Source organism: Streptomyces sp. JK94, assembly GCF_053613315.1.
On record NZ_JBSICH010000039.1, the window covers coordinates 1 to 102,047 of the forward strand.

Genomic DNA, 102,047 nt, shown 5'->3' on the forward strand with positions numbered 1-102,047 from the left:
GGAACGACGTAGGCGACGAGGGTTTTGTCGCCGGGGTGGTCTTCGCGGACGATGACGGTGTTGTGGCGGATGTGGGGGTGTTGTTGGAGGGTGGCGCGGGTTTCGGCGGGTTCGATGCGGAAGCCGCGGATTTTGGTTTGTTCGTCGGTGCGGCCGAGGTATTCGATGGTGCCGTCGGGGTTCCAGCGGCCGAGGTCGCCGGTGCGGTACATGCGGGTGCCGGGTCGGTGGGGGTTGGCGATGAAGCGTTCGGCGGTGAGGGCGGGTCGGTGGAGGTAGCCGTGGGCGAGGCCGGGTCCTGCCATGTGGATGTCGCCGGGGACGCCGATGGGGACGGGGTTGAGGTGGGGGTCGAGGATGTAGACGGTTTTGTTGTGGAGGGGGCGTCCGACGGGGATGGTGGGGCGGTGGGTGTCGGTGGGGGTGATGGGGTGGGTGAGGGTGAAGATGGTGTTCTCGACGGGGGAGTAGCCGTTGAGGAGGTGGAGGTGGGGTTGGTGGGTGAGGAGTTGGCGGGTGTGGGTGGGGGAGGCGGGTTCGCCGCCGGTGAGGATGTGGGTGAGGGAGGTGAGGGAGGTGAGGGCTTGGGGGTGTTCGTCGATGAGGTGGTTGAGGAGGCTGGCGGAGAAGTGTGCGGTGGTGACGGGGTGTTCGGTGAGCAGTTGGGCGATGACGGTGGGATCGGTGGTGTGACCGGGGTGCAGGACGCACGTCGCCCCGTGCAGCAACGGACCGAAGAGTTCCAGGGCGAAGGCGTCCCAGGCGACCGGTGAGCACTGGAGCCAGACCTGTCCGGGGCCGAAGTCGGTGAAGGTCTGTCCCATCAGGGTCGTGGTCAGGGCCTTGTGAGGGGTGACGACGCCCTTGGGCTCGCCCGTCGAACCCGACGTGAACATCACGCAGGCGACGTCTTCGGGGAAGACGGACACCGGGGGCGCGGTGTCGGGGCGGTGCGACACGGCTGGGTCGTCCACGCGCACGCTGTCGGGGAAGAGCTCGCTCCCGGCGGAGACGACATGCTGGACGCGCCCGCCGGCGCACAGACCGGTCAGTCGCGCCCGTGGCAGGCGGGGGTCCAGCATGGTGTACGCGGCACCCGTCCTGAGCACGGCCAGGACCGCGACCACCAGGGAGAGATCCCGTTCGAGCAGCACGCCGACGACCTGACCCGGTCGTACACCTCGGGCGATGAGGTGATGGGCCAGACGGTTGGCCTGCGCGTCCAGCGCGGCGTAGGTCATGTCCGCGTCCGGCGTGAGCAGCGCGGTCGCGTGCGGAGTGCGACGGGCCTGCGTCGCGACGACCTCGTGCAGGCAGGAACCCGCCCCGTCGTCGTCGCCGCCGTTCCAGGCGCCCAGGATCGCCGTCCGCTGCTCGGGGGCGATCAGGTCGGCCCGGGAGAGGCTGACGTCCGGGCGGGCGGCGAACGCGGACAAGGCTCGTGCCAGCAGTGCCGCGACCCGTTCGGCGGTGGTGCGGTCGAACAGGTCGGCCGCGTACGTGACGGTGCCCGCGATCCCTTCGGCGGCGGTCTCGGTCAGGTCGAAGGTGAGATCGAACTTCGCCGCGTCGAGGGGGACCACGCGGTGCTCGGCGCGCAGCCCGCCGAACTCCGCGGTGACCGACGGGGTGTTCTGCAGCACGAGCATGATCTGGAACAGCGGGTGGCGGGAGAGCGACCTCGGCGGGTCGACCTCCTGGACGAGCCGTTCGAAGGGGAGGTCCTGGTGGTCGTAGGCGACGAGGTCGGCGTCGCGCACCCGGGCCAGCAGTTCGCGGAAGGTGGGGTCGCCGCTGGTGTCCGTGCGCAGGACGAGGGTGTTGACGAAGAAGCCGACCAGGTCGTCGAGGGCTTCGTCGGTGCGCCCTGCGACCGGGGTGCCGAGGGCGATGTCGGTGCCCCCGCCGAGCCGGGTCAGCAGCGCCGCGAGCGCCGCGTGCAGCACCATGAACACGGTGCTGCCGGTGTCCCGGGCCAGGGACCGCAGCCGGTCGTGGGTCTCGCCGTCCACCGCGAACGGCACGGTGCCGCCGCGCGTGTCGCGCACCGCGGGCCGCGGGCGGTCGGCCGGCACGGTCGACTCCGCGGGCAGCCCCCGCAGAGCGGACCGCCAGTGCGCGGCCTGGGCGGCCAGCGCACTCCCCGGATCGTCCGGTGATCCCAGCGCCCGGTGGGACCAGAGCGCGTAGTCCGCGTACTGGACCGCCAGGTCCGGCAGGCCGGGGGCGCGACCCTCGGCCCGCACGTGGTAGGCGGTCGCCAGGTCGCGCAGCAGCGGCGCCGTGGACCAGCCGTCGGCGGCGATGTGGTGGAGCGTGATCAGCAAGGCGTGGTCCTCGGCCCCGACGCGCAGCAGATGCGCCCGCAGCGGGATCTCCTCCGTCAACCGGATCGGCGCCGACGCCAGCTCGCGCACCATCGCGTCGAGGCCCGCCGCCGCCACGTCGGCGACCGTCCACGGCACGTCGGCACCGTCGAGGACCCGCTGTACGGCGACGTCGCCAACGACCGGGAACACGGTGCGCAACACCTCGTGGCGCGCCACCACGTCGTTCATCGCGGCCCGCAGGGCCTCCTGGTCGAGCCGACCGCGAAGGCGTACCACCAGCGGGATGGTGTAGGCGGTTCCGCCCTCCACCTGGTCGAGGAACCACAGCCGCGCCTGCGCGAAGGACATCGGCGCCGGGTTCGGACGGTCACCCGCCACCAGAGCGGGGCCGGCCGCAGCGGCGCCTTCGACGTGGCGGGCCAGGGCGCGCGGGGTCCGGGCGGCGAAGACGTCGGCGATCCGCAGGTCCACCCCGAGGGCTCCGCGCACCTTGCTCATCAAGGTCGCCACGTGCAGCGAATGGCCGCCCAGGGCCAGGAAGTCGTCCTCTACGCCGACGGACGCGACGCCGAGGACCCGGGCGAACAGCGCGCACAGGGTCTCCTCGGCCTCGGTCTCCGCCAGGCCGCCCGCGCCCGTCGCCACCACCGGATCGGGCAGCGCGGCGCGGTCGAGCTTCCCGTTGGCCGTCAGCGGAAGGGCGTCCAGCCTCAACACCACGGACGGCACCAGGTGTTCGGGCAGCACCCCGGCCGCGTACGAGCGGACCTCGGCCGGCTCCAGGCGCCCCTCGGCCACGACGTAGGCCACCAGCCGCCGGTCGCCCGGCGCGGCCTCCCAAGCCTTGACCGCCGCTTGGCGCACGAGCGGGTGCGTCGTCAAGGCCGTCTGGACCTCGGCCGGCTCCACGCGGAAGCCCCGGATCTTGACCTGGTCGTCCGCCCGGCCGAGGAACTCCAGCACTCCGTCGCGCGCCCGGCCCAGGTCTCCGGTGCGGTACATCCGGCTGCCGTCGTGTGCCGCCACGAACCGCTCGGCGGTCAGACCCGTCTGTCCGACGTAGCCGTGCGCCAGCCCCTGGCCGGACATGTAGATCTCGCCCGCCTCGCCGTCCGGGACGGGGCGGAGGTCGGGATCGAGCAGATGGACGAACTTGGCGCTGACCGCACGGCCGACCGGAATCGTGGCGTCGGTGGGGCGGATCCGGTGGGTGAGGGTGAAGATCGTGCTCTCGACGGGGGAGTACCCGTTGGTCAGCCGGATGCCGGGGCGGCGCTCCAGCAGCGCCCTGACATGGCGGGGCGATGCCGCCTCCCCGCCGGTCAGCACGTGGGTGACGCGGTCGAAGGTCTCCGGGCGCTCGTCCACGAGATGGTTGAGCAGGCTCGCCGACACGTGCACGGTGGTTACGTCGTGGCGCAGGACCAGCCGCGTGATCTCCGCGGGGTCGGTGGTGTCCCCGGACTGCAGGACACAGCGGGCTCCGTGCAGGAGCGGCGCGAAGAGTTCCAGGGCGAACGCGTCCCAGGAGACGGGGGAGCACTGCAACCACACCTCGTCGGCGCCGAAGTCGGCGTACGTCTGGCCGGTCAGCGTCACCGTCAGCGCCCGGTGCGGTGTGACGACGCCCTTGGGCCGGCCGGTGGAGCCGGAGGTGAACATCACGCACGCGCTGTCCTCCCCCGACACGCCGACGCGCGGTGGCGTCGACGGGCAGGAGGCGGCCGGTGCTCCGGCGCAATCGACCGTCGTCCACGGTCCGTCGTCGAACGGCCCGCCGGGGGCGGTGAGGACGACCTCCACCCCGGCGTCCTCGCACACCGACGCCAGCCGGTGGGACGGGAACCGCGGGTCGAGCATGGTGTAGGCGGCGCCGGTCTTCAGCACGGCGAGGACGCCGACGACGAGATCGATACCGCGGGGCAGGTGGACGCCGACCACGTCGCCGGGGCGTGCGCCCTCGGCGATGAGACGGTGGGCGAGCCGGTTGGCGCGCCGGTCCAGGTCCCCGTAGGCGATCCGGTCGGCGCCGGAGACCAGCGCCGTCCGATCGGGGGTTCGTCCGGCCTGGCACGCGAACAGTTCGTGCACGGTCCCCATGACGGGATCGACGTCACGCGGGATGTCCGTCCTCACGGCCTCCTGAGACCTGGTCACCGCACCTCACTCCTTGCCGTCTCGGTCGTCGGTCGTCTTCTGTGAGCGGTCAGTCGCGCAGCGCGGCGAGGCTCGCGGGCCTCAGGTCCGTCCAGTGGGTCTCGACGTACTCCAGGCACGCCGCCCGGTCGGTCGGTCCGTGCGCGACGGTCCAGCCGGAGGGCACGTCGATCGCGACGGGCCACAGAGAGTGCTGGCGCTCGTCGTTGACCAGGACGAGGAACTCCGTGTCGGTGGCGTCGAAGGGGTTGGTCATCGTGGGGCTCCTCAAGAGGCGGCGGGCAGGTGGGTGGAAGGGGCGGCCGGTGTGCGGGAGGCGGGGCCGTCGAGGAGGCGGGGGAGCGGCCGCGGCCCGCAGACCGCCTCGATGGCGGTGGCCACCGCCATCGCGTCGAACGTGCTGTCCGGCCCGAACACGGAGAGGCCGACGGGCAGCCCGCCGTACAGCCCGGTCGGGACGGTGACGTTCGGCAGGCCCGCCAGCGCGGGCAGGGTGGACGTGTTGCGGGCGCCCCGGTCCCCGGCGGCGTCGTCCAGTGGCCACGCCGGGTCGCTGGTCGGAGCGATGACGGCGGACGCCGAGGTCCGGGTCAGGGCGTCCCGGAGTACTCCCCGGGCCCACCGCCGGGTCCGGGCGCGCTGTCCGCGCGCCTCGCCCCGCCGGCTGTCACCGACCTCCAGGGCGCGGACGAACAGGTCCTGGCCGAACGGTGCGGGCCACGCCTCGTTGGCCTCGATCAGCTCGGCCAGGGTGGCGGGCGCCCCCCGCCGCCCGGCGAGGTACGTCTCCAGGCCCGGCCGGAACTCGGCGATGAGGGCGTCCAGGGCCGCGTTCAACATCTCGTCGTCCAGCGGCAGTTCGACGGGGATCACGATGGCCCCCGCGGCCGTGAGCGCGGTGGCGGCCCGGTCCAGGGCGTCGAGCGCGGCCGGGGCCATCCGCCGTCCCGGCCAGGCCGCCAGCCGAAGCCCGCCGAGGGGCGGGACGGCGGTGCCGCGCCCGCTGGTCAGCGCGGTGAGCACCGCCGCGGCGTCGGCGGTGGTCCCCGCGAGGACGCCCGGCGTGTCCAGAGCCGGCGAGACGGGGACGATCCCGCTCGACGGGAGGACGCCGAGGGCCGGTTTGACGCCGACGACCCCCGTGACCGAGGCGGGGCAGACGACGGAGCCGTCGGTTTCCGTCCCGATCGCGACGGGCGTCATCGAGGCGGCCACCGCGGCGGCCGACCCCGACGACGAGCCGGCCGGGCTGTGGTCGAGCGCGTGCGGGTTCCGCGTCTGCCCTCCGGCACCCGACCAGCCCTCGATGCCGCGGGTGCTCCGGAAGTCGCCCCACTCCGACAGGTTGCTCTTGCCCACCACCACCGCGCCGGCTGCCCGCAGCAGCGCGACCACGGTGGCGTCCGCCCGGGGCGGGGCTCCGGCGAGGAGCGGTGAGCCGGCCGCGGTCGCGAGCCCGGCCGTGTCGATGTTGTCCTTGATCAGGACGGGTACGCCTTCGAGCGGGCGCTCGGTACCCGCCGCGTACCGCCGGTCGCTGTCCTCGGCACCGGCCCGGGCCGTGGGATCGGCCGCGAACACCGCGTTGACCGACGGGTCGACCGAGGCGATCCTGGCGAGGCTCCGGTCCAGCAGATCGACCGCTCCCCCGCGGCGCCGGCGCAACTGCCCACGCAGCCGGTCGATCGAGGGCCAGGGGGTGGTGTGGTCAGTCAAGGCGGCTCTCCCGCAGAGTGTGCGACGACAGGAACACCGCGATGGACGTGGCGGCGACGGCGCCGTGCAGGGCCAGCGTCACCGCGAAACCGAGCGCGTCGACGGCTACCCCCATCGCCACGTTCCCGAGCGGTGGAGCGCTGAAGGACAGGAGCGACATGATCGCCATGACCCGGCCCCGCATCTCCGTGGCCGCACGGCGCTGGATCAACGACGTCAGCACCAGGCTCGCCAGCGCGGTGATCATTCCCATCAGCCCGTAGCAGGCGGCCGCCGGGACCACGGAGGAGACCTGGCCCAGCAGGGACAGGGTCAGGGCCTGGCCGGCCAGGCAGCCCACCAGGACCGCCGAGGCGCGGCGGCGCACCGGCAGGACGAGGCTGGTGAGGAAGGTGGCGGCGGCGCCGACGGTGAAGGCGGACAGGAGGACGCCCGCCCCGGTGGCGCCGCCCCCGATGTGCTCGGAGAGCAGGACGAGCCCGACGTTGACCGGTCCGGCCCCCGCCAGCTCCACCAGCCCCACCACGACCAGCAGCAGCCGCAGGTCCCGGTGCCGGACCGCGTACCGCCAGCCCTCGGTGACCCGGGTGACCAGCCGCGAGGAGTTCTGCGGAGCGGGTTCCACCGACTTCTTCGGGCGGCACACCGCCACGCCGACCGCCGACACCAGAAAACTCGCCGCGTTGACCGCGGCCACGGCCACCATCCCGCCGAGGCCGAGCAGCCACGCGCCGACGGGACCACCGGCCGCCTGGCCCGTGCGCAGCCCGATCAGGTACAGGGCGTTACCCCGCACGAGGTCGTCCGCAGGCAGCAGCAGGGGCCGCAGAGCGCCGCTCGCGGGCAGGAAGAACGCGCCCAGCAGCCCCAGCACCGCGGCGGTGACGGCCAGGACCGGCACCGACGCGCCGGTGACCGCCACGGTGACCGCCGCGACGGCCATCAACACCGCGCGGGCCAGGTCCGATGACACCATCACCCGGGCCGGGCCGTGCCGGTCGGCGACCGCGCCCGCACCGAGGAGCGCCATGACCCGGGGGACGCCGGCCAGGGCGAGCACCGCACCGGCGGTGGCGGGCCCGGCCGTGCCGACGACCGTCGACGCCAGCGCGATGGTCCAGGCCGCGTCTCCGATGCTGGAGAGGCCGGTGGCGCCGACGAACGACAGATAGCGGGGCGACAGCGGGCCCGGCCGTTCCGTGCTCGCCACCTCGGCGGACGTGTTCATCAATGAACTCCCAAGGGCTCCGCGGCCGGCTGCGGCAGCCCAGAGGGCGCCCACAGGTCCTCGGCGGACAGGGCCTGCGCGCGGTACTTGCCCAGTGCGCTGACGAGCAGCCTCATCTCCAGCGCCATGCACGTGACCAGGCGCCGCAGGCCGGCCCGCGGGTCCTCGTCCACGGCGAGCAGGGCCGCTCGGCCCAGACCCACCGCGTGCGCGCCCAGCGCGAGGCACTTCACCGCGCGGGTCCCCTCCCACATCCTGCCGGACACCAGCAGGCAGCCCGGCGGAGGTCCGACGCGGCGCAGGCACTCGGCGAGCGGGAGCCCGACGTGGTCGAGGAAGGCCCCGGGGGCCCAACCGGTCCCGGCCTCGGCGCCGTCCACGGTGACCGCGTCGGCGCCCGCCGCCCACGCCACCCGGGCGGCGTCGCCCACATCGCGGCCGGGCGGAAGCTTCACCCACACCCGCGCCCGGGGATAGTTGTTGCGCATCAGCCGGATCTGCTGGCGCAGCACTTCCTCGGTGAACGTGCCCGGACTGGCGCAGCGCAGCTGCCGACCGGTCGTCCCGTCGAAGATCCGCTCCAGTGTGAACTGCTCGGCGAGACTGGCCGCGGCCGCGTCGTCGACGACCGTCAGCCCGCCCAGGCCGGGCTTGGCGCCCTGGCCCACCTTGAGTTCCAGAGCGAGTCGGCCGCTGTCGAGGAGGGGGCCGGCCGAGGGGTCGCTGTAGACGAGGTTCCAGACCTCGGCGTCGGCGTCCTCCGTGCTCTGCTGCACCACGACACCGCCGACGCCGTCGGGCACCGCGTCCGCGTAGGCCCGCATCCGGCCGAGCAGGCTGGTCTCCGCACGACCGGTGAGCCGTCCGGAGCCGTTCACGGGGGTGACGTTCTCGCCGATCACCATGGGGATGCCCAGTTCCCCCGCCTGTCCGCCGGCCGCCTGGCCCATTCCGCTCCCGGCGACCTGGGTCGACCCGAACGCCGACAGGTACAGCGGCAGCGGGGACGCGAACCCGCCGACCGTCGTGCCCAGGTCCACGTCGTGGTGGAGTGGTTCGCGGGCCAGCTCGATCAGTTCCTCCAGCCGCTGGGGCATGAAGACCGGGGGCACCAGCCGGATGCCGTCCAACTCGTCGCCACCGGCAGCCTGCCCGCCGCCGAACACGGCCCGGCCGTAGTCGTCCAGCGCGGGGAAGGCGGACGCCGCACCCGCACGGGCGCGTTCGCGCACCGCCTTCTCCGGGAAGCCGTCGGCGCGCAGGGCGGTCACGGGGTCACCGTCCCGGGGACCTTCGGGAAGGCGCTCGCCTGCCACACCGAGTGGGTGCCGGACACGTAGCGGGTCAACCGTTCGACGCCGATGCCGAAACCGGCGCTCGCGGGGATGCCCTCGCGCACCATCTTGAGGTACCAGGCGTACTTGGCGGGATTCTCGCCCGTCTCGCGCATCCTGGCGATGATCGTGCCGTAGTCGTGCTCGCGCTCACCGCCGCTGCACAGCTCGCCGTACCCCTCGGCGGCCAGCAAGTCGAAGTTGCGCAGGCGACCGGGGTGGTCGGGGTCCTCCTTGTCGTAGAAGCCGCGGGAGCCCTTGGGGTAGTCCGTGAGGAAGAACGGCAGGTCGGCCTTGGCGGACAGCAGCGCCTCACCGGCCCAGTCGATCTCCGCGTCCGCGTTCTGCGGATGTCCCATGGCGTGCAGGTCCCGCACGGCTGAGGCATGCGTCCGGCGCTCGAAGCCGGTGCCGGACAGCAGGGCGGCGAAGGCGTCGGGGTTGCGACCGAGCGCGTCGAGCTCGTGCGGAGCGCGCTCGACCACCCGGCGCACGGCGTGCTCGACGACTCCTTCGGCCACCGCCATCGCGTCCTCCCGGGACGCCCCGGCGATCTCCACGTCGATCTGGTGGAACTCGGCGAGGTGCCGACTGGTCGAGCTGGTCTCCAGGGGCTCAAGGCGCACGTTGGGGGCCACGCAGAAGATCTTGTCGAAGGCCGTCAGCGACGCCTGCTTGTACAGGATCGCGCTGGTCATCAGCTTGTACCGGTGGCCGTAGTAGTCGACGTCGACCTGCTTGGCGCCGCGGGCGCCGGGATCGGTCACCGGTCCGATCACCGGTGGCAGCAACTCGGTGAAGCCCTGCTCGGACAGCCGCTGCCGAACCCCGTCGAGCATCACGTGCTGGATGCGCAGTGCGGCTCGGGTGACCGGCGACGCCAGGTGGGCGCGTGGGTCGGTGGGCGGCGTGGGGGCTTCGAATGCGGTCTCCATGCTGGTTGTCTCCTCGGGGTCGATGCACGTCAGCCGAGCGTCGGGTCATCGGCGCGAACGGCTCGTTCCAGGGCGGCGTCGTCGAAGGTCCGCTCCACGTAGGACAGCGAGCGCAGCAGCTGACGGGGGTCGGTCTCGTCCTGGCCGTCGGCGTCCACCAGGCCGCCCAGGGGCAGCCTTCCGGTCCGGGACCAGCGCAGCCTGCCGCCGGCGTCGACGCGGGCACGGGTTCGCCCGGCGTTGTTGGGGTGCAAGCAGTAGGGGACGTCGAGGCAGCCGCGTTCCACGGCGCGGACCAGGGCGACGTCCAGGTCGTCGTGCAGGTTCAGGACACCGTCGATCAGGGCCCTGGCCTCGTCCAGCACGCCGCTGTCCGGTGGTGCGGGCCTGGCCGCGGGCCGTTCGTCGGCCGCCGCCGCGCTCGCGACGCGCAGGGCGGTCACGTTCTCCTCGACGGTGGGGATCCGGTGGGCCTCGGCGACGGTCTTCACGATCAGCCGCTCGGCTCCGGAGCGTACGGCCAGGCGGGCGGCCTCCGCGAGAAGCTCGGTCGCCCCGCCGGGCGTGCGGGGAAAGACGCCCATGTACGTGTAGAGGACGACGTGCCATTCGATGTCCGGCAGGAATGAGGCCGCCAGCAGCCGCAGCGCGCCCATGGCCTCGGCGTCCTGCTCCGGGTGCGTCTGCTGCGCGTAGCTCAGCGACACGCTCTCCAGGCCGTGCCGCCGGAAGAACATGCCTTCCAGCACGCTGATGGCCACCAGCAGGCTCGGGGGGCAGAGTTGGCCCATCATGCAGCCACCGAAGGACTCCAGGTGCGGGCGCGGGCCGGACTCCTGGAGCGCGGAGAGCATCCGGCAGGACTCGCGCCACGAACGGACCGCCTCCGCGACCGGCACGCGGCTGTACGGCAGGCAGTAGGAGAGCGGGCCGCCCTCGGTGGCGTGCAGCCCGCACGCGCCGATCGCGGCGATGATGTCCTGGGGCTGTGCGGAACCGTGCCGCACCTGCACCGGAAAGGACTCGTCGTGCAGCCCCGTCAGGATGTTCCGGGTCACCTCGGGCGGGTGGGCCACGATCGGGTAGCCGTTCAGATCGTCCCCCGCCGCCATGGCGGCGCGTACGGAGGCGTGGTCCCCGACCCGCGTGAAGCTGTCCAGGGTGATGGTCCCGGCCGCGCACACGCCGGCTTGCCGCACCGCGCGCAAGCCGGCCCGCATGTCCGCGGGATCGCCGAAGCCCATGCGCGGCTGCACGACGAGTCGGCCCGCGGTCGCGGAACGGGCCACGAACTCCCCGAACGACTCGGCTACATCGTGCGCCGCTACCGTCATGACGGCACGCCCGCGCCCAGCCGGGCCAGGAAGGACCGGAACGACGCCATTCCGACGCCGTCCTCGAAGACACCGTCGAAGCCCGCCTCGGCCAGCGCCTCGGCGCGGCCGTGCTCGTCCGGACCGTGGACGCCCAGCTTGCCGCCGATGACCACCGGCAGTTGCGACAAGACGTCATGGGCGCGCAGCGCGCCAATGACCCGTGCGCCCTCGTGGAAGCCGTGTCCGTTGACACTGCTGATCACGACGAGGTCGGGGGCGAGCCGCAGGCACTCCTCGACCATCAACTCGTCGGGCACGCAGGCGCCCAGGTTCACCACCTCGTGTCCCCATTCCTCCAGCTGGACTTGCAGGTAGACGAGGTTCCAGGTGTGCGCGTCCGAGGCGAGGCCGGAGACCAGGACACGAAGTCCTCGTGAACCGTTCGGCTGTCGTGGAGTCAAGGCAGTGCTCATCTCTGTCGCAAGATCGGTGGGGGTTCGGCCCGCGGCCCGCCGGGCGTCCGACGGGGCGGAGTCGCGCGAGGGCGGGGCGACTGCCGCGCTGCCGGCGGCGATTCGCACGTGCGCGGGGCTTCCTCAGTCCCAGGCCGTCGTGTCCCGCCCCTCGACCGGGGCCGGTGCCTCCGCCGCGACGCGCCGGGCCCCGCCGTCGTCGCGGCCGACGGCGGCCGACGCCGTGGCGAACGCGGGAACGACGGCGAGGAACAGGGCCGCGGCGAGCGTGGCGACGTGCGCGCGGACGGGCATGGCGAACTCTCCCTTGGTCGAGGTCGTACCAGGTGTTTCGCTGACCGGAGCCGGAGCCGCCGTGCGTCGTCCGGTGCGGACGCGGCCTCCCTGCCGGTGCCATCAGCCTCGCGGGGCCCGCTGCTCGCCGCTAGGGGGGACCGGTGTCCGGATCCGGTCCTCGCATAGACCGTCCAGCGTCGTCGCGGTCCGCGCGCAACACGTCGCGCGGGTCGGGGAGCGGCGCCACGGAACAGCCGGTCACCTCCGCGAACCGGAATCCGTCCTCGGCGGCTATGGCACGCGTCACGACGGCGAGCGCGACGGCCTCCGCCTCGGCCGGTGTGGCGGCGCTGACGAAGAAGCCCACGGTCAGACGCCGGTCGGAGCCGGGATGGACGCTGATGTGCTCGACGCGCTTGTGGCGGATCGCGTGGGGCAGGAGCATCCGGCTGATCCGCTCGGACGCGGGGAGGTCGACCATTAACCGGAACTGCACATGGACAAGCCGCATCTTCCGAGCTTGCGGAACGCGCCGGTGAGCCGACAAGGCGTGTCGGCGGACGGTCCCTGTCAGAGCCCAAACCGGCCATCATCGTCGCCGCCGGTTTCTGCCCGTGCCCCGGGGTTAACCGCTGTCGTGTGCCACGGGTGACGAACGCGGACCGACAGCCGACTCTGCGGGGGGCGACGTGCTGGACGTACTGGGGTTGGACGAGACGTGCGCCGCTGTCTACAAGGCGCTGTTGGAGCAACCGCAGGCGGGAATAGAGGAGTTACGGCAGTCTCTGCGGCTCGATGAGGACGGGCTCCGAACGAGCCTCGACAGGTTGAGCGAGCTGGCGCTGGTCCGTCCACGCCTGGGGGAGCCCGACGTCTACCGCGCCGTCGACCCCCAGTTGGGCGTCCAGGCCGTGATCGCGCACCAGCAGGAGCAACTGGCCGCGGAGCAGCAGAGGGTCGAACAACTCCGGCTCGCCGCGGTCCACCTCGCCGCGGACTTCGCCGCGATCCGTCCCCGGCAGGGACTGCCGGACGTGGAGCAACTGGACGACATCGATGAAATCCGCGACCGCATCCACATCCTCGTCCGGGAGGTGCGGGACGAGGTCATGACGCTCGTCTCCGGTGGGGCGCAGAGCGCGGCCAGCATGGAGGCGGCCAGGTCTCAGGACGAGGAGCTGCTGCGTCGCGGCGTCCGCATGAGGACGGTGTACCTGGACAGTGTGCGCAACAGCCCGGAGACCGTCGAGTACGCCACGTGGCTGGGTGAGCTCGGGGGAGAGATCAGGACCGTGCCCGCGCTCCCGCTCCGCCTCATGATCATGGACCGCGACGTGGCCATCGTTCCCGTGGACGGTGCGGACAGCAAGGCCGGCGCCCTGCTGCTGGCGGCCCGCGGACCTGTCACCGCCATGTGCGCCCTGTTCGACTGCTTCTGGGAGGAGGCCACCCCTCTCGGACGCTCCCCGGACCGGGCCCGAGGCCGCGACGCCGGCGGACTGACCCGCCAGGAGGCCGAGGTGCTGCGCATGCTGAGCCAGGGACTCACCGACGAGACGGTCGCCAAGCACCTCGGTGTCTCCGCCCGCACCGCCCGCCGTATCGCGGCCGAACTGATGGACGAGTTGGGCGCCCGCAGCCGCTTCCAGGCCGGTGCCCGCGCTGTCGCGAAGGGCTGGCTCAGCGGCGAGGAGTAGCGGAGCCGGGGACGGACGGCTCGACCGATCGGCTGCGGGCCGACGTCCCGCCCCGGCGCGACCGGCCGCCGAACGGATCACCGTGCACACGCGGCCGTGGCCGGGCGGTCGGCCGCGACGCCGCCACGTTCGGCCCGCCCCCAGAGGTACGCAGGCGCCACGCCTGGTAACAGCAACGCACGATTTTCCCCGCCGCCGAACACGAAATGTGCCCATCATGGGGCGCGGGAGCGTCCCAGCTTGCTGACCTGGTGACCGCCTGACGGGGACCCGGACACAGGTGCCTGGCTCCCGCTCGGGAGGTTCGCTGCTTGACTCGACAGCTCGTCCGCGGCATGCGTCCTGAGCGAGTGGACTGCGTTCCGGGCCCAAGCAGCGTGTCTTGCGGATGCCGCCTGCGGCCGCTGTCGGGACTTCGCCCGCCCCTGGGTCATTCGTCCACCGCGCCAGCGCCATGGGCCTCCGCTTCGGCGCCGTCGTCATCACCGACGCCGCAACCGACCCCACCGCGGCGACCGTCTGCACTCCGCACCTGCTACGTCATGGTCACCCGCGCCCGAGAGCGGGTGGTCCTGGGCGGCAGGACATTCGGCTGCTCTGCCACCTGGAGGAGCTGCACGGGTGGGCCATGATGCGCTGAGGCCTGCCGAGTGAGACGCCCGAGGGAGGCGCGGGCAGCGTCCGACCCGGACATACGACAGGTGGGGCCCATATCCGCCATGCCGCCGCCTCCCAACAGCGATACTGGATGTATGGACACGACGACCACCGCTTCCCGCGCCGAGGTGCTGCGGGACCGCTACCGCAGCCGACTGCCCGAGCGCTTGCAGGAGCTGGCCGGCCCCGTCGAGGGCAACGTGGACCTGCCGCTCCACATCGTCTGGTCCGGGCGGACGAGCTACAGCCTGGACCGTCCGAAGTCCCGCATGACGCTGTACCGGACCGTCCTCGCCGAAGGACTGCGCGAAGACCTGGTGGCACTCCTGCACCACCGGCTGATCACCGAGCAGTGGCCCGTGCTGGCGCGCTTGATCAGTCCCTACATCCGCGAGGTCTGGGAGTACGCCTTCCCCGAGCTGCTCCGCACCGCTCCGGCCGACACGACCGCCGCGTGAAGCTCACTCCGCTGCACGAGCGTCTCCTCGCCGACATCCTCGATCTCGGCTCCCCCTACCCTCTGGTCCTCACCGGCGGATACGCCGTGCAGGCCCACGGCCTGGTCGAACGATTCAGCCGCGACCTCTGTCGGCGGTCACAATCGGAGTATCGACACCCTCTTCCAGCTCGCTGCGAGCTTGCTTCGCCATGGGAGTGGCGCTGATACCTATGCCCGGCATGCACCTGATGCAACGTCAGGCAAGTCGGCATCTAGTCAGCATCAGTTCCCGGACATTCTGAAACGGCTGTCCGAACAGGCACCTGGTCGGTGGTGTCACAACAGCCTGGTAGACGCGGAAGCCCAGGCAGGGAGCCCTATCCCCAATGGCAGGAGATGTTCCTCGCAATCATCGACTCCGACGCCTGCCGGTGTACAGTGAATGCCGCCCTTGACCTGCAGAAAGCAGGCAGGGAGCCGATTTTCAGGAGTCCAGAGTGCTGCGTACCATGTTCAAGTCCAAGATCCACCGCGCCACCGTCACCCAGGCCGACCTGCACTACGTCGGCTCCGTGACCATCGACGCCGACCTGCTGGACGCCGCCGACCTGCTGCCCGGTGAGCTCGTGCACATCGTGGACGTCACCAACGGTGCCCGGCTGGAGACGTACGTCATCGAGGGCGAGCGGGGTTCCGGCGTGATCGGGATCAACGGGGCCGCCGCGCACCTCGTCCATCCCGGCGACCTGGTGATCCTCATCAGCTACGCCCAGGTCACCGACGCCGAGGCGCGGTCGCTGCGTCCGCGGGTCGTGCACGTGGACGGAGACAACCGTATCGTCGCCCTGGGCGCCGACGCGTCCGAGCCGGTCCCCGGATCGGACCAGGAACGCAGCCCGCAGGCCGTGTCGGCCTGACGTACGCAAGCGCACGGACGAGGAGCGTGGCCATGAGCGACATCGAGATCCGGGACGACCGGGCGGCGGGCCGCCTGGAAGCGGTCGGTGCCGGTGAGGTGGTCGGCCGTATCGAGTACTTCGTGCTGGACGCCCCCGCGCGCGCCCTCGTCCCCGTGCACACCGTCGTCGAGCCCGCCCACGAGGGCCGGGGCGTCGCGGGTTCGCTGACACGTGAGGTGTACGCCCTCGCGCGACGCGAGGGGATCGTCGTGGCCCCGCTCTGCTCCTACGTCGTGAAGTGGGCCGAGCGCCATCCCGACGAGGCACCCGCGGCCGATCCCGAGCTGCTGCACGCGGCGAAGGAGTGGCTCGCGGCGCATCCCGAGCGGTTCTGACCCGGACCCTGAGGGGCACGGAGGGGCACGGAGGAGTAGGAAGGGCACGAGGGCCGTCCGTACGTGCGGGGCCGCCCGGGCGCGGGCACCGGCGAAGAGGATCATGATGATCAAGGGGACGTGGGTGCTGGCGCTGCTGCACACGTCGCCCGTTCACGTCCCGGTCTTCGACGCCCTGCGTGACGCGGCGCATCCGGGTCTGGAGCTGCGGCACCACGTCGACGCCGAGCTGCTGGACCGGGCACGGCGCGAAGGGCCGGAGGCGGTGACGGACGCCGTCCGGGCCGTGCTGCGGGAGGTCGTCGCCGAAGGAGCGCGAGCCGTTCTGTGCACCTGCTCGACCATCGGAGCCGTCGCCGAGGCCGCCGCGGACGGCGCCGGGGTGCCGGTGCTGCGGGTCGACCGGCCGATGGCCGCCGCGGCGGTGGCCGCCGGTCCGCGCGTCGTCGTCCTCGCCGCCCTGCGGAGCACGCTCGATCCGACAGCGGTGCTGGTCGAGGAGGAGGCCCGGCGCGCCGGGCGCCCCGTCGAGGTGCGGACCCTCCTGGTCCACGGTGCCTGGCCGCGGTTCGAGGCCGGCGACACCGAGGAGTACCTGCGGCTGGTGACCGAGGCCGCCGACGCCGTCACCGATGCCGACGTGATCGTTCTGGCTCAGGCCTCCATGGCGCCGGCCCGGGAGTCGGCCGGGACCGCCGTCCCGGTGCTGGCCAGCCCCGCTGCGGGACTGGCCGCGGGGGCGGTGGCCGCGGCGCTTCGCGGGTAGTGCCCCGCCCGTCCGGTGTTCCGGCGCCCGGACACGGCAACGGCCGCCGCGTGTCCGCCGGTTCCGCCGCCACCTGCCCCCGGCCCCGTGCGGGACCGCCTCGGCCACCCGGGCCCGGCCGTTCGTGCGGGGGAGTGAGTGGGGCGACTGCCGTCGGGTAGGCGGGGGACAAGTCCAGAGCCGACGTCGACCGACTGGCCGGAGGACAGCGCCATGACGAACCCGTATCCGGACCCCGTTCCCCCCGGGCCCACTCCAGGACCCACCCCCGGCCCGGACCCGGAACCCCAGCCGCACCCCGACCCGGTGCCGGCCCCGGACCCCGGCCCGGAACCCGCACCCCCGCCTCCGCCCCCGGGCCCCGGCCCGCAGCCGACGCCCCAGCCCCCGGGGCCGGGCCCGCAGCCGACCCCGCCGCCCCCGCACCCCGGTCCCCCCGAGCCCTCGCCGTCACCGATCCCGCCGGGGCCGGAGCCCGTACCCCACCCGGAGCCCGGACCGCCGCTCACCTGAGCCGCGCGGAACGGCCCTACACGCGCAGGGCGGCGGGCGACCGTACGGGGCCGCTCACCGCCCTCGCCGTCCACCCGCCGCCTACGCCGTCCACCCGCCGCCCGGGGCGTACCCGTCACCCGCCGCCTCCGACTACGCGGTGACCTCCGACCGGTCGCCGCCCCACAGCGTGTGGAACGCACCCTCCCGGTCGGTCCGCCGGTACGTGTGCGCTCCGAAGAAGTCCCGCTGCCCCTGCGTCAGTGCGGCCGGGAGCCGCTCGGCGCGCAGGGCGTCGTAGTAGGCGAGGGCCGCGGCGAAGCCCGGCGTCGGTACGCCCTGCCGGGTCGCGGCGATCAGGACCTCGCGCCAGTCGTCCTGCGCCTCCGCGATCTCCCGGGCGAACGTCTCGTCCGACAGCAGGCTCGGCAGGTCCGGCCGGGCGTCGTACGCGGCGCGGATGCGGTCCAGGAAGGCCGCACGGATGATGCAGCCGCCGCGCCAGATCGCGGAGACCGCTCCCGGATCGACGTTCCAGCCGTACTCCTCGCTGCCCGCCGCGACCTCGTGGAAGCCCTGGGTGTACGACACGATCTTCGACGCGTACAGCGCCTGCTCCACCCGGTCGGCGAAGGCAGCCGCCTCGGTCTCGCCGAGCGGTGACGCCTGCGGACCCGCCAGCGAGCGCGAGGCCTCCCGCAGCGCCGCGTGCCCGGACAGGGAACGGGCGAAGACGGCCTCCGCGATGCCGGACACCGGCACGCCCAGGTCCAGGGCGATCTGCACAGTCCAGCGGCCGGTTCCCTTCTGCTCCGCCCGGTCGGCCACCACGTCCACGAACGGCTTGCCCGTCTCCGCGTCCACGTGCGCCAGCACCTCGGCGGTGATCTCGATCAGGTACGAGTCCAGGCGGCCGGTGTTCCAGATGCGGAAGATGTCCGCGATCCGCGCGGGCGAGTACCCGGCGACGTCGCGCAACAGCTGGTACGCCTCGCCGATCAGCTGCATGTCGGCGTACTCGATGCCGTTGTGCACCATCTTCACGAAGTGTCCGGCGCCGTCCGGGCCCACGTGCGTCACGCAGGGCGCCCCGTCGGCCGCCTTCGCGGAGATCTTCTCCAGCATGGGGCCGAGCGAGTCGTACGACTCCTTCGAGCCGCCCGGCATGATGCTCGGGCCGTTGAGCGCGCCCTCCTCGCCGCCCGAGATGCCGGTGCCGACGAAGTGGATGCCCTGCTCGCGCAGTTCGCGTTCCCGGCGGCGGGTGTCCGCGAAGTGGGCGTTGCCACCGTCGATGATCATGTCGCCGGGCTCGAGCAGCGGGGCGAACTCCTGGATCACCGCGTCGGTCGGGTCACCGGCCTTCACCATGATCACCAGGCGGCGGGGCCGCTCCAGGGCCGCGACGAACTCCTTGGCGGTCTCGGCCGCGACGAAGTCTCCCTCGTCCCCGAACTCCTCCACCAGCGCCTGCGTGCGCGACGCGGTCCGGTTGTGCACGGCGACCGTGTAGCCGTTGCGGGCGAAGTTGCGAGCGAGGTTGCGGCCCATGACCGCGAGCCCCGTGACGCCGATCTGCGCTGTCGTGCTCATTGGGTTGGCTCCTAGTGACCCTGGTGATTCTGGTGATTCTGGTGATTCTGGTGATTCCTGATGACCCTGATGACCCTGATGACCCTGATGTCGGTGGTGTCGGTGGTGTTCGTGATGCCTTGCGTCTGTGCCGCCCCGGTGCGGGTGCTGTCCGGGGCGCCGTGGTGCCGCCAGTATTGCCGCTCGACCTGACGTGTGCCGGTACGTCGGTCGCACTTCCGACCCGGCGTCCTCCCATACGCGGGGAGGGGGCCGGGTGTCTCAGCGGACGGGACGGGGCGTCGCCCTGCTGTGGGCGGCATTGATCGCCTGCCCGTCAGATGCGGGTGGCGTGCAGTGGTTCCACATCGAACGGGCGGGGCCCGTAGATGTTGATGGAGAGCGCGCACCAGCGGTAGCGCCTTGTGGAGGTCTGCGCCGAGGTGATGCAGGGAGTCGAAACCCCCGGCTCCCAGATGGGAAACTCCCCGTCCGTGTCCCGATAGGAACAAGGAAATCCCTCACCATCGGCAAAGCGGTATCCATCGAGGGCTTCGAAGTCGATGTGCTCGATCGTCGGCACATCCCGAGGATGCGACTCGGCCACTGCATCGATGGTCATGTCGTGGATGTCAGTGCCGCGGCGGGCAACGTTCGCCCGTTGGCCTCGACGTTCGTGCCGGCCCACCGGCGGAGACGGTGGGCCGGCACGAACGTCGAGGCCAGGGTTCCGTCCTCCGCACCCGTGGAAATCCGGCACGCTTCAGCGTTCTTCTGCCCTTCATGTGCGATTCGACTGCTCTTCATGTGCCATTCGTCCGGCATGCATCATCGCGGGCCGTGCGGGACGGCCGGACATTCCCTTATCCGATTCTCATGCGGAAGCTGTCGACGTGCGCGCGAAGTGTGCGGCAGGGTCGAACTGTCCATGCCGACGGTAAAGGGAGTCCGGTTTCCGCATGTCCAAGGAACGTTTCACCGTCGCGCCCGGAACGCGGCTGCTGCACATCGGTCCGCACAAGACCGGGACGACCGCGCTGCAGGGGGCGTTCCACCAGGCGCGCGTAGAACTGGCCAGTCACGGGGTGGTGTACGCGGGCAAGGGACGCCAGGCAAAGGAGCCGGCCGCGGCGATCACCACCGCGGACCCGCTGACCGAGGCCGGAGCCGCCAAGAAGGCGGTCTGGGACGCGTTCTGCGCGGAAGTGGCCGAGGCCGGCGACCGGCGCGTGGCCATCAGCAGCGAATTCTTCTCGCAGGCGGACGCCGAGGCGGCGCGGAATGTGGTGAAGGGGCTCGGCGGCACGGACGTACACGTCGTCGTGACGCTGCGCCCACTGCACAGAATTCTCCCCTCGCACTGGCAGCAATACGTCAAGCACGGGCTGTGCGAATCCTACGAGGACTGGCTCGACGGCATGCTCCGCAGACCTCCGTACGAGAAGCCGACACCCGATTTCTGGCACCGGCAGCGGCACGACGCCCTCCTCGCGCGGTGGGCCGACGCCGCCGGCCTGGACAACGTCACCGTGGTCGTGGTGGACGACGCCGAACCGCTGCGGCTGTTCCGGGCCTTCGAGGGACTGCTCGACCTGCCGGAAGGGACACTCGTGCCGGAGGAGGACGACTGTGGCGCCAACCGCTCCCTGACCCAGAGCCAGACGGAACTCGTCGTACGGCTCAACCGCAGGCTCCGGGAGCTCGATCTGCCCCGCGGCAAGGTGGTGCGCGAGGGAGTGGTCCCGCAGATGCAGGCCTACAAGCCGTCCAGCGGCGAGCCGCGGATCACGACCCCGGCCTGGGCCGGGGAAGCGGCGGCCGAGGTCGCAGAGGAGATGGTCGCGAACATCTCCTCCCTCGGCGTCCGGGTCATCGGCGACCTGTCCACACTGACCCGGCGCCCCGGCGTCACCACCGCTTCCACGGCTCCGGCCGATGTGCCCACCGCCGCGGCCGTGGAAGCGGTGCTCGGCGGGATCCGCGCGGGCTCGGCCCTGGAGTTGTCCCGGCAGGCCGAGCGGTCGCGGTCCGACTCCGTCGAGGACCGCCCGGTCCGCCAGGTCACCGCCCAGGACCTCCTGCGGGTGGTCGCCCGCCGCGCCCGCCGTCGCCTGCGCCGCCGCACACACCCCTCCGGCTGAGCCACCCCGCGGCCCCCGGCCTCCGCTGCCCCGCCGGGATGAGCGACGGGGCGGCGGAGGCCGGTCGCCTCGGTGTCACCGGTTCGCGTCCTGGACCTCGTCGAGCTCGCAGAAGGTGCGGCCGGGCTCAGGAAGTCCTGCGTACGGCGGAACTCCTCGTCGGCCGGGTGCCATCGGAGCCATGAGGTGACGATGTGCCGGCCGTTGCGGGTGGCGAGGACGCGGTCGGTGCCTTCGAGGACGTTGAACCACACCGGCACGTCGGCTCCGGTGTAGTCGCGCGCTTCATGTTCTCGGTGGCGAAATCCTCGGCACCCCCGATGTGGAGGGCCGGGTTGCGGAGGCTGTCGGGTCTTCCTGGACACCTCTGAGTACCTCTGAAACCGGTGAGGCCGTCCGTTTTCGGCCCTCTCCCAAGGGCCGGGAGGCAAAAGACGGGCAGGGGGTAGGCGGATAGTCATGAATGGAACACGACCCCGACAGGGTGATCAGAGCTCACAGGAAACCCGTGCCCGAGGAACGATGCGGATCTGGCGGTGGGCCAGGTGGGCGGCACTTGTTCTCGCGGTCAGCTGGGCGGTCAGCTGGGTCGTCAATCTTGCCCAGGGTGAAGGAGGGAGGGAGCTGTGGTGGCCTCTGGTCAGTACCGTCATCTGGACAGGGGTCACCGTGAACGGCTTCGTGACCTACCGCCGGATCAAGACAACGACCCTGCCGGCCATCACCAGCCGCACGTCTGCCTGACCACCTCGGCCGGCCCGCTCCCTTGCGCTGCTTCCGCGTGGATGAGCACCGAACGGTGACGCGGTCGTGCGGATGACGAGGGGGATGACGGTGAAAGCGGCCAAGTGGTCGGTGGGCCGTGAACGTCCGGCCCGGCAGGTCGCTGACGGCGAACGGATGACGGCGGGTTGTGCGGTGACATGGGGACGCACGCTGTGGGCCTGTTTCCGCGACGTGGGACCCGCCGCCGCCTTTCGGAAGCGTCCGCTCATGACGAGGACCTGCGGACCATGGCCTACCTGCTGATCGACTCCGCGAGTCTGCAGCGTGGCCGGATCACGGACCTGGTCCTCAAGGGCGACGACCCCGTAGACGCCGACCAGGCAGCCCAGCAGATCAGCCTGGACCACACCCGGCACCCCTGGGTGGGGGAACCATACGAAGGGCTCAGTACCTCCCGCAGAACAACGTAGGGAAGCTTTCCCCTCGTCCTCTCCGAGCCGCGTTGGCAGCAGCGTCAGACGCCGCGTTGGCCATGATGGCGTTTCCCGCTCCGGCGCACGCCGAGGCGGCACGCGGTGCGCAAGCGCCTCAGGCAGGGATGCGCCCCCTCGCTCCGCCGCCGTGCGGCTTCTTCCGGTACAGCGTCCGATCGTCCCGGTTCGCCGCCTGCAACCACTGCGGTCCGACGACGGTTCGGGTACACGTCGACGTCCGAGGGGGAGGCAGCACGAACGACTACCACCTCTGCGTCAGCCCCGGCCGCACGCAGCTACCGGGTGCAGGTCCGAACTATCTCAACGCCTACCGCATCGGCGGCGCCGGCTACCCGAGTGGACAGCACACCGGGCACACGTCCCACTGAGCACTGGTCCCACTCCGGTGGCGAACGGGTCGGAGCCGTGCCACCGGTTCACCCTCGAAGACCGCGGGGACGCCTTCCTCGGGCAACGCCATCCGTTCTCCGCCACTTGGGGTGACCAACCGGCCGATTGCCGTCTTGTCATGGCCTGTTAGCAGCGCTTACTTTTGCCCCTCCTGACGCAATGTCGAGGGGGACCTCCATGGCCGTACGCGGCCGGCACCGCCGGTATCAGCCGAACAGGATCAACCGCGCCTCACTGACCGTCACCGCGGGCGGCGCGGGACTGGCACTCCCGCTCATGGGCACCGGCACGGCGGACGCGGCCGACGTGGGGACCTGGGACAAGGTCGCCGCGTGCGAGTCCACCAACGACTGGGACATCAACTCCGGCAACGGGTACTACGGCGGGTTGCAGTTCACCCAGTCCACCTGGGAGGCGTTCGGCGGCACCGCGTACGCCCCGCGTGCGGATCTGGCCACCAAGGACCAGCAGATCGCCATCGCGGAGAAGGTGCTGGACGGCCAGGGCCCCGGTGCCTGGCCCGTGTGCTCGCAGCGGGCCGGGCTGACCCGGGGCGGTGACACGCCCGACATCCGGCCGGCCGGGGACGCGAGGCCGGACAAGGGCACGGAGAGGACCGCCGAGAAGTCCACCGGGCAGTCCGCCGCGAAGCCGGATTCGGTCAGGGACGTCCAGCCCCAGACCACCCCGCAGTCCCGGGCCGGCAAGGGCCGCATGTACACGGTGGTCACCGGGGACACCCTGTCCGGCATCGCCGGCGACCAGCGGGTCCGCGGCGGCTGGCAGCGGCTCTACGAGGCCAACCGGGAGGCGATCGGAGGGGACCCCGACCTGATCCTGCCGGGCCAGCGCCTGGCGGTGCGCGGCGAGGGGGCCGCCACCGGGGCCCGCACCGAGCGGAAGGCTGCCGACAAGCCCCGGACGGCTGACAAGCCCAAGACGGCCGAGAAGCCCAAGGCGAAGACGGCCGAGCCGCAGCAGAAACAGCAGCAGCAGAAACAGCAGCAACAGAAACAGCAGCAGAAGAAGGCGTCACCCGCCACCGGCAAGGCCAGGACGGAGAAGGCGGCCAAGACCGACACGGCCACCACGCACCGCGCCGTCGTCGCCCCCGTCGACGCCCCCACCGGCACGCCGTACCACCAGGCGGGGTCCTCCTGGTCGAAGGGCTACCACACCGGCGTCGACTTCCCGGTCCCCACCGGCACCTCGGTCAAGTCGGTCGCGGCGGGGCGGGTCGTCAGCGCGGGCTGGGGCGGCTCCTACGGGTACCAGGTGGTCGTCAGGCACGGCGACGGCCGCTACTCGCAGTACGCGCACCTCTCGGCGATCTCCGTCAAGGACGGTCAGTCGGTGGGTGCCGGTCAGCGCCTCGGCCGTTCGGGCTCCACGGGCAACAGCTCGGGCCCGCATCTGCACTTCGAGGTGCGGACGGGGCCGGGCTTCGGTTCGGACGTCGACCCGGTGGCGTACCTGCGGGCCGGCGGGGTCAGGATCTGATCCGGTGCCGGTGCCGGTCCAGCACCGGCGGCGGGACGAACGGGCCGTCGTGGAACGGGCCGAAGTACAGCGGCGGACCGTTCCACTCCGCGGGTTCCCCGGCCTGGAACGCCTCCTCGGCGGGGACGGCGTCCGGGGCCGGCGACGGCTCCGCAGAGGGCGCGGGGACCTTGCCGGACAACGGGACGGCCCGCCGCTCGTGCACGGGCACGTCCTTGCCGAAGGCCTCCCCGGCCGGCGCGGCCCTCGGCCCGATCACCGCCGGCCCGATCACCGCCGGCCCGATCACCGCCGGCACGGCCGCCGTCGGAACGAGCACCGCCGGCACAGTCTCCGCCGGCACGGCCGCCGCCGGGACGACGACCGCCGCCGGAGGGCCCCCGGCCTCCCCGGCGGACTCCCGCGCGATCCGTTCCGTCGTCAGGAGGATCAGCCCGCCCGCGGCCACCACCCCACAGCCCAGCGCCAGCATGGTCCCGGCCGTGCCGTGGCGGAAGGTCTCGCCGAACATCGTGATGCCGACCACCGCGGCCACCACCGGGTTGACGACCGTCAGCGTGGCCAGCGGCGCCGCGAGGCCGGCACCCCGGTAGGAGGCCTGGGACAGCAGCATGCCGGCCGTGGCGAGTACGCCGATCACGGCCAGGGACGGCAGGTCGGCGCCCGAGACGCCACCGGTCCAGTCGACCGCGACCGTCTTGGTGAAGACGGACGACATGCCGAAGGCGATGCCGGACGCGGTCGCCAGCAGGATGCTGCGCACCGCCGGGTGCCGGTGCGCGGCCCGGCCGGCGATCATCAGGGCCACGACCACGCCACCGGTCACGACCGCCGCTCCCACCCGCTGCGCGGTGCCCAGGGACTGCGCGTCGGACGCGCCGACCAGGGACAGCAGACCCGCGAGACCGACCGTCGCCATGAGCGCGCCCCGCCAGGCCGTCGCGCCGGCCCTGCGGCCGACGAACAGCGCCGCCATGGGCAGGGCGAACACGATGGTGAGCGCTCCCAGCGGCTGCACCAGACTCAGCGGACCGAGCGCGAGGGCCACCACGTGCAGCAGGCCGCCGACGCCGTTCAGTGCGACCGCCGCCCACCAGGCGGGCCGGCGCAGCGGAGCGTACTGAACGCCGGGGGAGGACGCCGCGACCTGCTCCTGCACGATCGCCCCGCCCGCGTACGCCACGGCGGAGACGAGCGACAGCAGCACGGACAACGCGAGGGCGCTCATCGGCTGCTCCTCTGCGTGAGGCGGGGGGTCTCGGCCCGGCGCGGCGAACGGTCGTCATCCATGGACAACACGATGCCGTCCCAGGAGCTTCCCGTCGTCGTCCCTGAGCACTCATTGGGTCCTACTGCCGATGGAGTAGGACGACGGTCCCGTCCTCCCCAGGGTGGGCGACTTGCGGCCCGGACCCCCGACCAACGCCCCCCAGGGGCCTTGGTACAACTGCTCTCCGTGGACCTCGACCCCGGCCTCGCCGCCCTCCGCCCGCTCGGCGGCTTCTGCGTGCTGCACGCCTCGCAGCCGTCGCCGGCCGGGCCGTTCCCCACCCTCGCACACGCCTACGCGAAGGACCACGGAGAGCCGGGACGGGGCGGCCCCGTCCCCGGGGACCGCGAGGACCCGCTCGCCTCCCGCGTCCGCAAGGTCGCCGCCGCACTCCCCGCCCCCGAGACCCGTGTCGCCGCCTCGGTGGCCCAGCAGGGGCTCGCGGCCCGCCTGTGGTCGGTGGCGCTGGGCTGCGCCGTCCTCTACGACCGCGTCCCCGACCTGGCCCCGTCGCTGCTGCACTGGGACCCCGACGCCACCGCCCCCGACGACCTGTGGCTCGCCGAGGTGCGCTCGCGGCCGGGTGACGTCGCCACGATCGCGGAGACCGTACTCCACACCCACCTCACGCCGCTGACGACGGTCCTCCACGCCCGCTACGGTGTCGCCACCGGCCTGCTGTGGGGCAACGCGGCCTCCGCGCTGGCCGGGGCGGGCCGGGAACTGGGCCGCTGGGCCCGACGCCACGGCCGTAAGGACACCGCCGCCCGGGCCCGCTCCCTGACCGCCGGCCTGCTCGCCCACCCCCTGCTCACCGGGACCGGTTCGCTCACCGGCGACGCCTTCCGCCGCCGCAGCTGCTGCCTGTACTACCGGGTGCCCGGCGCAGGCGTGTGCGGCGACTGCTGCTTCTCCCGGCCGCCGGAGCCCGCCCGGTCTCCCCGGCCTTCCCGGTCTCCGCAGCTCCCGCGGTCTTCCCCGCGCGCCCCGTCTGAGTGACCATGAAGGGACCAGCCGCCGAGCAGGGGAGGTTCCGGGTGCGTGTGGGACTGCTGACCCGCGAGTACCCGCCGGACGTGTACGGCGGCGCGGGCGTCCACGTGGAGTTCCTCGCCCGGGAGCTCGCCCGCCTCGTCGACCTGGACGTGCACTGCTGGGGCGAGGGCCGCACCGACGGCGTGCTGCGGCACCGCTCCTGGTCCGCGCTCGACGGCGCCAACGACGCGCTGCGCACCTTCTCCGTCGACCTGGCGATGACGGCCGCCCTCGAAGGCCGCGAGCTGGTCCACAGCCACACCTGGTACGCGAACCTCGGCGGCCACCTCGCCAAGCTCCTGTACGGCGTCCCGCACGTGGTGACCGCCCACTCCCTGGAGCCCCTGCGCCCCTGGAAGGCGGAGCAGCTGGGCGGCGGCTACGCGCTGTCGAGCTGGGCCGAGCGCACCGCGTTCGAGAGCGCCGACGCGGTGATCGCCGTCTCCGGCGCCATGCGCGAGGACGTCCTTGCCTGCTACCCGGCCCTGGACGCCTCCCGGGTCCACATCGTGCACAACGGCATCGACACCGCCCTCTACCGGCCCGACCACGGCACCGACGCCCTGGACCGGATCGGTCTGGACCGCTCCCGCCCGTACGTCCTGTTCGTCGGCCGCATCACCCGCCAGAAGGGCGTCCCCCACCTGCTGCGCGCCGTGCGGGACATCGATCCGGCCGCACAGGTCGTGCTGTGCGCCGGCGCTCCGGACACCCCCGAGATCGACCGGGAGTTCCGCGACCTCTTCGCCGAGCTGAGCCGCGCCCGCGAGGGCGTGCACTGGATTCCGAGGATGCTGCCGCGCCCGGAGGTGATCCAGCTGCTGACCCACGCCGCGGTCTTCGTCTGCCCCTCGGTGTACGAGCCCCTCGGCATCGTCAACCTGGAGGCGATGGCGTGCGGCACCCCGGTCGTGGCCTCACGGGTCGGCGGCATCCCCGAGGTCGTGGCGGACGGGGAGACCGGGGTGCTCGTGGCCAGGGGCGGCGGCCCGGACGACGCCGGGGACGAGGTGTTCGAGGCGGGCCTCGCGCGGGCGCTGGACTCCGTGCTCGGCGACCCGGCGGCCGCCCGGCGGATGGGCGAGGCGGGCCGGGAGCGGGCGGTGGACGAGTTCGGCTGGGACGCGGTCGCCCGCCGGACCGTGCGGCTCTACGAGGAGCTCCTCAAACAGGCTTAGGGTGCCCCGCACCGGGGCAGCCGGGGGTGAACGAGGGTGAGGGGAGCGGCCATGCGTCGTGGAGGTCCTTCGGTGCTCGGCATCGTGCTGGCGGGCGGAGAGGGCAAACGTCTGATGCCCCTGACCGCGGACCGCGCCAAACCCGCGGTCACCTTCGGCGGCACGTACCGGCTGGTCGACTTCGTGCTGTCCAACCTGGTCAACGGCGACATCCTGAGGATCTGCGTCCTCACCCAGTACAAGTCGCACTCGCTGGACCGGCACATCACCACCACCTGGCGGATGTCCAGCCTGCTCGGCAACTACGTCACCCCCGTCCCGGCCCAGCAGCGCCTCGGCCCGCGCTGGTACCTCGGCAGCGCCGACGCCATCCTCCAGTCGCTGAACCTGGTCCACGACGAGCAGCCCGAGTACGTCGCGGTCTTCGGCGCCGACCACGTGTACCGCATGGACCCCCGCCAGATGCTCGCCCAGCACATCGAGTCCGGCGCAGGCGTGACCGTGGCCGGGATACGCGTCCCGCGGGGCGAGTCGTCGTCCTTCGGCGTGATCACCCCCGGTTCCGACGGCCGTACCGTCACCGGCTTCCTGGAGAAGCCCGCCGACCCGCCGGGGCTGCCCGGTGACCCCGAGTGCGTCTTCGCGTCGATGGGCAACTACGTCTTCACCACCAAGGCCCTCGTCGAGGCCCTGCAGCGGGACTCCGAGGACGAGGGCTCCGTCCACGACATGGGCGGCTCGATCCTGCCCCAGCTCACCGGCCGGGGCGACGCCGCGCTGTACGACTTCAGCGCCAACCACGTGCCGGGAGAGACCTCCCGGGACCAGGGTTACTGGCGGGACGTCGGCACCCTCGACGCCTACTACGACGCCCACATGGACCTGATCGCCGAGCGTCCCGCCTTCAACCTCTACAACCGCGACTGGCCCGTCTACACCCACTCCGCCCAGCTCTCCCCGGCCCGTTTCAACGCCGGGGGGATGGCCAGCGAGTCGATCATCAGCGCGGGGTGTCTGATCCGCGGGCAGGTCACCCGTTCCGTGCTCTCCCCGGGTGTGGTGGTCGACCCGGGAGCGGTCGTGCAGGGTTCGGTGCTGCACGACAACGTGCACGTCGGCCGCGGAGCGGTGGTGCGCGGGGCGGTGCTGGACAAGAACGTCGACGTGCCGCCGGGCGCGACGATCGGTGTCAATCCCGAGCGGGACACCGAGCTGTACACGGTCTCCAAGGGTGGCGTGATCGCGCTGGGCAAGGGGCAGAGGGTGTCGTGACGGACGGTGGCGGCCCCGGGCGCGTGAGGCGTCCGAGGTTATTGTCATGTCCCTGGACCCCAAGCGGAATCCGTGTTGTCATGCCTGTGCATCGCTGCTGTCGCATCGATGTATGACATCGATGTCCTGAGCCATCAGCCACCACCCGTTCTCGAGGAGAGGGTCAGTGCGCACCAAACGACTCAGAGACCGACTGGCGTTACTGCTCGCCGCCGCACTCGGCGTCGCGGGACTGGCCGCCGCACCGCACGCGAACGCGGAGGCCGGTGAGGCCGCGGAGATCCACGGACTGAAGGGCGAGTACTACACCCAGTCAGCCCCCGGCGCCTTCGACTTCCACGAACTCAAGGCCACCGGCTTCGACCCGCAGCTCGACTTCGACACCCTGGAGTCGCGCCTGAACTTCGCCACCGGGCAGTCCGACGACGTCAGCGTCCGCTGGACCGGCAAGCTGGTGCCGGAGACAACCGGCGCCCACACCTTCTCGGTCACCGGCGACAACGGCTTCCGTCTCTGGATCGGCGGACAGCTCGCCATCGACCACTGGGTCGACGACTGGGACCGTGAACAGACCGCGCAGCCGATCGAGCTGACGGCCGGCCGGCCGTACGACCTCAAGGTGGAGTACTTCGAGCACTTCGGAGGCTCGAATCTCCATCTGCGCTGGACCGAGCCCGGCGGCGGCAAGGAGCCCGTCCCGCAGTCGGCGTTCCGCCTCCCCGACGGCTTCGACTACGACGGGGCGACCGCGACCGCCGTCCTCGGCACCGGACGCACCCTCAGGCTCGACTTCCCGCGCCCGCTCGCCGCGGTCCCGGCCGGCCTCTCCGACCACCTCGAAGCGGTGATCGGCGGCGCCAGGTGGCCCCTGGGAGAGGCCAAGGCCGACCCCGCCGACCCCACCGTCCTGCTCGTCGCCCTCGACGAACCCGTCGTCGGTGACAAGGAGGGTGACGCACCCGGCACCGCCGACGTCCGCTACGACGGCGAAGGCGGCCTCACCGACGCCGAGGGCAACGTTGTCAAGGCCTTCTGGAGCAGCGGCGGCAACCGGTCCACGTACGAACTGCGCACCGCCTGGGCGGACGAGGTCGGACCGGACAACGCCCATCCGGAGTACCCGCGCCCGCAGTTGACGCGCGACGCCTGGCGCAACCTCAACGGCCGATGGCAGTTCGCCGCCGCCGAGGCCGGCGAGCAGCCGCCGGTCGGCAAGGACCTGAAGGAGCGCATCCTCGTCCCGTACCCGGTGGAGTCCCAGCTCTCCGGCGTCCAGCGGCACGAGGACCGCATGTGGTACCGCCGCACCTTCACCGTGCCCCGCGACTGGCGCATCGGCGACGAGCGGCGGCTGCAGCTCAACTTCGGAGCCGTGGACTGGCAGTCCGAGGTGTACGTCAACGGCACCAAGGTCGCCGCGCACAAGGGCGGCTACGACAAGTTCGGCGCCGACGTCACCGACGCGCTGGAGCCCGGCCGTACCCAGGAGCTGATCGTTGGCGTGTACGACCCGACGGACGCCGCCGGCGGGGAGAACCCGCCGGTCGGCAAGCAGCGCCTGGACCCGAGCGGCATCTGGTACACGCCCAGTTCCGGGATCTGGCAGACCGTCTGGATGGAGCCGGTCGCCCGGGACCACGTCGACTCGCTCAAGCTGACCCCCGACGCCGGGGCGGGCACGCTGACGGTCGAGCCCAGGGGCGTGCGCGACGGCGTACGGGTCAGTGCGACGGCGTACGCCGGGCACCGCAAGGTCGCCACGGCGAGCGGACGTACGGGTGAGCCGCTGACCCTCAGGATCCACGAACCGCGCCTGTGGTCGCCCGACGACCCGTTCCTGTACGACCTGAGGGTCACCGTCGGGCACGACCGCGTCGAGAGCTACTTCGGGATGCGCTCCATCGCCGTCGAGAAGGTGGACGGCGTGCCCCGCACGGTCCTCAACGGCGAACCGGTGTTCCTGATGGCCACCCTCGACCAGGGTTTCTGGCCGGACGGCCTGCACACCGCCCCCACCGACGAGGCGCTGGCGTACGACCTGCGGATGCACAAGGAGATGGGCTTCAACTCGGTCCGCAAGCACATCAAGGTGGAGCCCGACCGCTGGTTCTACTGGGCGGACCGGCTCGGCCTGCTGGTGTGGCAGGACATGCCCGCGATGACCGCCGGCGTGAACCCGGACACCGCCGCCCGCGCCGAGTACGAGCGCGAGATGAAGGAGATGATCGACGAACACGTCAGCAGCCCGTCGGTCGTCATGTGGGTCACCTTCAACGAGGGCTGGGGCCAGTACGACATCCAGCGCGTCGCCGAGCAGGCCAAGGCCTGGGACCCGACCCGCCTCGTCAACAACCAGTCGGGCCTGAACCTCGGGGCCGACGGGGGCGCCGGCGACATCATGGACGAGCACGGCTACCCGAGCCCCGCCCTGCCGCCCTCCCCGGACGGCGAACGCGCCCTGGTCACCGGGGAGTACGGCGGCCTCGGTCTCGCGGTGCCGGGACACGCCTGGTCCGTGCAGCAGTCGTACGTCGACGTCGACCCGGAGACGTACACCGACGACTACCTCACCAAGCTCGACGAGGTGCGCGCCCTGGCCTGCAGGGGCAGCAACGGTGCGGTCTACACCCAGATCTCGGACGTCGAGGGCGAGCTGAACGGCCTGCTGACGTACGACCGCGAAGTCGTCAAACCCGACGTGCCGCGGCTCAGGGCGGCACACGAACAGCTGATCGCGGACGTCTCGCGAGCCACACCCGCGAACTGCGTCTGAGCAGGGAAGCACCCGCCGGCCGGGGGAGGGGGCGCACGCAGGCCCGCCGGCCGGGGGAGCGACGCACCGCGCACCAGCGGTACGCCGTCCCCCCCCCCGGCCGGTCCCGGTCCCAGCTCCAGGTCCGGATCCAGGTCCAGTACCGGCCGGCCCCGGTCCCAGGCCCGTCCCGGTCCCCGTCGCGTCCCCCGTCGACGGAAGTCCGCCCGACGCTCCGCCGACGCCGCTTTCACCGAGGCGGCTCCTCGTCCCCGGCGCCCTCACCGGCCAGGGACGACGGCCCCCCCGGCGCCCGGACGCACGGTCGGCCCGCAGCCGTCCGGGTGGGGATTCGCGGCCCCGGCGGCGCCGCCGTCGGGGAGCTGGGCGTGACGAACCCATGGGGCACCCGCAGTCCCGGCCCTTTCGGGGGCTGGGACTTTAAGCTGATGTTAACTGTGCGTAGCTTGATCGTGCTTGACCGTAATCATCGCGGGGCGATTGACTGTTTGTTCCTACGTGTCCCCACGTCGTCCCTGCGAGGCGCGCCCTTGACATCCGACCCGCTCGCCCCCCTCGACCTGGCGTTCTGGAACCTCGAGTCCGCCGAGCACCCCATGCACCTCGCCGCGCTCGGCGTCTTCGCGGCCCGTTCGCCGACCGCGGGCGCCCACGCGGCGGATCTGCTCGCGGCCCGCGCCCCGGGCGTCTGTGGCCTTCGGATGCGCATCCGGGACACCTGGCAGCCGCCGATCGGCCTGCGGCAGCCGTTCTCGTTCGGCGGCGCGGTCCGGGAGCCCGACCCCGGTTTCGACCCGCTCGACCACGTGCGGCTGCACGCCCCGACGACGGACTTCCACGCCCGGGCGGGCCGTCTCATGGAGCGCCCGCTGGAGCGCGGCCGGCCGCCGTGGGAGGCGCACGTGCTGCCGGGCGCGGACGGCGACCGCTTCGCCGTGCTGTTCAAGTTCCATCACGCCCTGGCCGACGGCCTGCGGGCACTGACCCTCGCCGCGGGCATTCTCGACCCGATGGACCTGCCGGCGCCGCGACCGCGCCGTGCGGAGCCCGCCCGGCGGCTCCTGCCGGACGTGCGCGGACTGCCGGAGAGGGTGCGCGGGGCCCTGTCCGACGCGGGCCGCGCCCTCGACATCGGCGCCGCCGCGGCCCTGTCCACCCTCGACGTGCGTTCTTCGGCCGCGCTCACCGCCCGGCCCTCCGGCTCCCGCCGCACCGCGGGCGTCACCGTCGATCTGGACGACGTGCACCGGGTGCGCAAGACCGTCGGCGGCACCGTCAACGACGTCCTGATCGCGGTCGTCGCGGGGGCCCTGCGCACCTGGCTGGACGAACGCGGCGACGGCAGCGAGGGCGTCGCGCCCCGCGCGCTGATCCCCGTCTCCAAACGTCGGCCGCGCACCGCCCACCCGCAGGGCAACCGGCTCTCCGGTTACCTGACGAGGCTGCCGGTCGGTGACCCCGACCCGCTGTCCCGCCTCGCCGCGGTGCGCGCCGCCATGGACCGTAACAAGGACGCAGGGCCGGGCCGGGGCGCCGGTGCCGTCGCCCTGCTCGCCGACCACGTGCCCGCGCTCGGCCACCGCCTCGGCGGACCGCTGGTCGGCACGGCCGCCCGGCTCTGGTTCGACATCCTGGTCACCAGCGTGCCCCTGCCCAGCCCAGGCCTGCGGCTCGGCGGCCACCCGCTCACCGAGGTCTACCCGCTCGCGCCGCTGGCCCGGGGCCACTCCCTGGCGGTGGCCGTCTCGACGTACCGCGGACAGGTCCACTACGGCCTGGTCGCCGACGCGAAGGCCGTGCCGGACCTCGACCGGTTCGCCCTGGCCCTGTCCGGGGAGGTGGAGACCCTGCTCACGGCCTGCGGTGCCTGAGCGGGCGTGTTTGGCGCCCGGGCCCGCCGCTGAAGTAAAATCCGCCGTTCGAAAGCGGGCGCGAGTCGGAGCGCCGCGACGGTGATCAGGAACGGCAGCGGCGATGACGGTGACACAGGACGGTTCGGCGGCCACGGACGAGGTGGTGTACGGCCCGGGCATCGACCCGGAGCGGCTCGCCGTCTGCCTGAGCGTGCTGGAGGAACTCGACGGGCTCGACGTCGACCACCCGGACGCGGTCCGGGTCCGCCGGGCCACCTCGCACATCTACCGGATGGTCAAGCAGCGCCGCCGTCAGGAGCGCCGGGCCGCCAAGACCGCCCACGACAAGGCCGTCACCGAGGCCACCGCCACGGGGTCCGCCGAGCGCATCGACGACGAGACCGAAGGCATCCTGCCCTCCTCCCGTACCGAGGAGGGGAGCATCGCGGGCATACTCCAGCGCCCCCGTTCCTGCTACATCTGCAAGCAGCGCTACACCGAGGTCGACTACTTCTACCACCAGCTCTGCCAGAGCTGCGCCGCCGAGAACCGGGCCCGCCGCGACGCCCGCGCGGACCTCACCGGCAAGCGCGCGCTGCTCACCGGCGGCCGGGCCAAGATCGGCATGTACATCGCGCTGCGCCTGCTGCGCGACGGCGCGCACACCACGGTCACCACCCGCTTCCCCAAGGACGCCATCCGCCGCTTCAAGGCCATGGACGACTCCGCGGACTGGATCCACCGCCTGGAGGTCGTCGGCATCGACCTGCGCGACCCGGCCCAGGCCGTGGCCCTGGCCGACCAGGTCACCGAGCAGGGGCCGCTCGACATCCTGATCAACAACGCCACCCAGACCGTGCGCCGCCTGCCCTCCGCGTACGCCGCGCTGGTCGAGGGCGAGAGCGCCCCGCTGCCGGCGGGCGAGCTGCCCGCCCACCACGTCATCGGCGCCTTCAACTCCGGTGCGGTGGACGGACTGGCGGCGCTGCCCGTCGGCGCCTCGGGGCTCGACGCGCAGAAGGTGGCCGACCTCGCCCTGGTCGCGGGCAACGCCAGCGTGGTCCGCCACCGGGAGGGCACCGCGATCGACGCGGGCGGTCTGGTCCCCGACGTCGTCGACTCCAACACCTGGGTCCAGACCATCGAGCAGATTTCCCCGGTGGAACTGCTCGAAACCCAGCTGTGCAACTACACGTCGCCGTTCATCCTCATCAGCAAGCTGCGGCCGGCGATGGCCGAGGCCGCGCGGAGGGCCGCCGCGGGGCGCGCCTACGTCGTCAACGTTTCGGCGATGGAGGGCGTGTTCGCCCGCGGGTACAAGGGCGCCGGCCACCCGAACACCAACGCGGCCAAGGCAGCCATGAACATGGTCACGCGGACCAGTGCCCAGGAGATGTTCGACAGCGACGGCATCCTGATGACCTCGGTCGACACCGGCTGGATCACCGACGAGCGCCCCCACTTCGACAAGCTGCGTCTGGCCGATGCCGGTTTCCACGCCCCGCTCGACCTGGTGGACGGCGCCGCCCGCGTCTACGACCCGATCGTGCGCGGCGAGGCGGGTGAGGACCTGTACGGCGTCTTCCTCAAGGACTACGCGCCCGGCAAGTGGTGACGGGCCCGACGGGCGCCCCCGGTGCACCGCGTCCCGCGGGCGCACCGGACCAACGGCCCTGATCCGTCGGCCGGCCGGCAGGACGCCGTCCCGCTCGGGTGCGAGCACCGGTGCGCCGGGCGCTCCCGGTGTGCCCGATGTGACGGTGTGCCCGATGCGACGGTGCGGGGACCGCGCGACGCGATCCCCGCCGGGCCCGCTCCCGGCCCTGCGGCCCCGCCAGGGGCCGGGGCCGCAGGGCCTCCCCGCCCCGGCCGCACCTGGCGTGCCGTCACCCCGCCCGGCTCAGTCGACGGCTCCCAGCCGCGCGTGCCGCGCCGCCGTCAGCTCCAGGACCGTACGCCAGTCCTCCAGGACCCCGGCGTCGAACAGGCTGGTGCGCGCCTCCTCGGCCGCCTGGCGCAGGCTGACCAGGTCGTCGTCGTGGGCCCAGGCGTCCGGGTGGGCGTCGCGGCGCAGCAGGCGGGCGACGCGCGCGCCGAGCAGCGGCCGCACCGCCTCGGCGGTCCGGCCGACCGGGTTGCCGGGCCACAGCAGCCGGCCCACGGGCGCCACCAGGCCGGCCACCTGGAGTTCCTTGTCCGCGGGGCGGCGCCGGCGCAGGAGCGCGGCGGTGCGCAGCGCGTGCCCGTGCAGGTCCACCGCCCCGCTGCCGCGCTCCGCGACGGCCCCTTCGCCCCGGCAGGCGTACAGCAGGTCCATCAGCTCGTCGACGCTGCGCAGTTCCATGCCTCGGCCCTCCCACGAGACAGACGTTGCCGACCGGCATCGGACCATGGCGGGCTTGCGCCGCAGCCAACGGCAACTTAACGGTGCCACCCGCCGCCGATGACAATCGAAGGTGTGATCGGGAGCATCGGCCGAACGGGTGAGACGTGCGGGGTGCTGAAACCGTTCAATACCGGGAGAATCGGGCCAACTGGGCGGGATGTGAAGGGCAATGGTTCCCCCATGTTTTGAGCCCCATAGAGCGCACCCCCGCTCATTTGGTTAATCTGAAGCGGACGGACGGCAGTACAGGGCTCCACCCACACCCGAGGTCCGTCATGGGACAAGCCGGTTCACAGCGGCCTGCTCTCGCCCGAGTTGCCGGCGCCACCGCGTCCGAACTGCATGCGACTGAAACCCCAGCGGGCGTCCGGTGCCGAACGGCAGACTCGGCCGACAGGCCCCCAGGGTGACCCGACACATAAGGAGTGCGCGGTGACACCGGAGACGACGAATCCAGAGCAACGCCCCAAGGAACGCATGGATCGCGCGGGCCGCCGGCCCGGCGAGATCGGCAGCCTCGACGTGTGGGCCCGGTCCGCCCCCATCCGCCTCGCGGGCTACGAGGAGGACCTCGCCGAACCCCACATCCTGCCCAGCGTGGACTGACCCGCGGCGCCACCCGCAGGATCGCCGGACGCATGGGCGTGCGAGACTCACGCCCATGCTGATCAGGGAAGCGACGGCCGACGACTGGCCGCACATCTGGCCCTTCTGGCACCGCATCGTCGCGGCCGGCGAGACCTACGCCTGGGACCCGCGGACCTCCGAGGCGGACGCTCGGGCCCTGTGGATGAGCCCCGCCAAACGCGTCTACGTCGCCGAGGACGGGACCGGCGCCGTCGTCGCCTCCGCGTACCTCACCCCCAACTACGGCGGCCCCGCCGCCCGCATCGCCAACGCCGGCTTCATGGTCGACCCCGACCGCGGCGGACGCGGCACCGGACGGGCCCTCGCCGAACACGTGCTGGCCGCCGCCGCGGCCGACGGATACCGGGGCATGGTCTTCAACGCCGTCGTCGAGACCAACCCGGCCGTGCGGCTCTGGACCTCCCTGGGCTTCACCGTCCTGGGCACGGTGCCGGACGCCTTCGACCACCCGCGGCACGGGCGGGTCGGCCTGCACGTCATGTACCGCGCCCTTTAGGGCCGCTCAGTCCAGGGGCGCCGTCCGCCGCCAGGGGCGCAGCGCCTCGATCCGCTCCGCCAGCTCCAGCAGCGCCGCCTCCGAACCCGGCCGGCCCACCAGCTGTACGGCGCAGGGGGCGCCCGAGGGCAGGGTGCCGACCGGCACCGCCATCGCGGGCCAGCCGGTCAGGTTCCACGGCGGCGTGAAGGGCGAGTACGCCGTGTTGGCCACGATGTTGCGCAGCCAGCCCCGCTCGTGCCACGGCCCCGCCTTGGGGGAGCGGCGGGCCAGCGCCGGAGTCAGCAGGACGTCGTACTCGGCGAAGAACGGCTCCAGGCGCGCGCGCAGCGCCCCGCGGCCCTCGCCGGTGGCGGCCGTGCGCGCGAAGGGCCGTCCGACGGTCGCGTGCACCCGGGTCCGCCGGGCCAGCCGCCGCCGGTCCAGGCCCCGGGCCTCCACCGCCGTACCGGCCGTCCAGTGGGCCAGGGCGGTGAGCCCCAGCGAGGCGGGGTAGGACGGGTCGGCCCGCCGCACCTGATGGCCCGCCTTCATGAGCAGGCCGGCCGCCTCGCGGACGGCGTCCGTGTACGGACGGGAGACGGTGACGCCGGCCAGGGGGCTGCGCAGGGAGGCCGCGATCCGCAGCGTGCCGGAGTCCGCGCGGCGCGGCGGCCCGCCGTCCGCGAGGACCGCCAGCATCAGGCGGGCGTCCTCGACCGTCGTGGCCAGCGGCCCGTTCTCGGCCAGGCCGAACCAGTCGCCCTCGCCGATGCCGGCCGGGACCACGCCGTGGCCCGGCTTGATGGTGACGAGACCGCATTTGGCCGCCGGTATGCGCAGTGAGCCCATGCCGTCGTTGCCGAGCGCGAGCGGCACCAGCCCCGCGGCGACCGCGGCGGCGCTGCCGCCCGACGAACCGCCCGCGGAACGGGCCGGGTCCCAGGGGTTGCGGGCCGTGCCGTGCACGCCCTCGGTGGTGCCGAACACACACAGCTCGGGCACGTGGGTGACGCCCACCACCACCGCGCCGGCCGCCCGCAGCCGCGCCACGGTGAGGTGGTCCGCCCCGGCGGGCGTGTCCGGCGTCGCGGCGGAACCGACCAGCACCGACTCGCCGCGCACCGCGATATTGTCCTTGACCGCCACCGGAACGCCGGCCAGCGGAAGTTCGGCCAGATCGCCGCGGGCGCCCACCTCGTCGGCCTCGGCGAGGGCCGCTTCGGCCCGTACCGCGCGGAAGGCGCCGACGCGGCCGTCCAGCCGCTCGATCCGGGCGAGATGCTCCGCCACCACCTCGCGGGGCGTGGCGCGCTTCGCGCGCACGGCGGTGGCGATCTCGACGGCGGTCCGGCCGGCCCAGCTGGTCACGGAGGGCTCCTCGGGGTGCGGGAACGGGCTTACTGGCGAGTACGTGAGAACTCTGCCCGCCCGGACGCCGCCGCGTCGAGAGGGCCGACGGCGGCCCCACTCAGGAGGACCGGGCCGGCCCCCCTGCCGCTACGACCCGTCCGGCGCGCCGGTCAGCCGGGTCGGCGGCAGATACTCACGGACGTACGTCCGCTCCCAGCACGCGCCGGTCTCCCGCAGCTCGCGCCACGTCGTGTACCGGTACCGGAACAGCCGGGCGCGGACGAAGCGCGGCGGCGCGTCGGCCGGGAACGGGGAGCTGCGCAGCAGCTTCAGCGTGGCACGGTCGTTCTCCAGCAGCCGTTCCACGAGGACGCCGAACCATGCCCCGGCGTACGAGGGCGACAGCGCGGCGAACCACATCAGCCAGTCCAGCCGCAGGTGGTAGGGCGCGAACTGGCGTGGCCAGCGCCGGGGATCACCGGGCTTTCCCCGGAACTCGTACTCCCGCCAGTCCGCGTCCGGGCGGCCCGCCTCGTCGGCGGTGCCCTCGATCACCACCTCGTGGCGGACCTGGCCGACACTGCCGAAGGCGCCGTAGGTGTTGACCAGGTGCAGCGGGTCGAAGGAGCGGTTCATCACCTGGCGCCGGGAGATCATGTTGCGTACGGGCCGGTGGCTGAGGAAGAGCAGCAGCACCGACACCGCGAGGACCACGGCCTCGTACCAGAGGGGCGCGGCGGACACGGGCGGCGGATCGGCCGGGAACCGGACCGCCGACAGCGCCAGCACGATGGTGACCCAGTTCAGCCAGGAGAAGTTGCCCGACAGTACCAGCCAGAGCTGGGTGACGATCATCAGCACGGCGGCGGCCGTCGCGACGGGCTGCGGAGCGAACAGCAGGAAGGGCACCACGAGCTGCGTGACGTGGTTCGCGGCCACCTCCACGCGGTGCAGGGGCCGGGGGAGTCGGTGGAAGAACCAGCTCAGCGGGCCGGGCATCGGCTGGGTCTCGTGGTGGTGGTCCAGGCAGGTCAGCTTCCGCCAGCACTCGTCGCCGCGCAGCTTGATCAGCCCCGCACCGAACTCGACCCGGAACAGCAGCCAGCGCAGCAGGAAGAGCACGACGACCGGCGGCGCCACCTCGTCGTTGCCGAGGAAGACGGCGACGAAGCCGGTCTCCAGCAGCAGCGACTCCCAGCCGAAGGAGTACCAGGCCTGCCCGACGTTGACGACGGACAGGTACAGGACCCACGGCACCAGCCACAGCAGCATGGCGCCCCACAGCGGCAGCAGCGAGTCCAGCCCCGCCACCAGCGCCGCCGACACCGCGCAGCCCGCCCAGGCGCAGAGCGCGAAGAGGCGGTCCGAGTAGCGGAGCTGGAACAGGCTGGGCGCCCGCCGGAACGGCACCCGCGCGACGAAGCGGGGCACGGGCAGCATGCCGCGCTCGCCGATCAGCGGACGGAACTGCAGGGCGGCCGTCAGGAAGGCGACCAGGTACACGACGGCCAGCGCCCGCTGGAAGACCAGCCTGCTCAGCCAGTAGTCGGGTGCGGTGAACCACTCCACGGCCGCGCTCCTCTCGTACGATCACGCTCTGTGTACCCCGGTGGGCAGGCGGCTCCTCGCCCGACCCGGCCGGCGGACAGGAGTCGAAGAATCGGACGAATGCTGGCAAGGTGGGGCTCATGGTTGATCGGGGAGCGAGTGCCCCGTCACTCCCGGACGACTGGCCCGCCCACCCGGACCCGATTCTGGCGCTCAACCGCATGGGCAGCTTCGACTGGGACCTGGACGCCGGGCTGTTCCAGATGGACGCGCAGGCCCACGAGGTGTTCGACCTGCGTCCCGAGGAGTACGACGGACGGCCCGAGTCGTTGTCGGTGCGCGTCCCCACGGCCGAGGGCCGCCGCCTGGACGCCCTGGTCGCCCAGGCGATCAAGGACGGCAGTGAGAACTACGGCACCTACTTCCGTCTGCGCCGCCGCGACGGCACCCTGCGCTGGACCCGTACGCAGGGCTACATCCGCCGCGACGAGACCGGCCGCCCCCGCCGCATCATCGGCATCGTCCGCGACGCCACCCAGGAGATCGGCGACATCGAGGACCGCCGCGAGCAGGCCGCGCAGGACGAGGCCCGCCGCCGGCTCACCAACGTCGTCCAGCTCGCCACGGCCGCCCTCGCGCACGCCCGCACGGTGGACGAGGTCATCGAGGTCCTGCGCGACACCCACGGCCTCACCCGCCTGGGCGCCACCAGCCTCGTGATGGGCCTGGTCGAGGCCGGCCGCATCCGGCTGGTCGCCGACGGCCCCGACAACAGCTTCGTCCCCGGCACCCGCCTCACCCGGATCGACGAGCCCTACCCGATGAGCGAGGCCGTACGAACCCTCAGCCCCCGCTTCATCGAGTCGCCGGAGGAGTTCGCGGAGTGCTACCCCTTCCTGTGGCAGCACATCACCCACCTGAACATCACCGCGGCCGCCTACCTGCCGCTGATCGCCCAGGGCCGGCCGATCGGCGCCATCGGCCTGCTCTACAGCGACCGGCGCGGATTCTCCCCGGAGGACCGCAACGTGCTGGTCGCGCTCGGCAGCGGTATCGCGCAGAGTCTGCAGCGGGCCATGCTCTACGAGCAGGAGATGGACCTCGCCGAGGGCCTCCAGCAGGCCATGCTGCCGCGCACCATACCCAGCGTGCCCGGCTGCGACGTCGCCGTCCGCTACCGCGCCGCCACCCTCGGCGGAGCCTTCGGCCGTGACATCGGCGGCGACTGGTACGACCTGATCCCGCTGCCCGGCGGACGCGTCGGTGCCGTCATCGGCGACGTCCAGGGCCACGACACGCACGCCGCCGCCGTCATGGGCCAGCTGCGCATCGTGCTGCGCGCCTACGCCGCCGAGGGCCACCCGCCGGCCACCGTGATGGCGCGGGCCTCCGTCTTCCTCCACGAACTCGACACCGACCGCTTCGCGACCTGCCTGTACGCGGAGGCCGACCTGGCCACCGGGGTGGTCCAGGCGGTCCGCGCCGGGCACATCGATCCCCTGCTGCGGTACGGCGACGGCAGCTGCCGCCGCGTGTCCGTCGAGGGCGGGCTGCCGCTCGGCCTGTCCGCCGCGTTCGGGCGCCTCGCCTATCCGGTCTCCACCGTCGAGCTGGACCCCGGCCACACGCTGCTGCTGTGCACCGACGGGCTGGTCGAGCAGCCCGGCGCCGACCTCGACGAGGGGATGGACGTCCTCGCGGCCCTGGTCGCCTCCGGCCCGCAGGACGTGGCGGACCTGGCCGACCGGCTCATCGACGTGGCCGAGGAACGCCGCGGTGACGACGACGTGGCGCTGCTCCTGCTGCGCCGGCGCGGGCTGGGAGTGCCGCGGACCTTCGGCCGGCTCCAACAGCACGTGTCACCGGGCGACCCGGAGGCCCTCGCCGAGGCCCGGCACATGATCCGCGCCGCCGTCCGCACCTGGGGCGCCGAGAACCAGACCGACGAGATCGAGCTGGTCGCCGACGAACTGGTCACCAACGCCCTCATGCACACCGAGGGCTCCGCAATCGTCACCCTGCGGCTGCTCACCGGCACCGACCGGCGGCTGCGGGTCGAGGTCGAGGACTCCTCCAGCGCCCTGCCGCGCCGCCGGGAGGCAGGGGAGTGCGGGGTCTCCGGGCGGGGGCTGTTCCTGGTCGAGACGCTCGCCGACCTGTGGGGCGTGGAGGCGCGCGGGAGCGGCAAGTGCGTGTGGTCCGAGTTCGTGGTCTCCCACCGCCCGGGCTGACTCCCGCTGGCACTGTCGCTGCCCGGTGGCACTCTGGACGTATGCCCGAACTGCCCGAGGTCGAGGCGCTCAGGGACTTCCTGACCGAGCACCTCGTCGACCGCGAGATCGTCCGTGTGCTGCCCGTGGCGATCAGCGTCCTGAAGACGTACGCCCCCGCGCCCGCCGCCCTGGAGGGCCACCGGGTGGCCGCCGTGCACCGCTACGGCAAGTTCCTCGGCGTCGAGACCGCCGGCGGCCCGCACCTGGTCACCCATCTGGCCCGCGCGGGCTGGCTGCACTGGAAGGACAGTCTCCCCGACGGCCTTCCCCGGCCCGGCAAGGGCCCCCTGGCGCTGCGCGTCGCCCTGGACACCGGGGCCGGCTTCGACCTGACGGAGGCGGGCACCCAGAAGCGCCTCGCCGTGTACGTCGTGGCCGACCCGCGGGAGGTGCCGGGGGTGGCCCGGCTCGGCCCGGACCCCCTCGCCGAGGACTTCGACGAGGCCCGCTTCGCCGCCCTCCTGGCGGGCGAGCGGCGGCAGCTCAAGGGAGCCCTGCGCGACCAGAGCCTGCTCGCGGGCGTGGGGAACGCGTACAGCGACGAGATCCTGCACGCGGCCGGGATGTCCCCCTTCAAACTGGCCGCTTCCCTCACCGACGAGGAGATGGCACGGCTGTACGGGGCACTGCGCGCCACGCTCACCGAGGCGGTCGAGCGGTCCCGGGGCCTCGCGGCCGGCCGGCTGAAGGCCGAGAAGAAGAGCGGGCTACGGGTGCACGGCCGCACCGGTGAGCCGTGCCCGGTGTGCGGCGACACCGTCCGGGAGGTCTCCTTCAGCGACTCCTCGCTCCAGTACTGCCCGACCTGCCAGACCGGCGGCAAGCCGCTGGCGGACCGGAGGCTGTCCCGGCTGCTCAAGTAGCGCGGCCCGGCCCGCCCGGGGAGGACCGTGTGCGCGCCCCTCACCCGGCTCCCGTGCGGGTCCTCACCCTGTTCCCGTGCGGGTCCTCACCCTGTTCCCGTGCGGGCGCCCACTCGGCTCCCGCGCGGGGCGCCCGGCCCGGTGACCGCTCAGCCGGCGGGAAGCGTCACCAGGCGTTCCCCGTCCGCGGTCCGCACCTCGTAGCGGGCGATCCGGTCGGGAGGCAGGGCCGCTGCGCCGCGCATGGTGTTCGCCCCGGCGCCGTGCCCGGGGTCCTTCCAGCTGGTGACGGTCTGCTCGGTGCCGTCACGGCCGACGGCGATCAGCCGGCAGGTGTGCGGGCCCGACCCGTCCCTGACCTCCAGTTCCACCTCGGTGCCCCAGGACTCGTGCGCGGCCGTGACCCGCGCCCACACCCCGGACCGCTCGTCGGTCGCGGTCAGCCGCACCGCCGTGTCGGACCGGCTCGCGTAGAGGACGGCTCCGGGACCGGCCACGGCGCACACGACCGCGGCGGCCACGGCGAACAGCACCCGCCTGCGGACGACCCGGCGGCGCAGGGCCGCCTCGGACAGCAGGCGGTCCAGCAGCCGGGGTCCGGGCCGGGTCAGGGGAGGGACGAGCCGAGGTGTCGTCCGCCGGTACAGCATCAACTGCCGGGTGGCGGGGCCGAACGCGGTCACCTGCGCCGCGCACCGGGGGCACTCCATGAGGTGGTCCTCGAAGCGGAACGCCTCCGCCTCGTCCAGCACGCCGAGTGCGTAGGCGCCGACGTCGCGATGCCTCTCCAGGGACCTCATGCCGAATCCTCGTGCCGTTGGGTGCGGGTGGGGTTACTCCGTGCTCCCACCCGTACGCACCGCACAGCGGAATCACTCAAGTCGCGGACACAATCACGGCCAAGGGATTCGGAGCGGAACGGCCCGTGGATTGGTCCGGCCCCGGACGGAGTCGGTGAGCCGGCGGCGCCTAGAAGAGGTGGATGGCGAGGTGGCCGAGCGGCAGGCCCAGCTGCCAGGCCGGCGTCCACACCTTCGGTTCCTCCTCCTCCGCGGTCGCCGCCCCGCCCGGCACCGCGTTCAGGTCGGGGGCGAGCAGTTCGGTGTCCTCCAGCCAGCGCCACGCCGCCCGGGCCAGTTCCAGGTCCGGCGAGTGCCGGCCGGCGGCGGCCGTGTCGGCCGTGACCTCGGCCAGACGCTCCCGCACCCACGCGTGCCACGGCTGGTCGTAGGCGGTCAGCGACAGCCAGGTCTCCAACCGGGTGATCACGCGGATGCCGCTCAGCTCACCGTCGGTGTCGGACAGGAAGACGGTCAGCGCCAGGGCGTCGCGCCCGGCGCGGAACTCGAAGGACGTGGGTGGCATCAGGTCGCCGGTCCGCAGCAGCTCGTCGGCGATGTACTCGGCGTACAACCAGGCCATGGGGACGGTCACGCCGCCCCCGCCGGTGCCGTCCGTGCTCTCTTGGCCTCTGTGCGGCATCCCTTCCTGCCTTCCTCCGGTGCGTGCGCGTCGCCCGGCCCGCGGGTCATGGGCCCCCGTCCGGAACACGGATGAGGACAGCCGATTACTCAACCGGGGTCCAGGGCAAGGCGCTTTGCGGAGGCTTGACCATGGGGCCGGTTTCACCGCAGGTCGGCGGCGTAACCCGGCAGAACCCTGCGCAGGGCGCGCAGCGCGTAGTACGCGCGGGACTTCACGGTACCGGGCGGGATGCCGAGGGCCGCCGCGGCTTCCGCCACACTCGCCCCCTGGAAGTACACCAGCACCAGAACTTCACGGTGCTCCGGAGTGAGTGTCTTCACAGCCTCGCGCACGTCCAGGGCCGCGGCGGCCCGTTCGGCGTGATCGGCGCAGACCGGCGCGTTCTCCAGGACGGCGTCGCCGACCTCCGCGGGCCGTGCCTGCCGGGCCCGGCGTGCGTCGATGGCCAGACGCCGGGCCACGGTGAGCAGCCAGGGCCGTACGGAGTCGAAGTCGTCGGCGCGCAGGGCCTCGGGGTGCTGCCAGGCGCGGACCAGGGTCTCCTGCACCAGGTCCTCGGCGCGCTGCCGGTCGCCGTCGCTGAGCCGCAGCAGCAGCGCGAACAGCAGCCGGCCGTGCTCGCGCTGCAGTGCGGCGAGTTCGTGCTCGGCGGTCGTCGCGCTCGTCCTGTCCATCAGGGTGATTCCGGCCGTCATGGCCGTATGGCATCGCAGGCCGCCGTCCGGGGACAGGGCGCACGCACGGGTGTGCGACGGACGGTCGATCGCGTCGACGAACGGTTCGACGAACGGTCGGCGCTCCCCGTTCGGGTACGCCGGACGGGCCAATGGGCGTGTCGGAGCCGCCCGGGGCGACCTGAGCCTCATTTCCTGTTCGTAGGTAAATGTGACTTTCATCGGTGTGTGCGACCCCCGCGGAGTGAACGGATGATCACACGCAGTCGACAGGTGGCCCTGGCCCTGACCGCCCTTCTCGCCGTGGGCGCGGCCTGCCAGGCCCGCGACCACGAACCCCCGGGGCGACCGGCCCCGGCCCCCTCCGCCCCGGACACCGGCGTCTTCACCCTGGTCGCCTCCGGCGACGTACTGCCGCACGACTCGATCATCGAACGGGCCCGCTTCGACGCGGGCGGCATCGGCTACGACTTCCGTCCGATGCTGGCCGGCGCCCGGCCCGTCGTCTCGCGTGCCGGCCTGGCCCTGTGCCACATGGAGACCGTGTACGGCGCGAACGGCGACTACAGCGGCTACCCCCTCTTCAAGTCCCCGCCCGAGGTGGCCGAGGCGCTGGCGGCCACCGGCTACGACGGCTGCTCCACCGCCTCCAACCACAGCGTCGACGACGGCGCCGAGGGCATCCGCCGCACCCTGGACGCCCTCGACCGCGCCGGCGTACGGCACGCCGGGACGTCGCGCACCGAGGCCGAGGCGCGCACGGCGACGGTCCTGCGCGCGGGCCGGGCCAAGGTCGCCCACCTCGCCTACACCCTCCACACCAACGGCCACCCGGTGCCCGACGGGCAGCCCTGGGCGGTCGGCTTGATCGACGAGGAGCGGATCCTCGCCGACTCCCGGGCCGCGCGCGAGGCCGGCGCGGACATCGTCGCGGTGTCCCTGCACTGGGGCACCGAATGGCAGGACGAGCCCGACCGGGACCAGCTGTCCCTGGCCGAGAGCCTGACCGCCGCCCGGACCGGGGGTCGTCCCGACATCGACCTGATCCTCGGCACCCACGCGCACGTCCCGCAGGCGTACGAGAAGGTCAACGGCACCTGGGTCGTCTACGGCATGGGCGACCAGATCGCGGGCGAGATGATCAACGACGAGGGGAAGCGCGACCCGCGCGGCAACCAGTCGACCATCGGCCGTTTCACCTTCGCCCCGCCCGCCCGGCCCGGTGAACGCTGGCGTGTGACCAGGGCCGAGTTCGTCCCGCAGCTCTTCGACGTCGACGCCGGCCGGGTGGTGAACCTCAACCGCGCGCTGGAGAAGGGCGCCGAGGTGCGTGCCGTGCGCGACCGCATCCGCGATGTGGTGCTCAGCCGGGGCGCGGCCGGGGACGGGCTGGTGATGGGGGAGTAGGTCACCCCTCGTCCACGTGGTCCAGGGCCGTCAGCATCGACCCGAGCACCCTCAGGCAGGTGTCCACGTCGGCGTCGGTGAGGTCGCCGCCGACCTCGCGCAGCAGTCGGTGCTCCCGGTCCAGGACGGCGGTGACGGTGACCCGGCCCCGGTCGGTGAGCCGGATCAGCGACGACCGCCGGTGCGACGGGTTGGGGATGCTCTCCACCAGGTCCTGTGCCGCGGCCTCGTTGACCATCCGCTGCACGAACTGACGGCTGATCGCCTGGGCCCGGCCCATCTGCGGCACGGTCATCGGCCCGTGCCGGTGCAGCAGGGCCAGTACGGCGCGGACGCCGACGGACAGGCCGTCGGCGGTCAGGCCCTGCTCGACACTGCGCTGCGCACGCCGGTAGAGGGGGCCGACCAGGTCGTAGACCTCGGTGAGGCGCAGGGCGAGGGCGTCGGGGGGGAGGGGTGCGTCGATGTCCTTCACCCGACCATCATGACACCTGGGTTGCCAATTGAGGGGCAGCATGACACCTTGGTTGTCATGACTGCCGCTTCCGATCTGCGTTTCCTCGCCTCCGGCGACGGCGACCTCGCCTACCGCGACACCGGTGCCGGGGACCTCGTCGTCCTGCTCCACTCCGGCTTCGCCGACCATCGTGTCTTCGACGCCCAGATCCCGGCCCTGGCGGCCGGCCACCGTGTGATCGCGCCCGACGTCCGCGGCCACGGCTCCTCGGCCAACGCCACCCGGCCGTTCCGCTGGGCCGACGACCTCGCCGTCCTGCTGCGCCACCTCGACGCGGGTCCCGCGGTGCTCGTCGGCGTGTCGATGGGCGGCGCCATCGCCACCGACACGGTGCTGGAGTACCCGGAGCTGGTCCGCGCGCTGGTGGTCTGCGGCGCGGCCACCAGCGAGTTCGAGTACACCGACCCGTGGGTGCGACAGGTGCAGGCCGAGCAGGCCCGCGCACTGGGCGCGGGCGACGTCGAGGGCTGGATCGAGGTGTTCCTGCGCTTCGTCCTGGGTGAGCACCGCGCCCCCGGCGCCGTCGACCCGGCCATCGCGCACCGGCTGCGCGAGATGGCCCTCGGCACCCTCGCCAAGCACACCCCGGACGAGGAGAACCACCACGTGCCCCTGACCGACACCTGGGCCCGCGTCCCGAAGATCGACGTCCCGGTCCTCACCGTCAACGGCTCCCTGGACGCGCCCGACCTGATCGCCGAGGCGGAACGGCTCGCCCGCACGGTCCCGGACGGGCGTTCGGTCACCGTCGAGGGCGTCGCGCACTACCCGAACCTGGAGCGGCCCGAGGCCTTCAACGAGATCCTCGTCGACTTCCTCCGTGGCCTCCGGGCCGGCGCCCGCCCGCGGCGCGCCGGCTCCGACGTGCGGTAGGGGTGCCCGAAGGGGACCGCCGGCCCGGCCGCCGGCCACCCCGCGATCGGGCCGCTTCCGGGATCGAGCCGCTTCCGGATCGGCCCGCTTCCGGATCGGCCCGCCTCCGGGATCGAGCCGCTTCCGGAGACGGCGAACGGCTGACGCCGGATCAGGGGCCCACCCGCGCCCGCCGAGCGAGCCACGACGCGCACGCCGCCTCGACGGACGGGCGCTACGGCACCACCGTCACGGGCCAGCGCCCCGCCTTCACCAGCCGTACCGCGACCGAACCGACGATCCGGTGCCCGGCCTGTTCGGAGGCCCCCACGACGACGGCGTCGGCCTTCAGCTCGTCGGCCGCCTTCACCAGGCCGTTGTAGGGGTCGCCGCGGAAGGTGTGGAACTCCCAGCGCACGTCGAATATCCCCCGGGACCGCTCGGCCACCTCCCGGATGTGCGCCACCAGGTCCTCGGCGATCTCGTCGGTCGTCTCCGCCACCGGCGCTCCGAGCGACGCCCCCGCCGCCAGCACCGGCTGCACGTACACCACGGCGAGCAACGCGCGCTGCCGCCGGGCCAGACCCCCGGCATAGGCCGCGGCCCGGAGCGAGGAGTCGGAGCCGTCCACACCGACGACGATGACCTTCGGCCCGTCCGTGCCCCGTTCGAACTGCTGGGAGTGCTGTTCCGTCACGCGGCGAGGCTATCGGAGGCACTCCCGGCCCTGGTCCGTGCGGGTGGTTCCGTGCCGCCGCACCGGTGTTGCTCAGGTGCGCCGGACCCCGGCCGGGCGACTGATGAGTCATGAAGAAGGATCAGTTGCTCACACGGCGCCGCGCACTGCTCGCCGGCGCCGTGGCCGCGGGAGCGGCCGGCACCGCCGGCGCGCTCGCGGTGGGCACGGGGGACGGGCCGGCCCGGCCGGTCGCCCCCGCCCCGGGCCCCGCCGCCGGCCGCCCGCTGAACGCCTCCGCCTACCGTCTACAGCCCCTGACCGGATACGGGGTGCCCCGTGCCGCACCGCGGCGGCCCCCGGTGCGCAGCGAGCCGATCCTGCGCGTGTCGGGCCGGGGCCGCACCATGCTGCTCACCTTCGACGACGGGCCCGACCCCCGCTACACCCCGGACATCCTGGACACGCTGGCGAAGTACGACGTGCGCGCGACGTTCTTCGTGTGCGGGGAGATGGCGGACCGCAACAGGGGCCTGCTCTCCCGGATGGCCGACGAGGGGCACGTCGTCGGCAACCACACCTGGTCCCACCCGCTGCTGACCCGCCTCACCAGACGCCGGATCCGCTCCGAGATGGAGCGCACGAGCGAGGTCGTCGAGCAGGCCCACGGCGAGCCGCCCCGCTGGTTCCGGGCCCCGTACGGGGCGTGGAACCGCGCCGCCTTCCAGCTCGGCGCCGAACTCGGCATGGAACCGCTCGCCTGGACCGTGGACACCCTCGACTGGACCACCCCCGGCACCCGCACCATCGTCGGCCGGGTGGAGGACGGCGCCGCCCCCGGCGTCGTGGTGCTCTCGCACGACGCCGGGGGCGACCGCTCGCAGACCGTCCGCGCCCTGCGCGCCTATCTGCCCGAACTGCTGGACTCCGGCTACCGCCTCACCGTCCCCCGGCGCCGCTACGCCTGACGCCCGCCCGGCCGGGACCCGCTCAGCGGGTTCCGGTCATGCGGGCGAAGGCGACGACGTTCCCCTCGTATCCGTTCTGCTTCGAGAAACCGCCGCCGCAGGTGATGACCCGCAGTTCGGGGCTGCCCTTGGAGGCGTAGACCCGGTCGCCGGGGAAGTTGTCCTTCTCGAACACCTCGATGCCGTAGATCTCGAAGACCGCCGTCCTGCCGTCCTGACGGCGCACCTCCACCTTGTTGCCCTTCTTGAGGGCCCCGAGTCCGTAGAAGACGGCGGGTCCCTGCTGGTTGTCGACATGGCCGACCACGACCGCGGTGCCCTTCTCGCCGGGGGTGACGGCGCCGGTGAACCAGCCGGCCAGATTCGGGTCCTCGGGCGGTGGAGCGCCGATCCAGCCCTCCGCGTCGAGACCGACCGGCATGATCGGCGCGTCGACCTGGATGGCGGGAATGACGACCTGGTCGGGCACCGAGTGCGGCAGCGGGGCGAGACCCGCGGCGGTGTCGTCCCCGGTCGTGACGCGGCTGTCCGAGGCGGCTGCCGACGCCGGCTGCGGCGGCCCCTGGTCGAATTCCCCCGACCCGTTGCGGATGAGCGCGAGCCCGGTCAGCAGAACCAGCGCTATCACGCCCCAGGGAGCACGTTTCCTCCGCCGCTCCTCCTCTTCGGCCCACTCGGACGCATCCATTCGCCATCCCCTCTCGACCCGGCGTCACCCGGTCGTCCGCGCATACGAGCACGCTAAGCGCCGCACGCCCGAGCGGCGACGGGGCGGCGGCGAACGGGTGGCGCGCACGCCTTCCGTGAGCCATCCGGGATCACCCGCCGGGAAATTTCTGACGGCCCGTGGCCTGCGGTGATATCCGGTCGTGCGGTTTCGGCCCGGCGCGCCCCTCACCAGGACGGACCATTCCCGAAATGCGGCTCTGGGCAGGGCAACTGAGGGTCTTTCTGGGAGGCGCTTTCTCGCCGATCGACCGGGGACGGGTCCCGGGGCGTCTTCCGCGGAGGATCACATGCGCAACACTCGTGCCCTCGCGGCAGCCGGCGCCGCGGTCGCTGTCCTCGGGCTGGCCGCCCCCACGGCCACCGCCGGCGGCGACCACAACCAGCCGAGCAACATCGTCGCCCTGCCCAGCGTCATCGCCCGCGGTGGCCAGATGACCGTCACGGTCGACGGCTGCCCGCAGGGCGGCACGATGACCTCGGACGCGTTCCGGACGACCCACCTGACCCCGGTCAGGGGGGCCAACGAGACGTCCAGGGGCACCGCCACCATCAAGGAGGACGCCCGGCCGGGTTCGTACGACATCACCGTCAACTGCTCGGGCAGGCGACTGACGCGTCCGGCCGCCTTCACCGTCATCGGCGGCGTCCGCGGTGGCATCGGCGGCAGCAGCTCCAGCGGGGCGACGCCGACGGACATCGCGATCGGCGGCGGGCTCGTCGCCGCGGCGGTCGCCGGCGGCGGTCTGTTCTGGATGCGGCGCCGGGCCGAGCGGCGGATCTGACCCCTTCCCGGCCGTCCCGGACGGGCTCCGCCTTCGGGGGACGGGCCCGTCCGGTCGTGTGGGGCCGCACAGCCGGACCGCTGCGGGTCGCACGGCCGGGCCCGCGCGTCGTACGCCCGCGGGGCTGCGCCCCGGACTCGCGAGGGGTCCGGGGGCACAGCCCCGCGGGCGTGGGCCGGGAGACGGGGTCAGACGCCGTCCTCGCCGGAACGGCGCCGCGCGAGGTGGTACGCCGCACCGACCGCGCCCGCGACCAGTGCGAGGCCGAGCCCGATCTCCTTCGCGTCGAACCCGGCGGCGCTGCCGCCCTCCCCGGCGTGCACGCCCTTGGGGTGGCGGGGTTCGCCGGAGGGGTGGTGGGAGTGGCCGCCCGCGATGGTCAGGTTCACGGTCCCGGTCCTCCCGCCACAGGTGAAGGTCACCTGATGGACGGTTCCGCGTCCGGCGTCACGGTCGACCCGGGCGGTCGCAGACGACTCGTGGCGCGGGACGATGACCGTGTCGAACACCGGCGACTCGACCGTGACGCGTCCGTGGCAGCCGCCGGCACCACGGCCCACGCCCAGGGTCACCTCGCCGCCCGGCGCCACGGTGGCGGGGTGGACGGTGAAACCGAACGTCGAACCGCCGCCCACGGCCGCTCCGGCCGGTACACAGGCGGAGAGGGCGGCGGTGCCCAGCAGGGCGACCGAGGCGGCGGGTATCGCGCGCATGGTGAATCCTCCGGGTCCCCGAGGAGCGGCGGCGGACCTGTTCCGCACGTGCCGGAAAGACACCTCGATGGTCGAAACGCTAGGAAACCGGACACGACGGCGCGATCGCAGTCGCGCGAATGGGGCACGCGCGTGAGCCGCTCAGGCGACGGTGACGGAGTGCTGGGCGCCCCCCGGCGGGTTCCCGGTGCGGGGACCGCCGAGGGGCGCCGGTGCGGGGAGGCGCCGGGGGCCGCCGCTCAGTCCCCCGCTCCGGGGAAGAGGTTCAGGAAGGGGTCCGTGGACGCCGCGACGCCGCGGCTGAACGGCGCGTCGAAGTCCCAGATCAGGAAGAGCAGGAACGCGATGAGCGCCGAGAACAGTCCGGCGAGGATCAGCTCGCGTGCCGTACGCCGGATCTGGAGGGCGAAGACCATGCCGACCGTGACGACGCCTCCCGTGATGAGCCCGAACCACACCACACCCGGCATGGTCGCCCCGGTCGACTCCGCCCGGGAGATGCGGGCCTGGTCCGCCGCGGTCACCTGGTCGACGAGCGGCTGGTACGCCTGCGCCTCGAAGTCCGACCTCGGCTCGTAGTCGGTGACGTCCGCGCGGACGCGGTCGAGGAGTTCGGTGCCGCGTTCGGTCACCTCGCCGTGGTCGGCCATGGCCTTCCACTCGGTGGTCACGACGTGTCCGACATAGGCGTTGACATCCTCCCGGATGCGGTCGCGGACGTCGGGCGGGTAGACCCGGACACGCTCCGAGATCTCGTGCAGCGCGATCGCCTCCGTCTGGACGTGGTCCTGGGCGGCGCTGCGTGCCTCCCAGACACCCGCGATGGCCAGGCCCAGCACGATGGCGTACACCACGCCGATCCACATCGTCATGTACTCGATGACGTCCGGGGTCTCGGTGATGTCCTCGTCGTCGGACGCCCTGCGGTGCCGTACGAGGGTGATGATGACGACCACGACGCAGGCGGCCAGCATCGCGAGGGTGAGAACAAGCCATTCCGGCAAGAGGGGCTCCAGGGAATCAGCGCGCACGGAGCGCGGCGACGGCGACCACCGCGGGCACCGTGATGAGCAGGACGAAGATGAGCGGTGACGTGGTCCCGCGCGAGGACCGCTGCTGGGGCCGGGCGGCGCGGTAGTGCGGGTAGTGCACCGGGCTCAGCGACGGCCGGGGCGTGGGCGTCGCCGACGGGCCGGGTGCGGGAGCCGCGGGACGGTCCGGCGTCGGTGAGGGGCTCGGTGTCGGTGTCGGGGTGGGAGCGGGGGTGGGCCGGTCCGGTGCCGGCCGCGGGGGCGGCGGAGGCGGCGCCTCGGGCTTCGGGGCCGGCGGCTTCGGGGGAGGCTCCGGCGCGGGGGGCGGTGGGGGTGTGGGTTTCGGCGGGGGAGGGGGTTTCGGCGGAGGGGGCTCGGGTGTCGGAGTGGGCGTCGGCGAGGGCTTGGGGCACGGCGGGAAGGGGGGCCAGGAGTCGCTCCCGGCGACCGCCACCGCGTCGGTACCACCCGGTCCGGTGGACGCATAAGCGCAGGCGTCCGCCTGCGCCGGGCCGATCGGCGCGCCGACGAGCGTGAACGTCAGCGTCACCAGGGCCAACACCCGGCCGGCCGAAGCGGATCGGGATGGTTCGGGTCCATGCACGACGCAGATCATCGAGCCTGGCGGGCCGGAGCACGCCGGATCACCGGACGATTGGTCCGAAGGAGGGACACCGGCGTGCAGAGGTTTGACCGGCGCACGCCTGCCCGCGTCCGGGTTCGTACCTGCGTACGAACAGCTCGTGGAGGGGGAGGGGAGGAGCCGCCCGTGCGCTCTGCGGTCACGCGGTGCGCCGCGCCGCGCCACTCCGGCCGGCCTGGGCCGGGCCGAAAAGAAATGAGCCCCCCGTTGAACACAACCGGCTCCCCCGTGCGTACCCAGGGTCATGCGGCGGCGCAGTGGCCGTCCCCACACCTTCGTGACGATCGGGGAATGACGATGAAGACCTCCTGGCGGAGCGCCTCACTCCTGGCGAGCGCCGCGGCGCTGCTGGCGCTGACGACGGCGTGCGGCCAGGACGGCGGCAGCGCCACCGGCAGCCAGAACGTGGGCGCCACGGCGGCGCCCGGCGACGTCGGCGACATCGGGACCGGCGCCGGCGACGGACTCGGCACCGGCGCGGGCGGCGCGCAGAAGCCGGCGAGCTCGCCGGAGCCCGCGGGCAAGCTGTCCGTCTCCACGAACGCCGAGGTCGGCGAGCTGGTGACCGACGGCGCGGGACACACCCTCTACCGCTTCGACGCGGACACCGCCGAGCCGCCCAAGACGACCTGCGAGAACGACTGCGCCACCGCCTGGCCCCCCGTGGCCGCCGACGACGCGCTCGCCGGGGAGGGCGTCGACAAGGCGCTGCTCGGCGAGGTCGCCCGGGCCGACGGCACCAAACAGCTGACCATCGGCGGCTGGCCGGCGTACCGCTACGCCAAGGACACCTCGCCCGGGGACGTGAAGGGCCAGGGTGTGGGAGGCAAGTGGTACGCGCTCGCCCCCGACGGCAAGAAGGCCCAGGCGGCCGAGTCGGCCGCGCTGTCCACCCGCGACGACCCGAAGCTCGGCGAGATCGTCGTCGACGAGAACGGCATGACCGTCTACCGCTTCATGAAGGACGAGGCCTGGCCGAAACCGGTGTCGGCATGCACCGGCGCCTGCCTGGAGAAGTGGCCGGTCGTGGCGCCCGTGGAGCCCAACGACACGGAGGGCGTCGTGAAGGAGGACCTGATGACCTTCACCCGGCCCGACGGCGCCGAACAGCAGACGGTCGACTGCTGGCCGATCTACACCTTCGCCGGCGACAAGAAGGCCGGCGACACCAACGGCCAGGGCGTCGGCGGCACGTGGTACGCCGTCTCGCCCGACGGGAAGCCGGTCGGCGCGCCGAAGAAGTAGGAACCACCTGCCCGCCCGCCTGCCTCCGGCGCGCGACCAGCGGGCCGTCCCCTCCGCACCCGGGAGTCCGTACCCGGGAGTCCGTACCGGGCGGAGGGGGCGGCCCCTTTTCGCGCGCTTCGGTGTCCCTTGTCGCGCCTTGGCATGCGGCACGTGCCGCAGGCAGTGACCGGTAACGGATGGTCAATTTCCGTTTGGGCTCGCCCGTTCGGCGGGCGATCAGTAGCCTCTGCTCGAACACCGGATCGCCACTGCCTTGGAGAGCTAGATGGAGCGTCCCGCCTGGGCCCCGCGCAGCATCGACATCTCGGTGCCCAGCGTGTCCCGGATCTACGACTTCTACCTGGGCGGTTCGCACAACTTCGAGGTCGACCGGGAAGCGGCCCGCAGGGCCATGGAGTTCATGCCGGGACTTCCCAAGATCATGCAGGCGAACCGGGCGTTCATGCGCCGCGCCGTGCGCTTCGCGGCCGACGAGGGCATCGACCAGTTCCTGGACATCGGCTCCGGCATCCCCACCTTCGGCAACGTCCACGAGGTGGCCCGGGCGGCCCGGCCCGGCGCGCGCGTGGTCTACGTCGACCACGACCCGGTGGCGGTCGCGCACAGCGAGGCCGTCCTGGTGGGCCACGACGACGCGGCCGTGGTGGCCGGCGACCTCCTCAAGCCGCAGGAGATCCTGGCCGACCCCCGGGTGGAGCGGCTGATCGACCTGAATCGGCCGGTGGCCCTGCTGCTCGTTGCCATACTGCACTTCGTGGAAGACGCGGACGACCCGTACGCGGCGGTGGCCGGGCTGAGCGAGGCGCTCGCGCCCGGTAGCCTGCTCGTCCTCACGCACGCCTCGTACGAGGGAATCCCGCTGCCCGCCGAGCGGGCCGCGGGCGCGGTGGACGTGTACAAGGACATCCGCAATCCGCTGATCATGCGCTCGCGCGAGGAGATCGCGCGGTTCTTCGAGGGGTACGACATGGTGGAACCCGGACTGGTTCCGATGCCGCGCTGGCGGCCCGAGGAGGCGCCGGAGGACGAGGATCCGTACGCGTACTCCGGATTCGCCGGCGTGGGGCGTACGGCGTGAGCGCGGAGCCGGACGGGCCGGAGGACAGACTGCGCCGGTTCGCGACCATCTGGAGCCGGGCCGTCTTCCCGGTGACCTCGACGTCGTCGACCCGCCCCGAGTTCGAGGAGGAACTGCTGCCGCTGGCCCGTCGGCTGAGCGGGGTGCTGGGGGCCCGGGGTTTCGAGGCGGCGGAGGCCAGGGAGGTCGGCGCGGCGCTGGTCGACGCGCACTGCACCGACCCCGAGGCACTCGCCCGGACGCTGGACTGCGTCGACGCCTACCTCGTGCTCTACTGCGGCGAGGGCGGCGACCCCGAGCACCTGCGCGCCCGTTCGGCGCGGCTCCAGCACGCCATGGCGGCCGGGTTCGCCGGGGCGCTGCGCGCCCGGACCCTGGCCGAGCAGGAGGCCATCGCGCAGGCCGCCCTGAAGGCGCAAGGGGTGGTGGCCGAGGCCCTGCACGCCAGCGAGGCCCGCTTCCGCGCGGTCTTCGAAGGTGCCGCCATAGGCATCGGCATCGCCGACCTGGACGGCAACATCCTCCAGGTCAACGGGGCGTTGATGCGCATGTTCGGCATCACCGACACCAGGCTGCGCGGCCGTAAGGTCAGGGAGTGGTCGCACCCCGACGACGCCCCGCAGACGTGGCGGCTCTACGACGAGCTGGTCCGCGGCGAGCGTGAGCACTACCACGTGGAGAAGGCGTTCTACCGGCCCGACGGCACCGTCCTGTGGACCAACCTCACGGTCTCCCTGCTGCGCGACGCCGACGGCACCCCGCAGTACCAGCTGGCGCTGATGGAGGACACCACCGAGCGACGGCTGCTCAATCTGCGGCTGCGCTACGAGGCCACCCACGACGCGCTCACCGGCCTGCCCAACCGGAGCTTCTTCTTCGAACGCCTGGAGAAGGCCCTGAACGCGGGGCCGGGCCAGCGCTTCGGCCTGTGCTACCTCGACCTCGACGGTTTCAAGACCGTCAACGACAGCCTCGGCCACGCGGCCGGCGACCGGCTCCTGGTGGAGGTCGCCGACCGCCTCCAGTCGTGCGCCACCGCGCCCGGCGAGATGGTCGCCCGGCTCGGCGGCGACGAGTTCGTCGCGCTGACCACCGGCCCCGACTCTCCGCGCGAGGTCGACGAACTGGCCGGCCGGATCATGAACGCGCTGCTCGCCCCGGTCAGCGTCGACGGCCGCGACCTGACCGTGCGCGGCAGCATCGGCATCGTCGAGGGTCCGGCGGGGGAGCGCAGTCCGGCGGAGGTGCTGCGCAGCGCCGACATCACCATGTACCGGGCCAAGTCGGCGGGCGGCAACCGCTTCGAGCTGGCCGACCCGGAGGCCGACGCCCGCGTCATCACCCGGCACGGGCTGACGACCGCGCTGCCGGCGGCCCTGGAGCGGGGCGAGTTCTTCATCGAGTACCAGCCGCTGGTGCACCTCGGTGACGGCAGCGTACGCGGCGCCGAGGCGCTGGTGCGCTGGCTGCACCCGCAGCACGGGATCCTCGGCCCCGACCGCTTCATCCCGCTCGCCGAGCACACGGGACTGATCGTGCCACTGGGCCGCTGGGTGCTGGAGCAGTCCGTGCGCCAGGCCCGCGCCTGGCGGGAGCGGTACGGCGAGAGCACCGCCGCCGGCCCGCTGCGCATCAACGTCAACCTCTCACCCTGCCAGCTCACCCATCCCGGCCTGGTCCAGGACACCGTGGAGATCCTGGAGCGGGCGGGGGTCGCGCCCGACGCGCTCTGCCTGGAGGTGACGGAGTCGGCGCTGATCGGCGCGGACGACGACCTGCTCAAGCCGCTGCGCCGGCTGGCCGAGATGGGCGTCGACATCGCCCTGGACGACTTCGGCACCGGCTACTCCAACCTCGCCAACCTGCGCCGGCTCCCGGTGAGCGTCCTCAAGCTGGACCGTTCCTTCACCCAGAGCATGCAGCGGTTCCCGGCCGACCCCGTCGACCTGAAGATCGTCGAGGGCATCGTCGCCCTGGCCCACAGCCTGGACCTCGCGGTCACCGTGGAAGGCGTGGAGACCGGCGCGCAGGCCGAGCAACTGCGCCTACTCGGCTGCGACACGGCCCAGGGCTGGTACTACGCCCGCCCGGGCCCCCCGGAGCGCCTGCACGACCTGGCCCTGGTGGACGCCACGGGCTGACCGGGCCCTCGCCCCCCGCCGGGCCCGCGCCCGTTCTCGGCCGGCCCCCATCATTGCGGGCGGTTCCCGCCACTGCGGGCGGTCCCCATCATTGCGGGCGGTTCCCGCCACTGCGGGCGGTCCCCGCCACTGCCGTCGCCGTGCGGACGCAGGCCGCGGCCGTCGTCCGAGCGGGAGTACCGGGGCCGCGACCGCCGTCGCCGTGCGCGGCCCTCGTCGAGCGGCAGCGCCGGGGCCGGGCGAGGCGAGCACGCGGTGGCGCGTCGGAGACCGAACGGCGGGCGACGCCCGGGCCTCGGCGGAGGGGAGGTTCAGGTTTCACGGTTCGGTGTTGTGCCCGGCACGCCGAAGACGGCGCCCACGGTGGCTCCGCCGCTGGTGGAGCGGCTCCCCGGGCCAGCCGCGCTCGGCCGGCCCGGGGAGCCGTCACCGTTCCAGCAGCATCCGCTGCAACTCCCGCGCCGCCCTCGGCGGAGCCACGTCGCTGCGGTGGGCCAGGGCGATGGTCCGGTGCAGACCGGGCCGGGCCAGCGGGGTGACCCGCAGCCCGCGCCCGGACCGCGTCGCCACCATCCGCGGTACCACCGCCATCCCCAGCCCCGCCCGCACGAACCCCAGCACCGCGTCCATCTCCCCGCCCTCCACCGCGAAGTCCGGCTCGAAGCCCTCGGCGCGGCACGCCGCGACGGTCAGCTCCCGCAGGTCGTACCCGTGCCGGAACATCACCAGGCGCTCACCCTCAAGGTCGGCGATGCGGACGGCGCGGCGCCCGCCGCCCGGCCCCGGCGACTCCGGCGACGACACCACGACCAGGTCCTCCCGCAGCAGCTCCACCGTGGTCAGCGCCGGTGACGCGGTGGGCAGCGGGAGCACCACCAGGGCCAGGTCGAGCGCACCGCGCGCCAGCTCCCGCACCAGGTCGTGCGAGCCACCCTCCTCGATCATGAGCCGGATGCCGGGATACCGGTCGTGGAACGCGCGCAGCACGTCCGGCAGCAGCCCGGTGCACAGGCTCGGCGTGGCACCCAGCCGCACCCGGCCGCGCCGCAGCTGCACCAGCTCCAGCACCTCGTGCCGGGCGGTGTCCGCGTCGGCCAGGATGCGCCGGGCCAGCGGCAGCAGGGCCTCCCCGGCGTCGGTCAGCGTGATGTTGCCCCGTGCCCGCTGGAACAGGTCGGCGCCCAGCTCCCGCTCCAGCGCCCTGATCTGCTGGGACAGCGACGGCTGGGCCACGTGGACGGTCTCGGCGGCCCGGGTGAAGTGCCGGGCCTCGGCGACCGCCACGAAGTACTGGAGCTGCTGCAACTGCATACCGCGAGGATACGTCGCCGATAGGCGCAGCCTATGGAAACGAGGCGCACCATGTCTTGGACCGATGGGCCTCCGAGCCCGTAGCGTCCTGTGACATGGCTCTGGCAACGCGGACGGGCCGACGGCCGTCCATGGCGCGCACCGTGTGGGACTCGACCGTCGGCAAGAAGACGGTGATGGCGGTCAGCGGTCTCGTCATGCTGCTCTACCTGGTCGCCCACATGATCGGGAACCTGAAGATCTTCTTCGGGACCGAGGAGTTCAACCACTACGCCCACTGGCTGCGCACGGTCGGCGAGCCGTTCCTGCACTACGAGTGGACGCTCTGGCTGATCCGGGTCGTGCTGGTCGTCGCGGTCGTGGCCCACGCCGTCTCCGCGTACCAGCTCAGCCGCCGCGACATCAGGGCGCGGCCCAGCAAGTACGTGCACCGGAAGCCGCGCTCCGGCTACGCCACGCGCACCATGCGCTGGGGCGGGGTCATCCTCGGCCTCTTCATCGTCTGGCACATCCTGGACCTGACCACCGGCACCGTGCACACCGGCGGCTTCGAGACGGGCAAGCCCTACCAGAACGTCGTGGACACCTTCTCCACCTGGTACGGCAACGTCGTCTACATCGTCGCGGTGCTCGCCGTCGGCCTGCACATCCGGCACGGCTTCTGGAGCGCCGCCCAGACCCTCGGCGCCGGCAGCCGCACCCGCGACCGTGCGCTCAAGACCGTCGCCAACGTCCTCGCGCTGCTGCTCACGGTGGGCTTCGTCGCCGTACCCGTGGGCGTCATGACCGGAGTGGTGAGCTGACCATGCATTCCTACGCCGACTACACGACCGGTGAGCCGATCGCCGACACCAAGGCCCCGCCCGGGCCCGTCAACGAGCGCTGGGACACGCGCCGCTTCGAGGCGAAGCTGGTCAACCCCGCCAACCGCCGCAAGCAGACGGTCATCGTCGTCGGCACCGGACTCGCGGGCGGCTCCGCCGGTGCCACGCTCGCCGAGCAGGGCTACCGCGTCGTCCAGTTCTGCTACCAGGACTCCCCGCGCCGGGCCCATTCCATCGCCGCGCAGGGCGGCATCAACGCCGCGAAGAACTACCGCAACGACGGCGACTCCGTCCACCGGCTCTTCTACGACACCGTCAAGGGCGGCGACTTCCGCTCCCGCGAGTCCAACGTGCACCGGCTCGCCCAGATCTCGGTCGAGATCATCGACCAGTGCGTGGCCCAGGGCGTGCCCTTCGCCCGCGAGTACGGCGGCCTGCTGGACACCCGCTCCTTCGGCGGCGTCCAGGTCTCCCGTACGTTCTACGCCCGCGGCCAGACGGGCCAGCAGCTGCTGCTCGGCGCCTACCAGGCCCTCAGCAGGCAGATCGCGGCCGGCACCGTCGAGATGCACCCCCGCACCGAGATGCTCGACCTGATCGTCGTGGACGGGCGGGCGCGCGGCATCGTCGCCCGGGACCTGGTCACGGGGAAGATCGACACGTACTTCGCGGACGCCGTGGTCCTGGCGAGCGGCGGCTACGGCAACGTCTTCTACCTGTCGACCAACGCCATGAACTCCAACGCGACCGCCGTGTGGCGGGCGCACCGGCGCGGCGCGTACTTCGCCAACCCCTGCTTCACGCAGATCCACCCGACCTGCATCCCCCGCACCGGCGACCACCAGTCCAAGCTGACGCTGATGAGCGAGTCGCTGCGCAACGACGGCCGGATCTGGGTGCCCAGGGCCAAGGGCGACGACCGGCCGCCGAACGAGATCCCCGAGGACGAGCGCGACTACTACCTGGAGCGCATCTACCCGTCCTTCGGCAACCTCGTCCCCCGCGACATCGCCTCCCGCGCCGCGAAGAACGTCTGCGACGAGGGCCGGGGCGTCGGACCCGGCGGCCAGGGTGTCTACCTGGACTTCGCCGACGCCATCCGGCGCATGGGCCGCAAGGCGGTCGAGGCCAGGTACGGCAACCTCTTCGACATGTACCAGCGGATCACCGACGAGGACCCCTACCGGGTGCCGATGCGGATCTACCCCGCCGTGCACTACACGATGGGCGGACTGTGGGTCGACTACGACCTCCAGACCACCGTCCCCGGCCTGTTCGCCATCGGCGAGGCCAACTTCTCCGACCACGGCGCCAACCGGCTCGGCGCCTCCGCGCTGATGCAGGGCCTGGCCGACGGCTACTTCGTCCTGCCGGCCACCATCAACGACTACCTCGCCCGCAACCCGCACAAGGACGAGGTGGACGACGGCCACCCGGTGGTGCAGGAGGCGCTGGCCGAGACCGAGGACCGGCTCCACCTGCTCCTGTCCGTCGACGGCGACCGCACCCCGGACTCCTTCCACCGCGAACTGGGCGAGCTGATGTGGGAGTTCTGCGGCATGGCCCGCACCGACTCCGGCCTGCGCAAGGCCCTGGAACGCATCCCGCAGATCCGGGACGAGTTCTGGCGGCGCATCAAGGTGCCTGGCACCGGCGAGGAGTTCAACCAGTCGCTGGAGAAGGCCAACCGCATCGTCGACTACCTGGAGCTCGCCGAGCTGATGTGCCTCGACGCGCTGCACCGGGCCGAGTCCTGCGGCGGCCACTTCCGCGAGGAGTCCCAGACCCCGGACGGCGAGGCGGCCCGCAAGGACGACGCGTTCGGTTACGCCGCCGCCTGGGAGTTCACCGGCACCGGCGAGGCCCCCACCCTTCACAAGGAAGACCTGGTCTTCGAGTACGTCCACCCCACCCAGCGGAGCTACGCATGAAGCTCACCCTGCGCGTCTGGCGGCAGAAGAACGCCGAAGCCGACGGCGCCATGTCCACGTACGAGGTGGACGGCATCTCCCGCGACATGTCCTTCCTGGAGATGCTCGACACCCTCAACGAGGAACTCATCCTCAAGGGCGAGGACCCGGTCGCCTTCGACCACGACTGCCGCGAGGGCATCTGCGGCGCCTGTTCGCTGGTCATCAACGGCGACGCCCACGGGCCCGAGCGCACCACCACCTGCCAGCTGCACATGCGGTCCTTCCAGGACGGCGACACGATCGACGTCGAACCGTGGCGGGCCGCCGCCTTCCCGGTCGTGAAGGACCTGGTCGTCGACCGCTCGGCCTTCGACCGCATCATCCAGGCCGGCGGTTACATCACCGCGCCGACCGGTGCCGCGCCGGAGGCCCACGCCGCTCCGGTGCCCAAGCCGGACGCCGACTTCGCCTTCGAGCACGCGGAGTGCATCGGCTGCGGGGCGTGCGTCGCGGCCTGCCCGAACGGGGCGGCGATGCTCTTCACCTCCGCGAAGGTGAACCACCTGGGCGTCCTGCCGCAGGGGGCGCCCGAGCGGGAGACGCGGGTGCTGGACATGGTGGCGCAGATGGACGACGAGGGGTTCGGCGGCTGCACCCTCGCCGGCGAGTGCGCGACGGCCTGCCCGAAGGGCATCCCGCTCGTCTCCATCACCGGCATGAACAAGGAGTGGCTGCGGGCCACGCGAAAGGTGGCGAAGCGGTAGCCGCAGCAGAGACGTCCGCCCACAGGGTGCGGACGGACGGGGCCGGGGGAGGTGCTCCCCCCGGCCCCGTCCCGTTGACCGCCCCTGGCATTCAACAGCCCCACATCCCCTCTCCCGGCCCAGGTCACGCACCGGCCAACCGGCAGCGGAAGAACAGGGGACGGCGGACCGCGACCGTCGGTCCGCCGTCGCCGCCCCGGCCCGTGACCAGGAGAGTGCCATGACCGGCGTACTGACCGCAGACCGCCCCCCGAAGCCCGCCGCACCCCACCACTACTCCGTCGGTCTCGCCCGCGACGAGGACGACGTGCGAGCCGCGCAGCGGCTGCGGCACGACGTCTTCGCGGGGGAGATGGGCGCCCTGCTCGCGAGCCCGCAGCCCGGGTACGACATCGATCCCTTCGACGCCTACTGCGACCACCTGCTGGTGCGGGAGGAGACGACCGGCCAGGTCGTCGGGACCTACCGGCTGCTGCCGCCGGAGCGGGCGGCGGTCGCCGGACGGCTGTACGCGCAGAGCGAGTTCGACCTCGCGGCGCTCGACGCGATCCGACCCGGGCTGGTCGAGGTCGGCCGCTCCTGCGTCCACCCCGACCACCGCGACGGTGCCGTCATCGGGCTCATCTGGGCCGGTCTGGCCCGCTACATGACCGAACGCGGCCACGAGTGGCTGGCGGGCTGCTGCTCGATCCCGCTCGCCGACGGCGGTGCCCTGGCCTCCGGCACCTGGGACCGGGTGCGGACCAGGCACCTGGCGCCCGAGGAGTACCGGGTCCGGCCCCTGCTGCCGTGGACGCCGCGCGCCTCGGCGCCCGCCGCGCGTACCGAGCTGCCGGCCCTGCTCCGTGGTTACCTCCGGCTCGGCGCCTGGGTCTGCGGCGAGCCCGCGCACGACGTGGACTTCGGCGTCGCGGACCTGTACGTGCTGCTGTCGATGAACCGGGTCGACCCGCGCTACCTGCGGCACTTCCTCTCGCTCGTCCCGGTCTCGTGAGTGCCTGGCTGCCCGCTGCGCCCTGCACTCCCGGAGCGTGCGTGGAGCCGTCCCGGGCCGCGGCCGCGGTACCGCGGGCCGTGCTGCGGCTCGCGGCGGTCGCCGTACTCCTCCTCGCGGGGGTCGCGATCGCGCTGACGCCGCTCGGCCGGGGGCGCGCCCGCCGGCGCGGGAGGGTCCCCGCCGCCGTGGTGCGACGCTGGTGCCGGTGGATCGTGCGGGCCGCCGGGGTCCGGGTCCGCTTCACCGGCGCCGCCGTGCCCGCGGGCGGGCTGCTCCTCGTCGCCAACCACGTGTCCTGGCTCGACATCCCGCTGCTGGCCGCCGTGCGTCCCGCCCGGATGCTCGCCAAGAGCGAGATCCGGCGGTGGCCGGTGGCGGGACCGCTCGCCGCACGCGGAGGCGTCCTCTTCATCGAGCGGGACCGCCTGCGGGCCCTGCCGCACACCGTCGCCACGATCACCCGGTCCCTGCACGCGGGTGCCGCGGTCGCCGCCTTCCCCGAGGGCAGCACCTGGTGCGGACGCGCGCACGGCCCCTACCGCCGGGCCGTCTTCCAGGCCGCCCTGGACGCCGGGGTCCCGGTGCAGCCCGTCCGCATCCGCTACCGCACCGAGGGGCCGGGGGTGAGCACGGCGCCCGCGTTCGTCGGCGAGGACACCCTGCTCGCCTCCCTGTGGCGGGTGGCGTCGACGCGCGGACTGACCGCCGAGGTGGAGGTGTGCGCCCCCGTCCCGCCCGACCGCCACCACGACCGGCGGTCCCTCGCCGAGGCCGCCCGGAACGGGGTTCCCGGCATTCCGGCGGGCCGGCACGGTCACCACGGGGCAGCACCTTCGAAAAGTATGTGCGCTTTGTGACGTATGAACCGTTTCCTTACTGCTGATGCGGACAATCGGAAGGCAGGCACTCCGGAAGGAGGGTGATGCCAGATGATCACCCGTGAAGAGATCGCCAACGTCCTGGACCACCCGGTCCACGACGGGGACGGCAACAAGATCGGCGAGGCCAAGCACGTCTTCTTCGACGACATGACCGGGCGCCCCGAGTGGGTGAGCGTCAAGACCGGCATGTTCGGTTCCAACGAGTCGTTCGTACCGATCCGCGACGCCGCGCTGGTGCAGGACCACATCGAGGTCCCCTACGGCAAGGACCAGGTCAAGGGCGCGCCCCATGTCGACGTCGACGCGGGCGGCCATCTGTCGGAGTCCGAGGAACACCGGCTCTACGACTACTACGGCATCAACTGGGACAGCGTCCTGTCCGAGGCCGAGCGGACCGACGACGGCCGCTTCGCCGCGGGCCCGGGGCCCACCGGCGCGGCCGGCGCGGCCGGTCCCGCCGGTACGGCGGACACGACCGGCACGACCGGCATGGCGGACACGACCGGGACGGCGGCCGGCCCCACCGGGTACCGGGACGCGGACCGGGCGGACCTGCGCGGTGACGACGCCATGACCCGCTCCGAGGAGCAGATGCACGTCGGCGTCGAACGGCGCGAGTCCGGCCGGGCCAGGCTGCGCAAGTACGTGGTCACCGAGGAGGTCCAGCAGACCGTCCCGGTGAGCCACGAGGAAGTGCGCGTGGAGCGCGAACCCATCACGGACGCCAACCGCGGCGAGGCGCTGTCCGGTCCGGACATCAGCGAGGACGAGCACGAGGTCACCCTGCACGAGGAACGCCCGGTCGTGGAGACCGAGACGGTGCCGGTGGAGCGCGTGCGGATGACCACCGAGGAGCACACCGAGAACGAGACCGTGCGGGGCCGGGTCCGCAAGGAGCGGATCGAGGCCGAAACGGAGGAGTACACCGACGACGACCGGCGGGGCCGCGAGTAGCCGTCGCCCGCCGTCACCGCGAGGAGGGGCGCCGGTGAACCGCGTTCACCGGCGTGTCCCGCCGTCCAGGGCGCGCACCAGGTACGGCGCGGTGACACCGGCGGCCCGCGCCACCTCGGCCGGCGTCCCCCGCGGCGACGATCCGGCCGCCCGTCCCGCCGCCGCTCGGCCCCAGGTCGATCACCCGGTCGGCGCCGGCCACCACGGCCAGCCGTGCTCGACGGCGACCACCGTGTGGCCGGCGTCGACCAGTGCGTGCAGCCGGCACATCAGCACCTCGACGTCGGCCGGGTGCAGACCGGTCGTCGGTTCGTCGAGCAGGTACGGGGTGTGGCCACGGCGTCCCCGCTGCACGGCGCCGACCGGGGAACGGGACGTGGGCGCCGCGCGGCGCTGTTGCAGCGACACGGCGGGCGGCAGGCCGGTGACCTCGCCGCAGCGGATGGCAGGGGCCGTCCCTCCGGCAATGTGTGGATCCACCCGCCCGGGGGATGAGCAGGGCCCCTGTTATCGTGCGCCGATGTCAACGATCAAGCGGTTCCAAGTGACCTTCGACTGCGCGGAACCTGCGCGCCTCGCCGCCTTCTGGTGCGAGGTGCTGGGGTACGTCGTACCGACAGTTCCCAAGGGCTTCGCCACGTGGGAGGAGTACCACCACTCGCTGCCGCCTGAGGACGAGGTCCACTTCGCGTGCACTGATCCCTCGGGTGTGGGCCCGCGCGTGCTCTTCCAGCGAGTTCCCGAAGGCAAGGTCGTCAAGAACCGGGTGCATCTCGATGTGCGGGTCGGCACCGGGCTCGTGGGTGACGAGCGCCTGGCCACACTCGAGGCCGAATGCGCACGGCTGATGGCGCTCGGTGCGAAGCACGTGCTGACGCAGCGCGCCGATGGCGTCAACGAGTCGTGCATCACGATGCAGGACATCGAGGGCAACGAGTTCTGCCTCGACTGATTCTCCTCCGAGACTGCGAGGGAGGAGCCGTCTCCGGGCGTCTCCCAGGTCTCGTATGCGGCAGAGGCGCCCGTGAGAGCGAGGTTGTGCAGTCGGGCGGTGCCGAGCAGCGGCCACCACGTCCCGGGGGACGTCCACGTCCACGCCCCGGCGATCGTGCTCACGGGCGTCGCGCATCCGGACGTACGGGTCGTGGGGGCTGTGCATCGCGGGGACTGCGTACGGTCTTCGGCCCCGGCCGGTGGGGCAAACCCCGCGGTCCTACGCCGGGGCGGCGGACGGTGCCGTGCCGGTGAGGCGGGCGAGCCGCCGGTAGGAGTCCAGCAGCGCCCCGCGGTCGTACGTGCTGGTGGTGACGAGGACCTCCTGCGCGCCCGTCTCCTTCACGAGGGCCTCCAGCTCGTCGGCGACCTGCTCCTCGGTGCCCGCGATGTGGCCGGCGAGCCCGGACTCGTACAGGTCGCGTTCCTTGGCGGTCATCGTCCGCGTCTCCACGTCCTCGGCCGGGGGCAGCGGGGGGAAGGCGCCGCGGGTGCGGGCGTGGGCCATCGACCAGGCCTCCGGGAGCAGGAGCCGCCGCGCCGCCTCGGGGGTGGCGGCGACCGCGATCGTGCCGGAGACCACGACGTACGGCCGAGGGCTCCACTCGGAGGGGCGGAACCCGGCGCGGTAGCGGTCGATGCCGCGGCGCATCCGGTCGCGGTCGCGCAGGTCCCCGATGACCAGCGGCAGGCCGGCCCGGGCCGCGACCGCCGCACCCTCGCCCATGGCCAGCACGAAGGGCGGGACGGTCAGCCCGTCCGCCGGGCGGGCGTGCACGCCGGTCGGCGAGGTGCCCCGGAACCAGCCGAGCAGCTCGGCCAGTTGGGCGCCGAAGTCCTCGGCGTCGTCCTTGTCCCGCCCCAGAGCCCTGCGCACGCCGTCGGTGAACCCCACCGAGCGCCCGAGCCCCATGTCGATCCGGCCGGGGAAGAGCGACTCCAGTACGCCGAACTGCTCGGCGACGACCAGCGGCCGGTGGTTGGGCAGCATCACGCCGCCCGTGCCGACCCGGATGCCGCGGGTGGCGCCGGCCACGGCGGCGGCCAGCACGGTCGGCGCGGAGCCGGCCACGCCGGGCACGCCGTGATGCTCGGACACCCAGAACCGGTGGTAGCCGAGCCGCTCGGCCTCCCGCGCCAGTTCCACGGTGTCGCGCAGCGCCTCCGCGGCGGTGCGGCCCGCGCGGATGCGGGAACGGTCGAGGACGGAGAAACGGGTCGTCGCGATCGCTGTGCTCACACCGGGTTCAACGCCCGCGCGCCGCCAGGATTCCCGCCGCCCCGCCCTAGAGTGGGCCGGTGACCGACACCGAAAGGCCCCCCGTGGCCGTGTTCGACCTGGACAACACCCTCGCCGACACCGCGCACCGGCAGCGGTTCCTGGAGCGCCGGCCGCGTGACTGGAACGCCTTCTTCGCCGCCGCGCCGCACGACCCGCCGCTCGCCGAGGGCGTCGCGCTGGTGCGGGAGCGCGCGGGGGAGTGCGACATCGTCTACCTGACCGGCCGGCCCGAGCGCTGCCGGCGGGACACGCTCGACTGGCTGGCCGCGCACGGGCTGCCGGAGGGACCCGTGCACATGCGCGGCGAAGCCGACCGGCGACCCGCCCGGCTCACCAAGCTGGAGATCCTGCGGCGGCTCGCGCGCACCCGCAAGGTCCGGGTCCTCGTGGACGACGACGAGCTGGTGTGCGACGACGCCGAACGGGCCGGCTTCACCGTCGTCCGGGCGCGCTGGGCGGCCCGATCGGCGGAGCTGCGCGTGGCGCAGGAACGCGAGGGCCGCACCTGACCGCCGCGGTGGGCCGGCAGCGGAGCGCGTCCGGGGCCGTCAGTCCGACCCCTCCAGGCGGAAGCCGAGCTTGAGGCCGACCTGCCAGTGCGCGACCTCCCCCTCCTCGATCTGGCCGCGCACCTGGGTCACCTCGAACCAGTCCAGGTTGCGCAGGGTCTGCGAGGCGCGGGTGATGCCGTTGCGAATGGCCTGGTCGACGCCGTCGGGCGAGGTGCCGACGATCTCCGTGACCCGGTAGGTGTGGTTCGACATGCGGGTGCTCCTTCCGCGGGGCGCCGGTGTGCCGTGCGTCACTCCACCGTGCCCCAAGCCGGGGCGGTGCGCGAGGTGTCGGCGGCTCGGACGGGGAAACCCTTGACCTCCGCATTGGTCCATACCAAAATCCCAGACACCCGTTCGAGCCTCGGGCTCGTCCCCCACGCCGGGTCCCCCTTCGCGTGCGCAGGACCCTCCTGTTCGCTCCGCCCCTGTCCGTCAGACAGAAGGACCCCTCGTGAGACGTCGCCTCCTCGCCCTGGTCTGCGTGTCCGCCTCCCTCCTCAGCGGCTGCGGTCTCACGTCGCAGGACGGCGGGAGCGAGCGGCGCACCGTGACCTTGTGGCTGATGAAGGACAGCGCCTCGCAGGACTTCCTGCGGCGGTTCACCGACGAGTTCGAGCGGGAGCACCCGGACCTCGGCCTCGACGTGCGGATACAGGAGTGGACCGGAATCGGCGACAAGGTGCAGGCGGCCCTGGAGGCCGACGGCACGGACGGGCCGGACGTCATCGAGGTGGGCAACACCCAGGTCCCGGCGTACGCGGAGGGCGGCAGGCTCCAGGACCTCACGCTGGAGTCGATGCGGGACTGGGGCATCCGTGACTGGCTGCCGGGTCTGGCCGAACCGGGGCAGTGGCTGTCCCAGCAGTTCGGCATCCCCTGGTACGCGGCCAACCGCGTGGTCATCCACCGCAAGGACCTGTTCGAGCAGGCCGGCATCACCGAGCCGCCGCGTACCCGCGAGGAGTGGCTCACCGCGACCGAGGCGCTCGACTCGGGCACCGGCCAGGGCATCTACCTGGCCGGCCAGGACTGGTACACCCTGGCCGGCTTCATCTGGGACGAGGGCGGCGAGCTGGCCACGCAGAACGGCGGTGTCTGGGAGGGCGCCCTGGACTCCGAGGCCGCCCTGCGCGGTATGCGCTTCTACCGCGAGTTGCAGGCTCTGGGCGACGGTCCCGTCGACGCCGACGAGGAACACCCCCCGCAGGCCGGTGTGTTCGCCGAGGGGCGCGTCGCGCAGATCGTCGCGGTGCCCGGGCTCGCCCGGTCCATCGTGCGCGAGAACCCCGGACTCGAGGACCGGCTGGGGTTCTTCCCGGTGCCCGGCAAGAGGGCCGGCCGGCCCGGCGCCGTCTTCACCGGCGGTTCCGACCTCGTCGTCCCGAAGAACACCGACCAGCGGGAGGGTGCCCTCGCCGTGGTCGAGGCACTCGTGGGCACCAAGTGGAACACCGAGCTGGCCCGCACGATGAACTACGTACCGAACAGGAAGTCCCTCGCCGGGGCCGTCGCGGGCGAGGAAGGGGTGGCCGCCATGGCGGCCGGCGCCGCGCAGGGGCGGGCGACCCCCGGGACGCCCCGGTGGAGCGCGGTCGAGGCGGACAACCCGATCAAGGCCTACATGACGAAGGTGCTCACCGGGGCCGACGCGGAGACGGAGGCCGCCCGGGCCTCCGACCGCATCACCGAACTGCTCGACCTCGACGCGCGCTGACGCGCGGTCGCGCGGTGGACGTCGCGCGGCGGGCGGCGGACGGGCCGCCCACCGCGCGGGGCTCATCGTGCGGCGGACGGGCCGCCCACCGCGCGGGGCTCATCGTGCGGCGGACGGGCCGCCCACCGCGCGGGGCTCATCGTGCGGCGCCCACCGTCCGGTGCTCAGTGCGCCGTGCTCAGCGAGAGCGCGAAACGGTCCTCGCCGTCGGTCCACCAGTGGGCCAGCTCCAGGCCCGCCGCGGCCAGTTCGGCGCGCACGTCCTCCCGCCGGAACTTCGCGGACACCTCGGTACGCACCTCCTCCCCGTCCGCGAAGTCCACCACCAGGTCGAGCGCCTGGACCTTGACCGTCTGCGCGGTGCGCGAGCGCAACCGCATCTCGATCCACCGCCGTTCGGCGTTCCACAGCGCCACGTGCTCGAAGGCGGCGGGCGCGAAGTCGGCCGCCAGCTCCCGGTTGACCACGGACAGCACGTTCTTGTTGAACGCGGCGGTCACCCCGGCCGGGTCGTCGTACGCCCGGACCAGTACCCGCTCGTCCTTGACCAGGTCGGTGCCCAGCAGCAGGGCGTCGCCGGGGGCGAGCAGGCCCCGGACGCCGGCCAGGAACGCGGCGCGCTCGCCGGGCAGCAGGTTGCCGATCGTGCCGCCGAGGAAAGCCACCAGCCGCGGGCCCGGCGTCTCGGGCAGCGTCAGCCCTCCGGTGAAGTCGGCGATCAACGCGTGCACCCGGAGGTCCGGCCGCTCGGCGACGAGTGCCTCCCCGGCCCGGGTGAGGGCGCTCTCGCTGACGTCGACCGGCACGTAGCCGCGCAGGCCGGTCAGCGCGTCGAGCAGGAACCGCGTCTTCTCCGAGGAGCCGGAGCCCAGTTCCACCAGGGTGCGGGCGCCGGTCGCCGCGGCGATCTCGCCGGCCCGGTCGACGAGGATCTCCCGCTCGGCCCGGGTCGGGTAGTACTCGGGCAGCGCGGTGATCCGCTCGAACAGCTCGCTGCCCCGCGCGTCGTAGAACCACTTCGGCGGCAGCCACTTGGGGGCGCTCGTCAGGCCCGCCAGGACGTCGGCCCGCAGGGCGGCGTCCGTGGCGTCCTCGGGCAGCGTGCGGGTGAGGCGGAACGGGCTCACGTGCGGGGCTCCTTCGGGGAGACGGATGCGTCCGTGCGGGCGTGGCCGCCCGGATCCTTGAGGGGAGTGAGCAGTACGTCCGTGCGGCTCGCCGCGAGCAGGGTGCGGTCGGGGACCTCCTGCCAGCGCGGGTCGTCGTCGTACGGCTCCGAGGCGACGGCCGTGCCGCCGCCGGGGCGCGCCAGGTACCACAGCGTGTCGCCCCAGGTGGTGGCCGTGACGGTGTCACCGTCGGTGAGCAACAGGTTGAGCCGGGAGGCGGGGGCGGCAGCGGCGACCTCCAGCACCGTCTCGGCGAGCGCCCGGCCCTGGTCGTCCCCGGCGCGCAGCCGGGCCAGCACCAGCGCCCACACGAGTGCCGAGTCGTTGCGGGCCTCCAGTGACAGCAGGTCCTCGGGCGGCAGCGTCCCGGCCACCCCCGCCAGCGAGCCGGGCCAGCCCGCCACGGCGCCGTTGTGACTGAACAGCCAGGTCCCCGCGGCGAACGGCGCCGCCGCGGCCTCCGCGTCGGCACCCGACAGCGTCGCGTCCCGTACGGCGGCGAGCAGCGCGCCGGTCCGGACGACCCGGGCCAGATCGGCGAACGACTGGTCCGCCCAGACGGGTCCGGCCCGCCGGTACCGCGCCGGCACCGGATCGCCCCCGGCGTACCAGCCGACACCGAACCCGTCGGCGTTGACCGTGCCGTACCGCTGGCGCCGGGGCGCCCAGGACTGGCGGTACAGGCCGTGCGGCGGCGCCACGAGGAGCCGGCCGAGCGGCTCCTCGGGGCCCGCGTACGCGATGTGACGGCACATCAGGAGACTTCCGCGGACCGCGCGGTGCGGAACCCGGAGAAGATCTGCCGGCGGATCGGGTAGTCCCAGTTGCGGAACGTGCCCCGGCAGGCGACCGCGTCCACGGCGAAGGAGCCGCCGCGCAGCACCTTGTACTCGGGCCCGAAGAACACCTCCGAGTACTCCTTGTACGGGAACGCCTCGAAGCCCGGGTACGGGGCGAAGCCGCTCGACGTCCACTCCCAGACGTCGCCGATCAGCTGCCGTACCCCGAGCGGCGACGCACCGGCCGGGTAGCTGCCGGCGGGCGCCGGGCGCAGATGCCGCTGGCCGAGGTTGGCGTGCTCCGGACCCGGGTCGGCGTCGCCCCACGGGTAGCGGGCCGAGCGGTCTCCGGCCGGGTCGTGCCTGGCCGCCTTCTCCCACTCGGCCTCGGTGGGCAGCCGCCGTCCGGCCCAGCGGGCGTACGCGTCCGCCTCGTACCAGCACACGTGCACCACCGGCTCGTCGGCCGGCACGACCTCGGTGACGCCGAAGCGGCGCCGCAGCCACTGCCCGCCGTCACGGTGCCAGAACAGCGGCGCGGTGATGGAGTGCCGGCGGATGTGGTCCCAGCCCGCCCGCGTCCACCAGCGGGGGTCGTCGTAGCCGTCGTCGTCGATGAACGCCTGGTAGGCGCCGTTGGTCACCGGCGTGGTGTCGAGGTGGAACGGCGCCACCTCGCGCCGGTGCGCCGGGCGTTCGTTGTCCAGGGCCCACGGCTCGGTCGACGTGCCCATCGTGAACGGGCCGCCGGGCACCAGGACCTCCGCCGGGCCGGTGAACAGCGGCGCGGGCTCCGGGTCCGGGGCGGTCAGGGCCTGGGGCCCCTTGCGGAGCTGATGCGTGATCAGCATGGTCTCGTCGTGCTGCTGCTCGTGCTGGGCGATCATCCCGAAGGCGAACCCCGCCTCCGTCAGCCGCGTCCCGTGGAACGCGGTGCCCTCCAGCACGTCCAGCGCCCGGCCGCGCACGTCGGCCACGTACCGGCGGGCCTCCTCGGGCGGGAGCAGCGGCAGCCGGGGCCGCTCGGCGCGCGGGTGCTCGAAGGCGTCGTAGAGGCTGTCCATCTCGGGCCGTATCGCTTCCTGCCCGGCGACGGCGCGCAGCAGCCACTGCTCCTCCTGGTTGCCGATGTGCGCCAGGTCCCACACGAGCGGGGACATCAGCGGCGACACCTGGGCGGTCAGGTCGGGGCCCTCCACACAGCTGGTCAGCAGCGTGGTGCGGTCGCGGGCGGTGACGAGCATGGCGAGGGCACGCTCGCGCAGGGCGTCGACGTCCGGGCCGGCGGTGGCGCCGGTGGGGGCGGTCGCCTCGGTGGCTCCGGTGACGGCGGTGGTGGCGGCCCCGGTGGTGTCGGTGGCGGTGCCCGGGGTGGCGGGGTCGGTCATGGGCGGGTCTCCCTCCCGTGCGGGCCACGGCTCGCGCCGTCCGGCATGTCCAGCAGGTCGTCGGCGGGGCAGCGGCCCCTGAGGACGTAGCGCTCCAGGTGCCCGGCGACGAGGTCGGTGACCCGGGCCGTGGCTCCGAGCCGGGGCAGGGCGGCGAGCGCCGTGCCGAAGCACGTGACGGCCGCCTCGCGCAGCTCCGGATCGGTGAGGGCGTCACGGGCCGCGTCCTCGTACAGCGGGTTGTGCGGGGCGGGCAGCCCGAGGGTGCGCTCGGCCAGCGGCTTCACCGCCCGGTAGGCGGTCTCGGTGGCCTCCGGGTCGTCGAACAGCGCCGCCGTCACGGCGAGCGGCACCATCCAGCCGTCCTCCCCGGGCTGCGCGTCGATCATGCGCAGCTCCAGGTGGCCGCGCGGTCTGACCGGCGGGAACAGCGTGGTGAGGTGGTAATCGAGGTCCTCGCGGGTCGGCGGCCTAGGCCCCCCGCCCCTGATCCACTCCCGGAAGGTGAGCGCCTGCGGCACGTCCCAGGGCCCGCCGTCCCGGCGTACACACATCACCGGTGCGTCCAGGACGTGCCGGGTCCAGGCACCGCGCGGGTCGGAGTCCAGTGCGGGGCCGCCCGCCCGGCCGGTGCCGATCCGGGTCCAGCGCAGCTGCCGGGTGGACCGCCAGCCGGTGGGCCGGCCACCGGACAGCGGGGAGTTGGCGAACGCGGCCAGCAGGACCGCGCCGAGCTGGTGGGCCAGCCACCAGCGGCGTACGTGGCCGAGGGGGCCGGGCTCCTCGTGCCCTGCGTCCAGGCACACCTGTACGGAGGCGGAGGCGCACATCATGAAGCGGCCGCCCGGGCCGTCGCGGTCGAGACAGGCCTCCATGGCGTCGTACCGCGGCTGCCGCAGGAAGCGGCGGGGCGGGTGCCAGGGGTCGTGGCCGAGGCCGACGAGGGCGAGACCGTCCTTGCGCAGGACCGCGCGGACGGCGTCGAGGTCGGCGGCGACGGTGCCGACACACTCCATCAGGGAGGCGGCGGGGAGCGAACTCAGCTCCAGCTGGCCGCCGGGTTCCACGGTCAGCGCGGACCGCAGGGGCACGGTCCGCAGAGCGGCGTAGACCGCTTCGAGCCGTTCGGGCGGGACGGGGAGCCGCGGCGCGCGCAGCTCGTGGACGAGCCATTCCACCTCGACGCCGAGGCGCCTCGGGGGACCGGTCTTGAAGCAGATGCCGTGGACCAGCGCCTCGACCTCGGCCTCGGTGGCAGTGGTGCGTGGCCGGGTGCAGCCACTTACCGCATCGGACATGTCGGGATCCTCCTGAGATGCCATCCATGCCGCCGACCCGTTCGCGGCGGGCCGGGTCGGCACACTCGTCCCACCCAAGACCCTCGTGTCGCTCCGCACAAGGATGCATATCGGGACGTTCCAGCTCGGCGGTCTCCGCGCCCCGTCCGTTTCCGGGGGCTTTCCCCCTCGTTCCCCGGCCGGGAAACCCCGTTGCACCGCCTCCCCAGCATCACCCAGGATTCCTGCGTGAGCACGACGGGGGAGACCGCGCGGTGCGCGGTCACGGCGTCCACGGGGGTGGCGCCGTGAGCGTGCGCCTGCGGGGGCTCGCACGGCAGACCGAGCGGATCGGGACGGCGGGGCCCGCAGCTCGCCCGGAGGCCACGAGGTGCCGATCGCGGCGGCGGTCGACACGGCGCGCGAAGGCACCCGGGTGTACGGCCCGCACCCCGTGCGGCCGGCCGTGCTCACCGCGACGCGGACGGTGTTCGAGGTCACCGGCGAGAGCAGCCTGGAGGCGTTCGCGCGCGCCTTTCCCGAGGGCCGGACCGATGCGCGCCGTCCGCGGCCGGATGGCAGGCTGATCACCGGGACCCGCGCCGTGCGCGGGTCCCGGTGATCAGCCTGCCCCACGCGCGCACAGAAAGCCGGTGTCATGACCGACCAGCTCACCGTGACCGTCCTCGGCACCGGCATCATGGGCGCCGCGATGGCCCGCAACCTCGCCCGTGCCGGGCACACCGTCCGGGTCTGGAACCGCAGCCGGGACAAGGCCGAGCCACTGGCCGCCGACGGCGCGCACGTCGTCGGCAGCCCCGAGGAGGCGGTACGCGGTGCCGACGCCGTCCTCACCATGCTGTACGACGGTCCGGCCGCCCTCGACGTCATGCGGCAGGCCGCCCCGGGGCTGCGCGCCGGCACCGCGTGGGTGCAGTCGACCACCGCCGGCGTCGACGCGGTCGCCGACCTGGCCGCCTTCGCCCACGCACACGACCTCGTCTTCTTCGACGCCCCCGTGCTGGGCACCCGGCAGCCCGCCGAGGCGGGCCGCCTGCTGGTGCTGGCCGCCGGGCCGGCCGGCACACGGGACGCGGTGACACCCGTCCTGGACGCCGTCGGCTCCCGCACGGTGTGGACCGGCGAGGACGGCGCGGCCGGCAGCGCCACCCGGCTGAAACTGGTGGCCAACAGCTGGGTCCTCGCCGCCACCAACGCGGCCGGCGAGGCCCTCGCGCTCGCCAAGGCACTCGGCGTGGACCCGGACGGCTTCTTCGACGCGATCGCCGGCGGCCCGCTCGACATGGGCTACCTGCGGGCCAAGGCCGCCCTGATCCGCGACGGCGCCCTGACACCCGCCCAGTTCGCGGTCGCCACCGCCGCGAAGGACGCCCGGCTCGTCGTCGAGGCCGGCGAGGCGAACGGCGTCCGCCTGGACGTGGCCGCGGCCGGCGCGGAACGCCTGGCGCGCGCCGTGGCGCAGGGGCACGGCGACGAGGACATGGCGGCGGCGTACTTCGCCAGTTTCGACGAGAAGACGTCCGACTGAGCGCGCCCGGGGTACCGGGTCAGCGCGACCACCGAAGCGCCGGCACAGCCTCGGCGCACACCGAGACCGAAGGAGTCCGCATGTCCAAGCCGCCACTGCCGTCCGAGGCCGTCGACCTGCTGCGCCGCCCCAACCCGTGCGTCATGGCCACCCTCCGCTCGGACGGCGCGCCCGTCTCCACGCCCACCTGGTACCTGTGGGAGGACGACGGCCGGGTCCTGATCAACTTCGACGAGGGCCGGGTACGGCTCCGGCACGTGCGCCGCGACCCGCGCGTGACCCTCACCGTCCTCGCAGGCGACGACTGGTACACGCACGTCACCCTCATCGGCCGGGTCACGGACATCCGCGACGACGAGGGCCTCGCCGACATCGACCGCCTCTCCACGCACTACACGGGCAACCCCTACCCGGACCGCGCCCGGGCCCGGGTCAGCGCCCGCGTCGAGGTCGAGCGGTGGCACGGCTGGGGTGCGATGAAGGACAGCGGCCAGGCGTCCACCTGAGAGGCGGTCCGGCGGCGTCCGTCCCGGGCGGTGCGTGCGCGGGGGCGCGGGGGCGCGGGGCGGGGAGGGGGGGGGGGCCCCCCCCCCCTCCCCCCCCCCCCCCCCCCCCCCCCCCGCCGCCGGGCCGGAGCCGCTGCGCGCCGCCGTCGACGCCCTCCTCGCCGCCGCCGTCACCTACGGCGCCGACCAGCCGACCGCCCCGCCCCGTTCGCGCGGGCCCGCCGCCGGTCTCCCGCGCCGGGCGCCGGAACCCCGTGGCCCTGGACCGACGCGTGGTCGTGCCGGGACAGCAGCCACGGGGTCGCCAGCAGGAGCACCCCGGCGACCGCGATCGCCGTGCGCGGCCCGGTGAGGCCCGCCAGCACTCCCCACAGGGTGGTCAGGGCCGCGGTCGCCAGTCTGCCGCTGACCGTCCAGGCGGTCAGGGTGCGGGCGACCCGGTCCGACGGGGTCAGTTCGAGCCGGCGCGTGGCCAGCACCGGACCGAACACGCCCATGCAGGTGATCAGAGCGAACTCCACCGCCATCACCAGGACGAGCCCGGCGGTGCCGGGACCCACGAAGGCCAGCCCGACGGGCCAGCACACCCGCAGGGCCCCGCCGGTGACCAGTACCCGGTGCTCCCCGAAGCGCGCCACGAGCCGGCGGGCCAGGCGCGAGCCGATCAGCCCGCCGACGCACGGCACCGCGAAGGCGAGGCCGTACTGCCAGGGCGCGAAGCCCAGATCACCCAGCATGAGGACGGCGAGCAGCGGCGCGGTCGCCATGATCAGACCGTTGACCAGAAGCGCGTTGAGGAACAGCGGCCGCAGGCCCGGGGTGGCGAGGAGGTAGCGCCAGCCCTCCAGCAGGTCACCGGCCCGTAGCCGGGACACGCCGTCGGCGTGCCGGGGGCGCGGCTCCCCGCCGCCGATCGCACGGATTCCCAGTGCCGACAGCAGATGGCTGACCGCGTCGACCGCCACCGTCACCACCGGCCCGGCCATCTGGACCATGACCCCGCCGGCCGGCGGCCCGAGCATGGTCGCGGTCCAGGTCGTCGCCTCCAGCCGGCCGTTCGCGGCCAGCAGGTCCTCCCGCCGCACCAGAGCCTTGAGACAGGAACCCGCGGCGGCCCGGAACGTGATGTCCGCCGCGGCCACGACGACCGACACGACCAGCAGGTGCGTGAAGCCGAGCCGGCCGAACGCGTACGCGACGGGCACGCTCAGCAGCACCGCGCACCGGACCAGATCCGTCGCGATCATGACCGGCCGCTTGCGCCGGAACTCCACCCACGGCCCCAGCGGCACCGCCAGCACCGCGCCCACCGCGAGACCGGCCGCCGCCAGCGCCGCCACCTGCGTCGGCCCGGCGCCCAGCACCACGACCGCGATCAGCGGAAAGGCGTCGAACGCGAGCCGGGTGCCGAACGTGCTGACGGCGTACGAGGCCCACAGCCACGCGAACCGCCGCCCCAGCGACCTGCTTCCCGCCACACCCGACATCGACACGCGGACATCAAAGCGAGCGACAGCCCCGGCGATCAAACAACCCGCGGGAGACCGCGCACAACGGGCGGTTGTCCGCGGGCGACGCCTGGCCTCCCGGCCGGAACTCCACGCCGGGACGCGCCTGTCGGCCGCCCTCCCTGCGCCGGCACGCGCCTGCCTCCCGGCCGAAGCTCCCGGCCGGCACGCGCCTGCCGGCCGGCCTTCTTACGCCGGTACGCGCCCGCCCTCCCGCGCCAGCAGCGCCCGCAGCGCCGCCGTGACCTCGCCGGGCGCCTCCTCCGCCATGAAGTGGCCGCAGTCGACGGTGTCGTGCCGCAGGTCCGGCGCCCAGGCCCGCCACAACGCGGCGGCGTCGTAACCGAGGGCGGCGCCCCAGTCCTGCTGGAGGACGGTGACCGGCATGCCCAGCCGGTTGCCGCTGTCGCGGTCGGCCCGGTCGTGGGCGACGTCGATGCCGGCCGAGGCCCGGTAGTCGGCCACGATGGACGGCACCGCCTCGCGGGACGCCTTGAGGTAGGCGGCGCGGACCGCGTCGGGCAGGGCGTCCCGGTCCCGGGTCCAGACGTCGAGGAAGTGACCGAAGAACGCGTCCGGCGCGGCGCCGATGAGCTGCTCCGGCAGCCCGGGCGGCTGCGCCATCAGGTACAGGTGGAAGCCGACGGCCGCCGAGGTGCCGCGCAGGACGTCCCACATGTCCAGGGTCGGCAGCACGTCCAGCGCCGCCAGGTGCGTCACCGCGTCGGGGTGGTCCAGCCCGGCCCGCACCGCGACGAGCGCGCCCCGGTCGTGCCCGGCCAGCGCGAACCGCTCGTGCCCGAGCGCCCGGGCCAGGGCGACGACGTCGGCGGCCATGGTCCGCTTGGCGTAGGCGGTGCCGTCCAGGTCGGCGGGCTTGTCGCTGTCGCCGTAGCCGCGCAGGTCGGGGCAGATGACCGTGTGGTCGGCCGCGAGGCCGGCGGCGACGTGCCGCCACATCAGATGGGTCTGCGGGAAGCCGTGCAGCAGCACGACCGGGCTGCCGGAGCCGCCGACGGCCACCCGCAGGGCCACGCCGTCGGCGACCGTGACGCGATCGTGGGTGAAGTGGGGGATGCTCGGTGCCATGACTGGTCTGTGCCTCTCTGTTCCACGCCGTGTCCGTCGCACGGCGTGCCGGTGACGTCGTCGAGCCTGCCGGGCGCGAATCAGCAACGGATCAGCACGCGTACCGTGGTGCCCGGGCGAGCGGTGGCGGATCGGAGCGGACGAACCATGGAAGCGGTCACGTTCGGTGTGCTCGGACCGGTCACGGCCGAGCGCGCCGGCGACGTGCTCGCGCTCAGGGGCCCCCGCCACCGCGCCGTACTGGCCCGGCTGATCCTGGCCCGGCGGCGCATGGTGCCGCTCGACCGCGTGGTCGAGGACCTGTGGGACGAACCGCCGCCGAGGGCCGTCGGCGCCGTGCGCACCTTCGTCGGCGACCTGCGCCGCGCCCTGGAGCCCGACCGCCCGCCACGCGCCCCGGCCCGGCTGCTGGTCACCGAGGGGCCCGGGTACGCGCTGCGCGCGGCGCCGGACGCCGTGGACGCGTGGCGTTTCGAGGCGGCCGTCACGGAAGCGGACCGGATGCCCGCCGCCCGGGCCCCGGAACGGCTCCGGGCGGCGCTCGGGGAGTGGCGGGGCCCCGCCTACGCCGGGTTCGGCGACGCGCGGTGGGCCCGCGGCGAGCGCTCCCGGCTCACCGAACTGCGGCTGCGCGCGGTCGAACGCCGGGCGGAACTGCTCGTGGACCTGGGACGGGCCGCCGAGGCGGTCCCCGACCTGGACGCGCACCTGAGCGAGCACCCCCGGCGCGAGGAGGCCTGGCGACTGCTCGCCCTCGCCCTGTACCGCACCGGACGCCAGGCGGACGCCCTCGCCGTACTGCGCCGCGCCCGCGCCCTGCTCGCCGGACAACTGGGCGTCGACCCGGGCCCCCGGCTGCGCCGCCTGGAGGCCGGCATCCTCGCCCAGGACCCGGCCCTCGACCCGCCCGGCGAGCCGGCTCAGGCGGCGGCCCGCCTGTGGGCCCGCGCCACCGAGGCGTACGACCGCACGGTCGCCGCCGGCGCCCGCGCCCGCCTGGTGTCCACCGTCGGCCTGCTGCGCCACCTCGCGGTCACCGGCGGCGACGGTCTGGAGGCGGCCCGGGAGCACCGTACGACGGCGATCGCGGCGGCCGAGGAGACCGGCGACGCGGAACTGACGGCCCGGGTGATCGGCGCCTACGACGTGCCCGCCAACTGGACCCGCAGCGACGACCCCGAACTGGCCCGGCGGATCGTCGCGGCGGCCGAACGCACCCTCGCCGCCCTGCCGGACGGCACCGCCGCCGACGCGGCGCGCTGCCGGCTGCTCGCCACCATCGCCCTGGAGTCCCGGGGCGTCCGGTCCCCGCGCGGCCCCCGGGCGGCGGACGAGGCCGAGCGGATCGCCCGCCGCCTGGACGACCCCGCGCTGCTCGTGTTCGCCCTCGACGGCGCCTTCATGCAGTCCTGCACCACCGCCGGCCAGGCCTCGCGCCGAGACGCGATCGGCGCCGAAGTCGTCGCGCTGGCCGCCCGGCACGACCTGGTCGACCACGCGGTGCTCGGCCGCCTGATCCGGCTCCAGGCCCGCTCGGCCCTCGGCGACTTCGCCGGCGCCGACGAGCACGCCGGTGCCGCGGACCGCCTGGCCGAACGGCATGAACGGCCGCTCGTGGCCGTCTTCACCGCGTGGTACCGCGCCCTGCGCGCAGCCGCCACCGGCAGCCCGTACGACGACGCCGAGGCCGCCTACCGGTCCGCCGCCGCACGACTCGACGGCGCGGGCATGCCCGGTCTGGAGCACGGGCTGCTGCCCCTGGCCCTGCTCGGCCTGCGACTGGCCCACGGGCGGCCGGCGGACGTGGACCGGCGCGCGGGCTGGGGGCCGTACCGGCCCTGGGCCGAGCCCTTCGCCCTCCTGGACGAGGGCCGTGACGCCGAGGCCCGGACCGCCCTGAGGGCCCTCGCGCAACCACCTCCCGACCTGCTCTACGAGGCCCTGTGCTGCGCGGAGGCGGCGCTCGCCCTCCGGCTCGGCGACCGGGCGGCCCTGGAGCGGACGTACGAGCGGCTGCTGCCCGCGTCCGGTGAACTCGCGGGCGCCGGAAGCGGGTTGCTCACCTTCGGGCCGGTCGACCGGTGGCTCGCCGAGATCGGGCGGGCGCTCGGTACGTGACGCGCGCCGCGGGCTCCCGGCGGCCCCCGGTGCGGGCTCCCGTCCGCCTTCGGCACCCGTACCCCGCCGCGGCGAGGACGCCGTGGGGTGGGGGCGCGGCCGACGTACGCCGTACCGGTGGGCCGGCGCGTGCCCCGTGGGGCCGGTTCCGTACGCCGGCGCCCCGGGAGTACGGCCGCGTCTGCACGCGGACGCGCTCGGAAGCCCGGTCGCCGGCACCTGGCCGGAGGGGGTGGGGCCGGGGGCCGGGCGTGTCGCGGACGCCGGCCCGGCCGGTTGCCCCCGCAGGCTCCGGGTACCCGGGCGGGCATGAAGTGGCAACAGGTGCAGGAGGGCCCGTCCGCGGTGTACGTGGTGGTGCTCGGCCCCGGGGAGGACGCCGTCGCCGAACTCACCGCCTTCGCCCGTGAGCGGTCGCTCGGGGCGTCCCAGGTGACCGCCGTGGGCGCCTTCTCGGAGGCGGTCGTCGGCTGGTTCGACCGGCGGGCCGAGGACTACCGGCGCATTCCGGTGGCGGAGCAGTGCGAGGTGCTGTCGCTGCTCGGGGACATCGCCGTCGCCGACGACGGACCGACCCCGCACCTGCACGCCGTCCTGGGCCTGTCCGACGGCACCACCCGCGGCGGCCACCTGCTGTCCGGCCGGGTCTGGCCGACGCTGGAGGTCGTCGTACGGGACAGCCCGGCCGAACTGGTCAAGACCTACCGCCCCGACATCGGCCTGGCTCTGATCGACCCCGGTTGAGTCGAGCCGGCCGCCGCAGAGTGGTTTACCGGCCCGGGTGAGGGCTACGCGGCCCGCTGGGGACCCGCCCCGACACCCGGGTGACGCGCCACGGCACGACGTCCGGACGCGTCCGACCGCCACGGAGGAACGGCATGAAGGACCGAAGCCGCCCCCACGGGGCCACGGAGCCCGCCTCCCGCGCACGGTCCGGCGCGGTCGGCCGCCGCAACCCGCGCACCGGCACCGAGCCGGTCACGGCACAGAGCGCGCTGCGGCTCCGGCTGGTGCTGTCCGCCGTCTTCCTGCCCCTCTTCGTCGCCGGATCCGCGTTCTTCGCCGTGTGGGCCGCGGACACCGGCCCCGGCGACAGCCCCGGACGCGGCGGCCTGGTGCTCCTCGCCGTCGGGTGCGCGGTCCTGGCCCTGTCGGCGGCGGTGGACCTCCTGGTCGTGGCCCGCCGGCTGCGGCGCGAACGGGGCGCGCCCGCCGCGCACTGACCCGAGACCCGAGGAGGGGACGGAGGAGGGGACGGCGGAAGCGGCACGGCTCCCGCCGGCCGGAGAAGGCCTCGCTCGACCGCCTCCGCCTCCCACGGCCGGCGCCCCGGGATCCGCGACCGGCGGCCGTGAGACCGGCGACCGGCGCCCCGGGATCCGCGACCGGACCGGCGCCGGGCCGAGCGGGACGTACCCGTACCAGCCGCGCACCCTCTGGCGCGGCACCGGCCGGCCCCGGGACGCTAGGTGCGCAGCCGGGCTCCCTGCCGCAGCAGCTCGTGCTGGACCATCCGGTACGGCAGACCGCGCGGCCCGCGCCCGTGCCGGACGGTCAACGCCGCGCACACCCCGGCCGCCTGACCGGTCGCCATGGCGATGGGCATGACCCGGTACGACGAGTGCGCCACGTGCGTCCCGGAGATGCAGCGCCCCGCCACCAGCAGCCGCTCGGTGCCCTGCGGCACCAGGCAGCGCAGCGGGATGTCGTAGAAGCTGCCCTGCGGCACCCGTTTGAGGGTGGTGCCGGAGCCGCGCGGGTTGTGGATGTCGACCGGATAGGCGCCGTGCGCGACGGCGTCCGGGAACGTGCGGGCCGCCAGGATGTCGTGGCCGGTGAGCCGGTAGTCGCCGAGGACCCGCCGGCTCTCCCGCACCCCGATGTGCGTGCCGCTCTGCACCACGTACGACTCCTCGAACCCCGGCACGCGGGTGCGCAGGAAGTGGTCGATCCGGGAGAGCTGGCGGCGGGCCGTGTACTCGGCGCGGGTGAGGTCCCACACGCTGGTGCCGAGCACCCGGGTGACCCGGGTGCTGTTGACGGCGACCTCGCGCGGGTGCGGGGTCGCGAAGAACAGGATGTCCTCACGCGGCAGCCGGAGTTCACCGGCCGCCCTGGCCTCCTCGATCAGGTCCCACAGGCCGTGCACGCCCCGCCACTGGTCGGGGTGGTCGCGCACGTAGTCGGCGAAGTCCGGCCGCGCGAAGTCCGCGACGCGGAACATCAGGGTCATCGGCTGCACCAGCCCGTCCTCGGGCCGCCCGATCTCGTACGGCGCCCCGCAGGCGGTCGCCACGTCACCGTCGCCCGTGCCGTCCACGACGACCCCGGCGTCGATCACCACCGGCCCCGACTTCGTCTCGAACACCACCCGCCAGCCGGAGCCGTCGTCGAGCGGCAGCGCGCCGGAGGCGAAGGCGTGGAGCAGCATCCGCACCCCCGCCTCGTCCATCATCTCGAGCAGCGAGAGCTTGAAGAGTTCCGGGTCGAAGGGGACCGTGTACCCGGTCTTCGGCGAGGGCGGCAGGCAGCCGCCGCGTCCCGTGAGCCGGTCGAGCAGCTGCCACAGCACGCCCGCGACCACCGGTTCGCCCTCGCCGTGATCGGTGGGCAGCAGCCGTGCGGTGTCCCCGGCCTCGGTGAACGCGGCCTGCCTGTGCTCGTTGTGGAACGACATCAACGGCATCACCAGCGCCGCGGTCGCGTTGCCGCCGAGGAACCCGTACCGCTCGACCAGGACGACGTCGGCCCCGGCGTCGGCCGCGCCGACGGCGGCGGCGGACCCGGCCGGGCCGCCCCCGACCACCAGGACGTCGCACCTGCCCCCGTGCCGGGCGGGCCGCGGCGGCAGGGTGATCTCACGGGCCTCGCGAGGCTCTTCCAGGATCGGCATCGCTCTCCTCGGGGGTCAGGCGTGCGACGGGCGCGGCTCGGCGGCGTACGGCCCCGGCCCCGCCGCACGGGCCGCCCGTGGCCCGCCGCCGATCTCGTCGAGCAGGGAGCCGCAGCGCGCGCAGGTGTCCCGGGCCGCCGCGGACAGTTCCCGCATCCGGGACCGGAGGTCCTCCCGGCGCTGCGGGTGCTCGTCCCACATCCGGTCCACCTCCGCCAGCAGCAGCCCGGCCTGCTCCCGCGCCACGCCCACCAGCGCCGGGGCGCCGAGCCGGCGCGCGAAGTCGAAGACCTTGCCGGAGTACGGCAGCGGCAGCACCGGCACGCTGGCGAGCGCGGCGAAGATCACGAAGTGCAGTCGCATGCCGACGGCCACGTCCAGATGGCGCATGAAACCGAGGACCTGGCCCGGGCTGTAGGCGCCGTGCAGGATACGGCCCTTGTCCGGCGCCGTCATGTGGGACAGCACGGCGTGCGCGTGCCGTACGTCGTGCCGCTCCATCGGCAGGAACACCACGTGCGCGTCCAGCCGCCGTACGAGGAAGTCCGCGACGTCGGCGAGCAGCGCGTGGTAGTCGGCCTCGTCCAGCTTCTCGGCGGCCCGTCCCGGTTCGCGCACCGACATCCCCGCCAGCCGGGCGCCGCAGGGGATGCCCTCCTCGCGCATCATGGCCTCGGTGAAGGGCTCGGGGCCCAGCAGCAGGGCCGGGTCGGCGGTGACCGCCACCTCGCGTTCCAGGCCGACCTCCTCCAGCACCAGCCTGGACTCCTCGTCCCGCACCACGACGTCGTCCATGTCGGCCAGCACGGTACGCACCGCGTCCCGGTCCTCGGCCTCCGTCAGGGGCCCGGCGCCGACGGCGTAGGCGAAGGTGGGCACGCCCCGGGTCTGCGCGGCGCGCACCAGCCGCAGATAGCGCCGCGCCTCGCCGTCGTAGAGGATGCCGCCGCCGCCCAGCACCAGGAGGTCCAGGCCGGGCAGCACGTCGAGGACGTGGTTGCGGCTCACCCCCTCCCAGGGCACCAGCTCGTCGGCGTCGGGGTGGTGGGCGCGGGTGTGCTCCGCGTCCCGGCTCAGGACGACGAGGCGGGCGTCCGGCCGCTGGGCGCGCAGGCAGCTCAGGACGCAGGTCAGGATGGCCTCGTCGCCGATGTTGAAGCCACCGTACGAACCGAGGACGCCGATGCGCGGGCCCGGCCGGGCGGGGTGCGGACGCGGATGCGAGGGGGCACTGGTCATCCGGTGCTCCTGTCAGGTCGGAGTCGGCCGGCCCGTCGGCCTCGGTGCGCTGACCGCGCACGCTGCCGGGTTGCCCGCGCGGCCCCTCGGAAACACCCTCGCCCGGATGCTCGTCCCGTTCGTGCTGCTCGCCCTCGCGGTCACCACGGTCGCCGGTCCGCGGGCCGCGAGGAAGCGGGAGCAGGAGCGGGAGCGGAAGCAGGGGCCGGGACCCGGGCGCGGGTCACTGGATGGTCCAGCCCACACTGCCGACGCCCGAGCTGTGGATCGCGCAGACGCCCGAGGACTCGCCGTACTGCCCGGGCGCCAGTGTCACCCACTGGCCCGACACGTCCGGCGCCCAGCCGCAGACGATCTCGGCGCGGAAGGTGATGGTGCGGTCGGTGTGGTTGCTGCACCCGGCGATGCCGTGGTCGGGGTTGTTGTTGTGCACCCAGCCGTCGCAGTTCACGCCGGCCGCCGCCGCGGACGGGGCGCCCTGCGCCGGTACGGCGGCACCGGCCACCGTGAGCGCCAGGGCCGAGACGGTGGCGGCCAGTCCGGCCGCGACGACGTTCTTCCTGCGGTTCATACGTACCCCCGTGAGGTCGCGCGTTGTCGGCTTGCGTGACCAGTCAACGAGACGGGGGCTTGCGCGTGAACCTCGGACATGTGAGGGTCCGGCGTCGCCGGCCCGCCGTCCGGCGGGCCGCGGGTCAGCAGGCCGCCCGGGAGGGCCTGCCGCGGGAGACGACGCGGGTGCCGTGGCCGTCGACGACGCGGGCCTGCAGCGAACCGCAGGCGCACCGGGTCCACAGCGTGCCGCCCGCCGCGGTGGGGTGGGCGGACACCACCTGGAAGGGGTCGGCTCCGTCGGGCCACCCGCAGTGCGGGCAGGCGGCGTCGGTCGTGCTCGGCATGGCGACTCCTCGTGCGTCGGTGGGGGGCGCGTGGCCCGGGCGTCGGAAGGCCGGTGCGGAGTGCTGATCGGCCGTCGCGCCACTGACAGCGTGCGGCCGCGAGTCCGTTCACGTCCAGGTTGACTTCATGGACCGGACCGTGAAGCTTGGACTTCATGATTGACCTGCGCAGGCTGCACGTCCTCAGGGCCGTCGCCCACTACGGCACGGTGACCGCGGCGGCCCGCGCGCTGCACTTCACCCCGTCCGCCGCCTCCCAGCAGATCCGGCAGCTCGCCCGCGACCTGGGCGTCGACCTGCTGGAACCACAGGGCCGCGGGGTCCGGCTCACCGCGGCCGCGGAAAGCCTGCTCGCGCACGCCGACGCCATCCAGGCCCGCTGGGACGAGGCGGAACTCGACCTGCGGGCGGGGGAGGGGGCGCCCGCCGGGCTGTTGCGGGTGACGGGGTTCCCGGTGGCGGTCTCCGTGCTGCTGGCTCCGATGGCCGCGCGGCTGCGCGAGCGGCATCCGCGCCTGTCGGTCCGGATCCGGGAGGTGGAGGTGGCGGAGGGCTTCGACCTGCTCTTCGAGGGGGAAAGCGATCTGGCGGTGGTGCAGGTGACCCCGTCGAACCCGCCGTCGGCCGACGCGCGCTTCGACCAGTGCCCGCTCCTGGACGACCCGTACGACCTGGTCGTCCCCGAGGGGCACCCGCTGACCGGACGGGGCGGCATCGACCTCGTCGACGCGGCGCACGAGCCGTGGATCGCCCCCGTGCCGGACAGTCCCTGCCGGCCGCACGTGATGGCGGCGTGCGGTGCGGCCGGGTTCACCCCCGACGTGGTCCACTACGCGCGGGACTGGGACGCCACCGCTCACCTGGTCGCCCACGGGCTCGGCGTCGCGCTCATACCCCGGCTGGCGCGGCCGGCCCCGCAGCTGCCCATCGTCCGGGTGCCCTGCGCCGGCCGGCCGCACCGCAAGCTGCTGACCTGCACCCGCCGGGGCGGTCACCGGCGTCCGGGGGTCGCGGTCGCACTGGAGGAACTGCGCGCCCTGGCGGCGACGGCGGTGGCCTGAACACGTCGTACCCGAGGCCCGTCGTAGCCGGGGCACGTCGTCCCGGGAGGGGGGTGCGTCGATACGCGTCGCCCCGGGAGAGGGCGCACCGGGGCGACGCGTCGCCGTCGGCCCATGCCGCAGCGGCACCCGCACCACGGGACCGCGGCCCGGCGGAGCCGCGGTCCCGTGGTTGCGGGTGCCGGCGCAGGTCAGGCGGCCACGGCCTCGTCGGCGTGGCCGTGCAGCCGGGCGACGACCTCGGTCAGCTGGGCGGCGACCTCGGCGTCGTCGGCCGGGTGGATCTCGGCGAAGCGGGTCACCGAACCGGGGATCGAGAGCTTGATGTCCTCGATCACCTTGCCGCCGGCGATGCCCACGGCCTTGCGGGTGTCGTCCTGCGCCCACACGCCGCCGTACTGGCCGAAGGCGGTGCCGACGACGGCGGCGGGCTTGCCGGCGAGGGCGCCCGCGCCGAAGGGACGGGACAGCCAGTCGATGGCGTTCTTCAGGACGGCCGGGATGGTGCCGTTGTACTCGGGCGAGAAGTACAGGAAGGCGTCGGCGGACCGGGCGGCCTCGCGCAGCTTCGCGGCGGCGGCCGGGACACCGCCCTCGACGTCGATGTCCTCGTTGTAGAAGGGGATGTCGGCCAGTCCCTCGAAGAGCTGAACCTCGGCGCCCTCCGGCGCGAACCTGGCGGCCGCCTCGGCGAGCTGGCGGTTGTGCGAACCGGCGCGAAGGCTGCCGACGAGCGCAAGGATGCGGACAGACATGAGTACTCCCACTGGTGGCGCAGACGCTGCGGGACAGACGCTGCTGGAACACTGCCGTTTACGATCCGGACCGGGGTCCGCTTAATTTCTAACACCTCAAACGGACCGCGGTCCAGTTTTCTTCCCGATGCTCTACGCTGGCGTCATGCCCACCGCCCCGCCGTCCTTCCCGGAGCCCGAGAAGACCACCGGCCCGCCCGAACTGCTGCAGCTCGGCACGCGGGCCGCGGAGGACGAGCCCTGCCTGCGCGCCGACGCCGCGCGCAACCGGGCCCGGCTGCTGGAGGCCGCCGCCCGGCTGGTGGCCGAACACGGCGCGGCGGGCGTCACGATGGAAGCGGTGGCCGCGGCGGCCTCGGTGGGCAAGGGCACGGTCTTCCGCCGCTTCGGCGACCGCACCGGTCTGCTCATGGCACTGCTGGACCACTCCGAGAAGAAGTTCCAGGCCGCGCTCCTCGGCGGCCCGCCGCCCCTGGGGCCCGGCGCGCCTCCCGTCGAGCGGCTGTGCGCCTTCGGCCTGGCGTCCCTGCGCCGCTGCGTCGACGAGCTGGAACTCCAACTGGCCGCCGAGCCCAGTGCCGAACGCCGCTACACCCCCGCCCCGCGCCGCTTCCTGCGCGGCCACGTGGCCCTGCTGCTGCGGCAGGCGGTCCCGGACGCGGACAGCGAGCTGCTCTCGCACACCCTGCTGGCGTACCTCGATCCCGCCCTGGTCCACCACCTCACCGAACAGTGCGGGGTGCCCCCGGTACGTCTGGAGGCGGGCTGGCTGGACCTGGTCTCCCGGGTGACCCGCACCGAGCACCCGGCCGAGCCGTCGGTCTGAGCCCTTCCGGCCCCCCGGCCCCCGGACCCCGGCCCTCTCTGGACGGATCGCCTTGCTGGCGAAGGGAGTTGAGCACCTGGTGGAGGATTCCCCGCCCGGTCCGGACAGTGCCGCCCCGCCCGCGGCCCCGCACCCGGCTTCTGCCAAGATGCCGTACGTCATGGCGCAGATACCCGAACCCCCCGCCCCCGAGCCCCTCGCACCACGCTCCGTCCCCACGAGCGCCGACGTGGCCCGCCTGGCGGGCGTCTCGCGTGCGACCGTCTCCTACGTCCTCAACAACGCCGACGCCGTCCGGATCAGCGAACCCACCCGACGCCGCGTCCGCGAGGCCGCCAGGGAACTGGGATACGTCCCGCACGCCGCGGCCCGCTCGCTGCGCGCCGGACGCAGCCGCACGGTCCTGATGCCGGCGCCGTCCATCCCCGCCGGCCCGCTCTACAGTCACTTCCTCAACGAACTCCAGTGGGCCCTCGGCCGCCTCGACTACACCGTCGTGCAGTACGGCCCCGCGGGTGCGCACGGCGACGAGGCCGCTCGCGCCTGGGCCGAACTGCGCCCGGTCGCCGTCCTCGTACCGGGCTCCGGTCTCGGTCCGCGGGGCGTGGAGATCCTCAAACGCGCGGGTGCCCGGGCGGTCGTCACGCTCGGCCCCGAGGCCGTCGAGGGAGCGCACGCCCTGCTCATGGACCACGAGATCGTCGGCCAGTGCGCGGCCCGGCACCTCTACGACCGGGGGCGGCGCGGAATCGGCGTGGTCGTCCCCGCGGAGGAGGGCCTGGAGATCTTCTCGGCACCACGCCTGGACGGCGTCCGCCGCGCGATGCGCGGCACCGACGCCACCGTCACCGAGCTGCCCCTCGCCTACGAGGAGCGGGACGCCGCCCGGCTGGCCGCCCGCTGGGGCTCACTCGGACTCGACGCCGTGTTCGCGTACAACGACGAGTACGCGATGCTGCTGATGCGCGCCCTGCAGGACGAGGGCGTCGGCATCCCGGGCGACACCGCCGTGATCGGCGCGGACGACCTGATGCTCGGACGCCTGCTGCGCCCCCGGCTGAGCACCGTCCACCTGGAACTGCCCTCCGGCCGCGATCTGGCGGCACTGGTCGACCGCGCGGTGCACGACCCCGACGCCGCACCCGAGCGGCGCGAGGTGCTGGGCGCGGCGGTCGTGCACCGCGAGTCGAGCTGACCGGCGGCCGGTGCGCCTACTGGCCGTCCTGCCCGGCCTGGCCCTCGGCCTGCGCCTGCTGATCGGCGACCGCCTTGCGGACCTCGTCCATGTCCAGCTTCCGCGCCTGACCGATGACGTCCGTCAGCGCATCCTCGGGGAGGGCGCCCGGCTGCGCGAACACGGCCACCTGGTCCCGCACGATCATCAGCGTCGGAATCGACTGGATGCCGAAGACCTGCGCCAGCTCGGGCTGCGCCTCGGTGTCCACCTTGCCGAACACCAGGTCGGGGTTGGCTTCGGCCGCCTTCTCGTAGACCGGGGCGAACTGACGGCACGGACCGCACCACGACGCCCAGAAGTCGATCAGGACGAACTCGTTGTCCGTGACCGTCTGGTCGAAGTTCTCCTTGGTGAGCTCAACGGTGGTGCTCATGGTGTGACCCTCTTCCTGGGTTCGGGGCAAAGCCGTCGGCACAACACTGCCGACCTGGTGGGTATTCCGCGCACGTACCCATGTGGCCACCCGGCACACCACCCAGCAGACTGACTCCATGACGCAATCGGATTCCATCGCTTACGACGTCGTGGTGATCGGCGCGGGCCCCGTGGGGGAGAACGTCGCCGACCGCACCCGGGCGGCCGGACTCGCCACCGCGATCGTGGAGAGCGAACTCGTCGGCGGCGAATGCTCCTACTGGGCGTGCATGCCCAGCAAGGCCCTGCTGCGCCCCGTCATCGCCCGCGCGGACGCCCTCCGCCTGCCCGGCCTGAGCCGCTCGGCGGGCGACCCCCTGGACGCCGCGGCGGTACTCGCCCGCCGCGACGAGTTCACCTCCCACTGGAAGGACGACGGCCAGGTCCAGTGGGTGGAGGGCATCGGGGCCGACCTGTACCGCGGACAGGGCCGGCTGGCCGGACCGCGCACCGTGGAGGTGACCGCGCCCGACGGCACCCGCCGGGTCCTGACCGCCCGCCACGCGGTCGCCGTCTGCACCGGCAGCGCCGCCGCCCTGCCCGACCTGCCCGGACTGGCCGAGGTGCGCCCCTGGACCAGCCGCGAGGCCACCAGCGCCGAGAGCGCGCCCGGCAGGCTGATCGTGGTCGGCGGCGGAGTCGTCGCCGTCGAGATGGCCACGGCCTGGCAGGCCCTCGGCTCCCGGGTCACCCTCCTGGTGCGCGGCGACGAGGGCCTGCTCGCCCGGATGGAACCGTTCGCCGGCGAACTGGTCGCCGAGGCGCTCACCGAGGCCGGCGCCGACATCCGCACCGGCACCTCCGTCGAGTCCGTCACCCGGCAGGACGGCACCGTCGTCGCCGTCACCGGCACCGGCGACCGCATCGAGGCCGACGAGATCCTCTTCGCCACCGGCCGCGCCCCCCGCACCGGGGACATCGGCCTGGAGACCGTCGGGCTGGAACCGGGCTCGTGGCTCCCCGTCGACGACAGCCTCCGGGTCGAGGGCCACGACTGGCTCTACGCCGTCGGCGACGTCAACCACCGCGCCCTCCTCACCCACCAGGGCAAGTATCAGGCACGCATCGCGGGTGCCGCCATCGCCGCCCGCGCCTCCGGAGCGCCGGACCTGGACGCGGGCCCGTGGGGCGCGCACGCCGCGACCGCCGACCACGACGCCGTACCGCAGGTGGTGTTCACCGACCCGGAGGCGGCCTCCGTCGGCCTGTCCCTGGCCGAGGCCGAACAGGCCGGGCACCGGGTCCGCGCCGTCGACGTCGACATCGCGGTGGCGGGCTCGAGCCTGTACGGCGACGGCTACCGGGGCCGCGCCCGCATGGTCGTCGACCTGGAGGACGAGATCGTCCGCGGTGTCACCTTCGTCGGCCCCGGCGTCGGCGAACTGATCCACTCCGCGACCGTCGCCGTCGCCGGCCGGGTGCCGATCGACCGCCTGTGGCACGCGGTCCCGTCGTACCCGACGATCAGCGAGGTGTGGCTGCGGCTGCTGGAGGCGTACCGGGACAACTGACCGGCCCGGAGGGCGACGGGGAGGGCGGACGGGCGAACAGCGCCCGCCCGTCCCACCGCCCGGAACCGTGTCAGGGCAGCTCGAAGCCCAACGCCGCCGCGGCCCGGTCCGGCGTCGGCTGGGCCCACAACCCGGCCATCGCGCCGTTCGACGCCAGCGACCGCAGCTCGGCCCGGTCCAGATACAGCGTGCCGTCGAGATGATCCGTCTCGTGCTGCACGATCCGGGCCGGCCAGCCCGCGAACACCTCGTCCACCGCCCGCCCGTGCTCGTCCCGCGCCAGCAGGCGCACCACGGCAGGGCGCGCCACCACCGCCTGCCAGCCCGGCACACTCAGGCAGCCCTCGAAGAACGCGGCCCGGGCGGCACCGACAGGCTCGTACGACGGATCGATCAGCACCCGGAACGGCTGCGGCACCCGGCCGCGCGCCACCCGCACCTCGTCCGGCACCGGCGCCGGGTCCTCGATCACCGCGATCCTGAGACCCACTCCCACCTGCGGCGCGGCGAGCCCCACACCCGGCGCCGCGTGCATCGTGCGCCGCAGGGCCTCGACGAACCGCACCAGCAGCGCCGGGTCCAGCTGTCCGTCGAAGGGCTCGGCGCGGCGGCGCAGCACCGGATCACCGGCCGCGACGATCGGCAACGGGCCGCCGGGTGCGAGCAGTTGCTCGACCCGCTCGACAAGGGGCACGCGAGCACTCGGAGTTCCCATCGCGCCAGGATGCCACGGTGTACGCCGCCACCCGGCCCCGCGTAAGTGACGCACGCCACTCCACCGGCGGGGAACCCGGCGTGCCCCCGCTCCGACCAGCGGTGTGAGGCACGGGGGAGTCCGTTCGTACGGCGGGGCGGTGGGACGCACGGGACGTACGGCGGGTCGGGAGTACGGAGCCGTACCCCCGGACTCGACCCGCCGTGACGACGCGCCCTCCGGTCACCGCCCGGCGAAGTCGCCCGTCAGGGCGGCGGCGATCCGCAACTGCACGTCGGCCTCCTCCTGCCGCCCCTGCCGTTCGAGGGTCCGCCCCAGCATCAGCCGGGCGTACTGCTCGACGGGATCGCGCTCGACGACGACCCTCAGCTCGGCCTCCGCACGCCGGAGCTGGGCCGAGTGGTAGTAGGAACGCGCCAGCAGCAGCCGCGGCCCGGTCTGCTCCGGCACCTCCTCGACCAGCCCGCTCAGGACGCGCGCCGCGGCGGCGTAGTCCCTGGCGTCGAAGAACATCCGTGCACGCTCCCAGCGCTCCGCCGGCGTTCCGTGGCCGTAGTACGTCGTGTCCACTGGAGACCTCCTTCTGCCCTCCCCAACCACGCCACATGGTTGAACATTCCACCACCGGTTCCCGGGCGTTGCGCCAGGAGGCCGGGGCCGACCGCCGCCTCGCCCTCGGAGCGGTACGGTTCACCGCGACCGGAAGCGGCGACGGCACCGTGCCGCCGGCCGACCTCGACGGCCAGGAGTCCCGCCTCCTGGCCCGCAGCCGAACCGGGCGCGTAACGGTGGCAAGCACGGAGGTTGCGTCCGCCCGGGTCCGGGCAGGCTCGGAAGCGGACCGCGGGCCGTGAGGGTCCGCGCGGGCCGGCGCCCGGGGAACGGCGGACGCGAGCAGCCCGCCCGAGCCGAAGCGAAGGGAACAGCCCCCATGGCACCGCCGCCCGCCCCGACCGAGAGCCCCTGGTTCCGCAGGTTCCACCCGCGCCCGGACGCACCGGCCGTCCTGGTCTGCCTGCCGTACGCCGGGGGATCCGCCAGCGCCTACTTCTCCCTGTCCCGGCGCCTGTCCGGGCATTCCGGCGTCGACGTCCTGGCGACGCAGTACCCGGGACGCCAGAACCGGTTCACCGAACCCTGCCTCGGCTCGGTGCCGGAGCTGGCCCGGGGCGTCCACGAGGACCTGGCCCGGGTGGTCGCCGGACGGCCCTTCGCGCTCTTCGGCCACAGCATGGGCGCCGCCGTCGCCTTCGAACTGACCCGGAACCTGGAACGCGAGGGGGCCGCCGCACCCGGCACCCTCGTCGTCTCCGGCCGCCGCGCCCCCTCGATCGGCAGCGACCGGGGCGTGCACCTCCGCGACGACGACGGCGTCATCGCCGAACTGAGGGCTCTGGAGGGAACGGACACCCGCGTCCTGGACGAGCCCGAACTGCTGAGCCTGGCCCTGCCGTCGGTCCGCGCCGACTACACCGCCGCCGAGACCTACCGGACCGGACCCGACGCCGTCGTGCACACCGACGTCGTGGCGCTCACCGGGGACCGGGACAGCCACGTCGACACCGACGAGGCGGCCGCCTGGCGCGCGCACACCACGGGCTCCTTCGACCTCCGGGTCTTCCCCGGCGGGCACTTCTTCCTCAACGACCACGAGGCGGAGATCGCCGTCCTCCTCGCCGGCACCCTGGGCGCCGGCGCGCCGGCCGGCCGAACACGTCAGTGATCCCGGCCGCCGGCCGGCGACAGGGCGAGCGCGGCGGCGGGACACACGGCGACGGCCTCCCGCACCGCCGCCCAGGTCCCGGCCGGCGGCTCGGGCCGCAGCACCACCACCGTGCCGTCGTCCGCGTGCTGGTCGAAGACGGCGCCCGCGGTGAGCGCGCACATGCCCGCCCCGACACAGCGCCCGGTGTCCGCGATGATCCGCACGGCTCACACGTCCCAGGTGACCGGCAGGCTCTTCACCCCGTGGATGTCCGATATCTCCGGCCGCAGCGCGACCTCTTCGGCCGGTACGGCCAGCCGCAGCGTCGGAAAACGGCCGAAGAGGGCCGGGAACGCCACCCGCATCTCGACCCGGGCCAGCTGCTGCCCCAGGCACTGGTGGATGCCGTGCCCGAAGGCCACGTGCCGGTTCTCCCGCCGCCGCACATCGAGCACCTGCGGGTCGGCGAACTGCTCGGGATCGCGGTTGGCGGTGTTGTACGACAGGATCAGCGGTGACCCCGCCCTGATCGTCTGCCCGCCCAGCTCCACGTCCTCAAGGGCCGTGCGCATGAACGTCTTGCCGACGCTCAGGTAGCGCAGCAGTTCCTCCACGGCCCGGTCGGTGCCCGCCGGATCGGCGCACAGGGCCGCCAGCTGGTCCGGGTCCCGCAGCAGGGCGAAGGCGCCGAGCGCCAGCATGTTGGCGGTGGTGTCGAGGCCCGCCGCGAGCAGGACCAGGGCGATCCCCTTCAGCTCCTCGTCGGTCAGATCGCTGTCGGTCAGCTCACTGAGCACGTCGTCGGTGGGGTGCGCGCGCTTGGCCGCCACCAGCTCGGCGAGACGGGCCCGCGTCGTGGCGTACGCCGCGACGGTGTCCTCGTCGTCCGCCTCGGCGTCCATGAACCCCTCGAACTGCTTCTGGAAGGAGTCCCGGTCCTGCCGCGGCACCCCCAGCAGCTCACAGATCATGATGGCGGGGATGGGCTTGGCGTAGGCGCTCACCAGGTCCGCGGGCGGTCCGGCCGCCGCCATGGCGTCGAGGTGCTCGGCGGTGATCTCCTCGACGCGCTCGGTCAGCAGCCGCATCCGCCGCACGGTGAACGTGCTGATCAGCGGCTTGCGATAGCGGCCGTGCCGCGGCTCGTCCATCAGCAGGAACTCGCCGGGGGGCGCCGGAGGCAGCGTCAGACCGCCGTAGTCGACGGTCGGGTGACGCATCAGGTCCCGCCGTGAGCTGAACCGCGGGTCGGCCAGCACCGACTTCAGCAGTTCGTACCCGGTGACCAGCCAGCCGTCCACCCCGCCGGGGAAGGTGTAGCGGCTGATGGGGCCGTGCCGGCGCGCTTCGAGGAACTCCGCCGGCGGGTCGAAGGGCCGGTCGGGCCGACGCGTCGTCGGCAGAGTCGTGACGGTGTGCAAGGGGTCACCCATGACCCTTCCTCATCTCGCTCGAAAGATCCGCGGCCCAGCATGGCCCACCGCCGCAGCGCCGGGTAGGGGCACCGCACCGTAACGGCGGGGCTTGCCGATGCCCGCCACCTGGGCCGCCGTGAGGATGGCCCGTACTCGGTCACAACGATGAGTAGGTGGTTCGCCGCGTGCGCCTGAACAGCTATGACGAATGGTCCCCTCTGCGCGAAGTGGTCGTCGGATCCGCGGAGAACTATGTCTCGCACGAGCGGGAACTCTCCTTCGACCTCTTCTTCCACGACAACCTCGCGCAGGACAACCCCAGCCGGTCCGAGTGGTTCTACCCCCGGCTGTCCGCACGGCGCGAGGACGCCGGCCGGCGGCGGCTGCCCGTCGCCCGGCGCTACGTCGACGAACTCAACGAGGACCTGGAGGGCCTGGCCGACGCCCTGCGCGGCCTCGGTGTCACCGTGCACCGGCCGCTGCCGCTCGCCGCGGAGACCGCGGAGGTCACCACCCCCGCCTGGTCCGCCTCCGTCGTACCGCCGCTCAACCTCCGCGACAACACGCTCGTCCTCGGCGACGAGATCATCGAGACACCCCCGATGATCCGCTCCCGCTACTTCGAGACGCAGTTCCTCAAGCCGCTCTTCCAGGAGTACTTCCGCCGCGGTGCCCGCTGGACCACCATGCCGCGCCCGCTGATGACGGACGCCTCCTTCGACCTGTCGTACGTGCGCACCGCGACCGCCGGCGGGCCGACCGAACCGATCGGCGACCCGCGGTCCTCGCCGTACGACGTGGGCCTGGAGATGATGTTCGACGCGGCGCAGTGCCTGCGGCTCGGCCGGGACATCGTCGCCAACGTCTCCACCGAGAACCACGAACTCGGCGTCACGTGGCTGGAACGCCACCTCGCGGGCCGCTTCCGCGTCCACCGCGTCCACCGGCTGAGCGACAGCCACATCGACAGCATGGTGCTGGCCCTGCGCCCCGGGCTGCTCCTGGTCCGCTCCGAGGCGGTCGCCGACGCTCTGCCGCCCGCGCTGCGCCGCTGGGACCGCATCGTCGCCCCCACCCCGGAGCGGAACAGCTTCCCGAGCTACGACGACGACGCGCTCATCCTGACCAGCCCGTTCATCGACCTCAACGTGCTGTCCGTCGATCCGGACACCGTCCTGGTCAACGAGGCCAGCCCCGAACTGGCCCGGGTCCTGGAAGCGGCCAAGTTCACCGTGGTGCCCGTACGGCACCGGCACCGGCGCCTGTTCGGCGGCGGCTTCCACTGTTTCACCCTCGACACCGTCCGTGAGGGCGGTCCCGAGGACTACCTCTCCTGATCCGGTCCGGATCGTTTCCGCTCATTCCCGCAAGGCAACCAGGGAGTCGCAGTGATGAGGGCAGCGGACGGCCGGGCACCGGCGCTCGCGGTCGTAGGTGTCTCGTGCCGCTTTCCCGGGGCCGCGGATCCGGACGCGCTGTGGCGGCTGCTGGCCGCCGGCACGAGCAGCGTCGGTGAGGTGCCGCCCGGCCGCTGGACGGGACCCGCCGCCGCGCGGACCCCCCGCGCCGGAGCCTTCCTGGACACCCCGCAGGTGCAGGGGTTCGACGCCGCGTTCTTCGGTGTCTCACCGCGCGAGGCGCCCTACGTCGACCCGCAGCAGAGGCTCGCTCTGGAACTGGGCTGGGAGGCGCTGGAGCACGCCCGCATCCTGCCGGAAAGCGTCCGCGGCACCCGGCTGGGCACCTTCGTCGGCGTCACCGGCGACGACTACGCCCACCTGCTCTCCCCGCACGCCGAGGCCCTCGCCACCCAGCACGCGCTGACCGGCGTGCAGCGGGGCGTCATCGCGGGCCGGCTCGCCGCCTTCCTGGGCACCCGCGGCCCGAGCATCACCGTCGACTCCGCCCAGTCCTCCTCCCTGGTGGCCCTGCACCTGGCCGCCGAGAGCCTGCGCGCCGGGGAGTCCGACGCCGCGCTGGTCTGCGGGGTCAACCTCCACCTGATGCCGCAGAGCGTGCTGCTCGCCTCCCGGCTCGGCGCGCTCTCCCCGCGGGGCCGCTGCTTCGCCTTCGACGAACGCGCCGACGGCTACGTGCCCGGCGAGGGCGGCGGCGCCGTCGTCCTCAAGCGCCTCGACGACGCGCTCGCGGCCGGCGACCGCGTCCTGTGCCTGGTCCGCGGCAGCGCCACCAACAACGACCCGGCCGGCGCAACCCTCACCACCCCGACCGCCGACGCCCAGGCCGACGTCCTCACCGAGGCCTGCCGTGCCGCCGGCGTCCCGCCCGAGGCGGTCGGCTACGTCGAACTCCACGGCACCGGCACACCCACCGGCGACCCCGTCGAGGCCGCCGCACTGGGCGCGGCCATCGGCCGCCACCGCCCCGCCGGCCGTCCCCTGGCCGTCGGCTCCGTCAAGACCAACATCGGTCACCTCAGCGGCGCCGCGGGCATCGCGGGCCTCATCAAAGTCGTCCTCGCCCTCACCCACCGGCAACTGCCCGCCAGCCTCAACTACACCACCCCCAACCCCCGCATCCCGCTCACGGAACTCAACCTCCGCGTCCAGCAGGACCTCGGGCCGTGGCCCGACCACGGCGAACTCGTCGCCGGGGTCAGCTCCTTCGGCATGAGCGGCACCAACTGCCACGTCGTCCTGTCCGCATGGGAACCGAGCCCCGCGGAACGCGCGGCTACGGTGCCGGTCGGCTCCGCGCCGGTCGGCTCCGCGCCGGTGGTGCCGTGGCTGCTGTCCGGGCGTGACGAGAAGGCGCTGCGCGAGGCCGCGTCCCGCCTCGCGGACAGTGAAGCCGTGCACGCCACGGATCGCACGGCGGCGGACATCGCCTGGTCCCTCGCCTCGTCACGGAAGGCGTTCGCGCACCGCGCCGCCGTCGTCGCGGCCTCGCGCGAAGAGCTGCTGACCGGCGTACGCGCACTCGCCGACGGCACGACGCCGGCCCCCGGCCTGCTGCCGTCCGGCACGGCACGGCCGGGCGGCGTGGGTGTCGTGTTCTCCGGCCGGGCACCGGAACACCCCGACGCCGCCGTGGGCCTGTGCGCCCGCCCCGCGTTCGCCGAAGCGCTGACGGAGGCGTGCGACGCCCTCGACGAGGTGGCCGGGGAGGTCGCCGGCACCGTGGGCCTGCCGGCCGGGGACCGCGGCCTCGGGGCGCGACCGGGGGAGTTCGGCGCCGGCGTGCGCCGGGCGGTGACCGGGGACGCGGGCAGCGCACCGGCCGGTACCGGCCGGGCGGCGGCGTTCGCGTTCGGCGTGGCCGCCTGGCGGCTGATGGCAGCGTGCGGTGTCGAGCCGGCGGTGGTCGCCGCAGACCCGGCGGGAGAACCGGTGGCCGCCTACGCCGCGGGTGTGTGGTCGCTGCGGGACGCCGCGCGGGTGGCACTGGCACGCGGCTGGGCGGCGGAGACGGAGTCGGACTGCCGCCGGGTGCCGGACTCGGTCGAGTACGGCGATCAGCGGCTGCCGTTGCTGTCGTACGAGACGGGGCGGTTCGCCGACAGCATCACCGCGCTGCGGGACGAGGGCGTCGCGGCCGTCCTGGAGATCGGCCCGGACGCCTTCCTCACCCCCGACGTCGCGCGGGCGCTGCGGACGCCGGACGAGGACACCACCCCGGAAGTCCCGCCGCCCGGCGCCGTGGCGCTGATCGGCGAGGGCGAGGACCCCGTGTACGCCCCGGTCGGCGCGCTGGCGCGGCTGTGGGTGGCGGGGGCCGACGTGGACTGGGCACCGCTGCTCGGTGACTCCCGGCGCGTCGACCTGCCCACCTATCCGTTCCAGCGCCGCCGCTACTGGATCGAGGACCTGCTGGCACCGGACGACGCCACCGGGTCCGCCTCCACGGCCACTGCCGGTACAACGTCCAATGCCGATTGCCCTGTCGATTCCGACTCCGCCGCGGACGGCGGACGGGAGACCGTCGACCGGCCGACCGCGCTCGGCGGCGCCGAGCGGACCGCCGCGCTGCGCACGCTGGTGGGTGAACAGGCCGCCGCCGTCCTGCGGGACGACACCGCGCCGGTCGACCTCGCGCTCACCTTCAAGGACCTCGGCTTCGACTCGGTCATGACCGAGGAACTCGCCCGGCGGCTGGCCGCGCGCACCGGGCTGCCGCTCAGGGCCGGCACGGTCTTCGACCACCCCACGCCCACGGCACTCGCCGCCCACCTGGACACGGCACTCGCAGCCGGCGGTGCGGCCGGGGCCGGCGGACCCGTCACGGGACTCGGGGCACGCACGGAGACCTCACCCGGTACGACCGCGGCCCCCGCCCCCGCGCCCCTCGGAGACGCGGCGGCCGGCGCCGCCCCGGACCGGGGCACCCGGCCGCCGCGTGCCGCCGACGAGCCCCTCGCGATCGTCGGGATGGCCTGCCGCTACCCCGGCGGCGTCGGCTCGGCGGACGACCTGTGGCGCATGGTCGCCGACGGCGCGCACGCGGCCGTCGGCTGGCCCACGGACCGCGACTGGGACCCGGCGGACCGGCCCGGCAAGGACACCGACGGTCCCGTACCCGGCGGCGGATTCCTCGACGCCGCCGCCGACTTCGACGCGGACTTCTTCGGTATCTCGCCGCGCGAGGCACTGACGATGGACCCGCAGCAGCGACTGCTCCTGGAGACGTCCTGGGAGGCGCTGGAACACGCCGGCCTCGATCCGGCGGGCCTGCGCAGCTCGGCCACCGGTGTCTACGTCGGCGCCACCACCCACGACTACGGCCCCCGCGCGCACCAGGCCCCGGACCACCTCACCGGCCACCTCCTCACCGGCAGCACCCCGAGTGTGATCTCCGGCCGGGTGGCGTACACGTTCGGTTTCGAGGGCCCCGCGGTGACGGTGGACACGGCGTGTTCGTCGTCGCTGGTGGCGGTGCACCTGGCGGGCCGCGCGCTGCGGTCGGGGGAGTGCGACCTGGCGCTGGCCGGCGGGGTGACCGTGATGGCGACGCCCGGCATGTTCCGCGAATTCGACCGGCAGGGCGGCCTCGCGGCGGACGGCCGGTGCAAGGCGTTCTCGGCCGACGCGGACGGTACGGCCTGGTCCGAGGGCGTCGGCGTGCTGGTTCTGGAGCGGCTGTCCGACGCCCGCCGCAACGGCCACCGGGTCCTCGCGGTCGTCCGCGGCAGCGCGGTCAACCAGGACGGCGCGTCGAACGGCCTCTCGGCCCCCAGCGGCCTCGCCCAGCAGCGGGTGATCCGGGCGGCGCTGGCCGACGCGGGGCTCGGCGCCGGGGACGTGGACGTGGTGGAGGCCCACGGCACCGGCACCCGGCTCGGCGATCCGATCGAGGCGCAGGCGCTGCTGGCCACGTACGGACAGGAACGCGACGCGGACCTGCCGGTCTGGCTGGGCTCGGTGAAGTCCAACGTCGGGCACACGCAGGCGGCCGCCGGTGTGGCGGGTGTCGTCAAGATGGTCGAGGCGCTGCGGCACGGTGTGCTGCCCGCCTCCCTGCACGCGGCCGAGCCGTCGCCGCACGTCGACTGGTCCGCGGGCGCCGTACGGCTGCTGGACCGGTCGCGTGACTGGCCGGAGCCGGAGCCGGGCCGGGTGCGCCGGGCGGGTGTGTCCTCGTTCGGCATCAGCGGCACCAACGCCCACGTCATCATCGAGCAGGCCCCGGCGAGGCCGGAACCTCCGGCCTCGCGGGCGATGCCGTCCGTCGTGCCGTGGGTGCTCTCCGGGCGCGACGCGCAGGCGCTGCGGGCACAGGCGGCGCGGCTGGCGGCGTTCGTCGAGGCACGCCCGGACGTGTCCGCGGCCGACGTGGGCCTCTCCCTGGCGGCGGGCCGTGCGGCGCACCCGCACCGTGCGGTGGTCACGGGCGCCTCGCGCGACGAACTCGTCGACCACGTACGGGCGTTGGCCCAAGGCTTCGGAAGTGACGGCGCCGCCGGTGCGGTGCGCGCCGATGGTGACGGCCCGCGGGCGGTGTTCGTGTTCCCCGGTCAGGGGTCGCAGTGGGTGGGTATGGCGGTGG

General features: G+C 73.6%; 92 protein-coding genes and 4 pseudogenes. 51 read left to right on the top strand and 45 right to left on the bottom strand.

The features are described 5' to 3' along the window. The 10 genes from ACVV2G_RS28360 to ACVV2G_RS28405 all read right to left on the bottom strand — a co-directional run. A partial coding sequence (locus ACVV2G_RS28360) for an amino acid adenylation domain-containing protein (RefSeq protein WP_453845625.1) occupies positions 1–4,487 on the bottom strand: 4,487 nt, incomplete at its 3' end. A 49-nt stretch (positions 4,488–4,536) separates the two neighbouring features. After that, positions 4,537–4,743, bottom strand: a complete 207-nt coding sequence (locus tag ACVV2G_RS28365; RefSeq protein WP_352158280.1) for an MbtH family protein — start codon at positions 4,741–4,743, stop codon at positions 4,537–4,539. Between the two features lie 11 nt (positions 4,744–4,754). Beyond that, positions 4,755–6,203, bottom strand: coding sequence for an amidase family protein (locus tag ACVV2G_RS28370; protein ID WP_453845626.1), 1,449 nt, complete (start codon positions 6,201–6,203; stop codon positions 4,755–4,757). After that, complete coding sequence (locus tag ACVV2G_RS28375) at positions 6,196–7,431, bottom strand: MFS transporter (protein WP_453845627.1); 1,236 nt, start codon at positions 7,429–7,431, stop codon at positions 6,196–6,198. Before ACVV2G_RS28375 ends, ACVV2G_RS28370 begins: the two co-directional genes overlap by 8 nt. Then, positions 7,431–8,702, bottom strand: coding sequence for a glutamate synthase-related protein (locus tag ACVV2G_RS28380; RefSeq protein WP_453845628.1), 1,272 nt, complete (start codon positions 8,700–8,702; stop codon positions 7,431–7,433). Before ACVV2G_RS28380 ends, ACVV2G_RS28375 begins: the two co-directional genes overlap by 1 nt. After that, on the bottom strand, positions 8,699–9,700 hold the full coding sequence (locus ACVV2G_RS28385; protein WP_384704371.1) for an asparagine synthetase A: 1,002 nt from the start codon (positions 9,698–9,700) through the stop codon (positions 8,699–8,701). Before ACVV2G_RS28385 ends, ACVV2G_RS28380 begins: the two co-directional genes overlap by 4 nt. Before the next feature lie 29 nt (positions 9,701–9,729). Beyond that, entirely contained in the window at positions 9,730–11,034 is a 1,305-nt protein-coding gene (locus ACVV2G_RS28390; RefSeq protein WP_453845629.1) for a methylaspartate mutase, read from the bottom strand. Then, positions 11,031–11,477, bottom strand: coding sequence for a cobalamin B12-binding domain-containing protein (locus tag ACVV2G_RS28395; RefSeq protein WP_384704375.1), 447 nt, complete (start codon positions 11,475–11,477; stop codon positions 11,031–11,033). The genes ACVV2G_RS28390 and ACVV2G_RS28395 overlap by 4 nt, the downstream gene beginning before the upstream one ends. 135 nt (positions 11,478–11,612) lie before the next feature. Further along, on the bottom strand, positions 11,613–11,783 hold the full coding sequence (locus tag ACVV2G_RS28400; RefSeq protein WP_453845630.1) for a hypothetical protein: 171 nt from the start codon (positions 11,781–11,783) through the stop codon (positions 11,613–11,615). Positions 11,784–11,913: 130 nt separating this feature from the next. Next, positions 11,914–12,276 (bottom strand): hypothetical protein, encoded by a 363-nt coding sequence (locus ACVV2G_RS28405; protein ID WP_453845631.1) that lies wholly within the window; start codon positions 12,274–12,276, stop codon positions 11,914–11,916. A gap of 178 nt (positions 12,277–12,454) precedes the next feature. On the opposite strand from ACVV2G_RS28405, the gene ACVV2G_RS28410 reads away from it, so the two are divergent. From ACVV2G_RS28410 to ACVV2G_RS28435, 6 genes and pseudogenes are all read left to right on the top strand, one after another. Continuing rightward, complete coding sequence (locus ACVV2G_RS28410; protein WP_453845632.1) at positions 12,455–13,462, top strand: helix-turn-helix domain-containing protein; 1,008 nt, start codon at positions 12,455–12,457, stop codon at positions 13,460–13,462. Positions 13,463–14,214: 752 nt separating this feature from the next. Next, positions 14,215–14,577, top strand: a complete 363-nt coding sequence (locus ACVV2G_RS28415; RefSeq protein WP_453845633.1) for a hypothetical protein — start codon at positions 14,215–14,217, stop codon at positions 14,575–14,577. After that, positions 14,574–14,705 (top strand): annotated as a pseudogene (locus ACVV2G_RS28420) (nucleotidyl transferase AbiEii/AbiGii toxin family protein); the annotation flags it as partial. The gene ACVV2G_RS28415 and the pseudogene ACVV2G_RS28420, both read left to right, overlap by 4 nt. Positions 14,706–15,055: 350 nt before the next feature. Beyond that, a complete protein-coding gene (panD, locus tag ACVV2G_RS28425; protein WP_453845634.1) occupies positions 15,056–15,475 on the top strand; it encodes an aspartate 1-decarboxylase in 420 nt (139 codons plus the stop codon). Positions 15,476–15,507: 32 nt separating this feature from the next. Beyond that, positions 15,508–15,852: a GNAT family N-acetyltransferase gene (locus ACVV2G_RS28430; RefSeq protein ID WP_453845635.1), complete on the top strand. Its 345-nt coding sequence runs from the start codon at positions 15,508–15,510 to the stop codon at positions 15,850–15,852. A 124-nt stretch (positions 15,853–15,976) separates the two neighbouring features. Beyond that, complete coding sequence (locus tag ACVV2G_RS28435; RefSeq protein ID WP_453845707.1) at positions 15,977–16,618, top strand: aspartate/glutamate racemase family protein; 642 nt, start codon at positions 15,977–15,979, stop codon at positions 16,616–16,618. A gap of 645 nt (positions 16,619–17,263) precedes the next feature. On the opposite strand, the gene gndA is transcribed toward ACVV2G_RS28435, so the two are convergent. Continuing rightward, positions 17,264–18,703: an NADP-dependent phosphogluconate dehydrogenase gene (gene gndA, locus ACVV2G_RS28440; protein ID WP_453845636.1), complete on the bottom strand. Its 1,440-nt coding sequence runs from the start codon at positions 18,701–18,703 to the stop codon at positions 17,264–17,266. Between the two features lie 60 nt (positions 18,704–18,763). Between gndA and ACVV2G_RS28445 the strand changes: the two genes are divergently transcribed. Then, on the top strand, positions 18,764–18,895 hold the full coding sequence (locus ACVV2G_RS28445) for a hypothetical protein (RefSeq protein WP_453845637.1): 132 nt from the start codon (positions 18,764–18,766) through the stop codon (positions 18,893–18,895). Between the two features lie 124 nt (positions 18,896–19,019). Here the strand turns inward: ACVV2G_RS28445 and ACVV2G_RS28450 are convergent, their stop codons facing one another. Continuing rightward, complete coding sequence (locus ACVV2G_RS28450; protein WP_453845638.1) at positions 19,020–19,304, bottom strand: hypothetical protein; 285 nt, start codon at positions 19,302–19,304, stop codon at positions 19,020–19,022. Positions 19,305–19,641: 337 nt separating this feature from the next. Between ACVV2G_RS28450 and ACVV2G_RS28455 the strand changes: the two genes are divergently transcribed. The 5 genes and pseudogenes from ACVV2G_RS28455 to ACVV2G_RS28475 all read left to right on the top strand — a co-directional run. Next, positions 19,642–20,823 carry a hypothetical protein gene (locus tag ACVV2G_RS28455; protein WP_453845639.1) on the top strand — a complete coding sequence of 394 codons (1,182 nt, stop codon included), beginning with the start codon at positions 19,642–19,644 and terminating at the stop codon, positions 20,821–20,823. Positions 20,824–21,836: 1,013 nt separating this feature from the next. Then, complete coding sequence (locus ACVV2G_RS28460; RefSeq protein WP_453845640.1) at positions 21,837–22,019, top strand: hypothetical protein; 183 nt, start codon at positions 21,837–21,839, stop codon at positions 22,017–22,019. 128 nt (positions 22,020–22,147) lie between these two features. Next, complete coding sequence (locus ACVV2G_RS28465) at positions 22,148–22,411, top strand: DUF6355 family natural product biosynthesis protein (protein ID WP_453845641.1); 264 nt, start codon at positions 22,148–22,150, stop codon at positions 22,409–22,411. A 199-nt stretch (positions 22,412–22,610) separates the two neighbouring features. Then, positions 22,611–23,328: pseudogene (locus ACVV2G_RS28470) on the top strand (transglycosylase family protein); the annotation flags it as partial. 287 nt (positions 23,329–23,615) lie between these two features. After that, positions 23,616–23,933, top strand: a pseudogene (locus ACVV2G_RS28475) (M23 family metallopeptidase); the annotation flags it as partial. Here ACVV2G_RS28475 and ACVV2G_RS28480 read toward each other — a convergent pair. Then, the gene (locus tag ACVV2G_RS28480; protein WP_453845642.1) at positions 23,923–25,161 is read right to left on the bottom strand and encodes a DMT family transporter; all 1,239 of its coding nucleotides are present in this window, start codon (positions 25,159–25,161) and stop codon (positions 23,923–23,925) included. The pseudogene ACVV2G_RS28475 and the gene ACVV2G_RS28480 sit on opposite strands and share 11 nt — an antisense overlap. Before the next feature lie 228 nt (positions 25,162–25,389). Here ACVV2G_RS28480 and ACVV2G_RS28485 point away from each other — a divergent pair, with 228 nt between their 5' ends. The 6 genes from ACVV2G_RS28485 (at position 25,390) to ACVV2G_RS28510 (ending at position 34,929) form a co-directional block, all read left to right on the top strand. Further along, entirely contained in the window at positions 25,390–26,202 is an 813-nt protein-coding gene (locus tag ACVV2G_RS28485) for a (2Fe-2S)-binding protein (protein WP_453845643.1), read from the top strand. Between the two features lie 38 nt (positions 26,203–26,240). Next, entirely contained in the window at positions 26,241–27,416 is a 1,176-nt protein-coding gene (glgA, locus tag ACVV2G_RS28490; protein WP_453845708.1) for a glycogen synthase, read from the top strand. Positions 27,417–27,467: 51 nt separating this feature from the next. Continuing rightward, positions 27,468–28,688, top strand: a complete 1,221-nt coding sequence (glgC, locus tag ACVV2G_RS28495; protein ID WP_453845644.1) for a glucose-1-phosphate adenylyltransferase — start codon at positions 27,468–27,470, stop codon at positions 28,686–28,688. A 166-nt stretch (positions 28,689–28,854) separates the two neighbouring features. Beyond that, positions 28,855–31,461, top strand: a complete 2,607-nt coding sequence (locus ACVV2G_RS28500; RefSeq protein WP_453845645.1) for a PA14 domain-containing protein — start codon at positions 28,855–28,857, stop codon at positions 31,459–31,461. Between the two features lie 530 nt (positions 31,462–31,991). Then, the gene (locus ACVV2G_RS28505; RefSeq protein ID WP_453845646.1) at positions 31,992–33,332 is read left to right on the top strand and encodes a wax ester/triacylglycerol synthase family O-acyltransferase; all 1,341 of its coding nucleotides are present in this window, start codon (positions 31,992–31,994) and stop codon (positions 33,330–33,332) included. 103 nt (positions 33,333–33,435) lie between these two features. Beyond that, positions 33,436–34,929: an SDR family NAD(P)-dependent oxidoreductase gene (locus ACVV2G_RS28510; RefSeq protein WP_453845647.1), complete on the top strand. Its 1,494-nt coding sequence runs from the start codon at positions 33,436–33,438 to the stop codon at positions 34,927–34,929. A gap of 285 nt (positions 34,930–35,214) precedes the next feature. Here the strand turns inward: ACVV2G_RS28510 and ACVV2G_RS28515 are convergent, their stop codons facing one another. After that, positions 35,215–35,658, bottom strand: coding sequence for a hypothetical protein (locus tag ACVV2G_RS28515; protein ID WP_453845648.1), 444 nt, complete (start codon positions 35,656–35,658; stop codon positions 35,215–35,217). 519 nt (positions 35,659–36,177) lie between these two features. Here ACVV2G_RS28515 and ACVV2G_RS28520 point away from each other — a divergent pair. Then, complete coding sequence (locus ACVV2G_RS28520) at positions 36,178–36,306, top strand: hypothetical protein (protein WP_453845712.1); 129 nt, start codon at positions 36,178–36,180, stop codon at positions 36,304–36,306. Between the two features lie 55 nt (positions 36,307–36,361). Continuing rightward, positions 36,362–36,844, top strand: a complete 483-nt coding sequence (locus tag ACVV2G_RS28525) for a GNAT family N-acetyltransferase (RefSeq protein ID WP_453845649.1) — start codon at positions 36,362–36,364, stop codon at positions 36,842–36,844. Between the two features lie 6 nt (positions 36,845–36,850). Here ACVV2G_RS28525 and ACVV2G_RS28530 read toward each other — a convergent pair whose 3' ends face one another. Both ACVV2G_RS28530 and ACVV2G_RS28535 read right to left on the bottom strand, forming a co-directional pair. After that, entirely contained in the window at positions 36,851–38,194 is a 1,344-nt protein-coding gene (locus ACVV2G_RS28530; protein WP_453845650.1) for an amidase, read from the bottom strand. Positions 38,195–38,323: 129 nt separating this feature from the next. After that, positions 38,324–39,745 carry a lipase maturation factor family protein gene (locus tag ACVV2G_RS28535; RefSeq protein WP_453845651.1) on the bottom strand — a complete coding sequence of 474 codons (1,422 nt, stop codon included), beginning with the start codon at positions 39,743–39,745 and terminating at the stop codon, positions 38,324–38,326. A gap of 119 nt (positions 39,746–39,864) precedes the next feature. On the opposite strand from ACVV2G_RS28535, the gene ACVV2G_RS28540 reads away from it, so the two are divergent. Further along, entirely contained in the window at positions 39,865–41,955 is a 2,091-nt protein-coding gene (locus tag ACVV2G_RS28540; RefSeq protein ID WP_453845652.1) for a SpoIIE family protein phosphatase, read from the top strand. Between the two features lie 41 nt (positions 41,956–41,996). Beyond that, positions 41,997–42,860: an Fpg/Nei family DNA glycosylase gene (locus ACVV2G_RS28545; RefSeq protein WP_453845653.1), complete on the top strand. Its 864-nt coding sequence runs from the start codon at positions 41,997–41,999 to the stop codon at positions 42,858–42,860. A gap of 149 nt (positions 42,861–43,009) precedes the next feature. Here the strand turns inward: ACVV2G_RS28545 and ACVV2G_RS28550 are convergent, their stop codons facing one another. From ACVV2G_RS28550 to ACVV2G_RS28560, 3 genes are all read right to left on the bottom strand, one after another. After that, positions 43,010–43,660 (bottom strand): zf-HC2 domain-containing protein, encoded by a 651-nt coding sequence (locus ACVV2G_RS28550; RefSeq protein WP_453845654.1) that lies wholly within the window; start codon positions 43,658–43,660, stop codon positions 43,010–43,012. Positions 43,661–43,829: 169 nt separating this feature from the next. Then, a complete protein-coding gene (locus ACVV2G_RS28555) occupies positions 43,830–44,342 on the bottom strand; it encodes a hypothetical protein (protein ID WP_453845655.1) in 513 nt (170 codons plus the stop codon). Positions 44,343–44,485: 143 nt separating this feature from the next. After that, positions 44,486–45,040, bottom strand: a complete 555-nt coding sequence (locus tag ACVV2G_RS28560; RefSeq protein ID WP_453845656.1) for a sigma-70 family RNA polymerase sigma factor — start codon at positions 45,038–45,040, stop codon at positions 44,486–44,488. A 231-nt stretch (positions 45,041–45,271) separates the two neighbouring features. Between ACVV2G_RS28560 and ACVV2G_RS28565 the strand changes: the two genes are divergently transcribed. Further along, the gene (locus tag ACVV2G_RS28565) at positions 45,272–46,426 is read left to right on the top strand and encodes a CapA family protein (protein ID WP_453845657.1); all 1,155 of its coding nucleotides are present in this window, start codon (positions 45,272–45,274) and stop codon (positions 46,424–46,426) included. 1 nt (position 46,427) lies between these two features. On the opposite strand, the gene ACVV2G_RS28570 is transcribed toward ACVV2G_RS28565, so the two are convergent. Then, on the bottom strand, positions 46,428–46,901 hold the full coding sequence (locus ACVV2G_RS28570; RefSeq protein ID WP_453845658.1) for a MarR family winged helix-turn-helix transcriptional regulator: 474 nt from the start codon (positions 46,899–46,901) through the stop codon (positions 46,428–46,430). Positions 46,902–46,958: 57 nt separating this feature from the next. Here ACVV2G_RS28570 and ACVV2G_RS28575 point away from each other — a divergent pair, with 57 nt between their 5' ends. Continuing rightward, a complete protein-coding gene (locus tag ACVV2G_RS28575) occupies positions 46,959–47,816 on the top strand; it encodes an alpha/beta fold hydrolase (protein WP_453845659.1) in 858 nt (285 codons plus the stop codon). Positions 47,817–48,030: 214 nt separating this feature from the next. Here the strand turns inward: ACVV2G_RS28575 and ACVV2G_RS28580 are convergent, their stop codons facing one another. Beyond that, a complete protein-coding gene (locus ACVV2G_RS28580; protein WP_453845660.1) occupies positions 48,031–48,492 on the bottom strand; it encodes a universal stress protein in 462 nt (153 codons plus the stop codon). Between the two features lie 110 nt (positions 48,493–48,602). Between ACVV2G_RS28580 and ACVV2G_RS28585 the strand changes: the two genes are divergently transcribed. Beyond that, the gene (locus ACVV2G_RS28585; protein ID WP_453845661.1) at positions 48,603–49,439 is read left to right on the top strand and encodes a polysaccharide deacetylase family protein; all 837 of its coding nucleotides are present in this window, start codon (positions 48,603–48,605) and stop codon (positions 49,437–49,439) included. Between the two features lie 22 nt (positions 49,440–49,461). Here ACVV2G_RS28585 and ACVV2G_RS28590 read toward each other — a convergent pair whose 3' ends face one another. Next, a complete protein-coding gene (locus tag ACVV2G_RS28590) occupies positions 49,462–50,127 on the bottom strand; it encodes a class F sortase (RefSeq protein WP_453845662.1) in 666 nt (221 codons plus the stop codon). A gap of 328 nt (positions 50,128–50,455) precedes the next feature. Between ACVV2G_RS28590 and ACVV2G_RS28595 the strand changes: the two genes are divergently transcribed. Continuing rightward, positions 50,456–50,950 (top strand): hypothetical protein, encoded by a 495-nt coding sequence (locus tag ACVV2G_RS28595; protein WP_453845663.1) that lies wholly within the window; start codon positions 50,456–50,458, stop codon positions 50,948–50,950. Between the two features lie 188 nt (positions 50,951–51,138). Here the strand turns inward: ACVV2G_RS28595 and ACVV2G_RS28600 are convergent, their stop codons facing one another. The 3 genes from ACVV2G_RS28600 to ACVV2G_RS28610 form a co-directional block, all read right to left on the bottom strand. Then, a complete protein-coding gene (locus tag ACVV2G_RS28600) occupies positions 51,139–51,663 on the bottom strand; it encodes a hypothetical protein (protein ID WP_453845664.1) in 525 nt (174 codons plus the stop codon). A 239-nt stretch (positions 51,664–51,902) separates the two neighbouring features. Beyond that, on the bottom strand, positions 51,903–52,667 hold the full coding sequence (locus ACVV2G_RS28605) for a bestrophin-like domain (protein ID WP_453845665.1): 765 nt from the start codon (positions 52,665–52,667) through the stop codon (positions 51,903–51,905). A 16-nt stretch (positions 52,668–52,683) separates the two neighbouring features. After that, positions 52,684–52,815: a hypothetical protein gene (locus ACVV2G_RS28610; protein ID WP_453845666.1), complete on the bottom strand. Its 132-nt coding sequence runs from the start codon at positions 52,813–52,815 to the stop codon at positions 52,684–52,686. A gap of 819 nt (positions 52,816–53,634) precedes the next feature. Here ACVV2G_RS28610 and ACVV2G_RS28615 point away from each other — a divergent pair. From ACVV2G_RS28615 to rmdA, 3 genes are all read left to right on the top strand, one after another. Beyond that, positions 53,635–54,582 carry an SCO0930 family lipoprotein gene (locus ACVV2G_RS28615; RefSeq protein WP_453845709.1) on the top strand — a complete coding sequence of 316 codons (948 nt, stop codon included), beginning with the start codon at positions 53,635–53,637 and terminating at the stop codon, positions 54,580–54,582. 268 nt (positions 54,583–54,850) lie between these two features. Continuing rightward, positions 54,851–55,663 carry an SAM-dependent methyltransferase gene (locus ACVV2G_RS28620; protein ID WP_453845667.1) on the top strand — a complete coding sequence of 271 codons (813 nt, stop codon included), beginning with the start codon at positions 54,851–54,853 and terminating at the stop codon, positions 55,661–55,663. Next, positions 55,660–57,804: a cyclic Di-GMP phosphodiesterase RmdA gene (gene rmdA / locus ACVV2G_RS28625; RefSeq protein ID WP_453845668.1), complete on the top strand. Its 2,145-nt coding sequence runs from the start codon at positions 55,660–55,662 to the stop codon at positions 57,802–57,804. Before ACVV2G_RS28620 ends, rmdA begins: the two co-directional genes overlap by 4 nt. Positions 57,805–58,230: 426 nt before the next feature. On the opposite strand, the gene ACVV2G_RS28630 is transcribed toward rmdA, so the two are convergent. Further along, positions 58,231–59,115 carry a LysR family transcriptional regulator gene (locus ACVV2G_RS28630; RefSeq protein WP_453845669.1) on the bottom strand — a complete coding sequence of 295 codons (885 nt, stop codon included), beginning with the start codon at positions 59,113–59,115 and terminating at the stop codon, positions 58,231–58,233. Between the two features lie 131 nt (positions 59,116–59,246). Between ACVV2G_RS28630 and ACVV2G_RS28635 the strand changes: the two genes are divergently transcribed. From ACVV2G_RS28635 to ACVV2G_RS28660, 6 genes are all read left to right on the top strand, one after another. Beyond that, entirely contained in the window at positions 59,247–59,918 is a 672-nt protein-coding gene (locus ACVV2G_RS28635; protein ID WP_453845710.1) for a succinate dehydrogenase, read from the top strand. A gap of 2 nt (positions 59,919–59,920) precedes the next feature. After that, the gene (locus tag ACVV2G_RS28640) at positions 59,921–61,870 is read left to right on the top strand and encodes a fumarate reductase/succinate dehydrogenase flavoprotein subunit (protein ID WP_453845670.1); all 1,950 of its coding nucleotides are present in this window, start codon (positions 59,921–59,923) and stop codon (positions 61,868–61,870) included. Then, positions 61,867–62,616: a succinate dehydrogenase/fumarate reductase iron-sulfur subunit gene (locus ACVV2G_RS28645; RefSeq protein ID WP_453845671.1), complete on the top strand. Its 750-nt coding sequence runs from the start codon at positions 61,867–61,869 to the stop codon at positions 62,614–62,616. Before ACVV2G_RS28640 ends, ACVV2G_RS28645 begins: the two co-directional genes overlap by 4 nt. Before the next feature lie 220 nt (positions 62,617–62,836). Continuing rightward, positions 62,837–63,610, top strand: coding sequence for a GNAT family N-acetyltransferase (locus ACVV2G_RS28650; RefSeq protein ID WP_453845672.1), 774 nt, complete (start codon positions 62,837–62,839; stop codon positions 63,608–63,610). Continuing rightward, entirely contained in the window at positions 63,607–64,470 is an 864-nt protein-coding gene (locus ACVV2G_RS28655; RefSeq protein ID WP_453845673.1) for a lysophospholipid acyltransferase family protein, read from the top strand. Before ACVV2G_RS28650 ends, ACVV2G_RS28655 begins: the two co-directional genes overlap by 4 nt. Before the next feature lie 72 nt (positions 64,471–64,542). Continuing rightward, positions 64,543–65,448, top strand: a complete 906-nt coding sequence (locus tag ACVV2G_RS28660) for a DUF2382 domain-containing protein (RefSeq protein WP_453845674.1) — start codon at positions 64,543–64,545, stop codon at positions 65,446–65,448. A gap of 45 nt (positions 65,449–65,493) precedes the next feature. On the opposite strand, the pseudogene ACVV2G_RS28665 reads toward ACVV2G_RS28660, so the two are convergent. Then, positions 65,494–65,802, bottom strand: a pseudogene (locus ACVV2G_RS28665) (ABC transporter); the annotation flags it as partial. Between the two features lie 166 nt (positions 65,803–65,968). Here ACVV2G_RS28665 and ACVV2G_RS28670 point away from each other — a divergent pair. After that, a complete protein-coding gene (locus tag ACVV2G_RS28670) occupies positions 65,969–66,400 on the top strand; it encodes a VOC family protein (protein ID WP_453845675.1) in 432 nt (143 codons plus the stop codon). A 261-nt stretch (positions 66,401–66,661) separates the two neighbouring features. On the opposite strand, the gene ACVV2G_RS28675 is transcribed toward ACVV2G_RS28670, so the two are convergent. Further along, a complete protein-coding gene (locus ACVV2G_RS28675; protein ID WP_453845676.1) occupies positions 66,662–67,681 on the bottom strand; it encodes an LLM class flavin-dependent oxidoreductase in 1,020 nt (339 codons plus the stop codon). 59 nt (positions 67,682–67,740) lie between these two features. On the opposite strand from ACVV2G_RS28675, the gene ACVV2G_RS28680 reads away from it, so the two are divergent. Beyond that, positions 67,741–68,232, top strand: coding sequence for a phosphatase domain-containing protein (locus ACVV2G_RS28680; RefSeq protein WP_453845677.1), 492 nt, complete (start codon positions 67,741–67,743; stop codon positions 68,230–68,232). Between the two features lie 39 nt (positions 68,233–68,271). Here the strand turns inward: ACVV2G_RS28680 and ACVV2G_RS28685 are convergent, their stop codons facing one another. Then, positions 68,272–68,487 (bottom strand): dodecin, encoded by a 216-nt coding sequence (locus ACVV2G_RS28685; RefSeq protein ID WP_189233697.1) that lies wholly within the window; start codon positions 68,485–68,487, stop codon positions 68,272–68,274. A 241-nt stretch (positions 68,488–68,728) separates the two neighbouring features. Here ACVV2G_RS28685 and ACVV2G_RS28690 point away from each other — a divergent pair, with 241 nt between their 5' ends. Beyond that, complete coding sequence (locus tag ACVV2G_RS28690) at positions 68,729–69,991, top strand: extracellular solute-binding protein (RefSeq protein WP_453845678.1); 1,263 nt, start codon at positions 68,729–68,731, stop codon at positions 69,989–69,991. Positions 69,992–70,155: 164 nt separating this feature from the next. Here the strand turns inward: ACVV2G_RS28690 and egtD are convergent, their stop codons facing one another. The 4 genes from egtD to egtA are packed head-to-tail and all read right to left on the bottom strand — an operon-like array spanning position 70,156 to position 74,625. Continuing rightward, a complete protein-coding gene (egtD, locus tag ACVV2G_RS28695; protein WP_453845679.1) occupies positions 70,156–71,118 on the bottom strand; it encodes an L-histidine N(alpha)-methyltransferase in 963 nt (320 codons plus the stop codon). Then, the gene (gene egtC, locus ACVV2G_RS28700; RefSeq protein ID WP_453845680.1) at positions 71,115–71,915 is read right to left on the bottom strand and encodes an ergothioneine biosynthesis protein EgtC; all 801 of its coding nucleotides are present in this window, start codon (positions 71,913–71,915) and stop codon (positions 71,115–71,117) included. Before egtC ends, egtD begins: the two co-directional genes overlap by 4 nt. After that, a complete protein-coding gene (egtB, locus tag ACVV2G_RS28705) occupies positions 71,915–73,327 on the bottom strand; it encodes an ergothioneine biosynthesis protein EgtB (RefSeq protein ID WP_453845681.1) in 1,413 nt (470 codons plus the stop codon). Before egtB ends, egtC begins: the two co-directional genes overlap by 1 nt. Beyond that, a complete protein-coding gene (gene egtA, locus ACVV2G_RS28710; protein ID WP_453845682.1) occupies positions 73,324–74,625 on the bottom strand; it encodes an ergothioneine biosynthesis glutamate--cysteine ligase EgtA in 1,302 nt (433 codons plus the stop codon). Before egtA ends, egtB begins: the two co-directional genes overlap by 4 nt. 370 nt (positions 74,626–74,995) lie before the next feature. Between egtA and ACVV2G_RS28715 the strand changes: the two genes are divergently transcribed. The 3 genes from ACVV2G_RS28715 to ACVV2G_RS28725 all read left to right on the top strand — a co-directional run bounded on the left by ACVV2G_RS28715 (position 74,996) and on the right by ACVV2G_RS28725 (position 76,659). Beyond that, positions 74,996–75,226: a TIGR02452 family protein gene (locus ACVV2G_RS28715; protein WP_453845683.1), complete on the top strand. Its 231-nt coding sequence runs from the start codon at positions 74,996–74,998 to the stop codon at positions 75,224–75,226. Positions 75,227–75,262: 36 nt separating this feature from the next. Continuing rightward, entirely contained in the window at positions 75,263–76,153 is an 891-nt protein-coding gene (locus ACVV2G_RS28720; protein WP_453845684.1) for an NAD(P)-dependent oxidoreductase, read from the top strand. An 80-nt stretch (positions 76,154–76,233) separates the two neighbouring features. After that, complete coding sequence (locus ACVV2G_RS28725; RefSeq protein WP_453845685.1) at positions 76,234–76,659, top strand: PPOX class F420-dependent oxidoreductase; 426 nt, start codon at positions 76,234–76,236, stop codon at positions 76,657–76,659. Positions 76,660–76,829: 170 nt separating this feature from the next. Here the strand turns inward: ACVV2G_RS28725 and ACVV2G_RS28730 are convergent, their stop codons facing one another. Together ACVV2G_RS28730 and ACVV2G_RS28735 are read right to left on the bottom strand one after the other, a co-directional pair. Then, positions 76,830–78,137, bottom strand: a complete 1,308-nt coding sequence (locus ACVV2G_RS28730; RefSeq protein ID WP_453845686.1) for an MFS transporter — start codon at positions 78,135–78,137, stop codon at positions 76,830–76,832. A gap of 219 nt (positions 78,138–78,356) precedes the next feature. Beyond that, entirely contained in the window at positions 78,357–79,256 is a 900-nt protein-coding gene (locus ACVV2G_RS28735) for an alpha/beta fold hydrolase (RefSeq protein WP_453845687.1), read from the bottom strand. A 147-nt stretch (positions 79,257–79,403) separates the two neighbouring features. Here ACVV2G_RS28735 and ACVV2G_RS28740 point away from each other — a divergent pair, with 147 nt between their 5' ends. From ACVV2G_RS28740 to ACVV2G_RS28750, 3 genes are all read left to right on the top strand, one after another. Further along, the gene (locus ACVV2G_RS28740) at positions 79,404–81,374 is read left to right on the top strand and encodes an AfsR/SARP family transcriptional regulator (RefSeq protein WP_453845688.1); all 1,971 of its coding nucleotides are present in this window, start codon (positions 79,404–79,406) and stop codon (positions 81,372–81,374) included. A gap of 309 nt (positions 81,375–81,683) precedes the next feature. Continuing rightward, the gene (locus tag ACVV2G_RS28745) at positions 81,684–82,118 is read left to right on the top strand and encodes a PPC domain-containing DNA-binding protein (protein ID WP_453845689.1); all 435 of its coding nucleotides are present in this window, start codon (positions 81,684–81,686) and stop codon (positions 82,116–82,118) included. A 134-nt stretch (positions 82,119–82,252) separates the two neighbouring features. Continuing rightward, the gene (locus ACVV2G_RS28750; protein WP_453845690.1) at positions 82,253–82,597 is read left to right on the top strand and encodes a DUF6343 family protein; all 345 of its coding nucleotides are present in this window, start codon (positions 82,253–82,255) and stop codon (positions 82,595–82,597) included. A 242-nt stretch (positions 82,598–82,839) separates the two neighbouring features. On the opposite strand, the gene ACVV2G_RS28755 is transcribed toward ACVV2G_RS28750, so the two are convergent. The 4 genes from ACVV2G_RS28755 to ACVV2G_RS28770 all read right to left on the bottom strand — a co-directional run bounded on the left by ACVV2G_RS28755 (position 82,840) and on the right by ACVV2G_RS28770 (position 86,405). Further along, positions 82,840–84,267, bottom strand: a complete 1,428-nt coding sequence (locus ACVV2G_RS28755; RefSeq protein ID WP_453845691.1) for an FAD-dependent oxidoreductase — start codon at positions 84,265–84,267, stop codon at positions 82,840–82,842. Positions 84,268–84,282: 15 nt separating this feature from the next. After that, a complete protein-coding gene (locus tag ACVV2G_RS28760; protein ID WP_453845692.1) occupies positions 84,283–85,506 on the bottom strand; it encodes a polysaccharide pyruvyl transferase family protein in 1,224 nt (407 codons plus the stop codon). 223 nt (positions 85,507–85,729) lie between these two features. Then, positions 85,730–86,077: a hypothetical protein gene (locus ACVV2G_RS28765; protein ID WP_453845693.1), complete on the bottom strand. Its 348-nt coding sequence runs from the start codon at positions 86,075–86,077 to the stop codon at positions 85,730–85,732. A 124-nt stretch (positions 86,078–86,201) separates the two neighbouring features. Continuing rightward, positions 86,202–86,405 (bottom strand): hypothetical protein, encoded by a 204-nt coding sequence (locus ACVV2G_RS28770; protein WP_453845694.1) that lies wholly within the window; start codon positions 86,403–86,405, stop codon positions 86,202–86,204. A gap of 155 nt (positions 86,406–86,560) precedes the next feature. On the opposite strand from ACVV2G_RS28770, the gene ACVV2G_RS28775 reads away from it, so the two are divergent. Further along, positions 86,561–87,466 carry a LysR family transcriptional regulator gene (locus tag ACVV2G_RS28775; RefSeq protein ID WP_453845711.1) on the top strand — a complete coding sequence of 302 codons (906 nt, stop codon included), beginning with the start codon at positions 86,561–86,563 and terminating at the stop codon, positions 87,464–87,466. A gap of 191 nt (positions 87,467–87,657) precedes the next feature. On the opposite strand, the gene ACVV2G_RS28780 is transcribed toward ACVV2G_RS28775, so the two are convergent. After that, on the bottom strand, positions 87,658–88,221 hold the full coding sequence (locus ACVV2G_RS28780) for an NAD(P)H-dependent oxidoreductase (protein WP_453845695.1): 564 nt from the start codon (positions 88,219–88,221) through the stop codon (positions 87,658–87,660). Positions 88,222–88,366: 145 nt separating this feature from the next. Here ACVV2G_RS28780 and ACVV2G_RS28785 point away from each other — a divergent pair, with 145 nt between their 5' ends. Both ACVV2G_RS28785 and ACVV2G_RS28790 read left to right on the top strand, forming a co-directional pair. Continuing rightward, positions 88,367–89,047 carry a TetR/AcrR family transcriptional regulator gene (locus ACVV2G_RS28785; protein WP_453845696.1) on the top strand — a complete coding sequence of 227 codons (681 nt, stop codon included), beginning with the start codon at positions 88,367–88,369 and terminating at the stop codon, positions 89,045–89,047. 160 nt (positions 89,048–89,207) lie between these two features. Next, a complete protein-coding gene (locus ACVV2G_RS28790) occupies positions 89,208–90,242 on the top strand; it encodes a LacI family DNA-binding transcriptional regulator (protein ID WP_453845697.1) in 1,035 nt (344 codons plus the stop codon). Positions 90,243–90,258: 16 nt separating this feature from the next. Here ACVV2G_RS28790 and trxA read toward each other — a convergent pair whose 3' ends face one another. Continuing rightward, entirely contained in the window at positions 90,259–90,657 is a 399-nt protein-coding gene (gene trxA, locus ACVV2G_RS28795) for a thioredoxin (protein ID WP_453845698.1), read from the bottom strand. Between the two features lie 118 nt (positions 90,658–90,775). On the opposite strand from trxA, the gene ACVV2G_RS28800 reads away from it, so the two are divergent. Beyond that, entirely contained in the window at positions 90,776–92,209 is a 1,434-nt protein-coding gene (locus ACVV2G_RS28800; RefSeq protein ID WP_453845699.1) for a dihydrolipoyl dehydrogenase family protein, read from the top strand. Positions 92,210–92,279: 70 nt separating this feature from the next. Here the strand turns inward: ACVV2G_RS28800 and ACVV2G_RS28805 are convergent, their stop codons facing one another. Further along, complete coding sequence (locus ACVV2G_RS28805; RefSeq protein WP_453845700.1) at positions 92,280–92,924, bottom strand: peptide deformylase; 645 nt, start codon at positions 92,922–92,924, stop codon at positions 92,280–92,282. Positions 92,925–93,146: 222 nt separating this feature from the next. Then, a complete protein-coding gene (locus tag ACVV2G_RS28810; protein WP_453845701.1) occupies positions 93,147–93,494 on the bottom strand; it encodes a tetratricopeptide repeat protein in 348 nt (115 codons plus the stop codon). A 361-nt stretch (positions 93,495–93,855) separates the two neighbouring features. Here ACVV2G_RS28810 and ACVV2G_RS28815 point away from each other — a divergent pair, with 361 nt between their 5' ends. Further along, positions 93,856–94,647, top strand: coding sequence for a thioesterase II family protein (locus tag ACVV2G_RS28815; protein ID WP_453845702.1), 792 nt, complete (start codon positions 93,856–93,858; stop codon positions 94,645–94,647). On the opposite strand, the gene ACVV2G_RS28820 is transcribed toward ACVV2G_RS28815, so the two are convergent. Further along, a complete protein-coding gene (locus ACVV2G_RS28820) occupies positions 94,641–94,853 on the bottom strand; it encodes a ferredoxin (protein WP_453845703.1) in 213 nt (70 codons plus the stop codon). The genes ACVV2G_RS28815 and ACVV2G_RS28820 overlap by 7 nt on opposite strands. A 3-nt stretch (positions 94,854–94,856) precedes the next feature. After that, positions 94,857–96,062, bottom strand: coding sequence for a cytochrome P450 (locus tag ACVV2G_RS28825; protein WP_453845704.1), 1,206 nt, complete (start codon positions 96,060–96,062; stop codon positions 94,857–94,859). 167 nt (positions 96,063–96,229) lie between these two features. Between ACVV2G_RS28825 and ACVV2G_RS28830 the strand changes: the two genes are divergently transcribed. Together ACVV2G_RS28830 and ACVV2G_RS28835 are read left to right on the top strand one after the other, a co-directional pair. Then, complete coding sequence (locus tag ACVV2G_RS28830; RefSeq protein ID WP_453845705.1) at positions 96,230–97,381, top strand: glycine amidinotransferase; 1,152 nt, start codon at positions 96,230–96,232, stop codon at positions 97,379–97,381. A gap of 54 nt (positions 97,382–97,435) precedes the next feature. Further along, on the top strand, positions 97,436–102,047 hold a 4,612-nt coding region (locus tag ACVV2G_RS28835), incomplete at its 3' end, for a beta-ketoacyl synthase N-terminal-like domain-containing protein (protein WP_453845706.1).

What these genes read in the sequence shown, in the direction of transcription:
- ACVV2G_RS28765 (WP_453845693.1), bottom strand. Translation starts at nt 86,077, where the DNA reads ATGAACCGCAGGAAGAACGTCGTCGCGGCCGGACTGGCCGCCACCGTC.
- ACVV2G_RS28755 (WP_453845691.1), bottom strand. Translation starts at nt 84,267, where the DNA reads ATGCCGATCCTGGAAGAGCCTCGCGAGGCCCGTGAGATCACCCTGCCG.
- ACVV2G_RS28775 (WP_453845711.1), top strand. Translation starts at nt 86,561, where the DNA reads ATGATTGACCTGCGCAGGCTGCACGTCCTCAGGGCCGTCGCCCACTAC.
- ACVV2G_RS28450 (WP_453845638.1), bottom strand. Translation starts at nt 19,304, where the DNA reads ATGACCATCGATGCAGTGGCCGAGTCGCATCCTCGGGATGTGCCGACG.
- ACVV2G_RS28770 (WP_453845694.1), bottom strand. Translation starts at nt 86,405, where the DNA reads ATGCCGAGCACGACCGACGCCGCCTGCCCGCACTGCGGGTGGCCCGAC.
- ACVV2G_RS28585 (WP_453845661.1), top strand. Translation starts at nt 48,603, where the DNA reads ATGAAGAAGGATCAGTTGCTCACACGGCGCCGCGCACTGCTCGCCGGC.
- ACVV2G_RS28800 (WP_453845699.1), top strand. Translation starts at nt 90,776, where the DNA reads ATGACGCAATCGGATTCCATCGCTTACGACGTCGTGGTGATCGGCGCG.
- ACVV2G_RS28445 (WP_453845637.1), top strand. Translation starts at nt 18,764, where the DNA reads ATGACCCTGATGACCCTGATGACCCTGATGTCGGTGGTGTCGGTGGTG.
- ACVV2G_RS28465 (WP_453845641.1), top strand. Translation starts at nt 22,148, where the DNA reads ATGCGCCCCCTCGCTCCGCCGCCGTGCGGCTTCTTCCGGTACAGCGTC.
- ACVV2G_RS28640 (WP_453845670.1), top strand. Translation starts at nt 59,921, where the DNA reads ATGCATTCCTACGCCGACTACACGACCGGTGAGCCGATCGCCGACACC.
- ACVV2G_RS28555 (WP_453845655.1), bottom strand. Translation starts at nt 44,342, where the DNA reads ATGCCGCACAGAGGCCAAGAGAGCACGGACGGCACCGGCGGGGGCGGC.
- ACVV2G_RS28630 (WP_453845669.1), bottom strand. Translation starts at nt 59,115, where the DNA reads ATGCAGTTGCAGCAGCTCCAGTACTTCGTGGCGGTCGCCGAGGCCCGG.
- ACVV2G_RS28815 (WP_453845702.1), top strand. Translation starts at nt 93,856, where the DNA reads ATGGCACCGCCGCCCGCCCCGACCGAGAGCCCCTGGTTCCGCAGGTTC.
- ACVV2G_RS28510 (WP_453845647.1), top strand. Translation starts at nt 33,436, where the DNA reads ATGACGGTGACACAGGACGGTTCGGCGGCCACGGACGAGGTGGTGTAC.
- ACVV2G_RS28525 (WP_453845649.1), top strand. Translation starts at nt 36,362, where the DNA reads ATGCTGATCAGGGAAGCGACGGCCGACGACTGGCCGCACATCTGGCCC.
- ACVV2G_RS28790 (WP_453845697.1), top strand. Translation starts at nt 89,208, where the DNA reads ATGGCGCAGATACCCGAACCCCCCGCCCCCGAGCCCCTCGCACCACGC.
- ACVV2G_RS28575 (WP_453845659.1), top strand. Translation starts at nt 46,959, where the DNA reads ATGACTGCCGCTTCCGATCTGCGTTTCCTCGCCTCCGGCGACGGCGAC.
- ACVV2G_RS28685 (WP_189233697.1), bottom strand. Translation starts at nt 68,487, where the DNA reads ATGTCGAACCACACCTACCGGGTCACGGAGATCGTCGGCACCTCGCCC.
- ACVV2G_RS28645 (WP_453845671.1), top strand. Translation starts at nt 61,867, where the DNA reads ATGAAGCTCACCCTGCGCGTCTGGCGGCAGAAGAACGCCGAAGCCGAC.
- ACVV2G_RS28390 (WP_453845629.1), bottom strand. Translation starts at nt 11,034, where the DNA reads ATGACGGTAGCGGCGCACGATGTAGCCGAGTCGTTCGGGGAGTTCGTG.
- ACVV2G_RS28540 (WP_453845652.1), top strand. Translation starts at nt 39,865, where the DNA reads ATGGTTGATCGGGGAGCGAGTGCCCCGTCACTCCCGGACGACTGGCCC.
- ACVV2G_RS28600 (WP_453845664.1), bottom strand. Translation starts at nt 51,663, where the DNA reads ATGCGCGCGATACCCGCCGCCTCGGTCGCCCTGCTGGGCACCGCCGCC.
- ACVV2G_RS28545 (WP_453845653.1), top strand. Translation starts at nt 41,997, where the DNA reads ATGCCCGAACTGCCCGAGGTCGAGGCGCTCAGGGACTTCCTGACCGAG.
- ACVV2G_RS28780 (WP_453845695.1), bottom strand. Translation starts at nt 88,221, where the DNA reads ATGTCTGTCCGCATCCTTGCGCTCGTCGGCAGCCTTCGCGCCGGTTCG.
- ACVV2G_RS28785 (WP_453845696.1), top strand. Translation starts at nt 88,367, where the DNA reads ATGCCCACCGCCCCGCCGTCCTTCCCGGAGCCCGAGAAGACCACCGGC.
- ACVV2G_RS28615 (WP_453845709.1), top strand. Translation starts at nt 53,635, where the DNA reads ATGAAGACCTCCTGGCGGAGCGCCTCACTCCTGGCGAGCGCCGCGGCG.
- ACVV2G_RS28455 (WP_453845639.1), top strand. Translation starts at nt 19,642, where the DNA reads ATGTCCAAGGAACGTTTCACCGTCGCGCCCGGAACGCGGCTGCTGCAC.
- ACVV2G_RS28405 (WP_453845631.1), bottom strand. Translation starts at nt 12,276, where the DNA reads ATGCGGCTTGTCCATGTGCAGTTCCGGTTAATGGTCGACCTCCCCGCG.
- ACVV2G_RS28750 (WP_453845690.1), top strand. Translation starts at nt 82,253, where the DNA reads ATGAAGGACCGAAGCCGCCCCCACGGGGCCACGGAGCCCGCCTCCCGC.
- egtA (WP_453845682.1), bottom strand. Translation starts at nt 74,625, where the DNA reads ATGTCCGATGCGGTAAGTGGCTGCACCCGGCCACGCACCACTGCCACC.
- ACVV2G_RS28620 (WP_453845667.1), top strand. Translation starts at nt 54,851, where the DNA reads ATGGAGCGTCCCGCCTGGGCCCCGCGCAGCATCGACATCTCGGTGCCC.
- ACVV2G_RS28565 (WP_453845657.1), top strand. Translation starts at nt 45,272, where the DNA reads ATGATCACACGCAGTCGACAGGTGGCCCTGGCCCTGACCGCCCTTCTC.
- glgC (WP_453845644.1), top strand. Translation starts at nt 27,468, where the DNA reads ATGCGTCGTGGAGGTCCTTCGGTGCTCGGCATCGTGCTGGCGGGCGGA.
- trxA (WP_453845698.1), bottom strand. Translation starts at nt 90,657, where the DNA reads ATGAGCACCACCGTTGAGCTCACCAAGGAGAACTTCGACCAGACGGTC.
- ACVV2G_RS28385 (WP_384704371.1), bottom strand. Translation starts at nt 9,700, where the DNA reads ATGGAGACCGCATTCGAAGCCCCCACGCCGCCCACCGACCCACGCGCC.
- gndA (WP_453845636.1), bottom strand. Translation starts at nt 18,703, where the DNA reads ATGAGCACGACAGCGCAGATCGGCGTCACGGGGCTCGCGGTCATGGGC.
- ACVV2G_RS28560 (WP_453845656.1), bottom strand. Translation starts at nt 45,040, where the DNA reads ATGACGGCCGGAATCACCCTGATGGACAGGACGAGCGCGACGACCGCC.
- ACVV2G_RS28415 (WP_453845633.1), top strand. Translation starts at nt 14,215, where the DNA reads ATGGACACGACGACCACCGCTTCCCGCGCCGAGGTGCTGCGGGACCGC.
- egtB (WP_453845681.1), bottom strand. Translation starts at nt 73,327, where the DNA reads ATGACCGACCCCGCCACCCCGGGCACCGCCACCGACACCACCGGGGCC.
- ACVV2G_RS28590 (WP_453845662.1), bottom strand. Translation starts at nt 50,127, where the DNA reads ATGGATGCGTCCGAGTGGGCCGAAGAGGAGGAGCGGCGGAGGAAACGT.
- egtC (WP_453845680.1), bottom strand. Translation starts at nt 71,915, where the DNA reads ATGTGCCGTCACATCGCGTACGCGGGCCCCGAGGAGCCGCTCGGCCGG.
- ACVV2G_RS28365 (WP_352158280.1), bottom strand. Translation starts at nt 4,743, where the DNA reads ATGACCAACCCCTTCGACGCCACCGACACGGAGTTCCTCGTCCTGGTC.
- ACVV2G_RS28375 (WP_453845627.1), bottom strand. Translation starts at nt 7,431, where the DNA reads ATGAACACGTCCGCCGAGGTGGCGAGCACGGAACGGCCGGGCCCGCTG.
- ACVV2G_RS28720 (WP_453845684.1), top strand. Translation starts at nt 75,263, where the DNA reads ATGACCGACCAGCTCACCGTGACCGTCCTCGGCACCGGCATCATGGGC.
- ACVV2G_RS28745 (WP_453845689.1), top strand. Translation starts at nt 81,684, where the DNA reads ATGAAGTGGCAACAGGTGCAGGAGGGCCCGTCCGCGGTGTACGTGGTG.
- ACVV2G_RS28660 (WP_453845674.1), top strand. Translation starts at nt 64,543, where the DNA reads ATGATCACCCGTGAAGAGATCGCCAACGTCCTGGACCACCCGGTCCAC.
- ACVV2G_RS28760 (WP_453845692.1), bottom strand. Translation starts at nt 85,506, where the DNA reads ATGACCAGTGCCCCCTCGCATCCGCGTCCGCACCCCGCCCGGCCGGGC.
- ACVV2G_RS28670 (WP_453845675.1), top strand. Translation starts at nt 65,969, where the DNA reads ATGTCAACGATCAAGCGGTTCCAAGTGACCTTCGACTGCGCGGAACCT.
- ACVV2G_RS28595 (WP_453845663.1), top strand. Translation starts at nt 50,456, where the DNA reads ATGCGCAACACTCGTGCCCTCGCGGCAGCCGGCGCCGCGGTCGCTGTC.
- ACVV2G_RS28805 (WP_453845700.1), bottom strand. Translation starts at nt 92,924, where the DNA reads ATGGGAACTCCGAGTGCTCGCGTGCCCCTTGTCGAGCGGGTCGAGCAA.
- ACVV2G_RS28550 (WP_453845654.1), bottom strand. Translation starts at nt 43,660, where the DNA reads ATGAGGTCCCTGGAGAGGCATCGCGACGTCGGCGCCTACGCACTCGGC.
- ACVV2G_RS28725 (WP_453845685.1), top strand. Translation starts at nt 76,234, where the DNA reads ATGTCCAAGCCGCCACTGCCGTCCGAGGCCGTCGACCTGCTGCGCCGC.
- ACVV2G_RS28460 (WP_453845640.1), top strand. Translation starts at nt 21,837, where the DNA reads ATGGCCTACCTGCTGATCGACTCCGCGAGTCTGCAGCGTGGCCGGATC.
- ACVV2G_RS28635 (WP_453845710.1), top strand. Translation starts at nt 59,247, where the DNA reads ATGGCGCGCACCGTGTGGGACTCGACCGTCGGCAAGAAGACGGTGATG.
- ACVV2G_RS28430 (WP_453845635.1), top strand. Translation starts at nt 15,508, where the DNA reads ATGAGCGACATCGAGATCCGGGACGACCGGGCGGCGGGCCGCCTGGAA.
- ACVV2G_RS28650 (WP_453845672.1), top strand. Translation starts at nt 62,837, where the DNA reads ATGACCGGCGTACTGACCGCAGACCGCCCCCCGAAGCCCGCCGCACCC.
- ACVV2G_RS28480 (WP_453845642.1), bottom strand. Translation starts at nt 25,161, where the DNA reads ATGAGCGCCCTCGCGTTGTCCGTGCTGCTGTCGCTCGTCTCCGCCGTG.
- ACVV2G_RS28825 (WP_453845704.1), bottom strand. Translation starts at nt 96,062, where the DNA reads ATGGGTGACCCCTTGCACACCGTCACGACTCTGCCGACGACGCGTCGG.
- ACVV2G_RS28735 (WP_453845687.1), bottom strand. Translation starts at nt 79,256, where the DNA reads ATGGCACCGAGCATCCCCCACTTCACCCACGATCGCGTCACGGTCGCC.
- ACVV2G_RS28740 (WP_453845688.1), top strand. Translation starts at nt 79,404, where the DNA reads ATGGAAGCGGTCACGTTCGGTGTGCTCGGACCGGTCACGGCCGAGCGC.
- ACVV2G_RS28520 (WP_453845712.1), top strand. Translation starts at nt 36,178, where the DNA reads ATGGATCGCGCGGGCCGCCGGCCCGGCGAGATCGGCAGCCTCGACGTG.
- ACVV2G_RS28400 (WP_453845630.1), bottom strand. Translation starts at nt 11,783, where the DNA reads ATGCCCGTCCGCGCGCACGTCGCCACGCTCGCCGCGGCCCTGTTCCTC.
- ACVV2G_RS28515 (WP_453845648.1), bottom strand. Translation starts at nt 35,658, where the DNA reads ATGGAACTGCGCAGCGTCGACGAGCTGATGGACCTGCTGTACGCCTGC.